Below are 111,915 nucleotides of genomic sequence, written 5' to 3'. Positions count from 1 at the left end.
CCGGCCGGAGCCGTGGTCCTGCGGGTCGCCGGGGCGGGCGCAGCCGATGGCGGGGAACGGGCCGAACCTGGAGTCGACGGCGTTGAGGACCGTGCGCATGCGGGCGGTCATCGAGTTGCCGGTGATGGTCGACTTGGTGCCGCCGCTCACCCCGTCGGGCCGGCCGGAGGAGCCGCCGCCGCCCGAGGACGGGGTCTCGGGCTTGTACTTGGCCATCAGCTTGCGGACGCGGGTGCGCTGGCTCTCCAGGTCCTCGATCTCCTTGCGGACCTGGTCGACCTTGGCGCCGGCCGTCCGCCGGGACTCGGCGGCCTGGGTGGACAGCTTCCGCAGGTCCTGGACGCGCCGGCCGTTGTTGCGGGACAGGTGCTCCAGGACGGCGGCGTCCCGGACGGCGGCGTTCGGGTCGCCGGCGGTGACCAGCGGGATGGTGTCCATCCGGCCGCTCATGTAGGTGGAGGCGGCGATCCGGCTGACGTCGCTGCGGACGGTCTCGTACTCGCGGCCGAGCCGCTCGGCGTCGGCCTTGGCGCGCTTGGCGGCCTTCTTGGCCTCCTCCAGCGTGATCAGCTCGCCGCGGTACTCCTTGGAGAGGGCGGCGGCCCGCTTCTCGAGCTTGGCCAGCTCCTTCGCCGGGTCCTTCTTCGGCTCGGCCGCGCTGCCCGCGGCCTGCGGCAGCGCGGCCGTGATCGCCGCCAGGGCCGCGACGGCGACGGCGCGCCGGGCCGTGCGGGTACGGAAGGAGTCGCGCTTCCCGCCGTCGGGATCGTGGGCCGCCACTGCTTTCTCCTTAGCACCATCCAGCAAGATTGGCGGCACGCTACCACAGACCCGTATTTGACTTGCGATACTCAGGTCAATACGCAGAGTCACCTTAAAACTACCGAAAGAGGGCCTTATCTCAATATGAAGCGGAGCGCCAGGCGCCCGGATCACGCGCATATCACGCGCGCGCCCCCTGCCGGCGGCGCGGCGGGCAGGGGGCGTGACCACGGCGCCGGAGGGGGCCGGGGTTGTGAGGTGACTCACCCGGAACGGGCGGGGAGGCGGGCAGGGCGGCGAGGGGACGGCCGGGGAGCGCGGCCGGCTCAGTGGCCGACCAGGTCCTCCCAGCGGGGGACGCGGGTGCGGGCGCCCAGTCGCATGCCGGCCTCGGCCGGGGTGCGGTCGCCCTTGCGGTTGTTGCACCTGCCGCAGGCCAGGACGGTGTTCTCCCAGGAGTCGGCGCCGCCCCGCGAGCGGGGCATGATGTGGTCGATGGTGTGACCGCGCCGGCCGCAGTAGCCGCACAGGCCGCGGTCGCGCAGGTAGACACCGCGCTTGCTCCAGGGCGGGCGCCGGCCGTGCCGCCAGCGCATCGCCACGTACCGCACGAGCCGCAGCACCCGCGGCACGGGGTAGCGGCCCATGGTGCGGCCCTCCTCGGCCTCCTCCACCACGGCCACCTCGCGTACCAGCATGCGGATGGCGTGCCGCAGGTCGACTTTCTGCAGCGGCTCGTACGACGCGTTCAGGACGAGTACGTTCACCGGTCACCTCCTTTCCGTCCACTCCGCCGTGAATGGCCGAACGCCGGGGCGATCGCCAATGAACGGCGGAAGAATGGCCCGCTAATTGCGGGGACCTTCCGGGCATTCCGAAAGGCCCACCTCAGAGTGCCGATTTCCGCGGTGGACGGCAAGACGTTTTTCCGGCGGAACGGGCACGCCCGCGGGGCCGTGCGGCGCCCGGCGGCGCCGGACGGGAAAGCCGGGCGGGAAAGGGGGCTAGGCCGGCGTTCCGGGACCGGGCGGAAGATCACCGGCGGCGGCCTGGTACTCGCACGACTCGCGCTGGCGGCGGAACCCGAGTTCCTCGTTGACCGCCAGCATGTGCGCGTTGTCGCCGGCGTTGTCGGTCTCGATCTCGCGCACCTCGGGACGCTCGGCGGCCAGCCACTCCAGCATCGCGGCCTTCACCCAGATCCCGATGCGGCGGCCGCGGTGCTCGGGGACGACCGCGGTGTCGTACTGCGCGGCCCGCTCCGGCGCGTCCGCCGGGACGACGATCTCGGTGAACCCGGCGACGGTGGTGCCCTGGACGGCCGCCACCGTGTAGAGGTCGTCGCCGCGCTTGGCGACCATCTCGGCCATCTCGCGGACGCGCGCGGCGTCCCACGGCAGCCCCTCGTACTCGGCGAGGTCGGCCATGGCGTCCTTGGCACGGGCCAGCGCGTCGGCGTACTCGTCCGGCACGGCGCCGCGCCAGCGGACCAGCCCGTACCCGGCCGGGCCCGCGGCGACCAGCTCCGGCACCCGGTGCGGCGGCAGGTCGTCCAGGCGCAGCAGCAGCCCGCTGAGGGTCAGGACGCAGACGAAGCCGTGCGACTCCAGGAACGGGACGGCGGGCGTGCCCGCCAGGACCTGCGCGATGACGCTGCCGCGCCCGTCGGCGCGCAGCCCCTCGGCGGCCACCGCCATCAGCCGGGTGCCGAGCCCGCGCCGCCGGTGGCCCGGCCGGACCCGGATGTCGATCTCCCCCGGCCGGTCGGCGCCGCGCCCGCCCGGCAGCCGCAGCTCGGCGACCGCCACCGCCGCGCCGTCCTCGAACGCCGCCCACAATCGGCCCTCGGCGCCCATCAGGTGGCGCGCCGTCTGCTCTAGGGCGGGCGCGGGGTCGCCGGCGGGCTCCGCCGCGTGGACCGCCACGAGCACGGCGTGCCACTGCTCGATCTGCTCGTCGGTCGGATCATCGAGCGGGATGACGTCCATCCACCCTGTTCTACAGGATCGCGGCGAGCGTCACCGGGTGAACGCGGCCAGTATCCGCTCGGCGGCCAGCGCGGGCGTCAGCGTGCCGTCGGCGACCGCGCGTTCCAGCTCGGGCGCCATGTCCCGTACGGCGGGGTGCTCGCGCAGCTCGGTGAGCAGCCGGTCGCGGACCATCGACCACGTCCAGCCGACCTGCTGGCGGCGGCGGCGCCGCTCCAGCTCGCCGCCCGCGGCCAGCCGCTCCTGGTGCTCGACCAGGTGCTCCCAGACCGTGTCCAGCCCCTTGCCGTCAAGGGCGCTGCAGGTCAGGACCGGCGTGTCGTGGACCCGCTCGTCGCTGCGCAGCATCCGCAGCGCCCCGGCCAGCTCCCGCGCCGCGCGCTTCGCCTCCATCGCGTGCGGCCCGTCCGCCTTGTTGACCGCGATGACGTCGGCCAGCTCCAGCACGCCCTTCTTGATGCCCTGGAGCTGGTCGCCCGTCCGGGCCAGCGTCAGGAAGAGGAACGAGTCGACCATCTCGGCCACCGTCGTCTCCGACTGCCCGACCCCGACGGTCTCCACCAGCACGACGTCGTAGCCCGCGGCCTCCATCACGACCATCGCCTCGCGGGTCGCCTTGGCCACGCCGCCGAGCGTCCCGGCGGTCGGCGACGGCCGGATGAAGGCGTTCGGATCCACGGCCAGCCGCTGCATCCGCGTCTTGTCGCCGAGGATGCTGCCGCCCGTCCGGGTGGAGGACGGGTCGACGGCCAGCACCGCCACCTTGTGCCCCGCACCCGTCAGGTTGGTGCCCAGGGCGTCGATGAACGTGGACTTGCCGACCCCGGGCACGCCGGTGATGCCGATCCGGCGGGCGCCGCCGGCGTGCGGGGTCAGCTCCACCAGCAGCCGCTGGGCCAGCTCCCGGTGGTCGGGCCGGGTGGACTCCACGAGCGTGATCGCGCGGGCGATCCACGCCCGGGAGCCCTCCCGCACCCCCTTGATGTAGTCGTCGAGACCCGGCCTCACGCGGTGTTCCCGATCATGCGGCCTTGTGCCCGAGGCGGGTCGCGAGGTCGTCGAGGAGGCCGGTGGCGGCGTCGGCCAGGACCGTCCCGGGCGGGAAGATCGCGGCCGCGCCGGCGGCGCGCAGCTCGTCGAAGTCCTGCGGCGGGATGACCCCGCCGACCACGATCATGACGTCGTCGCGGCCCAGCGCGGCCAGCTCCTCGCGCAGCGCGGGGACCAGCGTGAGGTGGCCGGCGGCCAGCGAGTTGACGCCGACGATGTGCACGTCGGCCTCCACCGCCTGCCGGGCGACCTCGGCCGGCGTCTGGAACAGCGGGCCCACGTCGACGTCGAAGCCCAGGTCCGCGAAGCCGGTGGCGATCACCTTCTGGCCGCGGTCGTGGCCGTCCTGGCCCATCTTGGCGACCAGGATGCGGGGCCGCCGGCCCTCGGCCTCCTCGAACGCCGCGGTGGCCGCGCGGGCCTTCTCGATCGCGCTCACCTTGCCTGCTTCCTCCCGGTACACGCCGGAGATCGTCCGGATCTGCGCGGCATGCCGCCCGTACGACCTCTCCAGCGCGTCGGAGATCTCGCCCACGGTGGCCTTGGCGCGGGCCGCGTCCACGGCCAGGGCGAGCAGGTTGTGCGCCAGGTCGGCCGGCCGGTCGCCGCGCTCGGCCGCCTCGGCCGCGTTGGTGAGGGCGTCCAGCGCCGCCCGCGTGGTGCCCTCGTCGCGCTCCTCGCGGAGCCGGCGCAGCTTCTCGATCTGCTGGGCGCGGACCGAGGCGTTGTCGACCTTGAGCACCTCGATGCTCTCGTCGGCGTCCGGCCGGTACTTGTTGACGCCGATGACGGGCTGGCGGCCCGAGTCGATCCGCGCCTGGGTCCGGGCCGCGGCCTCCTCGATCCGCAGCTTGGGCAGGCCCTCGTCGATGGCCTTGGCCATGCCGCCGGCCTCCTCGACCTCCTGGATGTGGCCCCAGGCGCGGCGGGCGAGGTCGTAGGTGAGGCGCTCGACGTACGCGCTGCCGCCCCACGGGTCGATCGTGCGGGTGGTGCCCGACTCCTGCTGGAGGAGCAGCTGGGTGTTGCGCGCGATGCGGGCGGAGAAGTCGGTCGGCAGGGCCAGCGCCTCGTCGAGGGCGTTGGTGTGCAGCGACTGGGTGTGCCCCTGCGTCGCGGCCATCGCCTCGACGCAGGTGCGCGCGACGTTGTTGAAGACGTCCTGCGCGGTGAGCGACCAGCCGGAGGTCTGCGAGTGCGTCCGCAGGCTCAGCGACTTGGGGTTCCGCGGCTCGAACCCCTTGACCAGCTTCGCCCACAGGAGGCGGGCGGCGCGCAGCTTGGCGACCTCCATGAAGAAGTTCATGCCGATCGCCCAGAAGAACGACAGCCGCGGCGCGAACGCGTCGATGTCGAGCCCGGCCTCGCGGCCCGCCCGGATGTACTCCACGCCGTCGGCGAGGGTGTAGGCCAGCTCCAGGTCGGCGGTGGCCCCGGCCTCCTGGATGTGGTAGCCGGAGATCGAGATCGAGTTGTACTTCGGCATCCGCTGCGAGGTGAACGCGAAGATGTCGGAGATGATCCGCATCGACGGCCGCGGCGGGTAGATGTAGGTGTTGCGGACCATGAACTCCTTGAGGATGTCGTTCTGGATGGTGCCGCCCAGCTGCTCGGGCTTCACCCCCTGCTCCTCGGCGGCCGCGATGTAGAGCGCCAGGACGGGCAGCACCGCGCCGTTCATGGTCATCGACACGGTCATCCGGTCGAGGGGGATCCCGTCGAACAGCTGCCGCATGTCGTAGATCGAGTCGATCGCCACGCCCGCCATGCCGACGTCGCCGGCCACCCGCGGATGGTCGGAGTCGTAGCCGCGGTGGGTGGCCAGGTCGAACGCCACCGACAGGCCCTTCTGCCCGGCGGCGAGGTTGCGCCGGTAGAAGGCGTTGGACTCCTCGGCGGTGGAGAACCCGGCGTACTGCCGGATCGTCCACGGCTGGGTGGCGTACATCGCCGGGTACGGGCCGCGCAGGTACGGCGCGACGCCGGGGAGGGTGTCCAGGAAGTCGAGCCCGGCCAGGTCGTCGCCGGTGTAGAGGGGCTTGACCCCGATGCCCTCGGGGGTGTCCCAGGTCTCGGCGTCCGGGTCGCGGCCGGTGGCGTCGGCGACGGCCGCGCGCCAGCGCTTGGCGGCCTCGCCGGCGGGGGCCGCCGTCCCGAGCCCGATCTCGGAGAAGTCGGGGATCATCGGTTCACTCCTAGATCGTCGAGGGTGGTCTCCAGGACGTCCACCGCGTCGCATCCGGCGAAGACGTGGGAGTCCACTCCCTCGTAGGAACCCTTACCCGCCAGCCAGACCTTCACCGCTCCGGCCTCCTTGAGGGCGCGGGCGGCCTCCTCGGCCTGCTCGGCGTACAGCTTGTCGCTGGAGCACAGGCACGCGACGGCGGCGCCGGAGGCGGCGAACGCGCCGGGCTCGCCGCTCACGGTCTCGATCCCGCCCGCCTGGAACAGGTTGGCGGCGAACGAGGCGCGCGCGGTGTGCACCGCGATCGGCCCCAGCGTGGCCAGGAAGACCTTGGGCCGGGCGCCGGTCGCCTCGGCGTGCGCGTCGGAGCGGTCCCGCAGCGCCTCGAAGTCCTGCGCGTACCGGACGACGGGCAGCCCGCCCGGCGCCGCCGAGGGTCCCGCGGGAGCGGGGGCGGGGGCGCGCTCGGGCAGCTTCTCGGCCAGGTTGGGGAACTCGCTCACGCCGGTCAGCGGGGCCTTGCGGCACGCGAGGTCCTTACGGCGGCGCGCCCAGGTGGCGCCGAGCCGCTCGGCGACCAGGCCCGAGGCGAGGGCGGCGGCCAGGCCGCCGGCCTTCTCGATCTCGGTGAACCAGGCCCAGGCGGCCTGGGCGAGCTCCTCGGTGAGCCGCTCGACGTACCAGGACCCGCCCGCGGGGTCGACCACGCGGGCCAGGCTCGACTCCTCCAGCAGCAGCGTCTGGGTGTTGCGCGCGATCCGGCGGGCGAAGTCGTCGGGGAGCCCGAGCCGGGCGTCGAACGGCTGGACGGTGACGGCGTCCGCTCCGCCCACGCCCGCGGCGAACGCGGCGACGGTGGTGCGCAGCATGTTCACCCACGGGTCGCGGCGGGTCATCATCGCCGACGAGGTCACCGCGTGCAGCCGGGCGATCCGCGCGTCCCCGGCCGCGCCGGCCGGGTCGCAGACCTCGGCGACGCGGGCCCACAGCCGCCGCGCGGCGCGCAGCTTGGCGATCGACATGAACTGGTCGGCGTTGACGGCGAGCCGGAACTCCAGCTGCCCGAACGCCTCGTCCAGGCCCAGGCCGGCGTCCGTGAGCGCGCGCAGGTAGGCGACCCCGGCGGCGATCGCGGCGCCGAGCTCCTCGGCGTCGCCGCCGCCCGCGTCGTGGTACGGGGTCGCGTCGACCGTGATCGCGCGCATCCGGGGGAACCCGCGCGCGCACCGCACCGCCAGCGCGGCGGCCTCGCCGAGGGGCGCGGCCGTCCCGGTACGGGCCTGGAGGCCGAGGGGGTCGGCGCCCAGGTTGCCGGCGGCCTCGGCGGCCTGCCCGCGCCCGGCGGCCAGCGCGAGGAACGCCTCGGCGGCCCGCCCGGTGTCGGCGCCGGCGTCCAGGACGACGGGCGCGAGGTTCAGGTGGACGCCGCGCAGCACCTCGGCGAGCGCGTCCACGGGCGGGCCCGCCTGGCCCAGCTCCAGCCACAGCGAGGTGGCGCCGTTCTCGAGGTCGGCGAGGACGGCCTCGCGGGTGGCCGCGGGGTCGGGGTGGGCGTGCCGCTGCCGGACGTCCCAGCCGGCCAGGCCCTCGCCCTCGGGCCGCACCTCGCGGAGGCGGGGCGCCAGCCCCGGCCTGCCGGGCGCGGCGTCGGCGGCCGTGTACAGCGCGGCCACCGGCACGCCGTCGTACGAATCGCGGGTCAGCAGACCCTCGATCTCCTCCAGGGGGGTGTCGTCGCTCGCCACGCCGGACTTGCGGAGCACCCCTCTCACCATCTCCCGCCACCGGTCGCGTTCCGCCGGGGGGAAGGCGGCGGCCAGTTCGAGTTCTTCAGGCGGCACCGTCATGCCCTGGATGTTAGGCGAGCAAGTGTTCACCGACTCCGGCCGGGGCCCGTTCAGCGGGACGGTCCGGGCCGGGTCGGCCGAAGAGGACTGGAGAGGGCTGTAGGACCTAGGTCCCGGTTACCGGCGGGGTCGCCGGGAAGGGGGAGGCCATGACTCCAGAACCGCTGCCCGGCGACCTCTACCAGATGCAGGACCTGCTCGACGCGCGCGAGAAGGACATCCTCGCGCGCGTCCGGGCGTTCCTGGAGGAGAAGGTCGCGCCGATCGCCAACGAGTACTGGGCGCGGGCGGAGTTCCCGTTCGGCCTGGTGCCGGAGTACGGGAAGCTGGAGATCGCGGGGCTCGGCTACGACGAGTGCCCGGGAGAGCCTCCCAGCAGCATGCTGACCGGGTTCCTGGCGCTGGAGATGGCGCGGGTGGACCCGTCCATGGCCACGTTCTTCGGGGTCCACTCCGGGCTGGCGATGGGCAGCATCGCGCGCTGCGGCTCGCCGGGCCAGCGCCTGCGGTGGCTGCCGGAGATGGGGCGGATGGAGAAGATCGGGGCGTTCGCCCTCACCGAGCCCGGCGGCGGGTCGGACGTCTCCCTCGGGCTGCGCACCACGGCCCGGCGCGAGGGCGACACGTGGATCCTGAACGGCGCCAAGCGCTGGATCGGGAACGGCACGTTCGCCGACCTGCTGGTGGTCTGGGCCAAGGACGAGGCGGACGAGAAGGTCAAGGGCTTCGTGGTGGCGGGCGACAACCCCGGGCTGACCGCCACCAGGATCGAGCACAAGATCGCGCTGCGCACCGTGCAGAACGCCGACCTGACGTTCGCGGACTGCCGGGTGCCCGAGGCCGACCGGCTCCAGGGCGCGGAGGGGTTCCGCGACACCGCCGCGATCCTGCGCCGCACCCGCAGCGGCGTCGCCTGGCAGGCGGTCGGCGTGATGCTGGCCGCGTACGAGATCGCCCGCCGGTACGCGATCGAGCGCGAGCAGTTCGGGCGGCCGATCGCCAAGTTCCAGCTCGTCCAGGACCTGCTGGTGCGGATGCTGGGCAACGCCACCGCCTGCCTGGGCATGGTCGTGCGGCTCGCGCAGCTCCAGGACGCCGGCCTGTACCGCGACGAGCACTCGGCGCTGGCCAAGGCGTACTGCACCAGCCGGATGCGCGAGACCGTGGGCTGGGGGCGCGAGCTCATGGCGGGCAACGGGATCGTCCTGGACTACGACATCGGCCGGTTCGTGGCCGACTCCGAGGCGCTCTACTCCTACGAGGGCACCCGGGAGATCAACACGCTGATCGTCGGCCGTGCCGCCACCGGCATGGGCGCGTTCGTCTGAGGCGGGCCGCTCCGGGCACCCCGGATCCGCGTTCCGGCCGGGCATTGCTAATCTTCGGGCGTAGCCTCGCCCCCGAAGACAGACAAGAGGGAAATACGCATGTCGACTGGCAGCCACGCGGGACGGCCGAAGTCCTGGATCGCCGTGGCCGTGATCTTCATCGGTTTCACCGTGAGCGGGGTGGCGCTGTGCCTCGGCCCGAACTGGCCCATGTTCTGGGCCGGCGCCGGGGTCATCGCCCTCGGCGGGGTGCTCGCCCTGATCGTCGACATCATGAGCGACGTCGTCACGGACTGACGCGCGGCGCCGTGCCGCCGTACCGCCGTCCCCCTCCCGAACTCCGGGAGGGGGACGGCGCCGTTCCGGCCTCCTCGCGGTCAGCGGCCGCGCCAGCGGGCGCGGGTGGAGTCGTCCGGGGGCCGCTGCCGCCGGCCGCCCAGGTAGATCAGGGCGACGAGCGCCAGGATCGCGACGGCGCCGAGGACGAGGAGCAGTCCGAGCGCGGTCGAGCCGTCCGCCATCGCCACCACCTTCCTTCCGTCGGGGGCGTTCCGTCCCGTTCCACTGCTTTTCGGCCTGCCCGCGACACGCCCGCCGAACCCGCCCGGCCGCCGTGGAGGGATGCGAACCCGCCCGCCGCCACGTAACGTCGGGGTGGCCCCGAAGACGCGGCCCCCGTCGACGCCCCCGAGCACCAGGTGGTGGGGATGGCCCTCAGGTTCGGAGTCGAGGAAGAGTACTTCGTCGCCGACCCAAGCTCCCGGAAGGTCGTCCCGCGCGCGCCCGCCGTGGTGGAACGGGCGTCGGCCACGCTGGGCGAGCGCGCCTCGACCGAGCTGATCGACTTCCTCGGCGAGGCCAAGACCAGCCCGTGCCACGACTCGGCCAAGCTGGCCGAGCAGGTCGCGGAGATGCGCTCGGCGATGGCCGCGGCCGCCGCCGCCGAGGGGCTGCGGCTGGTCGCCACCGGCACGCCCGTCCTGGGCGAGCTGCTGCCGGCGCCGATCGGCGCGGGCGCGCGGTACGCCGACAGCCTGGCCACCTACCGGGCGCTGGACGACGAGCAGTGCATCTGCTCCTGCCACGTGCACGTCGAGATGCCCGACACGGGGCGCGCCGTGCTGGTCAGCAACCATCTGCGGCCGTGGCTGCCGGTGCTGCTGGCGCTGTCGGCCAACTCCCCGTACTGGGCCGGCCGCGACACCGGGCACGCCTGCTGGCGGGTGATGTCGTGGGCGCGCTGGCCGGTCGCGGGCCCGCCGCCGTTCTTCCGCTCCCCCGAGCACTACGAGGAGCTGGTGGAGACCCTGCTCGGCTGCGGGGCGCTGATGGACACCGCGACGATCTTCTGGGACGTGCGGCCGTCCGCGCGGCTGCCCACGCTGGAGGTCCGGCTCGGCGACGTGGCGATGACGGCGGCCGAGTCGGTGCTGTTCGCCGTGCTGACCCGGGCACTGGTGCAGGTCTCCCTGGACGCCGTCGAGGCCGGCGACCCGGCCCCCGACCCCCCGCCCGAGCTGCTGCGCGCCGCGTACTGGCTGGCCGCCCGCAACGGGCTGGCGGGGAACGGCGTCGACCTCCGGACCGGCCGGCCCGTCCCGTTCCGCGCGCTGGCCGGCGACCTGCTGGCGCACGTGCGGCCCGCCCTCGCCCGGACGGGTGATCTCGGTCTCGTCGCCGCCGGGATGCGGGAGCTGCTGGAGCGGGGCACCGGAGCCGAGCGCCAGCGCGCGGCCTACCGGCGCCGCGATCTGCTCACCGACGTGGTGGACGCCGCGATGATCCCCGTGGCCGGTGATCGCGGCCCCGGTGAGCCCCGTCACCCGCCCGCGGTCTGACCGGGCGCTATCCTCGCTGGTAGAGATGGGGACCGGGCCTGCCCCGCGGCCCGGGCACCCTCGTTTTTCGGCGCGGCCGGAGGGGTAGCGGTCAGAATGGAGGCCGCGTTCCGGCCGGGGAGGACTTCACGTATGACCCTGCACCATCCGCTTCGCCCGATGGTGCGCACGGAACCGCCGGCGCGGAGCCCCAGATGACCGGACCGGGCGGGACGTTCGCGCACCCGGCGCTGTTCTACCGCGACGCGGACGAATACCTCGCCGGGACGCTGCCGTTCGTGCTGGACGGGTACGCGGCCGGCGAGCCGGTGGCCGTGGCCGTCCCGGGGGCGCGGTTGGAGACGCTGCGGGCGGCGGTGCGCGCGGAGGACGGCGGCGCGGCCGAGCACGTGCGGTGGCTCGACATGGCCGAGGCCGGGCGCAACCCGGGCCGGATCATCCCGGGCGTGCTGCGGGCGTTCGCCGACCGGCACGCGGGCCCGGTCCGCATCATCGGCGAGCCGATCTGGGCGGGCCGCTCGGCCACCGAGTACCCCGCCTGCCTGCTGCACGAGGCGCTGATCAACCTGGCGTTCGCCGGGCGGGACGCCACGATCCTGTGCCCGTACGACGTCGCGGGTCTCGGCGCGGACGCGATCGCCGACGCGCACGCCACCCATCCGGTGATCTGGGACGGGGGCCGGGAGCGGCCCAGCGAGCGGTACGCGCCCGACCGGGTGATCGAGGACTGCAACCAGCCGCTGCCCGTGCGGGCCGACGTGGAGCCCACGCCGTTCGACCTGGACGCCATCCCCCGGATCCGCGCGCTGGTGCTGCGGACCGCCGCCGAGCTCGGGCTCGGCCCCCGCCGGGCGGGCGATCTGGAGCTGGCGGTCAACGAGCTGGCCGCCAACTCGGCGCGGCACGGCGGCGGCACCGGGCTGCTGCGGATCTGGTCGGAGGACGGCCATGTCGTCTGCGAGGTCCGCGACGCCGGGCTGATCACCGACCCGCTGGTCGGGCGGATCCCGGTGGGGCTGAGCACCGGCGGCGGCCGCGGCGTGCTCATGGTCAACCACCTGGCCGACCTGGTGCGGCTGCGCACCGGTCCCGAGGGCACGACCGTCCGCGCCTACATCAGGATCTGAACGCCGGGCCGCCGGTCGGTGCCGGTCGGTTCCGGGCAGCGCCGGTCGGTGCGGCCGTCAGGGCGCGGTGGCGCGGCCGATGCCGGCGAGCGCCTCGGCGAGCAGCGGGGCGTTGCCCTCGGCCGCCGCGTACCGGGCCAGGACGGCGGACACGAACAGCGCCAGCACCCGCGCGGCCAGCTCCCGCTCCGGGCTCGGGGCACCGCCGTACGCCTCCAGGAACGCGGCGCGCGCCGTGCCGGAGAACCCGCCGTACGCCAGCGACAGGTCGATCGCGGGGTCGGCCGCGCACAGGTCGCCCCAGTCGATGACGCCGGACGCGGCGCCCGTGCCGTCCACGAGCAGATGGCGGGCGTGCAGGTCGCCGTGGCAGACCGCGCCCGCGCCGAGCGGCGGCGCGCCGCGGGCGCGCTCCAGCAGCGCCGCGGCAGCCGGGTCCGGCTCCCAGAGCCCGGCCCGCGCCAGCTCGTCCAGCTCCGCCCGGGCCCGGCCGGCGCGGAACGCGGCGTCGCCCCGGCGCATCGGGTCGCGGGGCAGGCCGCGCAGTTCCGGCTCGGCGAGCAGGGCGGGGTCGTGCAGCGCCCGCAGGAACCGGCCCGCGCCGGCGGCCGCCCGTTCCCGGCCGGCCTCGGGGAGCCCCGCCTCGGCGAGCTCGCGCCCCGGCACCAGCCGGGCGCCCCAGAACGGCCACGGGTACTCCGGCGAGCCGTCCTCGGCCACGTACTCGGGCACCGGGACCGGCAGCGGCAGCCGCGGCGCGAGCACCGGCAACGCCGCGATCTCCCGTGCGGCCAGCGGGACCGCGATCGAGCGGCGCGGGAAGCGGAAGACCCACGTGCCGCCCGCGGTGAAGACGGTGTTGTCCCAGCCGGCGGCCAGCGGCTCCATCGGGACGTCGCGGAACTCCGGCCAGCGCCCGGCCGCCAGCCGCCGCGCCAGTTCGGGGCCGACCTCGTGCTCGGGCGCCCACTGCGGGGCGGTCGCGTCCATGAAGGCAGACGCTACCGGACCCGGAGTTACTGACAAGTAGTCCAATGCTCTAGGCTGCGTTCGGATTCCGACGAGAGAGGCGGCCGGCATGGGCGGGAACAGGGACTTCACCGGCAGGGTGGTCGTGGTCACGGGCGCCGCGCGCGGCCTCGGCGCGCTGCTGGCCCGCGGGATCGCGCGCCGCGGCGGGCGGGTCGCCCTGCTCGGCCTGGAGCCGGACGAGCTGGCGAGGACCGCCGGGGAGTGCGGGAACGGCGCCCGCTGGTGGGAGGCCGACGTCACCGACGACGCCGCGCTCGCCGCGGTGGCCCGGGAGGTCGCGGAGCACTTCGGCCGGATCGACGTCGTGATCGCCAACGCGGGCATCGCCACCGGCGGCCCCGTCGAGCACTCCGACCCGCGCACGTTCAACCGCGTCGTCGAGGTCAACCTGCTCGGCAGCGTCGCCACGGCCCGCGCGTTCGTCCCCGCCCTGCGCGAGAGCAAAGGGTACTTCTTCCAGGTCGCCTCGCTGGCCGCGCTGTGCGCCGCCCCGATGATGGCCGCGTACGCCGCCAGCAAGGCGGGCGCGGAGGCGTTCGCGCACTCGCTGCGCGCCGAGCTGGCCCACCACGGCGTCGGGGTCGGCATCGGCTACCTGAGCTGGACCGACACCGACATGGTGCGCGGCGCCGACCGGAACGAGGCGCTGCGCCGGATGCGCGCCGGCCTGCCGTTCCCGGCGAACCGCACCTACCCGCTCGAACCCACCGTCGACCGGCTCCTGGACGGCGTCGCGGCCCGCCGCCCGCACGTGTACGGGCAGCGGTGGCTGCCCGCCATGCAGGCCGCCCGCGCGCTGCTGCCCGCCGTCATCACCCGCCACGCCCGGCGCGTCATGGCCGGCCACGAGCGCGACTGGCTGGCGGCCGGGGCCGAGACCGGCCTGGTCGGCGCGGGCGGCGCGGCCGCCGACGCGGGCCGCGGGGCCTCCGGGGGCACGGCGGCGCGCGCCGGCGGCTGAGACTTCGTCCCGCCATGACGGCATCTCGTTCCCGGTATCCGGGTAGCGCACTGGGTGAGACCGCCCGATGCCCGAGGCCGACGCGGAGGGGATGGTGCAGGTGCAGCTCTTGCAGGTGACGACACGCTCACACGCCCGCCACACCGTACTGACGCTCAGCGGGGAACTCGACGTCACGTCCATGGACGACCTCTGCGGCCACCTGCGCGCGGCGTGCCGGACGCGCGGCGACCGGATCGTCCTCGACCTCAGCCGGCTCACGTTCATCGACTCCAGCGGGCTGTCGATCCTGGTCGAGTACGACGCCGCCATCCGCGGCACCGGCGGCGCCCTCGCCCTGGTCTCGCCGCGCTCGCAGGTCAGCAAGGCCCTCAGCGTGACGGGCCTGAACCGCCGCCTCACCGTCCACGAGCGCCTGGAGGACGCGGTCTGAGCCGGCGGGCCCGGCGGCGCGCCCGTTAGACCGCCGGTCCACCGGGCAGAGGGCCTGCATGGATCACTCGCAGGCTCCCGTGCTCGACGCGATCGCGGCGTACCGGCGCGAGGAGCAGACCCCGTTCACCCCGCCCGGCCACAAGCAGGGCCGGGGCGCCGACCCGCGGGCGCGCGAGATCCTGGGCGACGCGGTGTACGGTTCGGACCTGCTGGCGATCTCCGGGCTGGACGACCGCCGCTCCACCCGCGAGGTGCTGGAACGCGCCCAGGAGCTGATGGCCGACGCCGTCCACGCCGAGCAGACGTTCTTCTCCACCTGCGGCAGCTCCCTGTCGGTCAAGAGCGCGATGCTGTCGGTCGCCGGGCCCCGGGAGAAGCTGCTGGTCGGGCGGGACGCGCACAAGTCCGTCGTGTCCGGGCTCATCCTCAGCGGCGTGACGCCGATCTGGGTCGAGCCCCAGTGGGACCCCGACCGGCACCTGGCGCACCCGCCGTCCCCCGAGGCGTTCGCCGCCCGGTTCGAGGAGCACCCCGACGCGCGCGGCGCCCTCGTGACCAGCCCCACCCCGTACGGCACCTGCGCCGACCTGGCCGCGATCGCCGCCGTGTGCCACCGCCGCGGCCGGCCGCTGATCGTGGACGAGGCGTGGGGCGCGCACCTGCCGTTCCATCCGGACCTGCCGTCCTGGGCCATGGACGCGGGCGCCGACGTGTGCGTCACCAGCGTGCACAAGATGGGCATGGGCCTGGAGCAGGGCTCGGTCTTCCACCAGCAGGGCGACCTGGTCGACCCGGTCGTGCTCAAGGCCCGCGAGGACCTGCTCGGCACGACCAGCCCCTCGGTGCTGCTGTACGCCGGGCTGGACGCCTGGCGGCGGCAGATGATGGAGGAGGGCCGCGGGCTGCTGCGGAACGCGCTCGACCTCGCCGAGCACGCCCGCGCCGAGATCGAGCGGATCCCCGGGCTGCACGTCGAGCGGGAGGGGTTCCTCGGGCCGGGCCGCGCGCACGACCTCGACCCGCTGCAGATCGTCATCGACCTCACCGCGCTCGGCTGCACCGGCTACCGGGCCGCCGACCGGCTCCGCGAGACCCACCGCGTCAACCTGCACCTGGCCGACCACCGCCGGATCAGCGCGCAGATCACCCAGGCCGACGACAAGGACACCGTCTCCACGCTCCTCGCCGCACTGCGGTACGTGTCCGAGCACGCCGCCGACCTGCGCGGCGGCCCCGCCGTGCGGGTGCCCGGCCCGGGCGAGCTGCGGCTGGAGCAGGTCACCCTCCCCCGCGACGCCTTCTTCGGCGCGGCCGAGCACGTCCCGGCGGGCGAGGCCGCGGGCCGGCTGTCCGCCGAGATGCTGACGCCGTACCCGCCCGGAATCCCGGCGGTCCTGCCCGGCGAGCGCATCAACGGGCCGGTCATGGACTACCTCCGCACCGGCGTCGCCGCCGGGATGGTCGTCCCCGACGCCGCCGATCCGGAGCTGAACACCGTACGCGTCCAGATAGAGGACAGATAGAGGAACCGTCCTAGCGAGATGAGGGAACCGTGAAGGCCGTCGTCATCAACTGCACGCTCAAGCCGTCGCCGGAGCCGTCCAACACCGGCGCCCTGACCGAGATCGTGGTCGGGGAGCTGGAGAAGCGCGGGGTGGAGGTCCACCAGATCCGCGCCGTCGACCACGACTTCAAGCCCGGCGTCCAGACCGACATGGGCGAAGGGGACGACTGGCCGGACGTCCACCGCCGCCTGGTGGAGTCGGAGATCCTCGTGATCGCCTCCCCCACCTGGGCCGCCAACCCGTGCTCGATCGCCCAGCGGGTCCTCGAGCGGATGGACGCCATGCTGTCGGAGACCGACGACGACGGCCGCCCCATCTGCTTCAACCGCGTCGCGGGCGTGGTCGTCACCGGCAACGAGGACGGCGCGCACCACGTCATCGGCCAGATCCAGCACTCGCTGAACGAGTTCGGCTACACCATCCCGGGCCAGGCGTGGACGTACTGGAACCAGGGCCCCGGCCCCGGATCCAGCTACCTCGACTCCGACTCGGGCAAGGACTGGTCGGCGTCGACGGGCCGGGCGATGGCCTCCAACCTGGTGGCCGCCGCGGAGGCGCTGGCGGCCCGTCCCATCCCGGCCCCGCCGTCCTGACCCCGCGCCGCGGGACCGGGGCCGGTCACGGCTGGAAGCGGTAGCCCATGCCGGGCTCGGTCAGCAGGTGGCGGGGGTGGGTGTGGTCCGGCTCCAGCTTGCGCCGCAGCTGGGCCATGTACTGGCGCAGGTAGTGGGTCTCGCTGGTGTAGTGCGGGCCCCAGACCTCCGCCAGCAGCTGCCGCTGGCTGATGAGCCTGCCCGGGTTGCGGACGAGGATCTCCAGCAGGTGCCACTCGGTCGGGGTCAGCCGCAGCGCCGTCCCGTCCGCGGCGGTGACGGTCCTGCCCGCCAGGTCGACGGTGTTCCCGCCGACCGCCACCGACGGGACCGACTCGCCCGGCCCCACCCGGCGGGACACCGCCCGGATGCGCGCCACCAGCTCCTCGATCGTGAACGGCTTGGTCACGTAGTCGTCCGCGCCCGCCTCCAGCGCCTCGACCTTGTCCCGGCTGCCGGCCCGGCCCGACAGCACGATGATCGGGGTCGACGTCCAGCCGCGCAGGCCGTGGATGACGTCCAGGCCCTCGATGTCGGGCAGCCCGAGGTCCAGGACGATCAGGTCCGGACTCCGGGAGCCGGCCTTGCGCAGCGCCTCGGTGCCGTCCGCGGCGGTCTCCACCTCGTAGTCGCGGGCGCGCAGGTTGATCCTCAGCGCCCGCAGGATCTGGGGTTCGTCGTCGACGACCAGCACTCGCGTCATGGTGGTCCATTCTCCGCCACCGGCAGCACGACGATCATCGTCAGCCCCCCGCCCGGGGTGTCCTCGGGGACGACCTCGCCGCCCATCGCCTCGGTGAGGCCGCGGGCCAGCGCCAGCCCGAGGCCGACGCCGCCGTGCCCGCCGCGGTCGTCCAGCCGCTGGAACGGCCGGAACACCCGGTCCCGGTCCGCGGCCGGGATGCCCGGGCCGCGGTCGGCGATCCGCAGCTCGACCCGGTCCCTGACGGCGCCCGCGGAGACCAGCACGGGACGGTCCGGCGGGCTGTAGCGCAGCGCGTTCCCGACCAGGTTGACCAGGACGCGCTCCAGCAGCGCCGGATCGGCCTGGATCTCGGGGAGGCCGGGCGGGATCTCCACCGCGACGTCCCGGCGGGCCCGCGGGCCCAGGTCGTCCAGCGCGCGCGGGACGATCTCGTCGAGCGCCAGCGGCTGGGGGAACAGGCCCAGCGCCCCGGCCTCCAGCCGGCTCATGTCGAGCAGGTTGGCGATCAGCCGGTCGAGGCGTTCGAGGGACTCGTTCGCCGTGTCGGCCAGCTCGGCGCGCTCCTCGGGCGTCCAGTCGATCCCGGTGTTCCGCAGGCTCTCCACCGCCGCCTTCGCCCCGGCCAGCGGGGTGCGCAGGTCATGGCTCACCGCGTTCAGCAGCGCCGTGCGCATCCGGTCGGCCGCCTCCAGCGGCCCGGCCCGCTCGGCCTCCGCCGCCAGCCGCCGGTGCCGCAGCGCCGCGGCGGCCTGCGCGGTGAACGCCTCCAGGACGCGCCGGTCGGCGGCCGGGAGCGTGCGGCCGCGCAGCGCCAGCACCAGCCCCTCCCCCGCCGCGACCGCCGTGTCGGCCTCCTCCGGCGCGGTGCAGGGGCGCCCGCCGGCCGTCGCCACGACCTGCCAGCGGCCGTCCGCGCGCTCCAGCAGCGTGGCAGACACCAGCGCGAGCGTCTCCCGGAGCCGGGACAGCAGGACGTCCAGCGCGTGCTCGCCGCGCAGCACGTTCCCCGCCAGCGTGAACAGCACCTCCGCCTCGGCCCCCAGCTCCGCGGCCCGCCGCGAGCGCCGCGCGGAGTGGTCGACCACCGCGCTCACCGCCACCGCCACCGCCACGAACACCGCCAGCGCGAACAGGTTGTCGGACTCGGCGATCGTCCAGCGGTGGTACGGCGGCGTGAAATACCAGTTCAGCAGCAGGAACGCGGCGACCGCCGAGAACAGCGCGGGCCACATGCCGCCGAGCAGCGCCACGCCCACGACGGCGGCGAGGAAGACCAGGATGTCGCTCGGCAGCGACACGTCGTCCCGCACCCGCGCCAGCACCGCGGTCATCGCGGGCAGCCCGGCCGCCGCGAGCGCGAACCCGGCGGCCCGCCGCGCCCGCGACACCCCCGGCCGCCGCCGGCGGGCGCCGCGCGTGCCCCGCCGCGCCTGCTCGTGCGTCACCATGTGCACGTCGATCGGACCGGACAGCGCCGTCGCGCCGTCGCCGACGCCCGGCCGCAGCAGCCGCGCCGGCAGCCGCCGCCGCGACGCCCCCAGGACCAGCTGCGTCGCGTTCACCGCGCGGGCGAAGTCGATCAGCGCCCGCGGCACGTCGTCGCCCACCACCTCGTGGTACGTCCCGCCGAGCCCCTCCACGGCCGCCCGCAGCTCCGGCGGCACGCCGCTGCGGCCTCCCGGCGGCACGACGTGCACGGCCAGCAGGTCGGCGCCCCGGCGGTCGGCCGCGCGGGCCGCTATCCGCGCCGCGCGCCGGACCAGCGTCTCGCTCTCCGGGCCGCCGGTGAGCGCCACCACCACGCGCTCGCGCGCCTCCCACGTGCCCGCGATCCCGTGGTCGGCGCGGTAGCGGACGAGCTGCTCGTCCACCCGCTCGGCCAGCCACAGCAGCGCCAGCTCGCGCAGCGCGGTGAGGTTGCCGACGCGGAAGTAGTTCGACAGCGCCGCGTCGACCCTCTCGGGCGGGTACACGTTCCCGTGCGCCATCCGCCGCCGCAGCGCCTCCGGCGCCATGTCGACCAGCTCCACCTGCGCGGCCCGCCGGACGACCTCGTCGGGCACGGTCTCCCGCTGCGCGATCCCGGTGATCTCCTCGACGACGTCGTTGAGCGACTCCAGGTGCTGGACGTTCAGCGTGGACACGACGTCGATCCCCGCGTCCAGCAGCCGCTCGACGTCCTGCCAGCGCTTGGCGTTCGCGCTTCCCGGCACGTTCGTGTGCGCCAGCTCGTCCACCAGCGCCACCTCCGGCGCCCGCGCCAGCACCGCGTCGGCGTCCATCTCGGTGAACTCCGCGCCCCGGTACTCCGCCCGCCGCCGCGGCACGCACTCCAGGCCCTCCAGCAGGGCCTCCGTGAGCGCTCTCCCGTGGGTCTCCGCGAACGCGACCACCACGTCGGTCCCGCGCTCCGCGCGCCGCCGCCCCTCGGCGAGCATGGCGTACGTCTTCCCGACCCCGGGAGCGGCCCCCAGGTAGACCCGAAGCTCCCCCCGCCCCATGACAACCCCTCTTCCAGCCGCTCCCCCATCATCCCGGCGAGCGCGCGCCCGGGGCCATCCGGGGGCTTGCCGGTGGTGGTCCCCGGCGTCGCCTCTCAGCCGGCGGGCACGGTCGCGGTGCCGCTCGGGACCGGCGGAGGCATCGGGGCTGTCGGGTCCGTCGAGGGCGCCGGTCTCGGGCGCGTTCGTCCCGGCGGGCCGGCGCGTGAACGCCGGCCCGCCGGGACGGCGGCGTGCCTAGAACTTGTCGAAGAAGCCGCCTCCGTCGTCGTCGCGGTCGCCGAACCAGAACTTCTCCCACCAGTCCACGACACCGTCGTCCTCACCACTGGTGTACGAGGAGGCGGTGGGCGCGGCGGCGTGCGCGGGCGTGCCTCCCAGCAGGACGGCGGCGGCCATCGCGGCGAGCACGGCGGTACGGGCGAACATGTTTTTCACGAGGTGTTCCTTTCGAGTGATGAGCGTGTTCAGGGGCGGGGCCGCTTCACGTACAGGGAGAATCCACCGGTCCTCGGTACGCAGGAGAACTGGCTGATCTCCCCGCTCCACCCCATGGCCTCGCCGGCCGCGTTGCAGAACTGCGCACCGTTGAAGCCGGTGACGAGGTCCCAGCCCTGCCCGTCGGGGCCGGCGGCGTGCGCGGCTGACGCCGACGGGGACGACGGGGACAGCGTGGACGACGTGACGGCCACCGCGGCCAGGGCGGCGACGGCCGCGCGGCCCAGGGCCCGCCGTCCCCGTGTTCCGGGCTTCGACTCGGTCATGCTTCCTGCCTTCCTGCCGTGGTCGGATCGGGGAGCCGGCGGTACGTGCGTCCCGTGCGCATGAGGGCACGCCGGGACCCTTTGCCCTGCCGATACGTATCGTAGTTGATCGAATACTTTGGGTAATGAATCGGGCGGGAGGATGAGGCTGCCCCCGAGCGCACGGTGGACTTACCTTCCGGCCAGCCCGCGCGCCCTTCAGGCGCCTGACCTGCCCATTCACAGGGCCGGTGCGGCCATCTCGGCGGCGGGGCAGACCGCTCCCGCATCGCGGCGGTCACTCGGGCCTTGCCCGCCATTGCCTTGAGTAATTTCTTCGCTACCATGCGTAGCGGAGCGGTAAAGCGCGGTCCCGGCCCGGGCGCGTCCCGGACGGGGGTTCTGCATGCCGCGACCGCTCCTCATGTCCCCCATGACCAGGGAGTTCTCGCATGTCCAGGAGTTTCGGCAGGAAGAGCCGCCGGGCGGCGGCCGTGGCGGCGTTCACCGCGGCGTGCGCCCTCGCGCCGCTGTCGGCCGTGCAGGCCGCCGAGCACGGCCCGTGGCAGCGCTGGCACTACGTCGACACCTTCGGCACCGAGCGGGTGTGCGACACGGCGGGCGAACTGCTGCTGATCTACGGTGACGCGCGGGACTACCGCTGCGTCGAGCGGCGGGACGGCTACGCCCTGTTCACCCGCTCCGGCCGGTACGACCGGGACTGATCGCCAGGCGGATCAGGTCCGGTACGTACCGACGGGAGGCGTCCAGTGCTCGGCAGACGAAGACGGGGCCTGCGGCCGGAGGGCGGCCTCGCCGCCTTCACCGTCTGGGCAATGGCCCACCGCCGCCGGGTACTGGGCGCCACCGGCGCGCTGGCCCTGCTGTTCGGGCTCCTCTCGCTCGATCTGCAGGACCGGCTGTCCAACGGCGGGTTCACCGCCCGGGGCACCGAGGCCGCGCGCGCCGACGCGCTGCTGTCGCGGCACTTCAGCGCCAAGCCGCCCGACCTGGTGCTGAGGGCGGCCTCCCCCGAGCCGGTCGACGCGGCGCGGGCGGCGGCGGCCGGCGCCGCGCTCACCCGCGCGGTGGCGGCCCGTCCCGGCGTCGCGGGCGTCCAGTCGTACTGGACGACCCGCTCCCCCGACCTGCGCGGCACCGGCCACCGGACCGCGCTGCTCACCATCGACCTGGCCGGTGACGACGACGACGCGGCGCGGACGGCCGAGCGGCTCGTCCCCGCGGTCGACCGCGAGTTCCGGCCGCTCACCGTGTCGGCCACCGGGCCGACCTGGTCCAACGTGCAGACCGTCCGGCAGTGCCGGGAGGACCTGCACCGCTCGGAGCTCCTCATCGTGCCGCTGGCGGCGGTGATCCTGCTGGTCGCGTTCCGCTCCGCGTTCGTGGCCCTGTGCCCGATCGTCATCGGGGGCGTCGTCATCGTGTGCACGATGGCCGTCCTGCGGCTCCTGGCGAACGTGATGCACGTGTCGGTGTTCGCGCCGAACCTCACGACCGCGATGGGCTTCGGCCTCGCGATCGACTACAGCCTGTTCCTCGTCAGCCGCCATCGCGAGGAGCTGGCGCGCGGCGTGCCCGCCGAGTACGCCGTGCAGCGCAGCATGAGCACCGCCGGGCGGACGGTGCTGTTCTCGGCGCTCACCGTGGCGCTGGCCACGTCGAGCCTGCTGGTCTTCCCCGTCGAAGGGCTGCGCTCGCTGGCCTGGGCGGCGATCGCGGTGGTGCTGCTGGCGGCCGCCGTGACGCTGCTGATGGTGCCGCCGATGCTCGCGGCCGCCGGTCATCTCGTCCACTGGGACCCGTTCGCGCGGCTGAGCCGACCCGCGCTCCGGATGCCGCCGGCGCGGCCCGCCGGGCCGCTACCTCGCCGGCAGGGCCGCCTGCGGGGAGCGGCGGTGTTCGGCCTGCTCGCCACGGTCTCGGCCGCGTCCCTCGCCTCCCGCACCTCCGGAGGCGCGGGCGGCCGCGCGGCCCCCGGAGGGGCCCGGGCGACCGCCGGCCTGCTCGCCGGCGTCCTGTTAACCGGCGCGTTCCTGGTGGGCCCCTCCGCGCGCCGCGGGCCGCGGCGCGCCGCCTCCCGCCCCGAGCGCCGCCCCGCCCCGCCCCGCGCCCAGGACCAGGCGGAGAGCCGCGCCTGGCGCAGCATCGCCGGCGCCGCCACCCGCGCGCCGGTCGTCCTCGGCGGAGCCTGCGTGCTCGTCCTCCTCCTGCTGGCCGTCCCCTTCCTGGACGCCCGCTTCGGCATCGCCGACGAGCGGATGCTCCCCGCCGGCGCCGAGTCGCACGCCACCGCACGGCAGATCGCCCGCGAGTTCGCGCACCCCGTCGACCGCGAGATCAAGGTGGTGCTCCCCCGCCAGGACCCGTCCCGCCCGGCCGAGCGCGCCGAGATCGACCGTTACGCGCGCAGCCTCGCCACCGTTCCCGGGATCACGGTCGTCCGTACCGTGACGGGCGCCTACCCCGGCGGCGGGCAGGCCGCGCCGCCGCCGGTGCCGCCCGAGCAGGCGGGCCGGTACGCGGCGCACGGCGCGACGCTGCTCACCCTGTCCGGGCGGTACGGCTCCCAGTCCGAGCCGGCCCGGCGCCTGCTCGACCGCGTCCGCGCGGTCGACCCGCCGGGGGAACGCCTCATCGCGGGCCAGACCGCCCAGGCCGCCGACACCCTCGACGCCATCGGCGACGCGCTTCCGGCGGCCACCGCGGTCGCCGCGGCCGGGACGATGGTCCTGCTGTTCCTGTTCACCGGCGGGATCCTGGTGTCGGTCAAGGCGGTGCTGCTCGGCGCGCTCAGCCTGACCGCGAGCTGCGGCGCCATCGTCGCCGTGTTCCAGCACGGCCACCTCCGCGAGCTGGCGGGCGACTTCACCGTCACCGGCCACCTGGAGACGATGTCGCTCCTGGTCGCCGTCACCGTGGCCTTCGGCCTCTCGGTCGACTACGAGGTCTTCCTGCTCTCCCGGATCAAGGAGCACCACCGGGCGACCGGCGACCACACCGGCGCGATCGTCACCGGGATCGCGCGGACCGGCCGGCTCGTCACGGTCGCCGCGCTGGCCGTCGCGCTCTCGATCGGCGTCCTCATCGCCTCGGCCAACACCATCCTGAAGGTGACCGGGTTCGGGATCGCGCTCGCGGTGCTGGTGGACGCCACCCTCGTCCGCGGCCTGCTCGTCCCCGCGTTCATGCGGCTCACCGGGCCGGCCAACTGGTGGGCGCCCGCCCCGCTGGCCCGCCTGCACGGCAGGATCGGCCTCACCGAACCCGAACTCGCCTACCCGTCCCGCGTCCGCCGCCGGCTCACGGCCCTCTCGGCCCGCCGCCGGCGGCGCCGTTCCGCGGCGATGCCCGCACGCGCGAGCCCGCGCGTCCCGCGCTCCCCGTCACCGACAGCGCACCGCCCCAAGGAGAACAGATGACCGTACGGAACGTTCTGCTCACCGGCGCGACCGGCGTGGTCGGCAGCGCCCTGCCGCCCCTGCTCCAGAGCCATCGCGTGATCTCGATGACGCACCGCGGGCAGTGCTCCGGCCCGTCCGTCCGCGGCGACGTCGCCCTCCCGCTCCTCGGCCTCGACGCGGGCACGTACCAGTGGATGACCGAGCTGGTCGACACCGTCGTCCACTGCGCGGCGGTGACCGACTTCGCGGCGCCCGCCGAGCGCACCGGCGACACCAACGTGCGCGGCACGCAGAACATCCTGGCGTTCGCGCGCGACGCCGGCGCCCGGCTCGTCTACGTCTCCACCGCGTTCGTCGCCCGCGCCGGGCAGGCCGCCCGTTCCGCGGGGGACGCGCCGCCGGGCGTGGCGACGTCCCAGGCGTACATCGCGTCCAAGGTGGAGGCCGAACACCACGTCCGCCGCTCGGGCCTCCCCGCCGTCATCGCCCGCCCCTCCATCGTGATCGGCGACTCCGAGACCGGCTGGTCGCCCCGCCCGCAGGGCCTGTTCCGGATGGTCCAGGCGGCCCTCAACGGCGACCTCCCCGCGCTGCTGCCCGGCTCCGAGCGCACCCGCCTCGACATCGTCCCCCGCGACATCGTCGCCGCCGCCCTCGCCGCCCTCGTCGACTCGGACATCGGCACGGGCGAGTACTGGCTGACCGGCGGCGACGCGGCCCTGTCCCTGCCGCGCATGCTCGACCTCACCCGCGAGACCGCCCGCGAACTCGGGCTCGACTTCACCCCGTACCGGCTCGTCTCGCCCCGTGCCGCCGCACGGCTGGCGGCCCGCGAGTCCACCGGCCGCGCCACCGGCCGCCACCTCCGGAGCATCCTGGCGCTCGTCCAGCTCCTGGACGACGTGGAGCCGTTCCCGAGCTGCCTGGGCCGCCTACCCTCGGGACCGCCCGCACTGACACCGGCGGCCGTCGAGGACGCCTACCGCGCCATGATCACCCACCTCGTCGACGGCGGCGCCGTCCGTTCCCGGCGGCCGGCCCCGGCCCGGGCCGACTGACCCGGGCACCCGGCGGGACGGCGCCGCGGCGGCGGCGTCCCCTCGCCTCAGGACGGGCGGACGGACAGGGCGTGGCGGAACACCTCGCGCGGATCCCAGCGGCGCTTGACCTGCTGCAACCTGGCGTAGCCGTCCTTGTAGTAGAGGGCGTGCCAGGGGACGCCCGAACCGTTCAACGCCGGGTCGGCCAGGTCGCCGTCGGGGTAGTTGATGAACGCGCCGCCGGCCGGGACGCCGCCGCTGCCGGCGTAGACGTCCCGGTAGAGCTCGCGGAGCCACGCCAGGTGCCGGGCCTCCTCGGCCGCGTCCTCCCAGCCGGTGATGAAGCCGACCTTGAAGATCGAGTCACGGTGGGCGGTGGCGGTCGCGCCGGGGCGCACGGCGTTGACCTGGCCGCCGTAGGTGTTGACGAACACGCTCCCGCCCGGATGGCCGTAGTCGGACCTGGTCAGATGCCGGTGGAGGACGGCGGCCTGCCGGTCGGTGAAGCGCCTCCGCTGGTAGCCCGACTTGATCTTGACGTGGTAGGAGGGGCCCGGCGCGTCGTCGAGGCCGTGGACCGCCGCGGTCAGCCAGGGAAGGGTGGACGCCTGGCGCGCCGGGCGCACGCCGACGCCGCGGCCGAGCGCGGCGGTCAGGTCGTCCAGCAGCCGTGCGGCGCCGCCGGCCGCGGCGACCTGGCCGTTCAGCGTGAGGTGCCCGGCGGCCCTGGTGCTCAGCAGGAACTCGCCGTACAGCGCGCACGCCGGCGACCCGGGCGCCGAGTTGCGCTCGCCCCACTCCCCGTAGTTGCGCACCAGCCGGACGAACGCCTCCCGGTCGAGCCGCTCCCACGGCCAGGACAGCGTGAAGTCCAGAACCGTGGCCGGAGGAGCCGGCAGCGTGCCGCCGCCCGGCGACCGGAACCAGTAGCGGGTGACGACCCCGAAGTTCCCGCCGCCGCCTCCGGTATGGGCCCACCACAGGTCCCGGTGGGGATCCGTCCGCTCCCTGGTGGCCACCACGCTCCTGGCCCTGCCCGACCGCCCGACGACGACCACCTCCACCGCGTAGAGGTGGTCGACCGACAGGCCATGCAGGCGGCACAGGGCACCGTAGCCGCCGCCGCTGACGTGCCCGCCGACGCCCACCGAGCCGGCGGTTCCGGCCGGGACGGTCACGCCCCACCCGACGTACAGCCTCCGGTACATCTCGCCCAGCGTGGCGCCCGCCTCCACCTCGAAGGCCCGGCGGCGCCGGTCATAGCGGACGGCCGCCATCTCGCAGAGGTCGATGACCACGCGGACGTCCGGGGCGTCCACGAAGTCCTCGAAGCAGTGGCCTCCGCTGCGCACGGCGAGCCTGCGGCCGGAGCGCACCGCCCCGTCCACCGCGCGTACGACGTCCGCGGTGGAGCGGACCACATGGATCTCCTCCGGCCGCCCCTCGAACCGGCGGTTGTACCCCCGGCGCACCATCGAGGGATAGCGCGGATCTCCCGGCCGCACGCTGACCGGTCCCTGAACGGACGCCTCCCCGGGAGGCGCGGCCACCTGCGCCAGGGGGACCGCCGCGGCGGTCACCGCGCCGCCCCGCAGGATCGTCCTTCTCGTCTGTCCGGCCACAGGCGCCTCCTTGGAGGAAGGAATGGTTCAGTCGCACGCTAAGAACGCGCGGACCGAACGGTCACCACGCTGCCGAGCCAATCGGCGCCTACCCCGCGAGTCTCATGAGCCGCCGGCCGGGTCAGTGGCGGCGGAGGTGCGGGCGGCGGCGGGGGGACTCCGCCAGGGGGCTGCGCCGGTGGAGGCGGGCCAGGGAGCGGGGGGACCACCAGTTGGCGGGGCCGGTCAGCTGCATGAAGGCGGGGACCAGGAGGCCGCGGACCAGGGTGGCGTCGACGAGGACGGCCAGGGCCAGGCCGAGGCCGTTCATCTTCAGCACCGTGTTGGAGGAGGTGACCATGGCGCCCATCGAGACGGCCACGACCAGCGCGGCGGCGGTGACGAGGCGGCCGGTGCGGGCGATGCCGGTGACGATCGACGCGGTGTGCCGGCCGGTGGCGGCGTACAGCTCCTTGATCCGGGACAGCAGGAAGACCTCGTAGTCGATGGACAGGCCGAACGCGATCGTGAAGGCCAGGAGAAGGGTCATGGCGTCCAGGCGGCCGGTCACGGTGAAGCCGCCGAAGAGGTCCCTGGCGTTGCCGTCCTGGAAGATCCAGACGACGGCGCCGAAGCTGGCCGTGAGGCTGAGGGCGCCGAGCAGGAGCGCCTTGAGGGAGACCAGCAGGCCGCCGGTGAAGAGGAACAGCAGGATGAACGTGCAGCCGCCGATGATGCCCAGGGCCTTGGGAAGCGCGCGTTCCAGGACGGCGAGGGTGTCGAGGGACTGCGCCGCGGCGCCGGTGACGTGGCGGCGGCCGGGGGCGCGGACGGCGCGGACGCGTTCGACGAGGCGGTGCCCTTCGGCCGATTGGGGATCGAGGTCGCTGGCGACGCGCAGCATCACCGCGCCTTTGGCGGCGTAGCGGCCGGGCGCGTCGCCCTTGCGGCGGTCGCGGGCGTAGTGGCCGCTGCTCGTCCGCACCGAGATGACGTGGGGCTGGGCGGAGAGCCGCCGGGCGTAGCGGTCGAGATCGGAACGGCAGGGCGCGGACGGGAGGACGACGGTCAGGCCGCGTCCCATCGGCTCGGCGAAGTCGCGGTCGATGCGGACGGCGACCGCGTGCGCGTCCACGTCGGCCGGCAGGGTCCGCTCGTCGGTGAGCCCGAACCGCACGTGCCCGAACGGCAGCGCCAGCAGGAGGAGCAGGAGCGCGCAGCCGCCGCCGAGGAGGGCGGGCCGGCGCGTCACCGCCTGGGCGACGCGCCGCCAGGTGGGGCTGTCCGCCTCGTACGGGGACGCGGCCGCCCGCCGGAAACGCAGCACGTTCCGCACCGACAGCCCCGCCAGTGGCACGCCGAGGATCGTCCCGCCGGCGGCGACCGGCGCCTGCGGCCGTCCGCCGGGCGCGGGCCGCCGCGGACCGGCGGTGCTGTGCACGGCCTGGGACGCGGCCGCCCGGCGCGTCCCTGGGAACGCGCTGGAGCGAATCCTGGAGAGCGCGGCCAGGAAACGGGAGGCGGACCGTCCGGAGGTGGCGGGCGCGGGGCGTCCGTCGCCCGGCGCCGCCCGCCGCCGCCTGGCGAAGCGGAGGCCGGCGGGTGCGGGGCGGTGGACTGAGGAGGGCGGCAGCGGCGCAGCGGGTACGGGGACGCGTCCTCCTGGCGAGCCGGTGAGGCGGAGGGCGGCTGGGACGAGGCGGCGGGTGGGGCGGGGACGGTCCGGGCCGGTGGAGGCGTGGCGTCTGGCCCGCGCGAGGAGGGGGCGCGCCGCCCGGGAGAGGGCGGGGGCCAGGAGGAGGGCGGTCAGGACGAGGGTGCCGCCCAGGAGGACGGGCGGGCGGCGGGGCGGGGCCTGCCGGCGGAGGCGGGCGAAGACGTCCCAGCCGTTGATGCGGGTGCCGATGAGGGCGAGCAGCGCGGGCAGGACGAGGAGGGCCGCGGCGGCGGCCATCAGGACGACGGTCATCGCGGTGCAGGCCAGCGAGCGCAGGGCGGGGAGCGGGAAGGCGAGGAGGCCGGAGAGGGCGACCATCACGGTGACCGCGGAGAACAGGACGGTGCGGCCCGCGGTGGCCATGGCGCGTTCGACGGCGGCGGGTACGGTCAGCCCGCGGGCGAGCTCCTCGCGGTAGCGGGTGACAAGGAACAGGCTGTAGTCGATGGCGAGGCCGAAGCCGATCGCGGTGGCGAGGTTGGGGACGAGCGCCGAGACGGACATGACCTGCGCCAGGAGGCGCATGACGGCGAGGGTCGCGATGACGCCGAGGGCGCCGACGACGGCGGGCAGCATCGCCGCGTACGCCGAGCCGAACGTCGCCAGCAGGATCACGATGGTGACCGGGACGACGATGATCTCGGCGCGCCGCTGGTCCTCCTTCCCCTGCTCGATGAAGCGCACGTTGGTCCAGGCGGGCCCGGTCGCCTGGAGGGTGAACGGGCGGGCCAGCTCGGCGGCGCGGGGGACGAGGCGTTCGGCGGTGCGGGTGGCGCGCGCGTCGTCGCTGGAGAGGACGAGCGCGATGAGCGCGGACCGCCGGTCGCGGGAGCGGAGGTCGGCGGAGTGCGGGCTCCAGTACGAGCGGACGCTCTTCACGCCGGGCCGGGCGGCCAGCGCGCGGGTGAGCCGCCGCCCTCGTTCGGCCGTCCTGCCGGCGTCGACGTCCGTCCCGGTGCGGACCATGAGGATCAGGTCCGGGGGGCGCGTCTCGAAGCGCTGCGACAGCAGGTGGTCGGCGCGGGCGGACTGGGTGCCGCCGGCGGTGTAGCCGCCGTTGGAGAGATGGTCGGACAGGCCGGTGGCGGCGAGGCCGAGGAGCAGTGCCGCCGCGGCGGCGAGCCCGAGGACGGGGCCGCGGCGCCGGGCGCACAGCCGGCCGAACCCGCCCAGCAGGCGGCCCGGCCGGCGGTGCCGCCGTAAGGACAACAGCATGGCCCTCCTGGCCGGTGGCTACGGGACGGCGTTCTGGGACGGCTTGGGCCGGGGCCTGCGGGACCGGCCGAGGCCGCGCAGCAGGTCGCCGATCAGGGACTCGCCGGGCGGTTCGCGCCGGGGCCGCGGCAGGTCGATGGGGCCCATGAGCTCGCGGATGTTCTGGGTGAACTCCTCGTAGATCCAGTCGGGGCTGACGCGGTCGGGTGACGGCAGCCGGTCGTGGCGGGCGAACCGGCGGGCCACCTCCCGCTCGGACTCGGCGCCCTGCCCGATGTCGAACCGCAGCTTGAGCAAAGAGCAGTAGTGGCCGGGCACGGCGGGCAGGTGGACCCGCAGGCGCTGGAGCGCGAGCGCGCGGCGGCTGACGGCGCCGGCCTCGTCGGCGGCGAGGTACTCGGCGTACAGGTCGCCGACCCGGCGGAGCTGGTCGATGAGGAGGTCGCGGCCCTGCCGGTCGCGGACCTGCGCGTACTCCTCGCGCAGGCGACGCTCGACCTCCTCGCGCTCGCCGCGCAGGCGGACCTCGGTCCGCCTGATCTCGCGGGCGAAGACCCACAGCGCGATCAGGAACCCGCAGGTCGTGATGATGGCGGCACAGGAGGGGGCCACGTCCGACGCCAGGTCGGAACCGGCCGCCGGACCCGATGGCAGCATGAACGTCCTTTTCGGTCGTCAGGGGATCAGGCGGTCCCACCACCAGGCGATGGCCGCGATCGGCAGCGGCCCGGCGCTCTCGTCGGACGGGCGGTCGACGCAGCGCTGCGCGCCGGGCGTGGTGTCCTCGAGCTCCATGCCGTGGTAGCGCGGGGCGCGCGTCGCCCAGTCGAGGTTGCCGCGGATGGCGTGCCCGAGGCAGGTCAGGTAGAGCCGCAGCTCCTCGCTCGCGCCGGAGCGGGCGGCCTCGCGCAGCCGCAGGAAGCGCCTCATCACGCGGTCGCGCATGCCGACCGCCCGGACCATCGCCTCCTCGTGGGTGATGCCCTCGTGGTGGGCCAGGACGTTGACGAGGTTCTGCGCCCGGTCCTGGGTGTGCCTCTCGCGGTGGTACGAGTAGAGGTCGTTGTCCCAGGAGGCGATGATGATGGCCATCTCGGTGAGGGCGCGGACGGCGGGCGAGTCGTGCTCGCGGGCCGGCACCTCGGCGGCGTTGGCGATCTCCAGCATCGCCAGCGTGGGCGCGCCGCCCGCGCTGTGCAGCCGCATGGCGGTGTAGGTGCCCAGGTCGGGCATGTGGCCGCGGCGTTGGTTGGCGATCTGCCAGGCGACCGCGAAGAGCCAGGCGCGGTGCGCCTCGCAGAACCGGCGGACCTGGACGGGCGTGGCGCATTCCTGGAACGAGCGCCCGATGTCCTGGAGGGCGAGCAGCAGCGGATCGTCGCCGATCGGCGCGGACGGCGCCTCCAGGGCCCGCTGGATGGGCCCGGCCATGGCCAGGAAGCGTTCCGGGCGGGCGGCGTTGGGGCCGGTGTCGCACCGGCTGTCGTCGAAGACGAACCCCCAGTAGACCCAGTGCGCGGCCATCTGGACGTTGAGCTCGGGACCGCACGGGGCGAAGCGGGCGTAGAACTCGGCGCTGTTGGTGCCGATCACGCGCCGGCGGTCGGTGCCGTCCTGGTAGAGGTGAACGCGGTCGATCCACTCCACGGCCCGGCGCTCGATCTCGTCCACGCGCGGATGGATGGCGGGCTCCACGGGGCAGTACACGGGCGGCACTTCCAGGGGCGGTCCTATGCTCATCGGGCTCCTGTCGAGGTGGCGGGGATCTGCTCGGCCCTGACGCTTCGCGGATGTGATTATTACATAGAGTCATTCTCCATGACCGTCAGTTAGCGTAGTCCGGCCCGCGGATTTGCCGGGCCGGCGGGTCTAGCTGCGGCGATCCGCCAGGAACTCCGCCAGCGCCACCAGCTCGGCCGTCGCGGTGCCGTCCAGGTCGAGGCCGGCCAGCGCGGCGAGGGCGGCGTCCAGGTTCCGGCGGGCGAGGTCCTCGGCGTGGTCGCGGCCCCCCGCGGCGGCGATGAGCTCCGCCGTGCGGCGCAGGTCGTCCTCGTCGCGGGCGCGGTCCAGCAGCTCGACGAGCCGGGCGTCCGGCGCGGGCCCGGCCAGCGCGGCCAGGACGGGCAGCGTCTTCTTGCGGCGGCGCAGGTCGCTGTAGACGGGTTTGCCGGTCACGTCGGGGTCGCCCCAGATGCCGAGGACGTCGTCCACCATCTGGAACGCGAGGCCGAGGCGGCGGCCCGCCTCGGCGAGGCCGCGGGCGACCGGGGCGGGGGCGCCGGCGAGGACCGCGCCGATCGCGGCGGAGCAGCCGAGCAGCGCGCCGGTCTTGCGGGCGGCCATGTCGCGGTACTCCTCGACCGTCACGGCGCCGGGGCCGGTCCACGGCCGGCTCTCGAACGACACGTCGGCCGCCTGGCCGCCGACCAGTTCCATCAGCGCGCCGCACAGCAGCCGGGACGCCTCGGCGCGCTCGTCGCCCGGGGAGGAGGCGAGCGTCTCCAGCGCGAGGGCCAGCAGGGCGTCGCCGGTCAGCAGCGCGGGGCCGACGCCGTACGCCTTCCAGGCGGTGGGCCGGTGCCGGCGCCGCTCGTCGCCGTCCATGATGTCGTCGTGCACGAGGGAGAAGGCGTGCACCAGCTCGACGGCGACGGCGCCGGGCACGCCGGTCTCGGCGGGCGCGCCCGCGGCGCGGGCGCCGAGCACGGCCAGGGCGGGCCGCAGCCCCTTGCCGCCGCCGTCGGGGACGGCGGCGCCGCCGACGTCGCGCCACCCCAGCGTGAACCCGGACATCGCCTCCAGCCGCGGATCGAGGGTGGCCACCGCCGCGCGCAGCGCCGGCCACACCAGTTCGCGGCACCGGGAGAGGGTGTCCGCCGCCGCGCCGTCCGCCGTCCGCATGTTCATCCGCCGCTCCTGATCGCTGGTTTCGGGTCCCGGGCGCGCTCGCGCGCGGGCCGCCGGGGCGTTCGGAGAAATTGCCGGGCCGCGGCATCGCGAAACGTTCGAGGGGGCGCCGGAAATGCGCCGATCGCGCGACTTGGGGCGGCACGGGGGAACGAAGCCGCAGGTCCAGGGAGAGGCGGCCGCGGCGCAGGCCAGCCGAATATGGCGCGGCGGTATCTGCGGACTTCCGGACGCGCGCCGTCCATTTCGCAGGCCATCGGACGGCCATGTGGTAATTGCGGGCCGCGGCCGGAGAAAATGCGGAATCGGGCGTCTTCCCGCCCGATTCCGTATCTCCGGCCGCGGCCCGTTTCGTTTCGCGGGCACCCGCCCGGTTCCCGTCCTGGGTCAGACTCCGGTGAGCTCGTTCGGCGCCTGCGGCAGCGACGAGCCGGACGCGGCCCGGCACGCCGCCCACCGCCTCCACCTCCGGGACGGCCGGCTCGCACCGGCCGCGGACCCGGCGCGCTGACGCCCCGCGCTCACCCCGCCCTCCCCTACCCCCGCGCTCCCCCACCTCCTTCGTCCCTCCCTCCTCGGGACCTTGGTCCGGCGGCCTTCGGGACCGACGGCAGGCGACCCGCCCCGCGGCGCGGTGATCAGCTGAAGGCACGGCACTCCACCGCGCCGAAGGAGGCGTCCATGAGCGCGAAACCCGCCCGCCGGAAGCTGGGGCCCTGGATGGCCACGGCCCTCGTGGTGGGCAACATGATCGGGTCGGGGGTGTTCCTGCTGCCCAGCTCCCTCGCGGAGTACGGGCCGATCAGCCTGGTCGCGTGGGGGTTCACCGCCGCCGGCGCGGTCCTGCTGGCCCTGGTGTTCGCGCGGCTGGCCCGCGCCTATCCCCGGACCGGCGGCCCGTACGCCTACGCGCGGCGGGCGTTCGGCGACTTCGTCGGGTTCCAGACCGCGTGGGGCTACTGGATCGCGGTGTGGGCGGGCAACGCGGCGATCGCCGTCGCGTTCGTCGGCTACCTCGCCCACTTCTGGCCGGCGCTGCGCGAGGACCGGATCCTGGCCGCCGGGGTGGGCCTGGCGACCGTCTGGCTGCTGACGGCGGTCAACGCGTACGGCGTCCGCGGGGGCGGCGCCGTGCAGGTCGTCACCACGGTGATCAAGCTCGTGCCGCTGCTGCTGATCGCGGTGGTCGGGCTCTTCTTCGTCGAGGCCGGCACCTACGGGGAGTTCAACGCCTCCGGCGGCAGCGCGTTCTCGGCGGTGACGGCCGCGGCGGCCCTCACCCTCTGGTCGTTCATCGGCCTGGAGTCGGCGACCGTCCCCGCCGAGGACGTCAAGGACCCGGAGCGGACCATCCCGCGCGCCACCGTCGCCGGGACCGCGGTCACCGCGCTCATCTACGTCCTCGGCACCGTCGCCGTCCTCGGCCTGGTGCCGGCGGCCGCGCTGGCCACCTCCACCGCGCCGTTCGCCGACGCCGCCGACGCCGCCTTCGGCGGGTGGGCCGCCGACCTGGTCGCGGCGGGCGCCGCCATCAGCGCGTTCGGCGCGCTGAACGGCTGGATCCTGCTGCAGGGGCAGATCCCGTTCGCCGCCGCGCGCGACGGGCTGTTCCCGCGCGTGTTCGCCCGGACCGGGCGCGGCGGCGCCCCGACCGTCGGCCTCGCCGTCTCCAGCGTCCTGGTCACCGGGCTGATGCTGATGAACTACAACGCCGCCCTGGTCGACCAGTTCACGTTCATCATCCTGCTGGCCACACTCACCACCGTCATCCCCTACTCCTACGCCGCCGTCGCCCAGCTGGTGCTGCTGGCCACCGACCGCGCCGCGTTCTCCGGCGGGCGGCTCGCCCGGGACGCGGTGATCGCGCTGCTGGCGTTCGGCTACTCGGCCTGGGCGATCGCCGGCGCCGGCTACGAGGTCGTCTACAAGGGCACGCTGCTGATCCTCGCCGGCATGCCCGTCTACGCCTGGCTGAAGTACCGCGCCCGGGGCGTCCACGACCAGGAGGTGGACGCCGAGATCGAGACCGCGGTCGAGGCCGCCGAGCTCTACGGCCCGCCGCCCGGCCGGACCGGCACTCCCGAACCGCCCGCGCACGCCGCCTGAAAGGGAACCCTCCGTGTTCACCGTCTCCTCCGAGGTCGGGCGCCTGCGGCAGGTGCTGCTGCACCGCCCCGACCTGGAACTCCTCCGCCTCACCCCGGCCAACAAGGACGAGCTGCTCTTCGACGAGGTGCTGTGGGCCAAGCGCGCCCGCCAGGAGCACGACGTGTTCGCCGACACGCTCCGCGAGCGCGGCGTCCAGGTGCACTACCTCGCCGACCTGCTCGCCGAGACGCTCAAGACGGACGAGGCCCGCGCCCACGTCCTCGACCGCACCGCGTCCGAGGCGGCGCTGGGACCGACGCTCGCCGGGCCGGTACGGTCCGTGCTGGACGGCATGGACGCCCAGACGCTGACCCGCCACCTCATCGGCGGGCTCACCAAGGCCGAGCTGGACCTGGCCGTGCACAGCCTGCTGCTGTCGGCGCTGGACGACGGCGACTTCGTGCTGGCGCCGCTGCCCAACCACCTGTTCACCCGCGACCCGTCGGCCTGGCTCTACGGCGGCGTGACGCTGCACCCGATGGCCATGCCCGCGCGGCGCCGCGAGACCGTCCACCTGGACGCCGTCTACCGCTACCACCCGATGTTCACCGAGGCCGCCGCGTCCACCGGGGCCGGGCTCCCGGTGTGGTACCCGGGCACCGACTCCGGGCTGCCGTCCCTGGAGGGCGGCGACGTCCACGTCATCGGCGACGGCCTGGTCCTGGCCGGGATGAGCGAGCGCACCACGCCGCAGGCCATCGAGCTGCTCGCCCGCCGGCTGTTCACCGCCGGCGCGGCCCGCGAGGTCATCGCGGCGCGGCTGCCGCGGCGCCGCGCCTTCATGCACCTGGACACCGTCCTGACCATGGTCGACCGGGACGCCTTCACCGCCTACCCCGGGCTGCCGCCGCTGCGCTCGTACAGCCTCACCCCGGGCCGCGGCGCGGGCGGCGAGGTCGCCGTGCACGAGAACGACGCGCTGTTCCCGGCCATCGCCCGCGCCCTCGGCCTGCCCGGCGTGCGCGTCCTGTCCGCCGAGCAGGACGTGCGGGCCGCCGAGCGCGAGCAGTGGGACGACGGCGACAACGTGCTGGCCCTCGAACCCGGCGTGGTCGTCGCGTACGAGCGCAACGTCACCACCAACACCATGCTCCGCCGCAACGGCGTCGAGGTCATCACCATCCCCGGCGGCGAGCTCGGCCGCGGCCGCGGCGGCCCCCGCTGCATGAGCTGCCCCCTCCAGCGCGACGCGACGACCCCCGTGAACGAGGTGACACCGTGAAAGACCTGCTGCGCGCCGCCGACCTGAGCGGCGACGACGTGACCCTGCTGCTGCGGCTGGCGGCCGACTTCCAGAACGCGCCCGAGTCCGCGCACGACCTGCTCGCCCACCGGACCGTGCCGATGTACTTCGCCAAGCCGTCCACCCGGACGCGGCTGTCGACCGCGGCCGCGGTGGCCCGGCTCGGCGGCACGCCCGTCGCGGTCGGCCCCGACGAGCTCCAGCTGCGCCGCGGCGAGACGATCGGCGACACCGCCCGGGTGATGGGCGCGTACGCCGCCGCGATCGTGATCCGCACCTTCGCCGACGCCGACGTCGCGGACCTGGCCGCGGCGGCCCCGATCCCGGTGGTCAACGCGCTCACCGACGGCCACCACCCGCTGCAGGCCGTGGCCGACCTGCTCACCGTCCAGGAGCACTTCGGCCACTTGCACGGCCGCCGCGTCGCCTACCTCGGCGACGGCGGCAACGTGGCCCGCAGCCTGATGGAGGCCGCGGCCCTCGCCGGGATGGACGTCGCGGTCGCGACGCCGCCGGGGTACGCGCCGGCGGGCGGGGCCGCGGCGTTCGCGGCCGCCGAGGCCGGGCGGCGCGGCGGGGCCGTCACGCTCACCGCCGACCCCGTCGAGGCGGTCAAGGGCGCGAGCGTCGTCTACACCGACGTCTGGCTGTCCATGGGCGACCCCGACGCCGAGCGGGAGCGCCGCGTCGCGGCGCTGGAGCCCTACCGGGTGGACGAGGAGCTGATGGCGCACGCCCGCGACGACGCCGTCTTCATGCACTGCCTGCCCGCGCACCGCGGCCAGGAGGTCACCGCCGGCGTCATCGACGGCCCGCGCTCGCTGGCCTTCCGGCAGGCCGCCAACCGGCTGCCCGCCACGCAGGCGGTGCTGTACGCGCTGCTCACCCGGCGGCTGGAGGGACGGCGATGAGGGTCGTCGCGGCGCTCGGCGGGAACGCGCTGCTGCGCCGCGGCGAGCGCCCGGACGCGGCCGTGCAGGTCGCCCGCGTGCGCGAGGCCGTCCGCGGGCTGGCCGTGCTGGCGGACGGCCACGAGCTGGTCGTCACGCACGGCAACGGCCCGCAGGTCGGGCTGCTGGCCGTCGAGAGCGCCGCCGACCCGGCGCTGTCGGCCCCGTACCCGCTGGACGTGCTCGGCGCCGAGACGCAGGGCATGATCGGCTACTGGCTGGCCCGCGAGCTGCGCCGCGCGCTGCCCGGCCGCGAGATCGTCGCCGTCCTCACCGAGACGGTGGTGGGCCTGGACGATCCCGCGTTCCGCGCGCCGGCCAAGTTCGTCGGCCGCACGTACGGCGCCGCGGAGGCCGAGCGGATGCGCGCCGAGCACGGCTGGACGCTGCGGCGGGACGGCGCGGACTGGCGCCGGGTCGTCCCCTCCCCCGAGCCGCGCGACATCGTGGAGCTGCCGACCATCGCCCGCCTCACCGGCGAGGGGTGCCTGGTCATCGCCGCCGGGGGCGGCGGCGTGCCCACCGGCGGCGACCATCGCGGCGTCGAGGCCGTGGTCGACAAGGACCTCGCCGCGGCGCTGCTCGCGACCCGGCTCAAGGCCGACGCGCTGCTGCTGCTCACCGACGTCCCCGCGATCATGCAGGACCACGGCACCGCCCGCGCCCGGCCCATCCGCGGCATCACCCCCGAGGGGCTGGGGCGCCTGCGGCTGCCGGCCGGGTCCATGGGCCCCAAGGCGGAGGCGGCCCGCCGCTTCGCCGCGCACCGCCGCGGCGCCGTCGCCGTGATCGGCGCGCTCGCCGACGCGCCCGCGCTGCTGTCCGGGGCGGCGGGCACGCGCGTCGAGGCGGCATGACAGAGCAGCGAGAGGCAGCGAGAGAGGGAGACGCCATGCAGGAGCGGGTCGACGTGGTCGTCGTGGGGCTGGGGCCGGGCGGCGAGTTCGCCGCGGGCGAGCTGGCCGCGGCGGGACTGGACGTGGTCGGGATCGAGGCGGGGCTCGTCGGCGGCGAGTGCCCGTACTGGGGGTGCGTCCCCAGCAAGATGATGATCCGGGCCGGGAACGCGCTGGCCGAGGCCGGCCGGGTGCCGTTCCTGGCCGGCGAGGGCAAGGCGGTCGCCGACTGGGAGCGGGTCGCCGACCGCGTCCGGTCCGAGGCCACCGCCGGCTGGGACGACCGGGCCGCCGCCGACCGGCTGGAGGCCAAGGGCGTGCGGCTGGTGCGCGGCACGGGACGGCTCGCCGGCCCGCACCGGGTGGTCGCCGGCGAGCGCGCGTTCGAGGCGGCGCGCGGCGTCGTGCTGGCCACCGGGTCGCGGCCCCGCGTCCCGCCGGTGCCGGGGCTGGAGGGGACGCCGTACTGGACCAACCGGGAGGCCATCGAGGCCGAGGAGGCGCCCGCCTCGATGCTCGTGCTCGGCGGCGGCGCGATCGGGGTGGAACTGGCGCAGGTCTTCGCCCGCTTCGGTACCGCGGTGACCGTGCTGGAAGGCGGGGACCGGCTGCTCGCCCAGGAGGAGCCGGAGGCCGGGGAGCTGGCCGCGAAGGCGCTGCGGGCCGACGGCGTCACCGTGCGCACCGGCGTCCGGGCCGTCCAGATCGACCATGACGGCACCACCTTCGAGGCACTGCTGGAGGGCGGCCTGGAACCGCTGCGCGCCGAGCGCCTGCTGGTCGCCACGGGCCGCCGCGCCGACCTGGCCGCGCTCGCGGTCGACACCGCGGGCATCGACCCCGCCGCGCCGGCCGTGCCCACCGACGCGCAGATGCGGGCCGCCGACGGGCTGTGGGCGATCGGCGACCTCACCGGCCGCGGCGCGTTCACGCACGTCGCGATGTACCAGGCGCGGATCGCCGTCCGCGACGTCCTGGGCCGCCCCGGCCCCGGCGCCGACTACCGGGCGCTGCCCCGCGTCACCTTCACCGACCCCGAGATCGGGGCCGTGGGCCTGACCGAGCGGCAGGCGCGCGAGCGGGGCGTGCGCGTGCGCACCGCCCTGGTGCCGATCGCCGCGTCCGCGCGGGGCCTGGTCCACGGGCCCGGCAACGAGGGCTTCGTCAAGCTCGTCGAGGACGCCGACCGCGGCGTCCTGGTCGGCGCGACCTCCGCCGGCCCCACCGGCGGCGAAGTGCTGTACGGCCTCAACATCGCCGTCCACACTGAGATCCCCACCGGCCGCCTCGAGCACATGATCTACACCTATCCGACCTTCCACCGCACCGTGGAAGCCGCCCTCCGCGAACTCCGCTGAACCCGCCGAGGCAAGGAACCAGGAGCCGCCCATGACCGCGACCGGCAGTACGGACGACAGGCCGACGATCCTCGTGGTCGGCGGCGGCTACGCCGGCTTCTACACGGCGTGGCGGCTGGAGAGGAGGCTGCGCCGCGGGGAGGCCAGGCTCGTCCTGGTCGACCCCCGGCCGTACATGACCTACCAGCCGTTCCTGCCCGAGGTGCTGGCCGGATCGGTCGAGGCCCGGCACGCCGCGGTGTCGCACCGGCGGCACCTGCGGCGCACCGAGCTGGTCTCCGGGGCCGTCACCGGGATCGACCACGCGCACCGGACGGTCACCGTCCGGCCGGCCCGCGGGCCCGAGTTCGCGATCGGCTACGACGTCATCGCCGTCACCGCGGGCGCGGTGACGCGGAAGCTGTCCATCCCGGGCGTGGCCGAGCGGGCGATCGGGCTGAAGCACGTCGAGGAGGCCGTGGCGATCCGGGACCGGCTGCTGACCGCGTTCGACCAGGCCGCCGTGCTCGAACCGGGACCGTTGCGGCGGCGGCTGCTCACCGTGACGTTCGTCGGCGGGGGCTTCTCCGGCGTCGAGGGCTTCGGCGAGCTGCTGTCGCTGGCCACCGCGCTGATGCGGCGCTATCCGGAGCTGGATCCGGGCGAGCTGCGCTTCCACCTCGTCGAGGCCCGCGGCCGGATCCTCCCGGAGGTCACCGCACGGCCCGGCGAGTGGGTGGTGCGCGCCCTGGAGAAGCGGGGCGCGCGCGTCCACCTCGATACCCGGGTCGTCTCCGCCCGCGACGGCCACGTGGTGCTGTCCACCGGCGAGGAGTTCGACTCCGAGCTGATCGTGTGGACGGCCGGGAACGCGGCCAACCCCATGGTCCGCCGGCACACCGACCTGCCGATCGACGAGCGCGGCCTGCTCACGGTGCGGGCCGACCTGCGGGTCGGCACCGACGCCGAGCCGGTGCCGGACGCCTGGGCCGCGGGCGACGACGCCGCCGTCCCCGACCTCGCCGCCGCCGTCCCCGGCACGCTCGCGGTGCCCAATGCCCAGCACGCGGTACGGCAGGGCAAGCTGCTGGCCCGCAACATCGCCGCCGGCCTGCGCGGTCGCGAGCCCAAGCCGTACCTGCACCGCAGCCTCGGGACGATCGCGACGCTCGGGCTTGGCCGCGGCATCTTCCAGTTCCGCCGGCTGGTCGTCAAGGGCTTCGCCGCCTGGCTGATGCACCGCGGCTACCACGTCCTCGCGGTGCCGACCTGGGAGCGGAAGGTCCGCGTGCTGGCGGTCTGGCTGACCGCCGCGGTCTTCGGGCGGGACATCGTCTCGCTGGCCTCGGTGCAGCACCCCCGGGACGCCTTCGTGAGCGGCGGCGAGCCGGCGCCCGCCGTGAAGGCGGCCGGGACCGGCGGCGAGCGGTCGGGTGTCACAGATCGCGGCCCTGCCTTGTCGTAGCTGTTCGGGAGCGCTCGAAGGCGGGCGGGGACGGCGGATCGGCGGAACAGGGGCGGCGATGGGCGACACCGGGCCGGCGGACGGCGGCGCGCGGGAGGACCTCGACCGGGCCGCGGCGGTCTTCGCCGGGGTGCGGCCGCGGCTCTTCGGGATCGCGTACCGGATGCTGGGCAGCGCCACCGAGGCCGAGGACCTGCTCCAGGACGTCTGGCTGCGCTGGCAGACCTGCGACCGCGCCGCCGTGGCCAACCCCGCCGCTTTCCTGGCGACGACCACCACCCGGCTCGCCATCAACGCCCTCCAGTCGGCGCGGGCCCGCCGCGAGACCTACGTCGGCCCGTGGCTGCCGGAGCCGGTCGACACCGGCGCCGACCCGTACCTCGGCGCCGAGCGCGGCGAGGCGCTCGGCCTCGCCGTGCTGCTCCTGCTGGAGAGGCTCCCGCCGGGCGAGCGCGCGGCGTTCGTGCTGCGGGAGGCGTTCGACTACCCCTACCCGCAGATCGCGGACATCCTCCAGGTCAGCCAGGTGGCGGCCCGGAAGCTGGTGAGCAGGGCCCGCGGGCACGTCGCGTCCGAGCGCCGCGCGCCGGTGTCCGCGGCCGAGCGGCACCGGCTGCTGACCGCCTTCGTCGCCGCCGCCCGCTCGGGCGACGTGGCCGCGCTGGAGAAGCTCCTCGCGGCGGACGTGATCAGCTACTCCGACGGCGGCGGCGCCGTCCGGGCGTCCCGGATCCCCGTCGTGGGCGCCCATCGCGTCGCGCGCTACCACCGGGCGTTCGCGGCCCGGTTCTGGGCCGGGGTCGAGGTGGAGTGGCGCAGCCTGAACGGGGAGCCGGGCGCCCTGCTCCGGCAGGACGGCGCGGTGTTCACCGTCCTCGGCCTCAGCGCCTCCGGCCAGGGCATCGACCGGGTGCTGTGGATGATGAACCCCGCCAAGATCAGGGCGGTGTCCGCGGTGCGCTGACCCGCCGCCCCTCGCGATCCGCCGGAGAGGTCACAACCGGGCCCGCCGCCCGGTCATAGCTGGCGTCTCGGAGGAAGTGAGGACGACGTGCGGACGACGAAGAAGGCCGGCCTCCCCCCGGCGGGAGGCCGGCCATGACGCGCCCCGGGCCGGGCGCCGGCTCGCCGGCGGACATGCTCGACGAGCGGCGGCACCTGCTGGAGACCGCCCTGTGGATGTTCGGCTCGCCCGCCGCGGCCGAGCGGATCGTCCAGGAGACCTACCGCCGCTGGTACGCCCTCGGCGACGGCGAGCGCGCCGTCATCGCCCAGCCCCGGGCCTGGCTCACCCGGGTGGCCGGGGGCATCTGCCTGGAGCTGCTCGCCGCCACCGCCGCGACCCGGCCCGGCGGCGGCCCGCCGGATCCGGGCGGCCCGGCCGTTCCCGGGGGGCCGCCGCGCCGGCCGCGCCCCCGCCGGGGGCCCGACCCCGTCACCGTGTGGGCGCGGCGCCACTCCCACCGGGGCGGCACCGACCGGGCCGTGCTCGACCGGCACGACCGGGTCGCGCGCCGCTTCGCGGCGGCGTGCGAGGCGGGCGACACCGCCGCGCTGAAGGCCGTCCTGGCGGCCGACGCGATCGTGGTCAGCGACGGCGGCGGCAAGGTGCGCGCCGACGCGCGGCCGACGCACGGCGCGGACGCGGTCGCCCGCTTCGTCGCGGACCTGCCGGCCGGCCGGCCGCGCACGGATCTGACCGCCGAGTCCGTGAACGGCCGCACGGGCCTGGTGCTGCGCCGGGCCGGCCGTGCGGTCGCGGTGGTCAGCCTCAGCACGGCCGGGGACGAGGTCACCGCCGTCTGGATCGTGCTGAACCCCGACAAGCTGCGCCGGTGGCACCGGCCATGAACGGCACGCCCCCCTTCGGGCCGCCCGCCGGCGACGGCGACGGCGGCGACGCGTTCACGCCCATCTACACCGCCCGGGTGACGGTGAGCGGAGGCGGTTCCGCCCACGGCCGCGCGACCGGGCGGGCCCGTTCCGCCGACGGCGCCCTCGACCTGGACCTGCGGGCGCCCGAGGAGCTGGGCGGCGACGCCGCCGGCCCCGACCCCGAGCAGCTGTTCGCCGCCGGGTTCGCCGCCTCCTTCCACGGCGTGCTGAGCCTGGTGGCCCGGCGGCACCGGCTCGACCCCGCGCCGATCACGGTGGAGGCGACCGTGGCCGTCGGCCGCGATCCCGCCGGCGGCGGGTACCGGCTGCGCGCCGGCCTCGCCGTACGCTGGCCGGGCGTCGGACCCGAGACGGCCGCGCCGCTGCTCGCGAAGGCGGCCGCCCTGTGCCCGTACGCGGAGATGACCCGGCACGGCATCCCCGCCACGATCACCCTCGCCCCCTGACGCGCCCGCCGCCAGTCCCCGAGGTCGACTCGTGGCGTGTCTCCCCTTCCGCGGGCGTGCCGGGAGGAGACACGCCACGAGTCGACGCGGCGGGCGGGCCGGCGGCTACGGGCGGGGGTCGCCGGGGGGCGGGACCTCGCGGAAACCGATCTTGCGGTGGGTGCCGTCGCACAGCGGCTTGGCGGCGGAGTGGCCGCAGCGGCACAGGGTCATCCGGTTGCGGGTCTCCAGCGGCTCGCCGTCGGAGCGGTGCACGGGCACCCCGCCGGTGACCCACAGCGCGCTGGCCTGGCCGTCCTCCTCCTCGAGGACGGACACGGCCTGCGGCAGGTCCGCCTCGACGGTCTCCCCGCCGCGCTGGAGGGCGTAGCTGTAGGAGCCCGAGGGGCAGTGGTCGATCCGGCCCATGATCGCCGCGCGCACGTCGCTGTCGTCGCTGTCGTCGAGCATCTTCGCGATGGGCCGGGTACGGCCGATGCAGAAGGCCGCGTGGATGCAGAGCTCCCCGACGCGCTGGGCCGAGATGCCCGTCCCGTCGTGGACGTGCTGCAGCTCCTTGTACGGCGTGGTGATCGCGGCCTCGGTGCCGTCGAACCCGGCCCGGGCGTGGCTGCCGTCGCAGAACGGCTTGCTGCCGGAGCGGCCGCAGCGGCAGAGGGCGTAGGTGTCCTCGGTCGGCAGGTCCTCGCCGGTCTTCCAGGTCAGCGAGTCGCCCTCGGCGGAGACGATCTTGCGCTTGCGGCGCAGCGGGACCCGGCCGTACACGACGTACGGGCCGTCCGGCAGGACGACGACGCGGCGCTGCTCGCCCAGGCTCCAGCGGCGGTCCCGGGGCGGCACGTACTCGAAGGTCGGGCCGGCGGTGGTGCCGGCGCCGTCGGGCGTCCGCAGCAGCGCCTCGGCCTGCGCCTTGAGGGCGTACATGCTGCCGGTGGCGACCGCGAGCATCCTCGGGCTGCCGTTGAACGCCTGCTCCAGCAGGTGCAGCACGGCGCAGTAGGTGTGGTTGAACTCCTCCTGCGCGGTGCGCACGGGGTGCCCCGGGGGGTGGTCGGCGAGCCGCGGGTTCCGCCGCATCGGGCGGACGCCGGCCATGTCCACCGCGAGTTCCTCGCCGGTGGGCCCGGACTCCGGGGTGTCGCCGCGCCGGTAGCGGCGGCCGGCGAGCAGCTCCTGGAACCGGTAGTAGTGGCCGACCTCGTCCCGCTCGGGGTGGAAGACGTCCCGGTCCCCGTCCCAGACCTCGCCGCGGGCGGTGCCCTCGCCCTGCTCGACGATCTCGTCCAGCGCGGCCAGCGCCGACTCCAGGTCCCCGACGGCGATCAGCCGCCCGGCGGTGTGGCGGAAGTGCGCGCCGGTGATCTGCCGGGCCGGGTCGCCGCTGAACACCGCGCTCTCCCCCAGCCGCGCGCACAGCCGGTGCAGCCCTTCCTCGATCGCCTCGTAGAACTGCCCGATCGTGGCGTAGCCGTCGGCCTGGGCGGGGGCGCCCGGCGGCGCGGGCCGCTCGATGTCCAGGAACGTCTCCAGCGCTTCGGGCCCGAACGGGACCAGCGACAGCTCCACGCCGCCGTCGCTGTGCGGGAGCGGCCGCGGGTGGGGCGGCAGCATCCGGGGCGTGTCGAGGCGGGGCCGGCCGCCGACGGCGTTGAGCAGGTTCGCCGCCAGGGCCAGGTGCAGCATCTCCTCGGCGAAGACGCTGCCGACCACCTCGACGGCCTCCTTGTTGCGCTCGGCGTCGAGGGAGTACAGCGCGACCAGGTACGGCGGGAGGGTCGCGTGCTCGAGCTCGATCGCCCACTGGAGGTGCTCGCGCAGGCTCTCCAGCGTCGTCACGGCCCCCGTCGAGGCGGGCCCGGCCGCGGCCGCGGCGGTCGTCGTCTGCTCTGCATCGTTCATGAGTGCCTCGTTCCGGCCGCGTCGGCGGCCCGGGTGCGTGGGGTCGGTCGTGCGGGACGGGGCGCCTACTCCACGAGCTTTCCTTCGGAGGAGACATGGCGCATGAGGGAGGCGATCCCCTCGGGGATCGGCGGGATCGGCTCGCGCTCGACCTTGCCCGGGCCCGACCAGACCAGGTTGACCTGGAGCGCCGGGTCGAGGCCGGGATGGTCGGAGCGGTTGTGGCAGCCGCGGGTCTCGCGGCGCTCCAGGGCCGCCTCCAGGGTCGCGCGGGCGGCCAGCACGGTGGACTTCAGGTCGAAGGCGTGCGCGAGGTCCTGGTAGCCGGCGTTGTCGGGGTGGACGCCGAGGCCGCCGATGCGCGCCTCGACGGCGTCCAGCTCGGCAAGCCCGGCGCGCAGGCCCGCCTCGTCGCGGACGACGCCGCAGTGCTCGGTCATGGTGTCGCGGACGGCGCGCTGCAGCAGCCGCACGTTCTCGGGGCCGTCGCAGGCCAGCAGCCCGTCCACCTCCGCACGCGCCTCGGCGAGCGCGTCCGGGCAGCGCCGCTGGGCCCGCAGCCCGGCCGAGTGGGCGGCCGCCGCCGCGCCCACGATGCGGCCGAACACCAGCAGCTCGATGAGCGAGTTGCCGCCCAGCCGGTTGGCGCCGTGCAGGCCGCTGGCGGCCTCGCCGATCGCGTACAGGCCGTCCACGTCGGTCCCGTGGTCCTCGGGCCGCACCCACACGCCGCCCATGGAGTAGTGCGCGGTGGGCGCCACCTCGATCGGGTCGGTGGTGATGTCGAGCATCTGCAGTTCCAGCAGCGTCTGGTGGACGCGCGGCAGCCGCGTCATGATCGTCTCGCGGGGCAGGTGCGACACGTCCAGCCAGACGCCGCCGTGCGGGGTGCCGCGGCCCTGCTTGATCTCGGTGTACGCGGCCAGCGCGACCCGGTCGCGGGTGGACAGCTCCATCCGCTCGGGGTCGTAGCGCTCCATGAACCGCTCGCCGAGGGCGTTCAGCAGCGTGCCGCCCTCGCCGCGGGCCGCCTCGGAGACCAGCGTGCCGGCGGCGTCCTCGGGTTCCACCAGCCCGGAGGGGTGGAACTGGACGAGCTCGGGGTCGCGGATCCGGGCGCCGGCGAGCGCGGCCAGCCGGAACGAGTCGCCGGTGTTCTCGTCGCGCCGGGACGAGGTGTGCCGCCAGATGCGGGTGTGGCCGCCGGTGGCCAGGATGACCGCGTCGGCGTGGATGACGTAGCGGGTGCCGTCACCCAGGTCGAAGCCGTACGCGCCGAAGACCGCGTTGTCGCGCACCAGCAGCCGGGTGATGTGGACGGTGTCCAGGATGGGGACGTCCAGCCGCTCGGCCCGCCGGACCAGGGTGCGCTGGATCTCCAGCCCGGTGTAGTCGCCGCTGAACGCGGTGCGCCGCCAGGTGTGGGCGCCGAAGAAGCGCTGCGAGATCCGCCCGTCGGCCTCGCGGGCGAACGGCATCCCGTACCGTTCCAGGTCGGCGATGCCGCGGGCGGCGCCCTCGGTCACGATCCGCACGGTGCGCGGGTCGGCCAGCAGGTAGCTCTCCTGGAGGGTGTCGGCCGCGTGCTGCCGCCAGGTGTCCCGCGGGTCCATCGTGGCCAGCGCGGCGTTGATGCCGCCGGCGGCGAGCGTGGTGTGGGCGTCGGCCTTGGAACGCTTGCCCACCGCCAGCACGCCGACACCGCGCTCGGCCAGCTCGATCGCGGCCCGCAGCCCGGCGCCGCCGGTGCCGATCACCAGGACCGGCGCCGCGATCCGCCGCTCGGAAGCGTCCATGCTCGTACTCCTTGAAGGTTCGGGATGTTCGGTGCTCCGGGGACCCGGGGGCCGGCGGCTCGCGTCAGGTGTCCTCGCCGGGGCGGGGCTGCTGGTCGAGCGCCTCGGCGGCGCCGAGGAGGTCGCGCAGGCCGATCTCGTCGCGCTCGACGTCGGCCGGGTCGTACAGCCATTCGGACGGCGGCAGCGCGGCGGCCTCCTGCGGCAGGCTCGCCTCGGCCATGTCCAGCTCCGCCTGGACCTCGGTCTCGAACTCGCGCAGGAACTCGTGGTCGCCGGTCGGGGTGGTCATCGTTCCTCCATGCGTGACGTGGCCGTTCGCCGGGCGGCTGACGGCGTGGACGAGCCGCATCGCGACCTGGCCGGTGGCGAACAGGCGGGCGAAGCGCTCGTCCTGGTCGGCCGCCAGGGCGTAGGCGGGGTGGGTGCGGTGGCGCCGGGCGATGATCGCGGCGACCTGGTCGGCGCGCCGGGACCATGACCGGGGGGCGCCGCCGGGATGGCCGATCTCCTCGACCGGATCGAAGCCGGCGGCCCGGAGCAGCGCGGTGAGCTCCGCCCCGGTGGGGAAGTGGTTGCCGGCCGGAGCCGGGGAGATCCGCGGCCCCCGGGCGACGACGACGAGCAGGCCCAGGGAGGAGCCGGGCTTGAGCACCCGGTGGATCTCGCCGAGCAGCGCGGCCTTGTCCCGGAGCGTGCACAGCACTCCCAGGCACCAGGCGGCGTCCATCGACGCCGATCGCAGCGGGATGCGCCGGCCGTCCGCGGTGACGACCGGCAGGCCGAACAGCCGGGACGCGGCGCGGCAGGCGGCGGGCATCGGCTCCAGCAGGACCGGCCGGACCCCGAAGCGCTCGGCGGCCCACGCCGCCGGCCCGCCCGCGCCGGCACCTACGTCCAGCAGCCGGGTCCCGGCCGTCAGCTCGCACGCCTCGGCCAGCCAGGCCAGCGCGGCCGGGCTGGCGCTGCCGCGGCAGGCGGCCGGGATCGCGTGCCGCCGCCCGAGCGGCCCGAGCCGCTCGACGGCCTCGGCGGTCCACCCGGCGACGTCATCGAACTCGGCGGCCATCGCCGGCGCGGTCACCGCACGGCTCCCTTCGGTCCCAGCGTTCCCATCGGTCCCAGCGATCCCATCGGGTCTCTTCGCGGCCGGCCGGTCAGGAGTTCCGCGGGGTCCGGCGGTCCCGGCGCCGGGCGAGCTCGTCCTCGTCCACCAGCGTCAGCATCGGCTCGCCGGGGGCGCACAGCATCGTGACGGTGAAGCGCACCGGGACGTCGTCGCGGTTGTTGCCGTCCTGGTAGTGGATGACGTCGCCGCCGGGCTCCCAGAACGCCTCGCCGGCCCGCACCACCCGTTCCGGGGCGCCTTCCAGCTCCAGCAGCATCTCCCCCTCCAGCACCAGCCCGAACGCCGGGCCGGGGTGCCGGTGCGGCGGCGTCCCGGGGTCGCCCGGCGGGTACTCGATGATCACCGTCATCGCGTGGGCGCCTTCCGGGACGAACGGCGGCCGCGCCTCCTGCAGCACCGTCAGCGCGCTCTGCCATGCGTTCGACCTCGGCCTGCTCCCGGCCGCGTCGGTACGGGACATGCGGATCACCCTCCGTGTCTCTGGGGGACGGGGCCGGGCGATGACCGGCCGTTTCCTCACGTCCCTCACTCAACCCGGATCGCGGCGCCGGGATCAGGGGCGAAGGGAGCGGCGGCGCGGGGACCTTGGTCCCGCGTTCCCGTCAGCGGGTGCGGCGGCCGGGCGTTCGGCGCGACCCCCACTTGGCGAGTTCGACGAGCGCGTACGCGACGGCGGCCACGGCCGCGATGCGGGCCCAGGCCGGCGCGGGCAGGGGCGCGGAGCGGAACACGTCGTTCATGACGGGCGCGTACGTGTAGAGCGCCTGGATCGCGATGAGGGCGAGCGCGCCCGCGCCGACCCAGGGGTTGCGGCGGACGCCGCGCCACAGCAGCGGCCGGTCCAGCGACAGGCAGTTGAACAGGTAGGCCAGCAGCGTCGCGGCGAAGACGTTCACCACGACGGTGCGGGCCTGGGCGAGGGAGGCGCCGCCGGCCTGCTCCCAGTGGAAGAGGCCGAACGCGCCGGCGAGCAGGATCACCGAGACGAGCAGGATGCGCGCGGTCAGGGCGCGGGTGACGAGCGGCAGGGACGGGTCGCGGGGCGGGCGCCGCATGATGTCCTCGTCGCGGGGCTCGACGGCGAACGGCAGCCCGAGCACCAGCACGGCGGTCATGTTCAGCCACAGCACCTGGACGGGCAGGATCGGCAGCTCGCCGCCGCCGAGGATCGCCGCCATCAGCACCAGCCCGAGGCCGATGTTGGCGGGCAGCGACCAGACGATGAACTTCACCAGGTTGTCGAAGACGCCGCGCCCCTCCTCGATGGCGGCCTCGATGGACGCGAAGTCGTCGTCGGTGAGGATCATGTCGGCCGACTCCTTGGCGACCTCGGTGCCGCCGCGCCCCATCGCCACCCCGATGTCGGCCTGCTTGAGCGCGGGCGCGTCGTTGACGCCGTCCCCGGTCATCGCGATGACGTGCGACCTGCCCTGCAGCGCCTGGACGAGGCGGAGCTTCTGCTCGGGCGACACCCGGGCGAACACGGCGGTCTCCTCGACCGCGGCGGGCAGCTCCGCGTCCGGGCAGGCGGCCAGTTCCGTGCCCGTCATGGCGCGGCCGCGCAGGCCGATGCGCTCGCCGATGGCGCGGGCGGTGGCGGCATGGTCCCCGGTGATCATCTTGACCTGGACGCCGGCGGTCCGGCAGGCGGCGACCGCGCGCACCGCCTCCTCCCGGGGCGGGTCGTGCATGGCCTGGAGCCCGAGGAAGACCAGGCGGGGCAGCCCGTCGAGCCGGTCGGCCAGGGGGTCGACGGCGGCGCGGGCGAAGGCGAGCACGCGCAGCGCCCGGTCACCGTAGGCGTGGGCGACCGCGGTGACGCCGGCGGCGTCGAGGGGTTCGGGCGCGCCGTCCGCGCCGAGCTGCGCGCCGCACATGGCCAGGATCCGCTCCACCGATCCCTTGACGTAGACGTCGCCGCCCGCGTGGAGCGTCGCCATATACCGGCGCTCCGAGCTGAACGGGATCGCGTCGAGCCGTTCGGGGGCCTCGGTGATGCCCGCCTTGGCCGCGCTGACGACCAGCGCGCCCTCGGTCGGGTCGCCGACCAGCGTCCCCTCGGTGATCCGGGCGTCGTTGCAGGCCAGCCCGGCCAGCAGGCACTCGCGGACGGCCGGCCGCGGGGCGAGGTCGGCCGCCGCGCCGGCCAGCGTGACCTCGCCCTCCGGCGCGTACCCGAGGCCGGTCACCTCGTACAGGTCCCCGCCGGCGGCGATGCCGGTGACGGTCATCTCGTTCCGGGTCAGCGTGCCGGTCTTGTCGGTGCAGATGACGGTGGTGCTGCCCAGCGTCTCGACCGCCGGGAGGCGGCGGACGATGGCGTTGCGGCCCACCATCCGGGCCACCCCGAACGCCAGGGTGATCGTCACGACCGCCGGCAGGCCCTCGGGGATGGCGCCGACCGCCAGCGCCACCGCGGCGGTCAGCATCTCCGCGGCGGGCTGCCCGCGCAGCACCCCGACGGCGAAGGTGACGGCCGCCAGCCCGAGGATCGCCACCGTCACCACGCGGCCGAACCGGGCGATCTTGCGGGTCAGCGGCGTCTGGACGGACGTCGCCTGGTCCACGAGCCGGTGCACCAGCCCGATCTCGGTGCCGGCGCCGGTGGCGGTGACGATGCCGGCACCGGTGCCGTAGGTGGCGAACGTCCCGGAATAGGCCATGTTGCGGCGGTCGCCCAGCACGGCCTCGCCGAGGGGCGCCGGGTCCTTGGCGACCGGGGCGGATTCGCCGGTCAGCGCCGACTCGTCCACCTTCAGCTCGGCGGACCGGACCAGCCGCAGATCGGCCGGGACCTTGTCGCCGGCCTCCAGCACCACCACGTCCCCGGGGACGAGGCCGGCCGACGGCACGCGCGCGGGCCGGCCGTCCCGCACGGCCGTGGCGGTGGTGCGGGTCAGCGCGGCGAGCGCCGCGAGCGCCCGCTCGGCGCGGGCCTCCTGGGCGAACCCGACGATCGCGTTCACGATCACGACGCCGAGGATCACCACGGCGTCGACGTGCTCGCCCAGGGCGGCGGTGATGACCGCCGACACCAGCAGCACGTAGATCAGCGGGTTGTGGAACTGCAGCAGGAAGCGCAGCACCGGGCCGCGCCGCCGCGCCGCCGGGAGGGTGTTGGGCCCGTGCGCGGCCAGCCGCGCGGCGGCCTCCCCGGAGCCGAGCCCGCGGTCGGGGTCGGTGTCCAGGTCGAGCGCGACCTGGGCGGCGGTGAGCCGGTACGGCGGGCCGGAGGCGGTCATCGTCGTCACGTACCCAGGGTCGCGGCCGCGCCGCTCCGCCTGCCAGAGTCGAAGGTCCCGCCGGGGGCGCGCCCCCGACGGCCGGTCACGCGCGTTCGCGGCCCGCGGGCGTCCCGGCCTTGAGCTGGGCCGCGTAGGCGGCGGCCTGGGTGCGGCGCTGCATGCCCAGCTTGGCGAACAGGCTGGAGACGTAGTTCTTCACGGTCTTCTCGGCCAGGAAGATCCGGGCGCCGATCTGCCGGTTGGTGAGCCCCTCCCCGATGAGCTCCAGGATCTGGCGCTCCTGGTCGGTGAGGGTCTGCAGCGGGTCCTTGCGCTCCTGCCGCTCGCGGATGCGCCGCAGCATCCGGGCGGTGGAGCGGGGGTCGAGCAGCGACTGGCCGGAGGCGACGGCGCGGACCGCGCCGACCAGGTCCGTACCGTGGATCTGCTTCAGCACGTACCCGGCGGCCCCGGCCATCACGGCGTCGAACAGCGCGTCCTCGTCGTCGAACGAGGTCAGCATCAGGCAGGCGACCTCGGGCATGGCCGAGCGGATCTCGCGGCACACGGTGACGCCGTCCCCGTCGGGCAGCCGCACGTCCAGGACGGCGACGTGCGGCCGGGCGGCCGGGATTCGGGCCAGGGCGTGGCCGGCGGTGCCGGCCTCCCCGACGATCTCGATGCCCTCCTCGGCCGACAGCAGGGCGGCCACGCCGCGGCGGACGACCTCGTGGTCGTCCATCAGGAACACCCGGATGCTCTCCCCGGACCCGCCGCCCATGGCACCGTTCTCCCTCGCCGCCGCTGGGGCGGAATCGCGCGGACTGACGCGTTGGACGCTACCCGCGCGGCCGGGCCGCCCGGAAGACCGCAGGTCCCGAGGCCCCCGGGACCAAAGTCCCGGCAGGCCGCCGCAATGGAACGCATGTCCCCCGCCCATCGTCCCCGTCGCCGTCGCCGTCGCACGGGCGATCCGGCGCGGAGGGGAGGGACATATGGGGCCATTGGGGCCTCCTCGCGGGCCCTTCGTCTCTGACCGGCCGGCGGGCGGCCCGGCGACGCTGGGCCCATGAAGACGAGACTGTTCCGCACCTCCGCCCCGCAGCCCGGCGACCGGGCCGGCACGGACGTCCATCCGTTCGCGGCCGGGATCCTGTGGTCGGCCGCCATCGCGAAGGCCGAGCATTCCTGCTGCTGCACCGCCCGGCCGGTGGTCGCGGCCGTCCTCCGCGCGGCGGACGGGCGGCCGGCGGAGCTGCTGTTCTGCCGCCACCACTTCATCGCCTCCCGGCAGGGACTGGAGGCCGCGCACGCGACCGTGTACGACGCCCGGGGCGACCTCGTGACCGGCGGTGACGTCCGCGTCCCGTGACGCCCGCCGCCCTGCCGCGGCCGCGCGGGGGCGCGGTCCGCGCGCGCGGCCGTACGCCTTGACGACAGGACGGCGGCCCGATCCGTGACACCCGCGGCGGGGGGAATCCGCTGAAGGGGCGAATGTGGCCGGGCCTGTCACAGGCCGGCGCGCTGCCCTGTCGTACCTGGCGACCGGGCGGCGACGGGCGCCCCGGCGAGCGGGAAAGGTACGACATGAGGATCGTGGTAGTCGGCGGCACCGGCCTGATCGGGTCGAAGCTGGTGGCCGGACTGGGGGCGCGGGGCCACGAGGCGGTGGCGGCGTCGCGGCGCACCGGCGTCGACACGCTGACCGGCGAGGGGCTCGCGGAGGCCCTGGCAGGGGCGGACGTGGTGGTCGACGTGGCGGACCGCCCGGCCCGGGAGGACGGCGCGGTCACGGAGTTCTTCGAGACCTCCACCCGCAACCTGCTGGCCGCGGAGGCGGCGGCGGGCGTCGGGCACCACGTCGCGCTGTCGCTGGTGGGGACGGGGCGGCTGCCCGGCCGGGGCCACTTCCGGGCGAAGGCGGCGCAGGAGAAGCTGGTGGAGGCCGCGTCCGTCCCGTACTCGATCGTGCGGGCCACGCAGTTCTTCGAGTTCGCCCGCGCCATCGCCGACGCGGGCGCGGCGGACTGCAAGGTGCGGATGGCGCCGGTGTACTTCCAGCCCGTCGCCGCCGACGACGTCGCCGGGATCCTCGGCGGGATCGCGGCGGGGCCGCCGCTGAACGGGCGGGCCGAGGTCGCCGGGCCGGAGCGGTTCAGGATGGACGCGTTCTTCCGGCACGCCATGCCCGCCTGGAACGACCACCGCGAGGTGCTCACCGACCCGCGCGCGCCCTACCTCGGGGCCGAACTGGACGAGGGGACGCTGCTGCCCGGCGCGGACGCGCTCCTCGGTACGGTCCGGTACGGCGACTGGCCGGGCCGGATCGCGGTGGGCGGCCGGCCCGCGCCGATCCGCCTCGGCTCCGTCCGGCGCCGCAGGCTCCCCTCCTACGCCCGGCACTGAAGCGGTGCGGGAGGGAGCGCGCGCGGCCGGGACCGCGTCAGGAACGGGCGGATCCGGCTCCCGCCGCCGCGTCGGCGTCCGCGACCTGGTTCGCGCGCTCGACGATGAACCGCAGCAGGTCCTGGGCCTCCCGCGCCCGTTCCGGAGTGAAGCCGAAGACGTCGCAGATCCGCTGGTAGATGCCGGGGGCGTGCCGGCGCAGCGCGTCGCCGTCGCCGGTGAGGGCGACGATGACCGTCCGCTCGTCGCTGGGGTTGCGGGTGCGGCGCAGCAGGCCGCGGCCCTCCAGCCGCTTGAGCAGCGGGGTCATGGTCCCGTAGTCCAGCTGCAGCAGCCGGACGAGCTCGCGCACCGGCAGGTCGCCGTTCTCCCATAGCGCCGCCAGGACCAGGTACTGGGGATAGGTCAGGCCCAGCGGTTCCAGGAGCGGCCGGTACACGGCGGTCATCGCGCGGGACGCCGCGTGCAGGTCGAAGCACACCATGTCGTCGAGGCGGACGGCTCCGTCCCCCTGAGTGTTCGCCGAACTGTTCACGTGAGAAGCCTACCAAGATTCCCTCACCCCCCATTGCCTCGTACGCAAGGCAATGGTGTACGTTGAAAAAGCAGGCAAGTTGATTGAGACGAAAGGGAAGGCCCACATGAGCAGCCACATCCTGGAGCCGGCCGCGCGGGAGCTCGCGGACGCGACCTCCAAGCCGCCGTTCCTGTACGAGCTGGGAACCGAGGGGGCCCGCAAGGTCCTGGACGACCTCCAGGCCGCGCCGGTCCCCATGCCCGAGGTGGACGAGAAGTGGATCACCGTGCCGGCCGAGGTCGGTGACGTGCGGGTCCGGATCGTCAAGCCGGCCGGTGCCGGGGACGGCCTGCCGGTCGTGCTGTACGTCCACGGCGGCGGCTGGGTGCTGGGCAACGCCGGCACCCACGACCGCCTCGTCCGCGAGCTGGCCGCCGGCACCGGCGCCGCCGTCGTGTTCGTGGAGTACGACCGCTCGCCCGAGGCCCGCTACCCGGTGGCGATCGAGCAGGCGTACGCCACCGCCCGGTGGATCACCGCGAACGGCGCGCGGGAGGGGCTGGACCCGGCGCGGCTGGCGGTGGCGGGCGACTCGGTCGGCGGGAACATGACCGCCGCGCTGACCATCATGGCCAAGCGGCGCGGCGACGTCCGCTTCGTCCACCAGTCGCTGTACTACCCGGTCACCGACGCCGCCCAGGACACCGCCAGCTACCGCGAGTTCGCCGACGGCCCGTACCTGACCGCCAAGGCCATGGCGTGGTTCTGGGACGCCTACACCACCGACCCCGCCGAGCGCGCCGAGATCACCGCCTCACCGCTGCGGGCCACCCTGGACGACCTGGCCGGGCTGCCGCCCGCGTACGTGATCGTGGACGAGAACGACGTGCTGCGCGACGAGGGCGAGGCCTATGCCCGCCGCCTCACCGAGGCCGGCGTCCCCACCACCAGCGTCCGCTACAACGGCACCCTGCACGACTTCATGATGCTCAACCCCGTCCGCGAGACCCGTGCGGCCTCCGCCGCCATCGCCCAGGCCGTCGCCGCCATCAAGCACCACCTGAACACCGGACAGACCGGACAGACTGGAAAGGACGCGTCATGAGCACCACCGACCGCCCCATCGCCGTACTGGTCCACGGCGCCTTCGCCGAGTCGGCCAGCTGGAACGGCGTCATCGAGCGGCTGCGCGAGCGCGGCCTGGACGCGGTCGCGGCGGGCAACCCGCTGCGCGGCGTGGCCGGTGACGGCGCCTACGTGCGCGACGTGATCTCCGCCATCGGCCGGCCGGTCGTGCTGGTCGGCCACTCCTACGGCGGCATGGTCATCACCGAGGCCGCGGCCGGCCACCCCGCCGTGCGCGCCCTGGTCTACGTCGGCGCCTTCACCCCCGAACCGGGCGAGACCGCGTTCGACCTGTCGGGCAGGTTCCCCGGCAGCACCCTGGGCGACGCGCTGACCGCCTACCCCCTCACCGGCGGCGGCACCGAGCTCCGCATCACCGGGGAGAAGTTCCACCACCAGTTCTGCGCCGACGTCGACGCCCGCGAGGCCGCCCTGATGGCGGCCACCCAGCGGCCGGTGACCCAGCGGGCCCTGACGGACGCGATCTCGGTGGCGGAGCCGGCCTGGCGGACCGTCCCGTCCTGGTTCGTCTTCGGCGAGCGCGACCTCAACATCCCGGCCGAGCTGCTGCGGTACATGGCCGAGCGCGCCGGCTCGCGCGGGACCCGCGAGATCGCGGGCGGCTCGCACGCGATCGCGGTCTCCCGGCCCGACGCCGTCGCCGAGACCATCCTCGAGGCGGCCGGCGAGGTGAAGGACTAGCGGCCCCTCCACGGGCGGCGGCGCCGGCGCGCTACTCCGCGCCCGCGCCGCCGTCCAGCGGCACGGACCAGCGCAGGACCGTGCCGCCTTCCGGGCGCGGGCCCGCGGTGGACGAACCGCCCAGGGCCCGCGCCCGCTCGCGCATGTTGCGCAGGCCGCTGCGGCGGCCGGTCCCGGAGATGCCGACCCCGTCGTCCTCGACCCGCAGCCGCAGGACGTCGCCGACCTCGACGACCACGGCGGCCTCGGTGGCGCGGGCGTGCCGGGCGATGTTGGACAGCGCCTCCCGCACCACCGCCAGCAGATGCTCCCCGATCTCCTCCGGGACGAGGGTGTCCATCGGCCCGTCCAGCCGCTCGGTCGGGGCGAAGCCGAGGCGCTCGGCGGCGGCGTCGACCACCGCGTGCAGGCGGCCGCGCAGGCTCTCCTCCCCGTCCGCGGTGGCCTGCAGCGCGAAGATGGTGGAACGGATCTGCCGGATGGTGCCGTCCAGGTCGTCCACCGACCGCTGGACGCGGGCCGCGACGTCGGGGCGCTCGGTCATCTTGATCGCGCTCATCAGCGTCATCGCGGTGGCGAACAGCTGCTGGATCACCGTGTCGTGCAGGTCCTTGGCGATCCGGTCGCGGTCCTCCAGCAGCGCCAGCCGCTCGGCGTCGCGGCGCCGGTCGGCCAGCTCCAGCGCGACCGCGGCCTGCGCCGCGAACGCCTCCATGAGCCGCTGCGCCGAATCGCTGAACGGCGTCCCGCCGGGCGGGTTGACCACCGTCAGCACGCCGCGCGCCGAGGCGCCCTGGCCCAGCGGGACCGACAGCAGCGGGCCCACCTCCAGGTCCAGCCGGAAGCCGGTCCTGCGCAGGGGCTCCTGGCCGTCCACCAGGCGCAGCGGGGTGCCGCTGGTGTAGACGCCGCCCCCGATGGCCCGGTCGATGGGGACGCGCAGGCCCGTCAGCGCGCCGGCGCGCTCGCCGTCGGCCGCGACGATCACGATCTCGCCGGTCTCGTCATCGGCCAGGCCGATCGCCGCGAGACCGGCCCCGACGACGTCGCGGACGCGCCGGACCACCAGGGCGATCGCCTCGTCCGGGTCGGTGCCCGACAGCAGCGCGGTGGACACCTCCGCGGCCGCCTCCAGCCACCGCTCGCGCCACCGCGTCTCCTCGTACAGGCGGGCGTTCTCGATCGCCACGCCGGCCGCCGTGGCCAGCGCGGCGACCACGATCTCGTCCTCTTCCCCGAACGGCTCGCCGCCGGCCTTCTCGGTCAGGTACAGGTTGCCGAACACCTCGCCGCGGACCAGGACCGGCATCCCGAGGAAGGCGCGCATCGGCGGGTGCCCGGCGGGGAAGCCGTGCGCGTCGGGATGGCCGTTGAGGTCCTTGAGCCGCAGCGGGCGCGGCTCCCTGATCAGCAGGCCCAGGATGCCGTGCCCGTGCGGCCAGTGGCCGATCCTCCCGATCTCCTCGTCCGTCATCCCGACGGTGACGAAGTGCGCCAGCCGCTCGCCCTCCTCGGACACCACGCCCAGCGCCGCGTACCGGGCCTCGGCCAGGGTGGAGGCCGCCTCGGTGATGCGGCGCAGCACCGTGTTCAGATCCAGCTCGCCGCCGATGGAGACCACGGCCTCCAGGAGCGCGTGCGCCCGGTCCCGCGTCCCCCGCACCGCCTCCAGCCGGGACTGCAGCTCGGCCAGCAGGTCGTCCAGCGGGAGCTGCGGCAGGATCAGCCTGGCGCGCTCGTCGCTGGGGTGGTGCCCATGCGGCATCGGCCGGTCCCCCCTCGCTCAGAATCCTCCCATTCCACCATCACCGGCGATCGACTGGAACGGTCCCATCACGAGCGGGAACGGGAAACCGGCCGGATGTGGCCGCGGCCGGATGTCACATCCGCCCTGGTCGTACGGTACGTCCCCCGTCCGGCGCCCCCAGCCGGAGGAGCACCTGCGGGTACCACTCGTCGCAGAACCGCGCGCGGATCGACTCCCGCCGCCCGGGCGGCTCCAGCGCCCCGGGGTGGAAGGCGGCGGCCAGGCCGTCCTCCGCGGCGCGGAGCAGCATCCGCTGCATCGCCTGGCCGGCGCGGAGCCAGTCGAGCGTCTCGTCCCCCGGTGTGATGATCAGCACGAGCAAGCCGCCCGCCGGGGCCGCGGCCTGGACCAGGCGCACGCCCTCGTGCTCGGCCTCCGCCCTCAACTCCCGGCGCAGCGCCGGATCGATCCCGCCGGGCCGGAACGCGCCGCCGTGCGTGCGCCGGTGCCGTACCGCCCGGTACAGCCGCCGCGCGCGCTCGTCGCCGGCCGCCGGCCCGCCCGCGCGGACGCCGGCGAGCAGGTACGGCCGGTCGGGATCGGGCAGCAGGTCGATCCGCGGCTCGTAGCCCAGGGCCCTGATCGCGACCCGCAGCGTGAACAGGGCCGCCCCGCAGCCGATCAGCATCTCCCGCCCGTCGGGGTCGGCGGCCTCCAGCAGCGGGTCGGCGGCCGCGTACAGGCCGATCCCGCGTCCCAGCGCGCCGAACGTCCACGGCCGCGTGCCGCGCAGCGACGGCGCCCGTTCCGCGGCCTCCCGCGCCTCCCGCACGGCCTCCTCCGCCGAGCGGGCCGCGAGCTCCCGCGTGCTCACCGGTGTCATTGCGGCTCCTTGTCAGCGGGCGACGGCGAACTGGGCGGCCCGGGCGGCGCCGGCGGATCCGCCGGTGCCCACGACGACGGGGTCGGACATCTGCCTCAGCTCCTCGGCGGGACGGCTCCCGGATCACGGCGCGTGCCCGTCCAGCGTCGTCCGGCCGGCGCGGCCGATTCAGAGGCGAAGGTCCCGGCCGGTTCGGGTCCCTCGGCTCTTCGGCCGGGACGCGCCCACGGGTGGGATGGAAGCCGTGAAGGAGGTCCCCATGCAGGTGCTGCCCGCCCAACGATGCGTCATCGTCGGCGTCGACGGGTCCCCGAACTCGATCGCCGCCCTGCGCAAGGCCGCCGCCGAGGCGCGGCTCCGGCAGGCCCGGCTGGAGGTCGTGCGCATCCTCGTGCCGGGTTCCGCGGCGTGCTCCGGCCCGCGGGAGAGGCTGAAGGAGTGGCTGCGGCTGCGCTCCGTGGTCGCCCGCACGGTGCCGTTCTCCCAGCACGTCACCACCCGGCTCCGCATCGCCCGCGGCCGGCCCGGCGAGGTGCTGTCCGCGGCGGCCGCGCACGGGGAGCTGGTGGTCATCGGCGCCCGCTCGCACTCCGAGTACGGCAACCCGCTCGGCGGGGACACCGTCCCCGCCGTCTGGGAGCACACCCGCTGCGAGCTCATCATCTGCGCCGACCAGAACGCGAACGCCGTACCGGAATGACATCGGGGGGACCTGAGATGACGCACGAACTGCACTCCGAACGCCTGCTCCTGCGGCCGTGGACGGCGCGGGACGCCGCCGGCGCGATCGACGTCTACGGCACCGCCGAGGTCGCGCGCTGGCTCAGCCCGGCGATGGACCGGGTGCCCGACCTGGCGGCGATGCGCCGGGTGCTGGAGGGGTGGATCGCCGAGGACTCCGCGCTGGTCGTGCCCGGCGGCCGCTGGGCGGTCGAGAGCCGGGAGACCGGCGGCGTGGTCGGCGGCGCGACCCTGCTGCCGCTGTCACCCGACGAGGCGTACGAGATGGGGTGGCAGCTGCGGCCCGGGGCGTGGGGCCGCGGCTACGCCACCGAGGCCGGGCTGGCCGTGGCGCGGTGGGCGTTCGAGCAGGGCCTGGAGGAGGTGATCGCGCTCGTCCGGCCGGCGAACCGGCGCGCCGCAGCGACGGTCGGGCGGATCGGCATGGAGTGGGTCGGCGAGACGGACAAGTACCACCGGCTACGGCTCCAGGAGTACCGCCTGCGCCCCGGCGACCTGCGAGCGGCCTGACGCCCGGCCGCCTCCCCGGCGGGCGCGCTCCGGGCGGCACGAGGCGGCGCGGTCCGTCACCGCCCGGCCCGCGGCGCGGCGGTAGTCGGCGGGCGGCACCCCGGCCAGCTCCGTGAAGCGGGCGGTGAACGCGTCCGCGGGCGGGCGGCCGACCGCCGCGCGGACCTCGGCGACGCTGAGGTCCGCGCGGCGCAGCAGCGCCATCGCGCGCTCGACGCGGCGGGTCAGCTGGTAGGCGTCCGGCGGCTCGCCGTACGCGAGCAGGAAGCGGCGGCCGAGCTGCGCGGCCGGCATGCGCGCGGCGCGGGCCAGCGCCTCGACGTCCAGCGGCTCCGCGTACTCCCGGTCGATCCGATCGCGGACGCGGCGCAGCAGCGTGAGCTCGCCGCGCCGCCACGCCTCGGTGAGCGCGCGCGACCAGGCGGGGTGGCACATGGCAGGACTCCCTTCACGGACGTCTCGGCGATCATGCTAGGAACGGCTCCGGGGCCCGCGCTTCTCGATTCCTGACCGATGCGGCCCGGCGGCCCACTCCCCGGTGAACGTCGGCTCGCGCTTCTCGTTGAACGCGGCGAAGGCGGCGGGCGCGTCGGCGGTGGCGAAGTTGATCGTCTGGGCCCGGGCCTCGGCGGACAGGGCCTCGCGCATCGTCCGGTCGGCGCCCTCGTTGAGCAGCGCCTTGGTCTGCGCCAGCGCCACCGGCGGGCCGGCCGCCAGCCGGGCGGCCAGCTCGGCGGTGTACGCGGCGATGCCGTCCGGCTCGGCCAGGTGGGAGACCAGGCCCAGCCGGTGCGCCTCGGCCGCGTCGATCATCTCCGCGAGCAGCGCCAGCCGCTTGGCCTGGTGCAGGCCGACCAGCCTGGGCAGCAGCCAGGAGCCGCCGAAGTCGACCGAGAGGCCGCGGCGGGCGAAGATCTGCGAGAACCGGGACCGCGGGGTGGCGACCACCAGGTCGCAGCCCAGCGCCAGGTTCCAGCCGGCGCCGACCGCGACGCCGTCCACCCGGGCGATCGACGGCTTGGGCAGCTCGTGCAGCAGCAGCGCCACCTCGTTCACGCCGCGCATCCGCTCCAGCGGGTGCCCGGCCGCCACCCCGCCGGACAGGTCCGCGCCGGCGCAGAACGCGCCGCCCGCGCCGGTGATGACCAGCGCGCGCACCTCCGGGTCGCGGCCGGCGGCGGTGAGGGCGTCCCCCAGCGCCGCCCACAGGGCGGCGTCGATCGCGTTCCTGCGGTGGGGCCGGTTCAACGTCAGCGTCAGCACCCCGCCGTCACGGTCGGCGAGCAGCACCTCTTCGGCCATTCCGTCTCCTTTCAGCGGCCGACGTAGTTCGGCGCCCGCTTCTCCAGGAACGAGCGGACGCCCTCGCGGTGATCCTCGGTGGCGAACAGCTCCCCCAGCGTGGCGCTCACCCAGGCGCCGAGGCCGTCCCAGTCGGGGTCGAGCGCGCGGCGCAGCCCGCGCTTGAGCGCGGCGACGGCCAGCGGCGGGTTGGCCGCGATCCGCCCGGCCAGTTCCAGCGCCTCGGGCAGCAGCCGGTCGTCGTCGACCATCCGGCCGACCAGGCCGATCCGCTCGGCCCGCCCGGCGTCGATCACGTCCCGGTCAGCAGCAGCTCGGCGGCACGCTCGCGGCCGACGAGCTGGGCGAGCCGGGCGATGCCCGCGACGTCGCTGCACAGCCCGCGCTTGACGAACAGCTCGCCGAACCGCGCCCGCCGCGCCGCGACCCGCAGGTCGGCCATCAGGGCCAGCTCCATGCCCCAGCCCACGGCGGGCCCGTTCACCGCCGCGATCACCGGGACGTCGGTCTCCAGCAGCGCGGCGGCGGCCGGGGTGAGCCGCGGCTCGGGCCTGGGCGCGGTGCCCGCGCCGCCGCCCATCAGCTCGCGGACGTCGTCCCCGGAGCAGAACGACCGCCCGGCGCCGGTCACCACCAGCACCCGGGCGGTGGTGGAGCGCACCAGCCCGGTCAGCTCCTCGTACGTCCGGCGGCGCAGCGCGTTGTGCACCTCGGGGCGGTCCAGCGTGATGATGCCGACGTGCCCGTCGATCGCGTACCTCACGTCCGTCATGGCGCTCCTCGGCGGCCGAAGGATCTTCCGGTTGAACGTACGTTCAACCCTGCGCCCTGATCGGGCGGCGCGTCAACGCCCGGGCAGGGGCCGGTAGCGCGGGTTGGCCACGTCGAGCCGGTCGTCCACCGCGGCCCGGACGGCGGCGAGGAGCGCCGGGTCGTCCGCGTCGATCTCGCCGGAGCGGACGGCCGCGGCCAGCGCGGCCCGGCCGTCGTACCCGAGGGCGGCGAGGCGCTCGCGGTGCCGCCGCTCCTGTTCCGGCCCGAGCGCCAGCTCGCGCCCGACGCCGTCGAGCACGTTGGCCGCCACCCGGGCCAGGAAGTTCAGCCGGCCGTCGGTCGCCGGCATCAGCTCCGCGCGCAGGAAGTGCGCGACCGCCCCGACCAGGTCGGCGGCGGACGGCGTGCCGTGCAGGTCGGACGCCGCCGCGGGCCCGGGCGCCGGGCCGGCCGGCGCGGGCGGGACGCCGAGCGCGAGGAGCAGGTCGTGCTCCTGCTCGCAGACCCGCCGGCCGATCGCGGCCAGCTCCACCGAGGGCGCCTCGCCCGACAGGTGCCGCTCGGCCATGGCCCGGCAGCCGACCGCCCATCGCGCGGTGCCGTACACCTGCCACCACAGCACGTCCGCCGGGTCGGGACGCTCGCCCGCGACCTCGGCGTAGCCGTCCAGGAGCCGGTCGACGGTGCCGAAGCCGCCGGCGGGCAGCGGGGAGCCGAAGCGCCAGCACTTCACGCACAGCCAGCCCAGGTCCTCGCGGGGGTCGCCGCGGTGCACCAGCTCCCAGTCGAGGACCGCGCGCAGGCCGTCCGGCCCGATGATGAGGTTGCCGGTACGGAAGTCGCCGTGCACCAGGGCGTCCGGGATCGGGGCGGGACGGTTGCGCTCCAGCCACCGCAGCGCGATCTCGACCGCCGGAAGCGGCTCCCCGAGCGCGTCGTAGCCCTCCCGGAGGGCCTCCAGCGGCTCGTGAGCCTCCAGGCCGGGGACGTCGTCCGGCGGCACCGAGTGGACGCGGGCCAGGGTGCGGCCCAGCTCGGCGGCCATCGTCTCGCGCGCGGCGGCGTACTCCTCCTCGCGCAGCAGCCGGCGCGCGATCGTCTCGCCGTCCACATGCTCGGTGATCAGGTACGGGGAGCCGACGATCCCCGCGTCGGTGCCCGCGTCGACCAGCCGCGGCACGGGCACGCCTGCGGCCGCGGCGGCGGCGATCGCGGCCGCCTCCCGGGCCATGGCCGCCGCCTCCCGCGCCCCGTGCCCGGCCTCGCCGACGGGGTCGCGGCGCAGCACCAGCCGCCGCCGGGCGCCGCCGGCGGACGCCGTGAAGGACCACGTCTCCCTGCTGGCGCCGCCGGTGAGCCGGGCCAGCCCGGAGACGGCCGTCCCGGCTCCGAGTACCGCGGCGAGGCGGCGCTCCAGGAGGCCGGCGAGCACGCCCGGGTCCGCCGCGCCGGCGCCCTCCGCGTGAACGGGTGCGGTCACCGCGCACCCCCGTGCGGAACGGTCGAATCCACAAGATCCTCCTGAACGATCGTTTAGTTAGCATGGCATTCCACCCGAACCGCGGGAAGAGGGGAGCGCGCAGATGCGCGAGATCCGCTACGAGGCGTCCGCCGGCGCCGGGTCGCCGGAAGGTGAACGGGCGGGGAACGCCGGTAGTATCGGGGGCCGATATCGGGACGGTGACCGGTCGGAGGGGCCATGCGGGAGTTCCTGCGCGGGGCGATCCGGCTGCACATCCTCCACCACGCGGCGCGGGGCGAGGTCCACGGCGCGTGGATGGCCCGGGAGCTGGCCGGGCACGGGTACCGGATCAGCCCGGGAACGCTCTACCCGACGCTGCACCGGCTGGAGGCCGAGGGGCTGCTCGTCTCCGAGCAGCGGGTGGTCGAGGGCCGGGTACGGCGCGTGTACGCGGCGACCGAGGCGGGCCGCGCCGCGCTGGCCGCGGACCGCGCGGCACTGAGGGAACTGGCGCGCGAGGTCCTCGGCGAAGGCACGCCGCACGACCCGCTGACCCGCTGACCCGCCGTCCGGTCAGGCCCGCCGCCCGCGCGCCCGGTCAGCGGCGGCGCGCCGTCACCAGCCGGCGGGCCCCGTACCAGGCGGCACCGGCGGCCAGCACCGCGCCGCCCGTCAGCACTGATGGGAGCGGCAGGGCGAACGCCAGAGCGAGGCAGCCGGCCAGGCCGAGCACGGGCACGGCGCGTACCGGCCGCCCTTCGGCGGGGGCCAGCGTCCACGCCGAGGCGTTGGCGACGGCGTAGTAGACCAGCACGCCGAACGAGGAGAAGCCGATGACGCCGCGCAGGTCGGCCGTCGCCGCCAGGACCGCCACGACGGCGCCGACCGCGAGCTCGGCGCGGTGCGGCACCCCGTACCGCGGGTGGACGGCCGCCAGGGCGTGCGGCAGGTGGCGGTCGCGGGCCATGGCCAGCGTGGTCCGCGAGACGCCCAGGATCAGCGCCAGCAGCGAGCCCAGCGCGGCGGCCGCGGCACCGGCGCGGACCACCGGCGCCAGGCCGGGCGCCCCGGCCGCGCGGACGACCTCGACGAGCGGGGCGGCGGCGCCGGCCAGCGTCCCGGCGCCGAGGACGGCCAGCGCCGCGGCGGCCACCGCCGCGTACACGGCCAGCGTGATGCCCAGCGCCAGCGGGATCGCGCGCGGGATGGTGCGGGCGGGGTCGCGGACCTCCTCGCCGAGCGTCGCGATGCGCGCGTACCCGGCGAAGGCGAAGAACAGCAGGCCCGCCGCCTGGAGCACGCCGCCCGCCGTGGCGTCCCCGCCGATGTCCAGCCGCGCGGCGGCCGCCTCGCCGGAGGCGAGGGCGGTCACGACGACGGCGGCGAGCACGGCCAGGACGGCGGCCACGATGACGCGGGTGACCAGCGCGGACTTGCGCACCCCGAAGTAGTCGACCGCCGTCAGCGCCACCACGGCGGCCACCGCGACCGCGTGCGCCCGGTCCGGCCACGCGTACAGGCCGGCGGTCAGCGCCATCGCCGCGCACGAGGCGGTCTTGCCGGTGACGAACGCCCATCCGGCGAGGTGGCCCCAGAAGTCGCCGAGCCGTTCGCGGCCGTAGACGTAGGTGCCGCCCGAGGCCGGGTAGCGTGCCGCCAGCCGCGCCGAGGACGTGGCGTTGCAGTACGCGACGGCTCCGGCCAGCGCGAGTCCCAGCAGCAGTCCCGACCCGGCCGCGCGCGCCGCCGGGGCGAGCGCCGCGAAGATGCCCGCGCCGATCATCGACCCGAGGCCGATCACGACCGCGTCGGACACCCCCAGGCGCCGCCGCAGGTCCCCCGCTGGTCCGGTACCGGTCGGCGGCGGCTGGCTCATGGTGCGCTCCTCGGCGATGCTCCCCGGCTGCGCGGAGCCGTCGGCTTCAGGTCCCGATATCGGATCACGATATCGGAATCGCGCGCCCGGCCCTTGCGGTCCCGTGCCGCCGTCAGGGGGCGCGGCGGGAGCGGCCCAGGGCCAGCCCGCCGAGGAGCACGGCCACCAGCCCCACCGCGAGGGCGACGATCGCGCCGCCGAGCCCGTTCCCGGTGCCGATGCCGCCGCCGGACGTGACCATGACGAGCCCGCCGGCGGCCGTGCCGAGCAGTCCCGCCGCCAGGGCCGCGACGGCCGCGCGCCGGGCCGAACGTGCCACCGCGAGCCCGCCGGCGACCACGCCGGCCACTCCGAGCAGCGCGGCGACGATGGCGCCGGCCCGGCCCGCGCTCATCGAGTAGGTTCCGGCCGCCGCCGGGCCCGCGGTGTACTCGGCCGCCGTCGCGGCGAGCACGGATCTGATGGACATGGGGTGCTCCCTCCAGGAATGGACGTCCCGATGATGTCCGCCCGGACCGCCGCCGGTCGTCCGGCGAGCGCGGACACTTCGCGCTGCCGCCGGTGCCGCACCCGGCTACGGCGGGCGCCGCAGGAACCGCGCATGTACCGCGGACGCGGTAGCCGGAGGATCGTCCGCGCGCAGGAGCCGCCCGCGCGGGCGTCGGGCTAGTGTGCGCGCATGGGCAGGGGACGGATCGCCGCCGCGGAGTGGGCGATCGCCGCGGGCGTGGCGGCGATACTGCTGGTCACCGGGATGTCGGGGCGGCACTCCGCCACCGGCGCCGGCCTGCTCGGCTACGCGCTCCTGGTCGCCGGCGGCCTCGCGCTGGCCGCGCGCCGCCGCGCCCCGGTCCCCGTCCTGGCCGTCACCGGGCTGTGCGCGGCCGGCTACCAGGCGGCCGGTTTCGACGTGCCCGCCGTCGCCTTCCTGTTCGCTGTGTACGCGGCCGTCCGGGCCGGGCACCGCGCCGCGACCGTGGCGGCGAGCGTGGCGATGATGGCGGCCCTCCCCGTCGCCGCCCTGGCCTCGGGCCTGCACGACACCGGCGAGGCGTTCGCGCAGGCCAGGGGCGCCCTCGAACTGGCCTGGCTGATCGCCGCCGGGGCCGCGGGCGAGGCGCTGCGGCAGGCCGAGCGGCGCGCGGACGAGGCCGAGCGCACCCGGGAGGAGACCGCGCGGCACCGCGCCGCCGAGGAGCGGCTGCACATCGCGCGGGAGCTGCACGACTCCCTCACCCATCAGATCTCGATCATCAAGGTGCAGGCCGAGGTCGCCGTCCACGTGGCGCGCCGGCGCGGCGAGCGGGTGCCCGAGGCGCTGCTGGCGATCCAGGAGGCCGGCCGGGAGGCGACCCGGGAGCTGCGCGCGACCCTGGAGGCGCTGCGCGACGACGACACGGCCCCGCCGCGCGGGCTCCAGGACGTGCCGGAACTGGTGGAACGGGCCAGCACGGTCGGCCTGGACGCGACGCTGACGATCGAGGGGCGGGAGCACGGCGTGCCCGCCGCGGTGGACCGGACGGTGTACCGGATCGTCCAGGAGTCGCTCACCAACATCGTCCGCCACGCGGACGCCACCACGGCGTCGGTCCGGATCGACTGCGGCCCGGACGCGCTGGCGGTGCGCGTCGACGACGACGGCAAGTCAAGGACATCGTGCCGGAGGACCTCCTGCACTCCGTGCGCGTCGCCGCGCGCGGCGACGCCCTGCTCGCGCCCTCGATCACGCGCCGGCTCATCGGCCGGTACGTCACCGGGCCGCCCGGCCCGGCCGCCGGCAAGGGGCTGGAGGAGCTGACCAACCGCGAGCGCGAAGCCGTCGCGCTGGTGGCGAACGGCCTGTCCAACGACGAGATCGCCGCCCGCATGGTGATCACCCCGATGACGGCGAAGACCCACGTCAACCGGGCCATGACGAAGCTCCACGCCCGCGATCGCGCGCAGCTCGTCGTCCTGGCCTACGAGTCCGGCCTGGTCACCCCGGGGAGCCGTTGAGGCCCGGCACGTTCCCGCCGATCCGGCCGGCGACCAGCGACCGGTAGTTCGGGCACTCGGTGATGTCCTCGTAGTCGCAGGCCAGGCCGCCCTCCAGGAACTCCACGGCGGCCCGCATCTCCGCGATCTTCCGGACGAGCGCGTCGCGGTGGCGGCGCTGGATCTCCCGGCGCCTTCCGATGTCGGTGGTCGCCAGCATGTCGCGGATGTCGGCCAGCGCGAGGCCCGCCTCCTTGGCGAGCAGGATGCTCGCGACCCGGTAGAGGTCGGAGCGTCCGTACCGGCGGCGGCCGCCGGCCGCCCGCGCGGGCGAGAGCAGCCCCATGGTCTCCCAGTGGCGCAGTACATGCGTCGCCAGGCCGAAGTGCCCGGCCAGCTCGCCGATGCTCAGGGTCGCGCTTGACTTCATGTCGACATTAAGTCGCAGCATGGCGCGCATGTCCAACGAGACCATCGAAGCCCTCGTCACCCAGCTCGACGCCGTCGACGAGACCCCCGGCGCCGCCGCGCAGCGTGCGCGCTCGTACGAACTCCTGCGCGCCGCCCCGGGCGCGCTCGTGGCCGACGTCGGCTGCGGCGCCGGCCGGGCCGTCGCCGAACTGGCGGACCGGGGCGTGCGCGCGCTGGGGATCGACGTCAGCGATCAGATGATCGCGCTGGCGCGGCGGCGGTGGCCGGCCGGCGAGTTCCGCCTCGGCGACGCGTACGCCCTGCCGGTCGGGGACGGGGAGGCCGCCGGCTACCGGGCCGACAAGGTCGTCCACGCGCTGGCCGACCCGGAGCGGGCGCTCGCCGAGGCGCGGCGCGTCCTCGCGCCGGGCGGGCGAGTCGTGCTGTGCGGCCAGGACTGGGACACGTTCGTGATCGACTCCGCCGATCCGGAGCTCACCCGCACCATCGTGCGGGAGCGCGCCGACCAGGTGGCGTCGCCGCGCGCCGCCCGCAAGTACCGCAACCTGCTGCTGGACGCCGGCTTCCTTGACGTGACGGTGGAGGTGCACACGGGAGTGTTCACCGGCGCCCCGTTCCTGCCGGTGCTCGTCCGCCTCGCCGAGGTCTGCCGCGAGCGCGGCGCGATCACCCGCGCGCGGGCGGACGCGTGGATCGCCGACCAGCGCGAGCGCGCCCGCGCCGACCGGCTGTTCGCGGCCGTGCCGATGTTCATGGCGGCGGCGACCGGCCCCTGAGGGCACGGCGCCCGCCACCGGGGCGAAAACGGGTCGCCGGGGCGGGCCCGCGCTGTTAGCTTGCCGCGGTGGAACTCTTCACGCGTTCTTGGGCGGCGTTGCGGGCGGCGGTCGCCGAACTCCCGGACGAGGACTTCGCGCGGCCGTCGGGCTGCGCGGGCTGGCTCGTGCGCGACCTGGCCTGCCACCTGATCATCGACGCGCAGGACGTCCTGATCACCCTCGCGACGCCCGCCGAGGCGGAGCCGACCCGGGACGCGGTGACGTACTGGGACGTGGCCGGGGCGCCGCCCGCCGGCGATCCGCTCGACGCGCTGACCGTCCGGCTGGCCGCCGCGTACGAGGAGCCGCGGCTGCTGAAGTTCCACCTCGACGACGTCGGCTCCGCCGCCGGCCGCGCCGCCGGGCTCGCCGACCCGGCCGGGCGGGTCGGCACGCGCGGCGAGGTGCTGACCGCGGGCGACTACCTGTCCGCGTACGTCCTGGAATGGACGCTGCACCACCTCGACCTGGTCGCCCACCTCCCGGACGCGGCGGGACCGCCCGCCGAGGGCCTGGCGGCCTCCCGCGCGATGCTGGAGGAGATCGCGGGGGCGCGGTTCCCCGCGTCCTTCTCCGACGCGGACGCCCTGCTGGTCGGTACGGGCCGCCGGAAGCCGGCCGAGGCGGAGGCGGCCGAGCTGGGCGGCCTGGCCGCGGCCCTCCCGCTCGTCCTCACCTGACCGGCACCCGCCGTCAGCCGGGGAGCCGGTCCCGGTTGCGCCGGAGCACCTGGACGCGGCGCTCCTCCAGCCCGGCGAGGTCGGTCCGGTGCCGCCGGGCCAGGTCGGTCTCGGCGGCCAGCGCGGGGCCGAGGCCGGAGACCTCGCCGTACATGTGCTTGAGCGCCGCCATCGGCGCCGCGGGGACCTCGGCGGCGGCGGTGGCCAGCTCCAGCGCGCGGCCGAGCAGCTCCCCGTGCGGGACGACCTCGGTGACCAGCCCGAGGCGCTCGGCGCGGGCGGCGTCGACGACCTCGCCGGTCATCGACATCCGGCGGGCGGCGGCCTGGCCGACGACCCGGGGCAGCCGGGCGGTGAGCCCGCCGCCGGGCAGCACGCCGACCCGGACGTGGGTGTCGGCGAACACGGCGCGCTCGGAGGCGACCAGGAAGTCGCAGCCGAGCGCGATCTCCAGCCCGCCGGTGAACGCGGCGCCGTTGACCGCGCCGATCACGGGCTTGCGCACCTCGGCGACGCGGTTGATGCAGTTGCCGGTCTCGAACCGCTGGAAGAACGCGGCGCCCTCGGCGGCGGCCTGCTTGAGGTCCAGGCCCGCGCAGAACGCGGGGTCCGCGCCGGTCAGCACCAGCGCCCCCACGGAGTCGTCGGCGTCGGCCGCGTCCAGCGCCTCCAGCAGCGCCGTGTTCAGCTCGCCGCTGAGCGCGTTGCGCGCCCCGGGCCGGTTCAGCGTCAGGATCCGGACCGGCCCCGCGTCCTCGCCGATCAGTACATCGTGTGCCATGTCACTCCAAGGTCGGCCGTGAGGGCACTCTAATCACCTCACCGCGTTCCCCGGGCTGTCACGCGGTACGCGGCGTACGGAAGAGGGCCTCCTGGGTGAGGCTGGCGGCCAGCGTGCCGTCGTGGGCGTGGATCGACCCGGTGTACCAGCCGCGGCCGGCGGCGACGGTGTGCGGGACCAGGTCCATCAGCACCCAGTCGTCCATCCGCACCGGCCGGTGGAACCACACGGCGTGGTCCAGGCTCGACCCCGACCGGCCCGGGCCGTCGTGCAGGGCGGCCAGCCCGCTGGAGATGTCCGACAGGTACGTCAGGACGCAGGCGTGCACGAGCGGGTCGGCGGGCAGCGGCAGGGTGGAGCGCGCCCACATCCGGGTGGGCCAGTCCGACTCGTACGGCTGCGGCGGCACCCGGCCCTCCAGCGAGAACAGCCGCGGCAGCGCGTCCCCGGCGGACTCCTCGGGCGGCGGGGCGGCCGGCATCGGGTGCGCCTGCCGGTCGTCGTCGTCCTCGGGCGTGTGGAACGAGGCGGACATGTTGAAGATGACCTCGCCGCCCTGGAGGGCCACGACCCGCCGCGCCGAGAACGAGCGGCCGTCCCGGTCCCGGTCCACGCGGAAGATCGTCGGCCGGGCGGCGTCGCCGCCGCGCAGGTAGTAGCCGTGCAGCGAGTGCGGCAGCCGCCCCTCCGGGACGGTGCCGCCGGCCGCGCGCAGCGCCTGCGCGGCGACCTGCCCGCCGTACAGCGGGTACGGGTCGTCGAACGCCACGGTGGTCCGGTACAGGTCCCGGTCCAGTTCCTCCAGGGCCAGCAGGTCGAGCACGCTCGGCAGCGTCTCCTCCGCGGCCCCCGTCATCGTTGATCGCACAACGAGAAGGTATCCGACCCGCGGCCGCCCGCCGGCACGGCCGTGCCCCCGGCGCTACGCCCGCTGGACGCCCGGCCGGCGGTCCTCCACCACGAAGCTCGCCCGGGTGGAGACCGGGGCGCCGGGCCGCGTCACGTACGGCAGCACCCGGAAGTCGGTGCGCATGCGCCGCCGGTCGACGTTCACGCTCAGGTAGCCGCGCTGGGCGTTGAAGAACCGCATGTGCGGGTTGGCGGCCAGGAACGTGCGGCCGAGGTCGTCCATGTCGGCGCCGTCGCCGCCGCTGGTGAGGGACGTGCCGACGAACTCCGAGCCGACGGTCGGCGAGTCCGCGTCGTCGTAGTCGCGCTTGAGGTCGACGGCGTAGTTCTGGTGCCGGTCGCCGCTGAACACGACCAGGTTGCGCACCCCGTGGTCGTGCGCGGCGGCCAGGACGCGGTCGCGCTCGCCGGCGTAGCCGTCCCAGGGGTCCACCCAGACGTCCTTGCCGGGGCCCGGGTCCCAGTCGGTCTCCCCCATCGGCATCTGGTTGCCGAGGAGCTGCCAGCGGGCGCGCGAGGTGCGGAAGCCGTCCAGCAGCCAGCGCCGCTGCTGGTCGCCCAGGATCGTGCGGGCGGCGTCGAAGCGCTCGTCGCAGTCGCGGGTGCGGCCGGTGCCGTTGCCGTACGAGCACGCCTGGATGTCGCGGTGGCCGCGGGTGTCGAGCATCCTGAGGTCGGCGAGCCGCCCGTAGGAGAGCCGGCGGTGCAGCCGGATGTCCGGCCCGGACGGCAGCTGCGAGCGGCGCAGCGGCAGGTTCTCGTAGAACGCCTGGAACGCCGCCGCCTTGCGCCGGGCGAACTCGGCCGGGTCCGGGTTCGGGTGGCGGCCCATGATGACGGTGTCGCGGGCCCAGTCGTTGACGACCTCGTGGTCGTCCAGGGTGTGGACGAACGGGAAGAGCGCGTGCGCCCGCTGGAGCGGCGCCTCGGCCTTGTAGAGCGAGTACTGGAGCCGGTAGCGCGCCAGGTCGAAGGTCTCGGTCCCGAACTGCGGCGGCACGGGCACGCCCCGCCGGTTGCCCGCGGTGATCTCGTACTCGTAGATGTAGTCGCCGAGGTGCACGATCAGGTCGAGGTCCTCGGCGGCCATGTGGTCGTAGGCGGTGAAGTAGCCGTCCTGCCATGCCTGGCAGGACGCGACGGCGAACGTCAGGCCGCGCGGCATCGAGGACGCCGCGGGCATCGTCCGGGTCCGGCCCGCCGGGGAGAGCTCCCCTGCCGCGCGGAACCGGTAGAAGTACTCGCGGCCCGGCGCCAGCCCGGCGATCTCCGGGTGGACGGAGTGGCCCAGCTCCGGCGTCGCCACGGCGGAGCCGCGCCGGACGATCCGGCGGAACCGCTCGTCGGCCGCGACCTCGTACTCGACCCGGATCCGGCGGTCGGGCATCCCCGCCCTGCCGTCGGCGGCGAACGGCTCGGGCGCCAGCCGCGTCCAGATGACGAAGCCGTCCGGCGCGGGGTCGCCCGAGGCGACGCCGAGCGTGAACAGCCCCTCCTTGCGGAGCGTGTACGCGTGGGCGGCGGACGAGCCGAGCGCGCCGGTGCCGAGCAGCACCGCGGCCGCGCCCACCCCGCCCGCTCCGATGAAGCGGCGCCGCGAGACCCGATCGACATGCGAGGACATGCGTTCCCTCTCCGTCCATCCCGGAGGACACATATGAGGTTGTGAAGATAACGCCCGAGAATGTGAGATGGAGCGTAGAAGAGCCCGCGATAGGCGTCAAGATCACACCTTCACCCGGATTTCGGCCAGGATCCGGCCGGAGAGGCGATATCAGCGCGATAACAACACAATTTCGGTGTTAAGTCGCCGCCGGGCGGCCCCCGGCGGTGGACCGGCCGGGCGGCGGCGGCCGGTCCACGGCGGGATCAGGGCAGCAGCTCCAGCGCGCCGAGGTCGCGCGCGTGGCGGGCGTGCCGGTCGGTCATCGCGCAGAACATCGCGTCGCCGCGGTCGGTGCGCTCGACGAGCATGGCGGCGCCGATCGCCATCACGATCCCGTGGAACGCGTGCGCGCGGTACTCCCGCCAGCAGCCGTCCCAGGACAGCTCCACCCCGCGCGCGGTGAGCGCGGCGTGGTAGCGGCGGACGATCTCCTCCTCGCGCTCCCGCCGCACCGGCACCGGCAGGCTGGAGCCGAGGAAGTAGGACAGGTCGGCGAGGCCCGGCCCGTACGCGCAGGTCTGCCAGTCGAGCACGGCCGGGCGCGGCCCGCCGAACATCAGGTTGTCGGCCCGGAAGTCGCCGTGCACCAGCGTGGGCGTGCCCGCGCGCTCGGCGAGGTAGCCGCCCATGCCCGGCAGGAACTCCTCGATCAGCACGATCGAGCCGGGGTCGAGGCGCCCGGCGTACCGCTCCCGGAAGCCGGCGTACAGGTCGGTCACCATCGCGGCGGTGAACGCGGCGGTGTCGGCGTCGTGCCGGTTGAGCCAGCCCAGCGCGGCCAGGTCGGGGTCGTCCCAGCCCGCGGCGTGGAAGGCCGCCATCTCCTCCACGGCGGCGCCGGCGTCCTCGGCGGTGACGCCCGCCAGCTGGTCCCCGGGCTCGGCGGGCGCGAGGTCCTCCAGCAGGACGGCGTAGTCGTCGTGCTCCGCGTCGTACGCGGCGAAGTGGCAGGCGGGGACGCCCGCGTCGAGCCGGGGCGCGATCTCGGCGTAGAACTTCGCCTCGACCTCGTAGGTGCGGATCGTGCGGGCCGCCTGGCGGCTCGCCGGGTCCGCCGCCGGCACCTTGGCGATCATCGTGGCGGGCGGGCCGGGCCGCTCGTACGTCAGGTGCAGCCGCAGGCTGTCGGAGACCTGGCCGGTGCCGACCGGCTCGGCCCGCACGCCCGTCACCTTCCCGCCGTCCAGCAGCGGCGCCAGCGCCTCGGTCAGCCACCCGGCGGTCAGGCCGGCGGCGCCCGCGACCGGGGCGGTCACGCGCCCGCCTCGGGGGCGAGGTACGACCAGCCGTGGTCGCGCCAGCCGGGCGGCTGGTGCCACTCCGTCCAGCCGTACCCGGTGCGGCCGTCCTCGGCCGCGAACCGGCACAGGGCGCGCGGGAAGCGCGCCTCGGCGCCGTCCGGCGAGGTGACGGCGACCGGCGCGAACGCCAGCGGCTCCGCCGTCATCGGCGCGCCCGCCAGCCGCAGCCGCGACTCCCGCGGCAGGTCGCCGGCGCCGAACACGGTCTCCGCCGAGAAGCCGTCCCGGTGCTCCAGCTCCCCGCCCGGCGGGACGGCGAACGACGGCCACGGGATGGGGAACCCGATGTTGGCCTGCATGCAGTGGAACGCGGTGCCGTCGCCGAGCCGCCCGGACGACCACAGCCAGGAGGTCTTCCACCAGTCGCGCTCGCCCCAGCTGTGGTCGCGCTCGCCGCCGGCCCCGTCGATCGCGAACCTCTCGCCGCCGACCTCGACCGTCCCGGTCACCGTGCACGGGATCTCGTACCGGGGCAGATCCTTGTACGGGTAGACGCCCCCGGCCGTGCTCCATTCGAGGTCGAGGGCGAGCCGGGTGGTCGCGGCGCCCGCGAGGTCGCCGTACGCCATCGCCGGATCGGGCAGCACGGCCGCGGCGCCGGCGTCCAGCGTGACGCGGGCGGGCCCGAACGGCTCGGCGATCTTCTGCGTGGCCGTGTACGCCGCGGTCCGCACGTCGGCGCTCCCCGGCTCCGGCATGGGCGCGTCGTTGTCGGCGACGAGGACCAGCGGCCGGTCCGGGCCGACGACGCACGCCCAGTACCAGGCGCGTTCCCAGTTGGGGTACAGGCCGAGCCGGACGTAGCCGGCGATCGACCCGTCGGGGGCGGCGAAATCGAAGTAGTAGGACTCGTTCCAGAGGAGTTCGGGCCCGGCCGGGTGCCGGGCCTCGTCGGCGGGCGTCAGCTCCCAGGTGCCATGCTCGATGATCTTCACCATACGGTCGGTCTCCTGCGCGCGGGGGTGGGTGATCAAGCGCTTGGTCCACCTTGCCCCCGCGCCTCCCGCCGCGTCCAGGGCCGGAACCCGCCCGCGGCCTGGGACGGCGCTCAGTCCGAGGACACCCGGCGCTCGCTCCGCGCGATGATCCACTCGGTGGTGGTGGCGGCCCCGGCGATCCGGCGCTCGAGCCGGGTGCGCCGCACGCGCCGCCGCTCCGGCGCCCGGCGCGGCCGCGGCACCCGGCCCGCGACGTCGCGCGCCAGATCGGCCAGCCGCTCCCCCGCTCCGGCGAGCTCGGCCAGCGCGCGCCGCTCGGCCCGCGCGTCGGGGGTCTCCAGCACGCGGGCGTACAGCGCCTCGACCTCGGCCATCTGCGCGCCCAGCCGCAGCAGCGCCCGATCCCCGGTCTTCCGCGTCTCGCCCACGCGTCCATGGTGGGCGAAGGAGGGCGCGCGCCGCACCCCCGTTTCCGGGGACGCGGACTCAGACCTTGCCGACGCCCGCGCCGGCGGTGACGACCGACTTCACGGCCGGGGCGCCGTCGGGGATATAGGGGTACGGGATCGCCGCCACGCTCCCGGGGTTGCGCGACACCGGCGTACCCGAGCCCACCAGGTGGTTGTCGAGCAGGCGGATGTTCCCGGGCGCGGAGTCGCCCGTCTGCGCGACCGTCGGCCGGGCGGTGTTCTCGAAGTGGTTGCGCTCGACGTACACGCCGGCGCCCTCGGTCGACGCGACGCCGTAGCTCCCGATGCCGCTGTAGTAGTTGTTCAGCACGTGCACGGGGTTGGCGAAGCGCACGCGCGGGTGGCGCTGGCCGGTGCCGTCGAACCAGTTGTGCACGTACGTCACGCGCAGCCGGCCGCGGTCCTGGGAGCCGTTGCCGTCGGAGTGGCCGAGCAGCGCCGTCTTGTCCTGGCGGTGGAAGCGGTTCCAGGACACGGTGATGAGGTCGGATCCGCGCTTGACGTCCAGCAGGCCGTCCCTCGCGCCGCTGAGGTCGTTGTGGTCGATCCAGATGTTGCGGGCCGACTCCTCGATGTTGACGGCGTCGTCCCCGGATCCGGTGAACGTCAGGTTCCGGATGATGACGTTCCGGGAACCGCGCAGCGTGAGGCCGCCGCCGCTGATCCGGCCGGAGGTGCCGGTCCCGATGATCGTCTTGTCCGACCCGACGCGCTGCATGCCCGCCAGCGCCAGCGTGCCGGTCACGCGGATGACGTACCGGCCGGACGCGTTGGCGTACCGGGCGAACTGCGCCGCGGACGACACGGTCACCGTGGTGCCGCCCGCGCCGCCGGTCGTGCCGTCGCCCATGCTCGCGTACCCGACCGGGCTGTTCTCGTACGCGGCGACGTGCCGTGCCCGGACGGTCGCCGTGCCGCATCCGGCGGCGGCGAGCGCGAGCGCGGTGCCGCCGCTCGCGAGCTTCACGGAGGTTCTCATCGGGGGGCTCCCATCGTTCGTCACCAGACGTACGGCCAGCCGGCCGCGTCGAAGCCGAGATAGTTGATGCCGAGCTTGTGACGGCCGCCGTCCGCGCGTTCGTAGTAGTGGTAGACGAGCAGGTCGCGGTCGCCGTCGCGCAGCACGCTCTGCCCGCCCGGCCCGGCCACCCGGCTCCCGTGCGCCGCGAGCACCTCGGTGCCGCCGCCGGCGGTGAGCGCGCGGCCGTTCCGGTCGGTGTACGGGCCGGTGATCGAGCGGGACCGGCCGACCATGATCCGGTACGTGCTGGACGCGCCGCGGCAGCACAGGTCCCAGGACGTGAACAGGTAGTAGTACCCGCCGTTCCGGACGATGTGCGGCGCCTCGATGCCGAGGTCGGTCCGGGTCCGGGCGGCCAGCGGGCGGACGGTCCGGTCGCTGTGCCGGTTGCCGGTGGCGGGGTCGATGCGGATCAGCTTGATCCCGGTCCACCACGACCCGAACGCCAGCCACCAGCGGCCCTCGGCGTCCACCGACAGCTGCGGGTCGATGGCGTTGAAGTCGTCGCGCGCCGAGGAGGTGATCACCCGGCCGCGGTCGCGCCAGGTGCCGGGGCGGCCGGTGTCGCTGACGGCCAGCCCGATCGCGGAGGTGTTGGAGCCGAACGAGGAGGCCGAGTAGTACATCAGGTACCGGCCGCCCTGGTACGACACGTCCGGCGCCCACAGCTCGCGCGCGTCGCCGCTGTAGGCGCGGGCCCACGCCGCCCCGTCCGGGAGCGCCGCCCCCGCGCGGGCGAAGTCCGTCCGGTTCGGGGATGAGCGCGCCTCCAGCCCGTTGTGGGTGGAGTAGGTGTAGTACGCACCGTCCGCCGCGCGGATCATCGTGGGGTCGTGCACGGCGATGTCGCCGCGCACGAGCCCGGGTTCGGGATGGGCCGCGAGCGCGGTGCCGCTCATCGCGGCCGCGGCCGTCACGGCGGCCGCCGCCGCGAGGGCTCCGCGGAACGGGGTGACCATGGGGATGCCCCCTTCGCTCGTCCGGGGGCGCAGTCCACCACGGCGCGGAGCGGGCCTTCCAGGGGGCGCCGCCGTTTCTGGGACGGCGGACAGCGGCGGTTGTGGCCGGGCCACCGGAATTCCGGCGGGCGGGCGATGTCACGCATGGCGGCCCGGGCGAGCGGGCTCATACTGCCCGGCCCGCGTCCCGTTGCTAACTCCGGGCGCGTTTTCCGTCTCCGGATCCGTTATCCCGCCCGGCGCCGGAACGGATGATGGCCGCCCACCAGTAGCAGAGCGGACTTCGGAAGGACGCGAGATGCGCAGGCGACATCGACGCACGGCCCGCCGGGCCGGAGCCCTGATCATCGGCATGCTGCTCGCGGCGGCGGCCGTCCCGGCCGCCCCGGCCGCGCACGCCCTGCCGCCGGCCGACGTGCCGGCGATCGGCGTGGACACCGGCCGCTTCAAGCTCCCGATCGGCTGCACGATCACGCTCGCCGGCGTGCCGGTCTTCTGGCTGCCGACCGACGTGGACGTGCAGGGCGTGGCCCCGGTCCAGCTCGGCCCCGGGCAGGAGTTCTGGCTGACTCAGGGGTCGGGCAGCATCACGTTCCCGTCCTGGCTGACCTCGCTGGCCCCGCTGCTCGGGCTGACCAGCGCGGACGCGCGGATCACGGACCTGAGCATCGGCGCGAGCACCTCCACCCCCGAGTCGATCAACATCGCGGAGAAGGAGCCGCTGGAGATCCCCGGCATCCCGATCGAGGCGGGCGAGCCGCTGAAGGTGGGGCTGCCGCTGGAGGGGACGTTCGACGTCGGGCCGTTCACGGCCGCGAACGCCGGCGCGACGACGCTGAAGTTCGACGGCGCCGTGGCCGAGGTGGACCTGAAGTCGTCGGCGGGGTTCACGCTGCCGATCAAGGCCGACTGCGAGGCGTCCCAGGGCAACGCGCTGCTGAAGATCGCGATCGGCGGCCCGGCCGGGCGGCCCCCGGCCAAGATCCAGGGGGCGCCGCTGAACTTCCCCGAGCCGGCGTCCAACCAGCTGGTCGGGATCGTCAACGCGCCGTACCGGTGCGTGCTCGGCGGTGAGCCGCTCGACGTCGGCATCGCGGTCGGCGCGCACATCCCGCTCGTCGTCCGGCGCGGCGGCTCGTTCGCGTTCGACCGGGCGTCCGGGGCGCTCACCCTCCCGGCGGCCACCGTGGACCGGCTGGCCGACAAGGGGTACACGACGGCCAGCGGGACGGTGACGCGGCAGGACCTCGTCGTCGAGGGCGGCACGCCGGCCACCCAGAACGTGGCCGGGGACGGCATCGCGATCCCCGAGACGCGGCTGGAACGGGGCCGGCCGCTGGTGATCCCGCTGCCCGCCGAGGGGACGCTGACGGCCGGGCCGTTCGCGCCCGCGCCCGGCGCGCGGACCGTCGCGGTCTCGCTCGGGGCCGCCGCCGCGGACCTGTCGTTCGACGGCTCGCCCGAGGTCGTGCGGGCCGAGTGCGCCGCGCCCTCGCCCAAGGCGTACCTGGTCGAGAACCCGGTGACCTGACCCGGGGGGTTGGCGCCCGGCTTTGCCGTCCGGATCGAACCGCATTACTCCGCGATGCGTACTCCTTGGCGGTTTGCGGTACGGGCGGCCGAGTCTCGCGCCACCCCCTGGGTAGGGGCACAGAGGTGAGTGCAGTGCGACCAGGACTCAGGCTCACCGAGCGCTACCGGCTCGTCGAGCGGCTGGACGCCGGATCCGGCGACCAGGTGTGGCGGGCCTGGGACGAGGCGCTGGGGCGGCCGGTGGCGGTGAAGCTGCCGGCCGCCGGGCGCGCCGCCACGGCGGAGCGGCACCGGCGGTTCCGGGAGCGCGTGGTGCGCGCCGTGCGGGTCACCCACCCGGCCTTCACCACGGTGTACGACTGCGACCTCACCCGGGACGCCGGCGGCCGGTCCACCTCGTACGTGGTGACCGCGTTCCTCGACGAGGAGGACCTCGCGGAGCGGACCGCGCGCGAGCCGCTCACCGTCGCCGAGGCCCTGGACTGCTGCGCGCAGATCGCCGAGGCGCTGGCCGCCGCCCACGCGGCCGGCGTCGCGCACGGCGGGCTGCGGCCGGAGAAGATCTTCCTCACCGAGGACGGGGTGCGGATCGCCGACCTGGCGCTGGCCGGGGACGGCGGCCCGGGCGCGGCCGCGGACGACATGCTCGCCTTCGGCGCGGTGCTCGCCGGCTGCCTCCCGGAGGGCGGGGACGTGCCCGCCGAGGTGGCCGGCCTCGCCGCCCGGTGCCGGTCGCCCGAGCCGGCGCGGCGGCCCGGCGCCGGCGCGGCCCTGGAGATCCTCCGCCGCGCCCGGGAGGCCGCGGAACCCGCCGGCTCCGATCCCGGCCACGTGCCCGAGCTCGTACCGGAGCCGGAACGCGGACCCGAGACCGAGCCCGAGCTCGTACCGGAGCCGGAACGCGGACCCGCGCCCGAGACGGCCGCGGAGCCGGCCGGGGTGCCGGCCGGCGTGCCCGCGGAGGCCGCGCCGACCCGCGTGTACGAGCCGCCCGCCGCCCCGGCGCCCGCGGGCGCCGCCGCGTCCCAGGACAGCCGGCTGGTGTTCCGCGTCGCGGTGACCGCCACCGTCGTCGCGGCGCTGCTGGCGGTCCTGGCGCTGCTCGGCCGCGACACCTCGCACGGCCCGGACGGCGCGGTGCCCGTCCCGGCGGCACCCACCTCGCCCGGCGGCACGGTCCCGGCCTCCCCCGCCCCGGAGCGCACCGGCCGTACCGAACCGGTGTCGGTGCCCGCCGCCTACGCCACGCTCGGCCGGCTCCAGCCGATCATCGACGGCGCCCGCGCCGCCGGCGAGATCCGCTCCGACGTGGCCGTCGACCTCAACAATCTGATCACCAACCTGCGCAACGACCTCGCCGCGGGCCGCACCGGCGGGATCGACGCGGAGCTGGCCCGGATCCGGGAGAAGATCGACACCCGGCTCCGCGAGCGCGCCCTGGACGGCGAGGTCGCGGCGCGGATGACCGCCGTCCTCTCGGGCGGGCGCGGCTGACCGCGGCGCGGCCGGTCAGCCGGGCGCGATGATCCGCCAGGCGCGCGCGTCGAGCGTCCAGCAGCGGTGCGTGTACGGACCGCTGACCTCGCCGTCGGCGTTGGCGAGGAACGGCTCGCCGCTGATGGTGACGCTGCAGGCCGTCGTGTGGACGACGTCCTCGCGGTGCCGGTGCGTGCCCTTGCGCAGCCGCAGCGCGAAGCCCACCCGCGCGAGCGGGCCGGTCGCGGCGGAGACGACCAGTTCCACCCGGCCGTCCCCGGGATGCCCGTCGGCCGCCAGCTGGGCGGTGCCGCCGGCGATGCCCGAGGCGTTGCTGAGGGCGACCATCAGGAACCGGCCCTCGGCGACCGACTCGCCGTCGGCCTGGACGCGCAGGTTCCAGCCCGTCTCGCGCATCCCCGACAGGACCGCGCCCAGCGAGAACGCGGCGGCCTTGAGGTACGGCTTGAAGCGGGTGGCCCGGCGGGCGGCGGTGGCGCCGATGCCGACGTGCACGGCGTTGAGGACGACGCCGCCGTCCTCGTCCACGAGGATGTCCAGCTCGCGGGGCGTCCCGTCCGCCAGCAGCCGGGCGGCGCCTTCGGGGTCCAGCGGGATGCCGAGGTTGCGGGCCAGGTCGTTGCCGGTGCCCATCGGCAGCAGCCCCACGGTGCGCCCGCCGAGCTCGCCGCGGGCCCGCAGCCGCGTCACCAGCCCGTGGATCGAGCCGTCGCCGCCCGCGGCGACCACCACGTCGCCGGACCCGCCGGCGGGATGCTCGTCGAGCGCCCGGTCGAGGTCCTCGGGCGAGCCGGTGGGGCGCAGCGCGACCTCCCGGCCCCCTTCGCGGAGCAGCGCGGCGATCCGCTCCAGGGTCTCGGTGTCGTGGGTGCCCGCGTTGGCGTTCGTGAGGATCAGCACCCGGTCATTCTGCCCCGGGCACGGAGTCCTGGAGCCACGACCAGCTCCGCCGGATCTCCTCGGCGGCCTCGCGGGCGAGCACCCGGTACCGCTCCACCGCCTCGGGGGTGAAGCGGTACGCGGGGCCGCACACGCTGAACGAGCCGTACACCTCGCCGTCCGGCCCGAACAGCGGGGCGGCGACCGAGCCCGCGTCGGCCTGCCGCTCGCCGACCGAGGCAGCGACGCCCTCGGCCGCTATCACGGCCAGTTCGGCGCGCAGCGCGGCCTCGTCGGTGACGGTCCGGTCGGTGAGCGCGGCCCGCGGCAGGGCCAGCACCGCCTCCCGCCGGTCCTCGGGCAGGAAGGCCAGCACGACCTTGCCCGAGGACCCGGCGTGCAGCGGGAACCGGGCGCCGACGTCCACGGTCATCTTGATCTCGTGCCGGCTCTCGAACTGGTCGAGGTAGACGCGCTCGTCGCCGACCAGGCCGGACAGGGTGGTGGTCTCGCCCGTCTCGTCCCGCAGCCGGCGCAGCACCGGCGCGGCGGCGGCGCGCGCGTCGAAGCGGCGCAGCGCGCTCGCGCCGAGCGCCACGGCGGCCGGGCCGAGCCGGTAGCCGGGCACCCCCTCGTCGGTGGCCAGCATCTCCCGCGACACCAGCGACCGCAGGATGCGGTGCACCACCGCCTTGGAGATGCCGAGCTCGCGGCTGATCGCGCTGACGCCGAGGTAGCGCGGGCCGGCGGCGAACAGCAGCAGGACGTCGGCGACGCGGGCGGCCGCCTCGGTGCCGACGCCCTCGGCCGCGGCGGCCGGGGTCCGGCGCGCGGTCACGGTGTGGTTGGTCACGGCTCGATCCTAGGGTCGCCCGGCCCGGCTCAGCGGCCGCGGCGGAGGTAGCGGCCGGCGGGCGCGCCGGTGATCGCGCCGTCGGCGTACACCCGGTTGCCGCGCACGAACGTGTCGGTCACCCTCGCCGTCATCGCGAAGCCCTCGAACGGGGTGTACTCCTGCGTGGACTCGGAGTCGGCGGCCCGCACCGTCCAGTTCACGTCCGGGTCGACCAGCGCGATGTCGGCGTCGTACCCCTCGGCGATCGTGCCCTTGCGCTTGAGGCCGTACCGCTGCGCCGGGTTCCACGAGGTGAGCTGCGCGACCTTCTGCAGCGACATGCCGCGCTTGGTGCCCTCGCCGACCAGGCCGGGCAGCAGGTACTCGGCGCCGCCGAAGCCGGACTTGGCCAGGAACACGTCGTCGCGGTCGGCGCCGAACTTCATCTCGTCCTTGCAGCAGGCGTGGTCGCTGACGACCCAGTCGACCTCGCCGGCCAGCACGTGCCGCCACAGCGCCTCGACGTCCTCGCGCTCGCGCAGCGGCGGGTTGACCTTGCCGCCGATGCCGTGCGCGGTGTCGACGTCGGCCAGCAGGTGCCCGATCGTCACCTCCCGGCGGAAGTCGATGTGCGGGAACGCGGCCTTCATCGTGATCGCGGCCGCCAGCGCCTTCTCCGACGACAGGTGCAGCAGGTTGATGTTCGGCAGGCCGGTCTCGTGCGCCAGGTACGAGGCGATGGTGACCGCCAGGCCCTCCGAGTGCGGCGGCCGGGACGCGCTGTAGGCGCGCAGGCCCGACAGCGAGCCGTCGCGCTCGACCATCTTGGTGTACGCGGTCATGATCTCGGCGGTCTCGCAGTGCAGCGACAGCGAGAGCGAGTCGGCGTACTCCGGCAGCGCCTCCCGCGCCCGCTGGAGGCCGCGCATGACGAACTCGAAGTGCGCCAGGTCGTACCGCTCGTCCTCGGGGATCATCAGGAACTCGCTCTGCGAGGTGGACCGGCCGTGCAGGCCGTGCGTCCCGTAGAACATGAAGATCTTGAACGAGGTGACGCCGTGCTCCTCGACCAGGTACGGGATCTCCTCGATGTGCGCGGCCGACATCGGGGCCAGGTGGAACGCGTAGTCCACGTACGAGCGGCCCTCGGAGGCGGCCAGCACCTCGGGGAAGAAGTCGCGGTACGGGCCGCCCCTGTTGAGGTAGTACTGGCCGGTCCGCATGTAGGTCAGCGACGTGGTCACGCCGCCCTGCGCGCTGGCGCGGCTCTCGGTGGCGGTGTCGGTGGCCAGGTCGTTGTAGATGCCCCAGTGCTGGTGGGCGTCCACCACGCCGGGGAACGCCAGCAGCCCGCGCCCGTCGACCACGGTGGCCGCGTCGTCCGCCGGGAGCCCGGGCGCGACGCGGGTGATGGTGCCGTCGTTCACCGCGATGTCGAGCGCCTCGGGGGCGGAGCCGTCGGGGTCGCCGGGCCGCACCACCCGGACGTTCTTGATCAGCAGTTCGGTCGTCGCCATGAGTTCTCCTACTTGACGGTTTCAGCGGTTCGTTCGGCCACGTGGTCGGCGGCCAGGTAGGCCAGGCCGAACGCGGGGAGCAGGCCGTTGCCGGGCAGGTAGCCGGCGGCGCCGTGGCCGGAGATCCCGGCGGCGGCGCCGCCCGCCGCGTACAGGCCGGGGATCGGGCGGTCCGCGGTGTCGACCACGTTGGCGTGCTCGTCGACCAGCAGGCCGCCCTGGGTGTGGAACAGCGCCGGCACGACGCGCACGGCGGCGTAACGCGGTTCGAGCGGCCGTTCCCAGTTGGTGCGGCCGAACGGGTCGGGACGCTCGCCGCGCGCGATGGCCGCGGCCGTCGCCAGCTCGTCGGCCAGGGCGCCGGCGGGCAGCCCGGTCGCCTTCGCCAGCCCGTCGGCGTCGCCGGCCCAGACCAGCACGCCGGACTCCACGGTGTCGCGGAAGTCCTGGAACGCCTGGCACTGCTCGAAGATCGTCTCGTCCAGGACGATCCAGCCGGTGGCGCCGGGCCGGGCGGCCAGCTCGGCGGCGTACTCGGAGTAGCCGCGGGTCTCGTTCCCGAACCGGCGCCCGAGCGTGTCGACCAGCACGGCGCCGTGGATGATCGTCGCCCAGCCGACCAGCGTCCCGGCGCCCGCCGCGAGGGCGCCGTGGCCCTGGTAGGCGTCCAGGAACCCGGTGGCCGCGCCGAGCCGCCCGCCGATGCGCAGCGCGTCGCCTAGCGACTGGTCGCTGCCGTGGTAGACGGCGTCCGCGATCTCCGGCAGGTGCTCGGCGACCAGCCCGCGGTCGGCGCCGTACCCGTTGGTGGCCAGCAGGACGGCCCGGGTCGGGATCTCCTCCTCGGTCCCGTCCGGGTACGTCACGACGGCCGCGGCGACCGCGCCGTCCGCGCCGGTGCGGACGTCGGTGAGCCGCGCCGGGACGAGCATGTCGATTCCGGGATGTTCGGCGACCCGGCGCGCCAGATGGTCGATCACGCCGGAGCCGTGCCGGCCGGGGATCGAGTGGCAGCGCGGGACGGCGTGCCCGGGGTAGTTGAAGTCGGTGACCAGCGACAGCGGGAGGCCCACCGAGTCGGCGAGCCATTCCACCAGCGGCGCGCCGGCCTCCGCCAGGGTCCGGGCCAGCCGCGGGTCGGCCTGCCCCTTCGTCTTGGCCATGATGTCGGCCACGAACCGGTCCGGGGAGTCGTCCACGCCCGCCGCGGCCTGCCAGCGCGAGCCCGCGCCGGGGAACATCGCCGTGGACATCGAGGTGTTGTTGCCGCGCCGGTAGTGCTCGCTGGACTCCACGACCAGGACGCTCAGGCCCCGCTCGGCGGCGCGCAGCGCGCCCGCGAGCCCGCCGCCCGCACCGGCCACGACCAGGTCGGGTCCGCCGCTCACGAGGCCACCATCAGCCCGAGCGCCAGCTCCGTCGGGTCGACGACGCGGGCCGGCAGGTCGGCCGGCTCCACGTCGACGGCCGAGCAGCCGTTGATCACCGCGGTGGCGCCGCGCCCGGCCAGCGCGCCGACGGCCTCGGCGAGCGCCGCGTTCCACGCCCCGGTGTCGGCGATCGCGTCGAACGGCAGGTCCATGACGGCCACGCCCGCCACGTGCCGCTCCAGCCCGTACGCGCTCAGCCGGCGGGCCAGCTCGGCGCCGATCGCCTGGTTGCGGACGACCGCGCCGAACCGCTCGCCGCGGGCGGCCAGGTATGTGGCGCTGAGCTTCAGCAGCCCGTGCACCGGCGGGCCGCCCGGCTCCGCGGCCCCGTCTGGGACCGCCGGGTCGAGCACGCAGTCGGGGAAGGCCAGGTCGAAGCCCGCGCCCGCCGCCTCCCGTTCCAGGGCGGCGGCGACCTCCTTCTCCGAGGCGCGGACGGCGTCCTCGGTGTCCAGCGCCCCCGGCGCCGCCGGGCCCACGTCGCGCAGCTCGATCCGCAGGCCGGGCGGCGCGAGCCGGTCGTAGCGGGCCTGCCGCCGCCCGATCTCCGCGGCGGGCAGGTGGATGGGCGTCACCGCCAGTGCGCGCGTCATCGGCTCTGCTCCTTTCCTTCCGTTCCGGCGAGCGTCCGCAGGGCGGCGCCCACCCGTTCCATGCCGGGCAGCTCGCGGGCGACCCGGACCGCCGTGCCGACGAACCCGGGCCGCTCCGGCAGCCAGCCCTCCAGCAGCCCGATCAGGTCGTCCTCGCCGAACGGGTGGTGGTCGGCGTCCCCGACGGGGTTCGGGACCTCCCGCACGGCGGCGTCCCCGCCGGCGAACTCGACGGTCACCCGGGCGGCGCGCTCGTCCGGCAGCCGCGCGGTCAGGTCGCCGGCGGCGGCGACCCGGACGCGCCGGGCCAGGTCCGCCACGTCGGCGCGGCCGTGGTCCGAGCGGGGGCCGACCTCGCCGGTGAGCGCCGCCGAGGCGACGGCGAACGGCGTGGAGAACATGGCCGAGAGCCGGTTGTCCCATTCCACGGCGGTGAGCCCGGCGCCGAGCGCGTGCGTCTCGACCAGGATCCCGGCGATCTCCCGCCCGTCCAGCGCGCCGCCGGCGCGCAGCGCGAGCACCGCGTCGGCGGCGGGGTGGGTGAACGAGCAGGACGCGTGCCGCTTGAAGTAGCCGCGCGTGACGTCCCAGCGCGTGCCCAGCCCGGACGTCAGCTCGGCGAGGTCGATCTCGCCGAGCAGGGTGCCGAGCGAGAGGGCGGCCGTGCCGGTGTTGCGGGCCATCCCGGCGGCCGCCATCCGCGCGGCGGCGAGCCCGTTCGCGTTGGAGGCGCCCATCCAGGCGTCCCGGACCGGGTTGCCCGCGGTCGCCGAGCCGAAGTGGCCGGCGATCGGCATCCCGGCGGCGGTGTCGATGGCGGCGGCGGTCTCCCCGGGTCCCAGCCCGAGCAGCCGCGCGCAGCCCGCCGCCGCGCCGGGCACGCCCCAGCTGCCGTGCGGGTGCGCGCCGGGGCGCAGCCGGACGGCCCGGCCGAAGCGGGCCGCGACCTCGTAGGCCGCGAGCAGGGCCGCGGCCGTGTCGGGTCCGGTGCCGTCCAGCTCGGCGGCCAGCGCCAGCACGGCCGGGAAGCCGTGCGCGGCCGGGTGGCCCTTGGCGTACTTGTTGCCCTCGTCCAGCTCCAGCGCCACCAGGGCGGTGCCGTTCAGCCGGGCCGCGGTGTCGGCGGGCACCAGCCGGCCGCCGCCGATCAGCGGGGAGCGGCCCCCGGGAGCGCCCCAGACCTCCCGCAGCGCCCGGTGCTCCGGCAGGCTCGCGCCCACCGCCGTCACGCCCGCCACGTCCAGCAGCACCAGCGACAGCCGCTCGACCACCGCGGCGGGCACGGCGGCGAGATCCAGCCCGGACGCCCACGCGCCCAGCCGGGCGGTCGCCGCCGCCGCCGCGTTCTCGTGTTCCCCCGTCGTCACAGCCCCAGGTACGCCTTCCTCACCTCGGCGGAGCCGGCCAGTTCGGCTCCGGTGCCCTCCAGGACCGTCGAGCCGCTTTCCAGCACGTACGCCCGGTCGGCGATGCCGAGGGCCTGCTTGGCGTTCTGCTCGACCAGCAGCACCGCGACCCCCGTGTCGCGGATGCGGCGGATCGCCTCCAGCATGCTCCAGGTCAGCTTGGGCGACAGGCCGGTGGACGGCTCGTCCAGCATGAGCAGCCGCGGCCCGGCCATCAGCGCGCGGGCGATCGCCAGCATCTGCTGCTGCCCGCCGCTGAACGTCTGCGCGATCTGCGTCCGCCGCTCGGCGAGGACGGGGAACAGCTCGAACACCTCGGCCAGGCTCGCCTCGGCCTGCTCGGACGTGCGGGTCCACGCCCCCATCCGCAGGTTCTCCTCGACGGTGAGGGTGCCGAACAGCGCCCGGTCCTCCGGGACGTGCACCAGGCCGTCCCGGACGAGCTGGTCGGGCCGGCGGCCCAGGGTCGGCGCCCCGTCGAAGGTGACCGTCCCGGACGACGGGCGGATCTGCCCGCAGACGGTGCGCAGCGTCGTGGTCTTGCCGGCGCCGTTCGCGCCGACCAGCGCCACGATCTCGCCCTCGCCCAGGCGCAGGTCGATGTCGTGCAGGATCTGCATGCGGCCGTATCCGGCGCAGACCTTCTCAAGAGTCAGCACGCGCCCGCTCCTCCCCATCGGCCCCGCCGGGCCCGCCGGCCCCTTCGCCGGCCGCCTCCGGCTCGCCGGTCACGGGCTCCTCGCCCAGGTACGCGTCGATCACCCGCCGGTCGCTGGTGACCTCCTCGGGCGCGCCGGTGGCCAGCACCCGGCCCTGGTCCATGACCAGCACCCGGTCGGCCAGCCGCATCACCGCGGCCATGATGTGCTCGATGAACAGCAGCGTGGTGCCGTCCTTCTCGCGCAGGTCGGCCAGCAGGTCCAGGACCGGCTCGCGCTCGGCCGGGACGAGCCCGGCCAGCACCTCGTCCAGCAGCAGCACCCGCGGCCGCATGGCCAGCGCCCGGGCCAGCTCCAGCCGCTTGAGCCCGGCCGTCGGCAGCTCGGTGGCGCGGCGGTGCGCGTACGGGCCGAGGCCGACCCGCTCCACCACCTCCAGCGAGCGCTCGCGGAGCCTCCGGGCGGGGAGCCGCTCGTGCTGGGCGGCCAGGCCGACGTTCTCGGCCACCGTCATGCTGCCGAACGGCCGCATCAGCTGGAACGTGCGGACCATCCCGGCCCGCGCGATCTTGTGCGGGGCGGCGCCGGTGACGTCCCGGCCGCCCAGGGCCACCCGGCCGGTGTCGGGGGCCAGCGCGCCGCACACCACGTTGAACAGGGTCGTCTTGCCGGCGCCGTTCGGGCCGATGATGCCGAGGATCTCGCCCTCGTCCACCGCGAAGTCCACGTCCGTGAGGGCGTGCAGCCCGCGGAACGCCTTCCCCACGCCGCTGACCCGCACCAGGCCGGCCGTGCTCGCCGTCATCGCCGCCGCCTTTCCATGATCGTCCCGACGATCCCCTTGGGCAGCAGCCGCACGATCAGGACCAGCAGGATCGCGTACAGCACCACGTCCAGCCCGCTGCGGCCCTGGAGGAAGGACAGGAAGTCCGGGGGCGTGCGCAGCAGCGTGGCGGTCACGTCGTTCAGCGAGCCGACGATCACCGCGCCGACCACCGGGCCCCAGATGGTGCCGATGCCGCCGATCACGACGGTGACGATCGCCTGGATGGAGACCGCGGAGCCGAAGGCCAGGTCGGGGTTCACGAACAGGTAGTACTGAGTGTAGAAGGCGCCCGCCACCGCGGTGATCGCCGCCGACAGCGCGACCGTGACCAGCCTGTACCGCATCACGGGGGTGCCGAGCGAGGACGCCGCCAGCTCGTCGTCGCGGATCGCGGTCACGTACCGGCCCGTGCGCGAGTGCAGGAACCAGATGCTGACCGCGACCGCCGCGCCGGCCAGCGCCAGCGCGATCCAGAAGTAGGCGTGCGAGTCGGCCGGGAACTGGATCAGCGACAGCGAGGAGCCCTGGATCAGCGGCACGGTGAAGCCGACCGCCTTGTTGGTGAACTCGGTGCTGGTCACGATCAGCCGCAGCATCTCCGCGAACGCGAAGGTGGCCAGCGCGAAGTACGCGCCGCGCAGCTTGTAGCGGAACGCGAAGTAGCCGATGACCACGGCGACCAGGGCGGCCACCGCCATCCCGGCCAGCATCCCGATCCAGGGCGAGACGCCGTGCTCCACCAGCAGGTAGGCGCTGGTGTACGCGCCGAGGCCGAAGTACGCGGCGTGCCCGAAGCTGAACATGCCGCCGAAGCCGCTCATGATGTTCCAGCCGACCGCCATCAGCAGGAAGATCAGGATCCGCACCGCGACCGCGCCCTGGGCGGGCGGCAGGATCAGCGGCAGCGGGATCGCGACCACCAGCAGCGTCAGCAGGACCAGGAGCTGCCGGTTCTGCGGCCGCAGCGGCGGTGCCTTCACGGCGCGGTCGGTGGGCCGTTCGGCCAGCGTGGCGCCGCTCATGAGGAGTCCCCCGCCCGCCGCCCGAACAGGCCCTCGGGGCGCAGGAACAGCACGACGACGAAGACGACGAACACGCCGAGCAACGAGCTCTGGCCGTTCATGTAGATCGTGGTCAGCTGCTCCACCAGCCCGATCAGCAGGCCGCCGACGAGCGCGCCGGCGACGTTGCCCATCCCGCCGAGCACCACCACCACGAACGCGGTGATGTTGAACTGCTCGCCGAGCGTCGGCGTGACCGTCACCAGCGGCGCGGCCAGCACGGCCGCGGCGCCCGCGCAGGCGGTGCCGATCGCGAACGTGAGGGTGTGGATGCGGGTGACGTTGATGCCCACCAGCCGGGCGCCCTCGCTGTTGGCCGCGACCGCGCGGATCGAGGTGCCGAGCCGGGTGTGGCGCAGCATCCAGAACAGCAGGCCGCCCAGGGCCAGCGCGCCGGCGAAGGCGTAGAGCCGGGCGCCGCTGACGACCGCGCCGAACAGGGAGAACTGGAAGTCGCCCGGCAGCGGGACGTTCTTGGGCTCGGCGCCGAAGAACATCAGCAGGCCGTTCTCCAGCAGCAGGGAGAGGCCGAGGGTGATCAGCAGCTGGTTCTCCAGCGAGGCGCCGCCCGCGCCGCTCAGCAGGCCGCGGTGCACCAGCCCGCCCAGCAGGAACAGCGCCGGGACCGCCACCAGGAGCGTGAGATAGGGGTGCAGCCCGGTGCCCTGGACGACCCCGAACGCGATGAACATCGCCACCGCCAGCAGCGCGCCGTGCGCGAAGTTGACGATGTCCAGCACGCCGAAGATCAGCGTCAGGCCCATCGCGATGAGCCCGTACAGGCCGCCCATCAGCAGGCCGGTCACCACCGACTGCCAGACCACCAGGCCGCTGCCCGACTGGAGCAGCGCGACCACGATCGCCACGGCGACCGCGCCGCCGACGACCCCGGCCCGCCTGAGCAGCCCGCCGTTCGTGCCGGTGCCCTTGCGGGCCCGCTTGCCGCCGGGCGGCCCGGAGGCGGCCGCGGAGGGGTCCTTCTCGGGGGCGAGCGCCGCCTGCCCCGTGTTTCCTATGTCGCTCATGACCGCCACGTCACCGAGTAGTTGGGCTTGGATTCGGCCTTCTCCTGGGGATGGACCTGTTTCACCTGGCCTCCCTGAACCTGCATCAGGACGGTTCCGGCGTTGACGTTGTCGCCGTTGGGGGCGAACTTGATCGGGCCGTTACCGACGGTCAGCGGCGCCACCTGGGAGCCGCGGATGCCGTCCCGGACCTTCTCCGGGTCGGTGCCGGCGGCCCGCTCGACGCCCTGCGCGATCACCTGGACCGCGTCGTAGGCGAGCACCGCGCCGGTGCGCATCGGGTCGCCGTACCGCTTCTGGTACTCCGCGCGCAGCTTCTCGGTCTGCGGGTTCTTCGCGTCGAAGTGGTAGTTCGCGCTGAAGAACCGCTCGCCGAGCGCGCCCGCGTCGGCCACGAACTTGGGCTGGTCGAACGCGCCGTTCGACACGCCCCAGACCGCGTCCAGCGGCGGCTTGACCGCGTTGATCGCCTTGGCCGCGAGCAGGCTGTCGCGGTAGTAGCCGACCACCACGAGCGCGTTCGCGCCGGACGCCTTGACCTGCGTGACCTGTGCGGTGAGGTCGGAGACGCTGAGGGCGTCGTAGCTGATGTTCGGGCCGATCGGCAGGCCGAGCTTCGCCGCCTCGGCGGTGAACGCCTCGGCCGCGCCGGCGCCGAAGTCGGACTGCTCGTGCAGGATCGCGACCTTGCGCACCGGCTTGCCCGCCGCGTCCGCCACCTCCTTGAGGTAGCGCGCCCCGGCCGACGAGATCGCCTTGCTGCCGGGCTGGACGCGGAACGCGTACTCGTACCCGTTGGCGAAGATCGCGTCGGTGGCCGTCACGTCCATGACGAACGGCACCCGGTTGCGTTCGGCGACCACGGCCACGTTGGTGCTGACGGCGCTCTGGTAGGTGCCGGTCAGGCCGACGGCGCCCTCGGCGATCAGCCGCTGCGCCTCGCTCTGCCCGACCTCGGCCTTGCCCTGGGTGTCGCCGGTGAGCAGCTCGACCTTGCGGCCGCCGAGCGACTTGATGCCGCCGGCCGCGTTGATCGCCTCCACCGCCATCTGGGCGCCGCGCCGCATCTGCTGGCCGTCCACGGCGTTGGCGCCGCTGACCGGATGCAGGGCGCCGATCTTCACCGGCCCGTCGTCGCGGCCCGCGGCCGCGCCCGCGGCGCCGGACGGGGCCGAGCCGCCGCAGCCGGCGAGGGCCGCGAGTAGCGCGCACGCACCGAGCGCGGCGCCGAGCTTTCGAGCGGACATTCCACCTCTCTCCGCCGGGACCCTCTTCCGGGCCTTCGCCGAGGGCCTTCCGGAGCCTTGCCGTGTTCCGCTTAGAGGAACGATCTTCCGGAGTAGGCTCATCGTGGCACCGGTCACGTTGCCGGGTCAATACCCGCACTTCACTTGACCGACATGTGAGACCGGTGCGAACTTGAATAGCGCCGCCGCGATGCGGTACGAAACAGGAAGTTCACAAGCGTTCCCCTAAGGGAAACACTCAGAGAACCGGCCGAGCACCCGCGGCGCGCCCAGCGCGCGCCCGCCACGGGACCGGCAGGCCGGCAGGAAGGCAGGTACGCCCATGACGGGGGCTTTGTCCGGAATCCGGGTCCTCGACACGGCCACGCTGTTCGCCGGCCCGCTCGCCGCGACGCTGCTGGCGGACTACGGGGCCGAGGTCGTCAAGATCGAGCACCCCAAGGGCGACCCGGTGCGCACCCACGGCGCCCAGCGCGACGGCGTCGGCCTGTGGTGGAAGATGCTCGGCCGCGGCAAGAAGGCGATGACGCTCTACCTCGGCTCCCCCGAGGGCCAGGAGATCTTCCGCCGGATGGTCGCCGACGCCGACGTGGTGATCGAGAACTTCCGGCCCGGGACGCTGGAGCGCTGGGGCCTCGGCCCGGCGGAGCTGCACGAGATCAACCCGCGGCTGGTGGTGGCCCGGGTCACCGGCTTCGGGCAGACCGGCCCGTACGCCAAGCGGCCCGGCTTCGGCACGCTGGCCGAGGCCATGAGCGGGTTCGCCGCGATCACCGGCGAGCCGGACGGCCCGCCGACCCTGCCGCCGTTCGGGCTCGCCGACGGGATCGCCGCGCTCAGCACGGCGTTCGCGGTCATGACCGCGCTGCGGGCGCGCGAGACCACCGGCCGCGGCCAGGTGGTCGACCTGGCGATCATCGAGCCGATCCTGACCCTGCTCGGCCCCCAGATCATCACCTACGACCAGCTCGGCGAGCTCCAGGAGCGCACCGGCAACCGGTCCCACAACAACGCGCCGCGCAACACGTACCGGACCAGCGACGGCAAGTGGGTCGCGATCTCCACCAGCGCCCAGTCGATCGCCGAGCGGGTGATGCGGCTGGTCGGGCGGCCCGAGTTCATCGACGAGCCCTGGTTCGCCTCCGGCGCGGAGCGGGCGAAGCACGCCGACGAGCTGGACGAGGCCGTCGGCTCCTGGATCGCCCGGCGCGACCGGGACGAGGTCGTGAAGGCGTTCGAGGAGGCGCAGGCCGCCGTCGCGCCGATCTACGACGCCTCCGACGTCATGGCCGACCCGCAGTTCCGGGCGCTGGGCACGATCGCGACCGTCCCGGACGACGAGCTGGGCCCGGTGAAGATGCAGAACGTGCTCTTCCGGCTCTCGGAGACCCCGGGCCGGATCGAGTCGGCCGGCCCGCCGCTCGGCCGGCACACCGAGGAGATCCTCGCCCGGTACGGCGTGGACGGCGATCGGCTGGAAGAGCTGCGCGCCAAGGGCGTGGTCAAGTGACCCCGCCCGCGGCGGGGCCGCCCGTCCGGACCTGGCTGTACGTCCCGGGCGACCGGCCGGACCGCATCGGCAAGGCCCTGGCGGGCGCGGCCGACGCGGTGATCCTCGACCTGGAGGACGCCGTCGGCCCGGCGGCCAAGGACGGCGCGCGCCGTACCGTGCTGGAGACCCTCGCGGAGCGGCGGGCGTACGTGCGGATCAACGCGCCGGCCACCCCCGAGGGCGCCGCCGACGTCGCGGCCCTGGCCCGCGAGCCCGGCGCCCTGGCGGGCGTGCGGATCCCCAAGTGCGAGGACCCGGGCGAGCTGGCCCGGACGGCCGACGCGCTCGGCGTGCCGGTGTTCCCCGTCCTGGAGTCGGCCCTCGGCGTGGAGAACGCCTTCGCGCTGGCCACCGCGCACGAGCTGGTCGCGGGGATCTCGCTGGGCGAGGCCGACCTGTCGGCCGACCTGCGCGCCACCGGGCGCGAGGCGCTGGCGTGGCCGCGCTCCCGGATCGTGGTCGCGGCCCGCGCGGCGGGGCTGCCGAGCCCGGCGCAGAGCGTGTGGACCGCCGTCCGCGACCTGGACGGCCTGCGCGCCGACACCGGGGCGGGCCGGGCCGCCGGGTTCTTCGGCCGCTCGGTCATCCACCCCGCGCAGATCCCCGTCGTGCACGAGGTCTGCGCGCCCGACCCCGGCGAGACCGCGTGGGCGCGGGACCTGGTGGAACGGCTCGAGACGGCCACCGAGGCGGCCTGGATCGACGCCGACGGACGATTCGTCGACAAGGCGGTCGTGGAGCGGGCCCGCTGGCTCCTCGCGCTCGCCGGCACGGAAGGAAACGGACGACACTGATGACCGACACTCGCGATCCCCTCCTGGCGGCCGTCGCCGGCGGGGTGCGGACGATCGAGCTCGGCCAGCCGCACTTCACCGGCATGCCCTGCTCCCCCAACCACCCCGGCTTCCGGATGACGCTCATCCGCCGCCACGGCGACATGACGCGCCCCGACGGGGGCTCCGCCGCCAACGAGATCATCGTGACCGGCGGCCACGTCGGCACCCACATCGACGCGCTCTCGCACGTCAGCCACGACGGGAAGCTGCACGGCGGGATCGACGCCGCCGAGGCGCAGCAGGGCGGCGTGTTCCGCGAGCACGGCGCCGAGAACCTGCCCGCGCTGCTGCGCCGCGGCGTCCTGCTGGACGTCGCCGCCGTCCACGGCGTGCCGACGCTGCCGCCCGGGTACGGCGTCACCGCCGCGGACCTGGACCGGGCCGCCGAGCGCGCGGGCGCCGAGCCCGGCGCGGGCGACGTCGCGCTGATCCGCACCGGCTGGGCCCGCGGCTTCGGGGACGCCACCGCGTACATGGGCAAGGAGACCGGCGTGCCCGGCGCCACCGTCGAGGCCGCGAAGTGGCTCGCGGCGCGCGAGGTCGTCGCGACCGGCGCCGACACCACCGCCTACGAGCAGATCCCGGCGGGCGCGGGGCACGCGGTGCTGCCCGTCCACCGCGTCCTGCTGGTCGAGTCGGGGATCTTCATCATGGAGCACCTGAACCTGGAGGCGGTCGCCGGGGAGGGCGTGCACGAGTTCGTGTTCATGCTCGCCCCGCTGCGCATCGTCGGCGGCACCGGCTCCCCGGTCCGGCCGCTCGCGGTGGTGAGCGCGTGACCACCTACGTCCGGCGCCTCGCCGAGCTCGCCGCCGGGGTGCGCGACCGCGGCCTGCCCGCCGAGCTGCGCGCCGACGCCGCCCGCCGTGTCCTGGACGTCCTGGGCAACAGCCTGGCGGCCACGTCCGAGCGGCCCGCCGAGGCGGTCGGCGCGCTGGTCGCCGAGTGGGGCGGGAACGGCCGCGCCACCGCGATCGGCACCGGCGGGCGGCTCCCCGAGCCCAGCGCCGCCCTGCTGAACGGCACCCTCGCCCACTCGCTCGACTTCGACGACACGCACCTGCCGTCGGTGCTGCACCCGTCCGCGTCCGTCGTCCCGGCGGCGCTGGCGGTGGCCGAGTCGCGCGGCGCGACCGGCGCCGCGCTGCTCGACGCGATCGGCGCGGGCGTCGAGATCGCCGTCCGGGTGGGCATGGCCGGCTACGACGAGCGGCTCGGCAACTCGGTCTTCTTCGAGCGCGGCCTGCACGCCACCGCCATCTGCGGCGCCCTGGGCGGCGCCGCCGCCGGGGCGATGCTGTCGGGGCTGTCCGCCGGCGGCATCGCGGACGCGATGGGGATCGCGTCCAGCATGGGCTCCGGCCTGCTGGAGGCCAACCGCACCGGCGGCACGGTCAAGCGCGTCCACTGCGGCTGGGCCGCCCACGCCGCCGTCACCGCCGCCGGGCTCGCCCGGACCGGGATCACCGGCCCGCCGACCGTGCTGGAGGGCCGCTTCGGGCTGCTGCGGGCGTTCTGCGGCGACCAGGCCGACCCGGAGGCGATGACCCGCGGGCTGGGCGAGGACTGGGAACTGCCGGGGATCTTCTTCAAGCCGTACCCGTGCAACCACTTCACCCACGCCGGCATCGACGCGGCCCTGCGGCTGCGCGCCCGGAACGTGGACCCGGACGCGATCGAGTCCATCGAGCTGGGCGCCCCCACGGCCGTCCTCCGCACGATCGGCGAGCCGCGCGAGGACAAGATCAGGCCGAAGTCGGGCTACCACGCGGCGTTCTCCGGGCCGTACACCGTGGCGGCGGCGCTGCTCGGCGGCGGCGGCCTCGGGCTGTTCCACGAGGACTTCACCGACGCGGCGGCAGCCGACCCGGCCCGGCTCGCGCTGGCCGCGAAGGTCCGCTGCGTCCCGGACGCCCGGTGCGACGAGATCTTCCCGCACCAGTTCCCCGCCGTGCTGCGCGTCGCGTTGCGCGGCGGCGAGCTCCTGGAGGAGCGCGTCGACAACAACCGCGGCGGGCCCGGGAACCCGCTGTCGGCCGAGGAGCTGGCGACCAAGTTCCGGCTGAACGCGGCCCGGCGCGTCCCGGCCGAGCGGGCGGACCGGATCACCGAGCTGACGTACGGGCTCGGCGACCTGGCCGACCTCGGGCGGCTCACCGCCCTGCTGTGACCGCGCGTGCGCCCGGCTCGCGCGGAGCCGGGCGCACGCGTCACCGGGTCATCCGGTCACCGCCGGGCGGCCCCGTACAGCGACCCGCCGAGCAGCACGGCGCCGGACAGGACGCCGCTGACGAACGGGATCCACTCCGCCGCCGACACCGCGGCCATCACCATCCCGGCCGCGCCCAGCCCGGTCAGCAGCACCCCCGGCACCGCGATGGCGCGCCGCTTCCAGATCGGCGCGAGCGCGACGAAGTGCAGCCCGACGACCAGCGCGATCCAGGCGACGTTGACCTGCTGCGGCGCGTCCAGGGCCCGCAGGACCGCGATCCCGCCGAAGATCAGCGCGAACTCGGCGACCACCACCAGCCCGAACCTCGGCCCGAACCAGCCCGGCCGCGCGGCACCGCGGTGGTCCTCTCCGCGCCGGTCCGTGCGGAATCCGGTGACGACCACGGCGCCCAGGCACAGCACCGCGAGGACGCGCAGCGCGATGCCCGCGGGGCCCGGCAGGGGCTCGCCCGCGTTGGCGAGCACGAACGCCGTTCCGAAACCCGAACCGACCAGCAAACCGAGCAATTGCGGAGACATCCGGGTGATCTTACTCGCGGCGGGCGCCTCCGCCCGCCCGGGTGGGCGTGCGCCCGTGCCGGCCGTCCTGCTGCGTCCGGAAGGCCGCGCGCACTTCGCCCGCGAGCGCCCCGCCCGGCAGGGCCCCTACGCGCCGGCGGGTCCGGTGAGGGCATGGCCGCGGGTGGCGTCGACATGGGCGGGCACGGCCTCGTGCCGGTCCCCCACGCTCAGCGTCCCGGCCGGCTCGAACATCAGGATCGAGGCCCCGCCGGGCGAGGACGGCCGGTGCTCGACGCCGCGCGGGACGACGAACACCGACCCCGTGCCCAGCCGGACGCTCCGCTCGGACCCGTCCTCGCGCAGGGCGATGTCCAGCTCGCCGCCGAGCACCAGGAAGAACTCGTCGGTGCCGTCGTGGGCGTGCCAGACGTGCTCGCCCTCGACCTTGGCGATGCGCACGTCGGAGTCGTTCACCCGGGCCACGATCCGGGGGCTCCAGATCTCGGTGAACGAGGCCAGCGCGGCCTCCAGTTCGATCGGTTCGTCGCTCATGGGACCACCCTGCCGGGTGGCCGTGCCGGGCGGTGAGTGCTAGGAATCGCATATGCCGCAAGAATCCTCGCACCGGGTCGTGGTGATCGTCGACGCCGGCTCGAACCCGTTCGAGTTCGGCGTGGCCACCGAGCTGTTCGGCCTCCGCCGGCCCGAGCTGGACCGGCCCTGGTACGACTTCGAGGTCTGCGCCCCCGCGGGCGCGGCGGTCATGCACGCGGGGATGTTCACGATGACCGGCGTCGCGGACCTGTCGGCCGCGGACCGCGCCGACACCGTGATCGTCCCCAACCGGCCCGACCCGGACACGGACCCGGCGCCGGAGGTGCTGGACGCGATCCGGCGCGCCGCCGCGCGCGGCACCCGCCTGGTGAGCTTCTGTACCGGCGCGTTCGCCTTGGCCGCGGCGGGCGTGCTCGACGGCCGCCCGGCCACCACCCACTGGCGCTGGGCGGAGCCGTTCCGCGCCCGCTTCCCGGCCGTGGACCTGCGTCCGGACGTGCTGTTCGTCGACGACGGCGACGTGCTGACCGCCGCCGGCAGCGCCGCCGCGCTGGACCTCGGGCTGCATCTCGTCCGCCGCGACCACGGCGCCGAGGTCGCCAACGCCGTGGGGCGCCGGCTGGTGTTCGCCGGTCACCGCGACGGCGGCCAGCGGCAGTTCGTCCAGCGGCCCGTGCCCGCGATCCCCGACACGTCCCTGGCGCCCGTCCTCGCCTGGGCGCAGGAGCGCCTGGACCGCCCGCTGACCGTCGCCGCCCTCGCGGCCCGCGCGGCCGTCAGCCCGGCCACCCTGCACCGGCGCTTCCAGGCCGAGCTCGGCACCACCCCGCTCGTCTGGCTCACCGCCGAACGCGTCGCCCTGGCCTGCCGCCTCCTCGAACGCGGCGAACTCCGCCTGGACGCCGTGGCCCGCGCCGCCGGCCTGGGCACCACCGCCAACCTCAGAACCCACCTCCACCGCCACACGGGCCTCACGCCCTCCGCCTACCGCCACCGCTTCGCAAGGCACTGACCCGGCCCCGCCCACCGCCCGCTCCGGGGTGGGCGGGGCGGGGTCAGCCGTTTTCGTCGGGGAGCAGGGTGGCCAGCAGGGCGGGGAGGCCGGTGAGGGTGGTGATGCGGTGCACGCCGTGCGGTACGGGGGACGGGGTGCGGGCGCGGTCGATCCAGATGCCGGTGAGGCCGGCGTCCCGGGCGGCGGCGGCGTCCAGGTCCGGCCGGTCGCCGACGTAGGCGACGGCGGCCGGAGGCAGGTCCAGTGCGGCGCAGGCCGCGCGGAACGCGGACGGGTCGGGCTTGGCGCAGCCGAGGGTGTCCGAGCACAGGAGCACCTCGAAGTGGTGGCGCAGGCCCAGGACCGCCATCCTGCGCTCCTGGTGCGCGGTGCTGGAGTTGGAGAGGATCCCCTGCCGGAACGGCAGCGCGGCGAGGGTCGCCGCCGCGTCGGGGAACGCCGTCCACGCCGCCTCGAACAGGGCGGTGTAGCGGCCGAGCCAGGCGTCCGCCGCCGGGCCGCTCAGCGCCCGGCCGGTGAAGCCGCGCACCCGTTCGCGCTGGTACTCCTCGTACGTCAGCTCCCCGAGCGCCAGCCGCCCGTACGCGGCCGAGGTCGCCCGCCGCCAGCGCTCGAACGCCGCCTCGCCGGACGGCAGGCCCTCCGCCTCGAAGTGCCGCGACAGGGCCAGCCGGTCCGAGCCGGAGTAGTCGAAGAGCGTGTCGTCGACGTCCCACAGCACGGCCTCGATCACGCCCCCGACCGTAGCCGATCTTGAGCCGGCGGTGCGGCCCGCCGGCTCAGAGGTGCTCCTTGACGCGGGCGGCGAACTCGTCCGGGGTGATGATCTCGATCTCCAGCTTCTCGGCCTTGGCCTTCTTGGAGCCGGCCTTCTCGCCGGCGACCAGGAGGGAGGTGCGGGCGGAGACGGAGGACGACGCCTTGCCGCCGGCGCGCTCGATGAGCTCGTTCATCTCGTTGCGGGACAGGTCGGCCAGGGGGCCGCTCATGGAGCCGGTGACGACGACGGACATGCCCGAGAGGGGCAGGGCCTCGGTGGCGGCGGGCTCCGCGCCGGGGGGCGTGGCGCCGGGCTCGGCCATGTTGACGCCGGCCGCGGCGAGCTTGTCGATGAGGGGGGCCAGCTCGGCGATCTCGGCGACCAGGACGGGCGCCTTCTCCGGGCCGATGCCGTCGACCTCCTGGAACGCCTCGGCGTCGGCGGCGCGGATCTCGTCCATGGTGGCGAAGTGGCGGGCGATCCGGCGCGACATGGAACGGCCCGTGCCGCGCACGCCGAGCGCGCAGAAGACCTTGTTGAGCGGCTTGGACTTGGCGCCCTCGATGGCCGCGAGGAGGTTGTCGGTGCTGGTCTCGCCCATCCGGTCGAGTTCGAGCAGCTCGTCGCGGCCGAGGGTGAACAGGTCGGCGAAGTCGGCGATGAGGCCGGCCTCGACCAGCTGGTCGATGCGGTTCTCGCCCAGGCCCTCGATGTCGAGCTGGTCGCGGCCGACGGCGTAGCGGACCGAGGCGATGGCGTGGCAGGCGCGGCCCTGGGAGCAGCGCCAGCGCTTCTGGGAGTCGTCGATCCCGCCGCCGCAGCGGGGGCAGGACGCGGGGATCGGGATCGGTGTCTCGCCGCCGGTGCGCAGGTGCGCGACCGGGGCCTCGACGCGCGGGATGACGTCGCCGGCCTTGTAGACGGTGACATGGTCGCCGATCTTGAGGTCGCGGCGGGCGATGTCGCCGGCGTTGTGCAGGGTGGCGTAGGTGATCACCGAGCCGTCCACCTCGACCGGCTCCAGGACGGCGCGGGGCGCGATGATGCCGGTGCGGCCGACGTTCCACTCCACGTCCAGCAGCCGGGTGATCTTCTCGGTGGCGGGCAGCTTGTACGCGGTCGCCCAGCGGGGCGCGCGCGAGGAGTTGCCGGCCTGCTCCTGGTCGGCGGCCAGATCTGCCTTGATCACGATGCCGTCGATGCCGAACTCCAGCTCGGCGCGCAGCGCGGCGATCCGCTCCACCCGCTCCTGGATCCCCGCGACGTCCTCGCGCACGACGCCGGCGACCGGGGTGGCGGCGCTGGTGTGGGCGCCCCAGGCGGCGATCCGGGTCATGATCTCGCTGTGCGGGAGGGTCCGCAGCTCGGGGAGCGAGTCGTCCATCGGGAGGGCGCCGTAGGCGAAGAAGGTCATCTCCACCTGGTAGTCGCGGTCGCGGGCGCGCAGCGAGCCGGCGGCGGCGGACCGGGGGTTGGCGAACGCCGGGTGGCCCGCGCCCGTGCGCGCCGTGTTGGCCTCCTCGAACTGGGCGTGCGTCATCAGCACCTCGCCGCGCAGCTCGACGGTGACGGGCTCGGCCAGCCGGCCGGGCAGGCCGACGATCATGCCGATGCCGTGCGAGACGTCCTCGCCGGCGGCGCCGTCGCCGCGGGTGACCAGCTGGACGAGGCGGCCGTCGCGGTAGCGCGCCGAGATCGCCAGGCCGTCGAGCTTGGGCTCCACGCTCCACCGCTCCACCGGGCGGCCGAGCCGGCGCTCCAGGCCGGCGGCCCAGCTCTCCAGGCCCTCGGCGGAGAAGACGTTGTCGAGGCTCAGCATCGGGACCGTGTGCGGCACGTCGCCGACCACCGCTCCCCCGGCGACCTTGCCGGTGGGCGAGTCCGGGAGGACGTGGTCGGGGTGGGCGGCCTCGTACTCCGCGATGCCGCGCACGAGGCGGTCGTAGGAGTCGTCGTCGAGCGCGGAGTCGCCCGCGCCGTAGTAGGCCGCGGCGGCGGCGACGGCCGTCTCGACGGCGTCGGCGTACGCGGCCTGGTCGCTGATCTCGGCGCTGCCCGGAGTCTCGCTCATGCCCTCATCGTCTCGCGCGCCTACGACAAAATCACCGCAGGTCATCCGGGTCGCGCCGGGTCCGGTTTGACCCCCGATCTGGATAACGGTTAGCTATGGTCCTGTCGTCAGGGAGGAGCCCGCCGTGCAGGACGTGGTGCTCGCGCTGCTCGCCAAGGAGCCCTCGCACGGGTACGAGCTGCGCGCCCGGCTCCAGGAGGCGCTCGGGCCGCTGGGCGAGGAGCTCAACGCCGGCCAGGTGTACGTGACGCTGCGCCGGCTGGCGAAGGCGGGGCTCGTGGAGGCCCGGGTCGTCGGCCAGTCCGACCGGCCCGACCGCAAGGTCTACGAGCTCACCCCGGCGGGCCGCGAGCGGGTCGCGGCCTGGCTGGCGGACGTGAGCTGGGGCCGGCCGGCGCCCGCGGAGTTCCACCTCAAGCTGGTCGCCGCCGCCCTGTCCCGGCTCGCCGACCCGGTCGCCGTCGTCGACGCGCAGCGGCGCGAGCTGCTGCGCCGCCTCGCCGACGTGCAGCGGGCGGCGCTCGCGCAGCCCGCCGGCTCGGGCGCCGCGCTGCTCCTGGAGGGGACCGCGCTGCGGCTGCGGGCCGACCTGACGTGGCTGGAATCGTGCGCGGCCCACTGGTCGGCGAGAGAGGACTGAACGTGGACTACATCCTGCGGGCCCGCGGCCTGCGCAGGCACTACGGCACGGGGGCGTCGCTGGTGCGCGCCGTCGACGGCGTCGACCTGGCGGTCGCGCCCGGCGAGGCGGTGGGCGTCGTCGGCGCGAGCGGCTGCGGGAAGTCCACGCTGCTGCACCTGCTGGGCGGGCTCGACCGGCCCGACGGCGGCGAGCTGTGGCTGGCCGGGCGGCGCATCGACGGGCTGCCGGAGACGGCGGCGGCGCGGCTGCGGCGCCGCGCGATCGGCTTCGTGTTCCAGTCGTTCCACCTGGTCGACGAGCTGACCGCCCGCGAGAACGTCGAGCTGCCCGCGCTGCTGGCGGGCGCGTCCCGCCGCGCCGCCCGGCTCCGGGCGGCCGAGCTGCTCGACCGGGTCGGCCTGGCCCGCCGCGCCGGGCACCTGCCGGCGGAGCTGTCGGGCGGCCAGCGGCAGCGGGTCGCGGTGGCCCGCGCCCTGGTGAACGACCCGCGGCTGCTGCTGGCCGACGAGCCGACCGGCAACCTCGACAGCGCCGCCGCGACCGACGTGCTGCGGCTGTTCGACGCGCTGCGCGCTGAGGGCCGCACGCTCGTCATCGTCACCCACGACTCCCGGGTGGCCGCCGCCACCGACCGGCTGATCACCATGCGGGACGGCGCGTTCGCCGGCCAGACCGTCCTCGCCCGCCGCGCCCCCGCCCTGGGCGCCCTCACCGGGCTGGACGTCTGATGGGCCGCGTCGTCGCCCGGCTGGCGCTGCGGGACCTGCGGCGGCGGCGGGCGCAGGCCGTGCTGCTGCTGATCGTCATCGCCGCCACGACCACCACGCTCACGCTCGGGCTCCTCGTCCGGGACGTCGCCGGCGCGCCCTGGGACCGGACCCGGGCGGCGACCGCCGGGCCGGACGCGGTGGCGACCGGCGACGCCCGCACGCTCGCCGCGCTCGCCAAGGCGCCCGGGGTCGCGGAGGCCGCCCGCCCCTTCCCCGCCGTGAGCGGGAAGCTGCGCGTGCGCGGCGTCACGGTCAACGCGGTCGTCCACGGCCGCGACACCGCCCCCGCGCGCCTCGACCGCCCGCGGGTCACCGAGGGCCGCTGGATCTCCCGCGGCTCGGCGGTGGTGGAACGGGCCTTCGCCGAGGCCCTGGGCGTCCGCCCCGGCGACCGGATCGAGGTCGCGGGACGGAGCTTCCCGGTCGCCGGCATCGCGATCACCAGCGGCCGGGTCCCGTACCCGTCGGCCACGCCCGGCCTGGTGTGGCTGACCCGCGCCGACACCGCCCGGCTCCCCGCCGGCGGGGAGCCGCGCCTCACCATGCCGCTGCGCCTGGCCGATCCGGCCGCCGCGCCCGCCTTCGCCGCCGCGCACGAGGACGTGCGGTCCTGGCAGGACATGGGCTCGTACGCCACCGCCGAGCTGCACCTGGCGAACGGCACGCTGCTCGGCGGCACGTGGGCGCTGGCGATCCTGGCCGGGATGAGCGTGGCGCTGCTGGTCGGCGGCCGGCTGGCCGAGCAGGGCCGGCGGGTCGGGCTGCTGAAGGTGGCGGGCGCGACCCCGGCGACGGTCGCGGCGGTGCTGCTGGCCGAGCATCTGGCGATCGCGGTCGCGGCGGCCGTTCTCGGCGTCCTCGGCGGCTGGGCCGCCGCGCCCCTGCTCACCGCCCCCAACGCCGGGCTCCTGGACGCCGGGACGCCCTCGCCGTCGCCCGCCACCGTCCTGATCGTCCTGGCGGTCGCGCTCGGCGTGACGGCGGCGGCCACGGCCGTCCCGGCCCTGCGCGGGGCCCGGCTGAGCACGGTCCGCGCGCTCACCGATCCGGTGCGCGGGCCGCGCCGGTCCCGGTGGGCGGCGGTGTTCACGGGCCTGCCGCTGCCGCTGCCCCTGCTGCTCGGCGCCCGGATCGCCGCGCGCCGCCCGCGCCGGACGGTGCTGGCCGGGCTGAGCATGACGGTGACGGTGGCGATGGTCGTGGCGGCGCTGGCCATGCACCGCGACGTGGACCGCAAGGACGCCGGGCTCCTCGGACCGGACTTCGTGCCCGGCGCGGGCAATCCGGTCACCGAGCGGCTGAGCCAGATCGTCCTGGTGATGTCGGCCGCGCTGCTGCTGCTCGCCGGGGTGAACGCCGTGCTGACGGCCTGGACGGCCGCGCTCGACAACCTCCGCACCGCCGCGCTCACCCGGGCGGTCGGCGGGACGCCCCGGCAGGTGACCACCGGGCTGGCCGCCGCCCAGCTGCTGCCCGCCGCGGCGGCGGCGCTCGGCGGCATCCCGCTGGGCCTGCTGGTGTACGCGGCGGCGCGCACGCTCGGCGGTTCGGGGGCGTCGGCCGGCGTGCCCGCCCTCTGGCTGGCGGCGGTGCTCCCGGCGACGCTGGCCGCGGTCGCGCTGCTGACCGCCGTACCGGTCCGGTACGGGGCGACGCGGCCGGTCACCGAGGCGCTCGGCGCTCCCTGACGCGGCCGGACGACCGATCGATCGGCCCCGTGACCGGACCTAGTATCGGCCGGTATGGCTCCAGATCACGGGGATTGGGACGCGTCGCCCGAGGCGGCGCTGGCGGCGGCCCGGCGGTACCTGCGGGCCCCGGGCCCGGGGCCCTGGCCGCGGTGGCGGGAGGCGGACCTGCCAGTGCCGGTGCGGATCGCCTGGCTGCGGGCCGAGATCGCCCGCGATCCGGCGGCCGCGGCGGGCGAGCCGGCCGGGGAGGTCCTCTACCAGGCCGTGCACGGGCTGGAGGCGCTCGACGCCGCCGATCCCGAGGGCCTCGTGCGGGCGCTGGCCGGCCGGGACGATCCGGTGCTGCGCGCGGAGGCGCTGCGGCTCACCCGCGAGGCCGTGCGGGCGGCGCTGCTCGCGCCCGCCCGCGCCCGGGCCGTCCTGCCGGTGCTGCTCGCGGAGGGCTCCCCGCCCGGCGTCGTCGAGGGGGCTCTGCGGGAGCTGGCCGCGCCGTGGGCGGCGCTCGATCCGCTGCCCGGCGACCGGTTCGCCCGGTTCCTCGATCATCCGGCGGTGGCCGGGGCCGCGGTCGAGGCGGCGGCGCGGCACGGCCGCGCGGACGTGCTGCGCGCCGCGGCCGCCGATCCGGGCGGGCCGCCCGCGCCGCGGCGCCGGGCGATGGAGCTGCTGGGCGGGCTGGCGTCCCGGGCCGACGTGGGCGGGCTCGTGGAGATCGCCGGCACGGACCCGCTGCTGCTCGCCGGTCCCGCCGTCCGGTGCCTGCGGGAGATGCACGTCCGCGGGCACTTCCCGGGCGACGAGCACGTCCCCGCGATCGTCGCCCTGGCGCTCGCGGACCACACCGTCGACGCCGGGGACGTCGCCACGGTCCTCTACACCTCGCGGCGCGCCCTCCTGGACGAGCTGGCGGGCGCGGGCCCGGCCGGCCCCGGCCTGCCGCGGCGGCTGGAGCTGCTGGTGGCGCTGGCGGCACAGGGCACCGGCGGCCTTCCGGTCGGCGCGGCCGTCGCCGGGTTCCTGGCCGGCGCGCCGGATCCGGGCCCGGTCCTGGAGGCGATCCGGGCGCTGCGGTACGAGGCCGCCGAGGACGCCGTCCTGGCCGCGCTGCCCCGCGCGCCGGCCGCGGCGCTGGGCGCGCTGGAAGCCGTGGGCGGCGAGCGGACGGCCGCCTTCCTGCACGGGGCGCTCGGCCTGGCGGGAGGCACCGCCGCCGCGTACCTCGTGCCGGTACGGCACCGCGCGCTCGAACTCCTGTGGCACCTCACCGACGACCCCGGGGAGCGGCACGCCCTGCTCGCCCGGCTCGACCCGCGCGACCTGCCGGCGCGGATCGCGTCCGACCTCGGCCGGCCCGATCCCCGCGAGCTGGAGCCGCTGCGCGCCGGCCTGGACCCGGACCGCCCGGTGGAGGCGCTGCGCCGGCTGGCGCGCCACGGCGACGCCGGCACCGTGCCGGTCCTGGCCGATCTGCTGCTGACCGTGGCGGCGCGCGAGCCGCGGATCCCGCCCGAGGCCCTGGCCGCGCTGCGCGGCCTGGGCGAGCGGCTGCACGAGCGGGGCGCGCTCCGGCCGCACTGCCTGCTGGACGCGGCCGGCGCGGAGGAGGCGGGGAACGCGCTGGCGGCGAGCGTACTCCTGGACCTGCTGGACGACCCGGGGCTGTCGGCCGCCGAGCGGGCGGTGCTGCTGGAGGCGCTGCTCGACGTCCCGTACGGCGGGACCCGCGCGCGCGTGCACCCGCTGCTGCGCGACCGGGACCGGCACGTCCGCAAGCACGCGATCGCGCTGCTCGCCGGCGATCCGGGCGGGCACGGCGCGCGGGCGCTGGCGGCGAGCCTGGTGACGCTCACCAGGGCGGGCGACGCGCAGACCGTGCGGCAGGCGGTGGTCGCGCTGGGGCGGGCGGGCGCGAGCGGCGCCGCGGCGGCGGTCGCGGACCTGCTCGACCACCCCAACATGAACGTCAAGAAGGCCGCCGCCGAGGCGCTGGTCCACGCGGGCTCGCCGGCGGCGGTGCCGAAGCTGCTGTCCTGGCTCGGCCGGCACGACAACCCGGGCCTGCGCGAGTCGATCGGCACGGCCCTGCGCGCGATCCTCGGGGACGCGCACACCGCCACCCTCGTCGCCGCGGCGGACGGCGCCGCCGGCGAGCGCGCCCGCGGCCTGCTGGTGCGCGCCCTGGCCGGGCACGTTCCGGAGCGGGCGGCCCGGGCGCTGGCGGCCCAGGGCTCCCCGGCCGGGCGGGCGCTGCTGGGGCTCCTGCCGGAGGCGGCGGCACCGGCCGGGCCGCTGGACGAGCTGGCCGCCGGGGGCTGGCACGCCGGGACGGCGCGGCGGGCCGTCGACCTGCACGAGCGCGACCCCGGCGCGCTGGACCGGCCGCGCCGGCCGGAGCGGCTGCGGGCGATGCTCGCGCACTGGCTCGACCTGGCCGCCGCCGCGGACGGCCGCCGCGACGCGGTGCTGCGGCTGGCCCTGCGGCTCTGCCCGCCGCCGTGGACTGGCGCCGAGCTGGACGCCTTCGCCCGGTCGGCGGGCACCCTCGCCGACGGCCTCGCCGGGATCGGTGACTCGCACCGCGACCGGCTGCTGGCGGTGCTCGGCGAGGCGGTGCCGCGGCTGCCCGCCGCCGGGGCGCTGGAGATCGCGGCGCGGGTGCGGGCGCTGCCGCCGGCGGGGCGGGCGACGCTGTCGCTGCTGCGCCGGTGCGGCGCCGTCCTGACCCGCGCCGACCTGGACCGGGCGCTCGCGGCGGCGCCGGGCGGCGAGGAGGCGGTCCTGCGGGAGGCGTTCGGGCTGGAGCCCCGGCCACCGGAGGGCCACGGCCTCGACTCGCGCGACCGCCTCGACGAGCTGATCACCGCGTTCCCGGGCGGAGGCGCGGCGGCGCGCGGGGCGCTGCTGGAGCGGATGCTGGAGCTGCAGCCGCTCGGCGCACCGCCGTGGACGCTCGGGGAGGAGGCGCGGCGGCCGCGGGAGCCCGCCCGCGCGCCGCGCGCCGGCGACCTGGACCAGCCCCGCTCGGCGGCGCAGCGCGACCGCCTGCTGGCGATGCTGGACGATCCCGGCCGGTCCGCTGCCGCCGCGCGCGCCCTGCTGGAGTGGCCCGAGCCGGGCGTCCGCGAGGCCGTCCTGCGCGCCTTCCTCCAGGGCCGCGCCGGCGTGCCGGTCACCGCCGCTCTCGCCGGCGCCCTGAACGGCCTGCCCCTGGACGAGCTGCGCACCGGCGATCCCGGGGTCCGGGAACGGGCGGCCCGCGCCGCCGCCAAGCTCGATCCGCCTCACCTGGCGCGGCTGGTGCCGCTCCTGCTGGAGTGGTGGAAGGAGGATGAGGGCACGGGCCAGGCGGCCCGGCAGGCGCTGCGGGCGGCGGACGCGGACGCGGTGGCCGCGGCCCTGGGCGGCGATCTCGACGCCGGGAACTGGGGCGTGCTCGGCCTCGTCGCGGGCCGCCCGCTGCTGCGCACGCCCGTCCTGGAACGGGCCCGGCGGCGGCTGCTCGACGCCGGGCTCGCGGACCGGGCGGCGGACCTGGTGCTGGTGGACGGCCCGTTCCGGGATCCGGAGGCGGCGCGCGCGGACGCCGCCGCGCTGGCCGCGCTCCGCGACCGTTCCGGGCCGGCCCCGGCCCGGGAGCCGCGCCCGTCTCGGAAGGCGCTGTTCCGGACGGCCCGCACGGGGGCGCCCGAGGAGGCGCGGCGGGCGCTGACGCTGCTCGCCGAGGAGCACGACGAGACGGCGGGCGGCGTCCCCGGGTTCGGCGGGCTGCTGGCCGACCTGATCGGCGGCTCTTCCCCGCGGGTGCGCCTGCACGCCCACCGGATCGCCCGCCGGGTGCTGGACCGGCCCGCCTACCTGGAGCGGACGGCGCTGCTGCTGGACGATCCGCGGCCCGACGTCGTCCGCTCGGCGGTCCGGACGCTGGCCCACGGGGGCTGGACGCCGGCGGTCCCGGACCTGGTCGGGCTGCTCGCCGACGGCCGGCCGGCGGTGCGCCGGGCGGCCGCGGACGGCCTGGTGCTGCTCGGCGACGCGGCGGTGCCGGCGCTGCGGCACGCGGCCGGGCGGGCGCGCCCGGACCGGAGGCGTCTTTACGCGTCCTTGATGGAGAGGATCGCCGCGGCCCCTTGAACTCGGCCCCATGGGGCTGTACAACTGTATTGGAAGCTGAACAGTTGTATTGGAGGCACGCGGTGGCGGGGGACGAGGACCTGACGGCGAGGGCGCGCATCAGGGACGCCGCGCTCGAGCAGTTCGCCGCCCACGGCGTCAAGGGGACGACCATCCGCGGCGTCGCCGAGGCCGCCGGGGTCTCGCCCGGCCTCGTCCAGCACCACTTCGGGTCCAAGGATGGGCTGCGCGCGGCCTGCGACGAGTACGCCATCGACGCCCTCGTGACCAACAAGAAGAAGGCGCTCGACGGCGGGATGGGCGACCCCGGCTTCCTCGCGCTGGCGATGCGGACCGGGATCCCCGTCCAGCGCTACCTCGCCCGGGCCCTGGTCGACGGGTCGCCGGGCGCGGCCCGGTTCTTCGACGAGGCGGTCGCCTTCAGCGAGGAGATCCTCGCCGAGCCCGGCGACCTCCTGAACAAGCCGACCACCTCCGACCTGCGCGCCTACGCCGCCGTCCTGACCACGATGTCGTTCGGCGTGCTGGTGCTGCACGAGCACCTGCACCGCAGCCTCGGCGCCGATCCGCTGACGATGGAGGGCTACCCCCGGCTGGGCCGGGCGATGTTCGACATCCTCACCGACGACCTGCTCCCGCCCGAGCTGGTCGAGCAGGCCAGGGCCGCGATGGACCGGCTGCCGGGCGGCGAAGGGCAGGCGGACGAGGAAGGGCAGGCGGGCGGGTGATGGGCCCGCGCATCTCCACCTCGCACGCCGCGGCCCGCAAGGCCGACCCGGACCCGCCGGCGCCGCCGCGCCCCCGGTTCCCATCAGGTACGCGGCACGGCCGGCCGGCCCCCCTGCCCTAGCGGGCGGTCATGGGGGCGGCGGTCGCGTGCCCGCCGATCCGCTCCCCCCGAGACAAGAGGTCCGCCACCATGACCGCATCAGCGAACGACACGCCCATCTCCGTATCCGGCCTCGTCAAGACGTTCGGCCGCACCCGCGCCCTCGACGGCCTCGACCTGACCGTCCGCGCCGGCGAGGTGCACGGCTTCCTCGGCCCGAACGGCGCCGGGAAGTCCACCACCATCCGCGTCCTGCTGGGCCTGCTGCGCGCCGACGCCGGCACCGCCCGGCTGCTGGGCGGCGACCCCTGGAAGGACGCCACCGCGCTGCACCGGCGGCTGGCGTACGTGCCCGGCGACGTCACCCTGTGGCCCAACCTGTCCGGCGGCGAGGTCATCGACCTGCTCGGCCGGATGCGCGGCGGGCTGGACCCGCGCCGCAAGGCCGACCTGCTGGAGCGCTTCGAGCTCGACCCGAAGAAGAAGGGCCGCGCCTACTCCAAGGGCAACCGGCAGAAGGTCGGCCTGGTCGCCGCGCTGGCCTCCGACGCCGAGCTGCTCATCCTGGACGAGCCGACCTCGGGCCTGGACCCGCTCATGGAGGAGGTCTTCCAGGACTGCGTCCGGCAGGAGCGGCGGGACGGGCGCACCGTGCTGCTGTCCAGCCACATCCTGTCCGAGGTCGAGGCGCTCTGCGACCGGATGACGATCATCCGCAACGGCGTCGCGGTCGAGACCGGGACGCTCGCCGACCTGCGGCACCTGACCCGCACCTCCATCGACGCCGAGCTGGCCGCCCCGCCCAACGGCCTGTCGTCCCTGGCCGGCGTGCACGACATGCGGGTCGACGGCAACCGGGTGCGCTGCGAGGTCGACACCAGCAGGCTCGACGAGGTGCTGCGGCAGCTGGTCGCGACCGGCGTGCGCAGCCTGTCCAGCCGCCCGCCGACGCTGGAGGAGCTGTTCCTGCGGCACTACAAGGACGAGCTTCCCGCCGGCGCCGGCACCGGGGAGAGCAAGGAGTCCGTGCGATGACCGCGCTCACCGGAACCGGCGGGCTGGCCCGCCTGATCCTGCGGCGCGACCGGTTCCTGATGCCGGTCTGGGCGCTGTTCCTCGGCCTGCTGCCGCTCAACTTCGTGGCCGCGAGCGAGGAGCTCTACCCCACCGCCGCCGACCGGCTGAACTACGCCCGCACCACCGGGGAGTCCCCGACGTTCCTGGCGCTGTACGGGCCGATGCACGACACCTCTATCGCCGCGATCGTCGCGCAGCGCTCCGGGTTCATCCCGGTGATGGTGGCGCTGTTCTGCGCGCTGACGGTCGTGCGCCACACCCGTACCGAGGAGGAGGCCGGGCGGCGCGAGCTGCTCGGCGCCACCGTCCTCGGCCGCGGCGCGGACCTGGCCGCGGCGCTGCTGGTGACCGGCGGGGCCGCGCTCGCGATCGGGATCGTCCTGGCCGGCGGCATGACCGCGATGGGCATGCCCGCCGCCGGGTCGGTCGCGTTCGGCCTCCAGCTGACCCTGGCGGGCTGGGTGTTCGCGGCCGTCGCGGGCGTCGCCGCGCAGCTCTCCGAGGGCGCCGGCGCGGCGCGCGGCATCGCGATCACCGCGCTGGGCGGGGCGTTCGTGGTGCGGATGGCCGCCGACGTCGGCGGCGCCGGCAACGGGCTGTCCTGGCTGTCGTGGCTGTCCCCGCTCGGCTGGGGCACCCGCCTCCAGGCGTACGGCGGCGAGCGGTGGTGGGTGGCGGCCGTCCCCGCCGTGGCCGTCGTCCTGCTCGTCGCCGCCGCCGCGTACCTGACCGCGCACCGCGACGTCGGCGCCGGGATCCTGCCGCCCCGGCCGGGCCCGGCGGAGGCCGCGCCGTCGCTGCGCGGGCCGATCGGCCTGGCCTGGCGGCTGCACTCGCGCGGCCTGTACGGCTGGCTCGCCGGCTTCGCCGCGCTGGGCGTGGTGTGGGGCGGCGTCGCCGGGACCGTCCGGGACATGGTCGCCGACAACCCCGACCTGGAGGAGATCTTCGCCCGGCTCGGCGGCGGGACGGGCGGCATCGTGGACGTCTACTTCGGCACCGTCATGGGGATGATGGGCGTGATCGCGGCCGGGTACGCGGTGTCGGCGACGCTGAAGATGCGGTCCGAGGAGACCGCGCAGCGCGCCGAGCCCGTCCTGGCGACGGCGGTCGGCCGGGTCCGGTGGGCGGCCTCCCACCTGGTGTTCGCGCTGCTGGGCACGGCGCTCGTGCAGGCGGTCGGCGGCCTGGCCACCGGGCTGACGCACGGGCTGAACACCGGTGACCTGGGCGGGCAGCTGCCCCGGGTGACGGCGGCGGCGCTCGCGCAGCTGCCGGCGGTGTGGCTGGTCGCGGCGGTCACGCTGGCGATCGTCGGCCTGGCCCCGCGGTTCAGCGCGGCCGGCGGCTGGGGCGTGCTCGCCGTGGCGGCGGTCCTGACGCTGTTCGGCGGCGCGTTCCAGGCCGACCAGTGGCTGCTGGACGTCTCGCCGTTCACCCACATCCCGAAGCTGCCCGGCCAGGACGCGGAGCTCGCGCCGTTCGCCTGGCTGACCGCGCTGGTCCTGGCCGCCGGCGCGGCCGGGCTGGCCGGCCTGCGCCGCCGGGACCTGACCCTGGGCTGACCCGCGGCCGGCGCGGCGGCGGGAGGCGGGCGTCCGCCCCCGCCGCCGCGCAGCCCGCGAACCGGGGCTAGATCGTTGATGGGGGTTTGCGGAACCGGTCGCGGGCATGGCGAAGGGCGCCCATGATCAGTGTGTGAAGACAAACCTGGACGCCCTTCTGACCGCACTCTATGTCCATCTGGACGACCATGTC

At 75.6% G+C, this 111,915-nt stretch carries 100 protein-coding genes and 2 pseudogenes (1 of these 102 only partly in view); 45 read left to right on the top strand and 57 right to left on the bottom strand.

Translation table 11 applies throughout. The features are described from left to right. The 6 genes from ACA361_RS34985 to ACA361_RS34960 form a co-directional block, all read right to left on the bottom strand. Window positions 1-780 carry the 5' portion of a hypothetical protein gene (locus ACA361_RS34985; RefSeq protein ID WP_375019285.1) on the bottom strand. The gene continues 234 nt to the left of window position 1, outside the view, so the window shows 780 of its 1,014 coding nt (coding positions 1-780); the start codon lies at window positions 778-780; its stop codon lies beyond the left edge, outside the window. Between the two features lie 308 nt (window positions 781-1,088). Further along, window positions 1,089-1,529 carry an HNH endonuclease gene (locus ACA361_RS34980; RefSeq protein ID WP_375019284.1) on the bottom strand — a complete coding sequence of 147 codons (441 nt, stop codon included), beginning with the start codon at window positions 1,527-1,529 and terminating at the stop codon, window positions 1,089-1,091. A 237-nt stretch (window positions 1,530-1,766) separates the two neighbouring features. After that, window positions 1,767-2,750, bottom strand: a complete 984-nt coding sequence (locus ACA361_RS34975) for a GNAT family N-acetyltransferase (protein WP_375019282.1) — start codon at window positions 2,748-2,750, stop codon at window positions 1,767-1,769. Window positions 2,751-2,780: 30 nt separating this feature from the next. Next, a complete protein-coding gene (gene meaB / locus ACA361_RS34970) occupies window positions 2,781-3,758 on the bottom strand; it encodes a methylmalonyl Co-A mutase-associated GTPase MeaB (RefSeq protein WP_375019280.1) in 978 nt (325 codons plus the stop codon). 13 nt (window positions 3,759-3,771) lie between these two features. Next, complete coding sequence (gene scpA, locus ACA361_RS34965) at window positions 3,772-5,985, bottom strand: methylmalonyl-CoA mutase (RefSeq protein WP_375019279.1); 2,214 nt, start codon at window positions 5,983-5,985, stop codon at window positions 3,772-3,774. Continuing rightward, a complete protein-coding gene (locus ACA361_RS34960) occupies window positions 5,982-7,832 on the bottom strand; it encodes a methylmalonyl-CoA mutase family protein (RefSeq protein WP_375019277.1) in 1,851 nt (616 codons plus the stop codon). The genes scpA and ACA361_RS34960 overlap by 4 nt, the downstream gene beginning before the upstream one ends. 149 nt (window positions 7,833-7,981) lie before the next feature. Here ACA361_RS34960 and ACA361_RS34955 point away from each other — a divergent pair, with 149 nt between their 5' ends. Both ACA361_RS34955 and ACA361_RS34950 read left to right on the top strand, forming a co-directional pair. Further along, window positions 7,982-9,160 carry an acyl-CoA dehydrogenase family protein gene (locus ACA361_RS34955; protein ID WP_375019275.1) on the top strand — a complete coding sequence of 393 codons (1,179 nt, stop codon included), beginning with the start codon at window positions 7,982-7,984 and terminating at the stop codon, window positions 9,158-9,160. Window positions 9,161-9,259: 99 nt separating this feature from the next. Further along, window positions 9,260-9,457 (top strand): HGxxPAAW family protein, encoded by a 198-nt coding sequence (locus ACA361_RS34950; protein WP_375019273.1) that lies wholly within the window; start codon window positions 9,260-9,262, stop codon window positions 9,455-9,457. Window positions 9,458-9,537: 80 nt separating this feature from the next. On the opposite strand, the gene ACA361_RS34945 is transcribed toward ACA361_RS34950, so the two are convergent. Continuing rightward, window positions 9,538-9,681 carry a hypothetical protein gene (locus ACA361_RS34945; protein ID WP_375019271.1) on the bottom strand — a complete coding sequence of 48 codons (144 nt, stop codon included), beginning with the start codon at window positions 9,679-9,681 and terminating at the stop codon, window positions 9,538-9,540. 186 nt (window positions 9,682-9,867) lie between these two features. Between ACA361_RS34945 and ACA361_RS34940 the strand changes: the two genes are divergently transcribed. Continuing rightward, complete coding sequence (locus ACA361_RS34940; RefSeq protein WP_375019269.1) at window positions 9,868-10,998, top strand: glutamate--cysteine ligase; 1,131 nt, start codon at window positions 9,868-9,870, stop codon at window positions 10,996-10,998. 194 nt (window positions 10,999-11,192) lie between these two features. Further along, window positions 11,193-12,125, top strand: a complete 933-nt coding sequence (locus tag ACA361_RS34935) for an anti-sigma factor RsbA family regulatory protein (protein ID WP_375019268.1) — start codon at window positions 11,193-11,195, stop codon at window positions 12,123-12,125. 57 nt (window positions 12,126-12,182) lie between these two features. Here the strand turns inward: ACA361_RS34935 and ACA361_RS34930 are convergent, their stop codons facing one another. After that, on the bottom strand, window positions 12,183-13,115 hold the full coding sequence (locus ACA361_RS34930) for a phosphotransferase (protein WP_375019266.1): 933 nt from the start codon (window positions 13,113-13,115) through the stop codon (window positions 12,183-12,185). Window positions 13,116-13,203: 88 nt separating this feature from the next. Here ACA361_RS34930 and ACA361_RS34925 point away from each other — a divergent pair, with 88 nt between their 5' ends. From ACA361_RS34925 to ACA361_RS34910, 4 genes are all read left to right on the top strand, one after another. After that, complete coding sequence (locus tag ACA361_RS34925; RefSeq protein WP_375019264.1) at window positions 13,204-14,118, top strand: SDR family oxidoreductase; 915 nt, start codon at window positions 13,204-13,206, stop codon at window positions 14,116-14,118. A 67-nt stretch (window positions 14,119-14,185) separates the two neighbouring features. Continuing rightward, on the top strand, window positions 14,186-14,551 hold the full coding sequence (locus ACA361_RS34920) for an STAS domain-containing protein (RefSeq protein WP_375019262.1): 366 nt from the start codon (window positions 14,186-14,188) through the stop codon (window positions 14,549-14,551). A gap of 58 nt (window positions 14,552-14,609) precedes the next feature. Continuing rightward, on the top strand, window positions 14,610-16,076 hold the full coding sequence (locus ACA361_RS34915; protein ID WP_375019260.1) for an aminotransferase class I/II-fold pyridoxal phosphate-dependent enzyme: 1,467 nt from the start codon (window positions 14,610-14,612) through the stop codon (window positions 16,074-16,076). A gap of 29 nt (window positions 16,077-16,105) precedes the next feature. Next, window positions 16,106-16,711, top strand: a complete 606-nt coding sequence (locus ACA361_RS34910) for a flavodoxin family protein (protein ID WP_375019258.1) — start codon at window positions 16,106-16,108, stop codon at window positions 16,709-16,711. A 25-nt stretch (window positions 16,712-16,736) separates the two neighbouring features. Here the strand turns inward: ACA361_RS34910 and ACA361_RS34905 are convergent, their stop codons facing one another. From ACA361_RS34905 to ACA361_RS34890, 4 genes are all read right to left on the bottom strand, one after another. Further along, window positions 16,737-17,414: a response regulator gene (locus ACA361_RS34905; RefSeq protein WP_375019256.1), complete on the bottom strand. Its 678-nt coding sequence runs from the start codon at window positions 17,412-17,414 to the stop codon at window positions 16,737-16,739. Beyond that, entirely contained in the window at window positions 17,411-19,918 is a 2,508-nt protein-coding gene (locus ACA361_RS34900; RefSeq protein WP_375019254.1) for a DUF4118 domain-containing protein, read from the bottom strand. Before ACA361_RS34900 ends, ACA361_RS34905 begins: the two co-directional genes overlap by 4 nt. Before the next feature lie 237 nt (window positions 19,919-20,155). Next, the gene (locus ACA361_RS34895) at window positions 20,156-20,356 is read right to left on the bottom strand and encodes a hypothetical protein (protein ID WP_375019252.1); all 201 of its coding nucleotides are present in this window, start codon (window positions 20,354-20,356) and stop codon (window positions 20,156-20,158) included. 29 nt (window positions 20,357-20,385) lie between these two features. Further along, complete coding sequence (locus tag ACA361_RS34890) at window positions 20,386-20,682, bottom strand: hypothetical protein (protein WP_375019250.1); 297 nt, start codon at window positions 20,680-20,682, stop codon at window positions 20,386-20,388. Window positions 20,683-21,113: 431 nt separating this feature from the next. Between ACA361_RS34890 and ACA361_RS34885 the strand changes: the two genes are divergently transcribed. The 3 genes from ACA361_RS34885 (at window position 21,114) to ACA361_RS34875 (ending at window position 25,141) form a co-directional block, all read left to right on the top strand. Continuing rightward, window positions 21,114-21,386, top strand: coding sequence for a hypothetical protein (locus ACA361_RS34885; RefSeq protein ID WP_375019249.1), 273 nt, complete (start codon window positions 21,114-21,116; stop codon window positions 21,384-21,386). 111 nt (window positions 21,387-21,497) lie between these two features. Further along, on the top strand, window positions 21,498-24,101 hold the full coding sequence (locus tag ACA361_RS34880) for an MMPL family transporter (RefSeq protein WP_375019247.1): 2,604 nt from the start codon (window positions 21,498-21,500) through the stop codon (window positions 24,099-24,101). Continuing rightward, window positions 24,098-25,141 carry an SDR family oxidoreductase gene (locus tag ACA361_RS34875; protein WP_375019245.1) on the top strand — a complete coding sequence of 348 codons (1,044 nt, stop codon included), beginning with the start codon at window positions 24,098-24,100 and terminating at the stop codon, window positions 25,139-25,141. Before ACA361_RS34880 ends, ACA361_RS34875 begins: the two co-directional genes overlap by 4 nt. Before the next feature lie 47 nt (window positions 25,142-25,188). Here the strand turns inward: ACA361_RS34875 and ACA361_RS34870 are convergent, their stop codons facing one another. The 5 genes from ACA361_RS34870 to ACA361_RS34850 all read right to left on the bottom strand — a co-directional run bounded on the left by ACA361_RS34870 (window position 25,189) and on the right by ACA361_RS34850 (window position 32,563). Further along, a complete protein-coding gene (locus ACA361_RS34870; RefSeq protein WP_375019243.1) occupies window positions 25,189-26,745 on the bottom strand; it encodes an FAD-binding oxidoreductase in 1,557 nt (518 codons plus the stop codon). A gap of 121 nt (window positions 26,746-26,866) precedes the next feature. Continuing rightward, window positions 26,867-29,656 (bottom strand): MMPL family transporter, encoded by a 2,790-nt coding sequence (locus ACA361_RS34865; protein WP_375019241.1) that lies wholly within the window; start codon window positions 29,654-29,656, stop codon window positions 26,867-26,869. Between the two features lie 18 nt (window positions 29,657-29,674). Beyond that, on the bottom strand, window positions 29,675-30,313 hold the full coding sequence (locus ACA361_RS34860; RefSeq protein ID WP_375019239.1) for a hypothetical protein: 639 nt from the start codon (window positions 30,311-30,313) through the stop codon (window positions 29,675-29,677). A gap of 18 nt (window positions 30,314-30,331) precedes the next feature. Continuing rightward, window positions 30,332-31,396, bottom strand: coding sequence for a hypothetical protein (locus ACA361_RS34855; RefSeq protein WP_375019237.1), 1,065 nt, complete (start codon window positions 31,394-31,396; stop codon window positions 30,332-30,334). Between the two features lie 129 nt (window positions 31,397-31,525). Further along, entirely contained in the window at window positions 31,526-32,563 is a 1,038-nt protein-coding gene (locus tag ACA361_RS34850) for a polyprenyl synthetase family protein (protein WP_375019235.1), read from the bottom strand. A 681-nt stretch (window positions 32,564-33,244) separates the two neighbouring features. Between ACA361_RS34850 and ACA361_RS34845 the strand changes: the two genes are divergently transcribed. The 9 genes from ACA361_RS34845 (at window position 33,245) to ACA361_RS34805 (ending at window position 42,944) form a co-directional block, all read left to right on the top strand. Then, window positions 33,245-34,669 (top strand): amino acid permease, encoded by a 1,425-nt coding sequence (locus ACA361_RS34845; protein ID WP_375019233.1) that lies wholly within the window; start codon window positions 33,245-33,247, stop codon window positions 34,667-34,669. A 13-nt stretch (window positions 34,670-34,682) separates the two neighbouring features. After that, a complete protein-coding gene (locus ACA361_RS34840) occupies window positions 34,683-35,933 on the top strand; it encodes an arginine deiminase (RefSeq protein ID WP_375019231.1) in 1,251 nt (416 codons plus the stop codon). Continuing rightward, window positions 35,930-36,865, top strand: a complete 936-nt coding sequence (gene argF / locus ACA361_RS34835) for an ornithine carbamoyltransferase (protein WP_375019229.1) — start codon at window positions 35,930-35,932, stop codon at window positions 36,863-36,865. Before ACA361_RS34840 ends, argF begins: the two co-directional genes overlap by 4 nt. After that, entirely contained in the window at window positions 36,862-37,761 is a 900-nt protein-coding gene (locus tag ACA361_RS34830) for a carbamate kinase (RefSeq protein ID WP_375019228.1), read from the top strand. Before argF ends, ACA361_RS34830 begins: the two co-directional genes overlap by 4 nt. 35 nt (window positions 37,762-37,796) lie before the next feature. Continuing rightward, window positions 37,797-39,158 carry a dihydrolipoyl dehydrogenase family protein gene (locus ACA361_RS34825; protein ID WP_375019226.1) on the top strand — a complete coding sequence of 454 codons (1,362 nt, stop codon included), beginning with the start codon at window positions 37,797-37,799 and terminating at the stop codon, window positions 39,156-39,158. A gap of 31 nt (window positions 39,159-39,189) precedes the next feature. Next, window positions 39,190-40,602 carry an NAD(P)/FAD-dependent oxidoreductase gene (locus ACA361_RS34820; protein ID WP_375019225.1) on the top strand — a complete coding sequence of 471 codons (1,413 nt, stop codon included), beginning with the start codon at window positions 39,190-39,192 and terminating at the stop codon, window positions 40,600-40,602. A 58-nt stretch (window positions 40,603-40,660) separates the two neighbouring features. Next, window positions 40,661-41,566 carry an RNA polymerase sigma-70 factor gene (locus ACA361_RS34815; protein ID WP_375019223.1) on the top strand — a complete coding sequence of 302 codons (906 nt, stop codon included), beginning with the start codon at window positions 40,661-40,663 and terminating at the stop codon, window positions 41,564-41,566. 134 nt (window positions 41,567-41,700) lie between these two features. Beyond that, a complete protein-coding gene (locus tag ACA361_RS34810) occupies window positions 41,701-42,453 on the top strand; it encodes a hypothetical protein (protein WP_375019221.1) in 753 nt (250 codons plus the stop codon). Further along, window positions 42,450-42,944, top strand: a complete 495-nt coding sequence (locus ACA361_RS34805) for an Ohr family peroxiredoxin (protein WP_375019219.1) — start codon at window positions 42,450-42,452, stop codon at window positions 42,942-42,944. Before ACA361_RS34810 ends, ACA361_RS34805 begins: the two co-directional genes overlap by 4 nt. A gap of 105 nt (window positions 42,945-43,049) precedes the next feature. Here the strand turns inward: ACA361_RS34805 and ACA361_RS34800 are convergent, their stop codons facing one another. The 6 genes from ACA361_RS34800 to ACA361_RS34775 all read right to left on the bottom strand — a co-directional run bounded on the left by ACA361_RS34800 (window position 43,050) and on the right by ACA361_RS34775 (window position 51,773). Beyond that, window positions 43,050-44,843, bottom strand: a complete 1,794-nt coding sequence (locus tag ACA361_RS34800; RefSeq protein ID WP_375019217.1) for a ferritin-like domain-containing protein — start codon at window positions 44,841-44,843, stop codon at window positions 43,050-43,052. A 65-nt stretch (window positions 44,844-44,908) separates the two neighbouring features. Further along, entirely contained in the window at window positions 44,909-46,639 is a 1,731-nt protein-coding gene (locus ACA361_RS34795; protein ID WP_375019215.1) for an L-aspartate oxidase, read from the bottom strand. 64 nt (window positions 46,640-46,703) lie between these two features. After that, the gene (locus ACA361_RS34790) at window positions 46,704-47,723 is read right to left on the bottom strand and encodes a class I SAM-dependent methyltransferase (RefSeq protein WP_375019213.1); all 1,020 of its coding nucleotides are present in this window, start codon (window positions 47,721-47,723) and stop codon (window positions 46,704-46,706) included. A gap of 73 nt (window positions 47,724-47,796) precedes the next feature. After that, window positions 47,797-48,228, bottom strand: coding sequence for a cupin domain-containing protein (locus ACA361_RS34785; protein ID WP_375019211.1), 432 nt, complete (start codon window positions 48,226-48,228; stop codon window positions 47,797-47,799). Window positions 48,229-48,370: 142 nt separating this feature from the next. Continuing rightward, the gene (locus tag ACA361_RS34780) at window positions 48,371-51,010 is read right to left on the bottom strand and encodes a cation-translocating P-type ATPase (RefSeq protein ID WP_375019387.1); all 2,640 of its coding nucleotides are present in this window, start codon (window positions 51,008-51,010) and stop codon (window positions 48,371-48,373) included. 85 nt (window positions 51,011-51,095) lie between these two features. After that, on the bottom strand, window positions 51,096-51,773 hold the full coding sequence (locus ACA361_RS34775) for a response regulator (protein WP_375019209.1): 678 nt from the start codon (window positions 51,771-51,773) through the stop codon (window positions 51,096-51,098). Window positions 51,774-52,061: 288 nt separating this feature from the next. Here ACA361_RS34775 and ACA361_RS34770 point away from each other — a divergent pair, with 288 nt between their 5' ends. Together ACA361_RS34770 and ACA361_RS34765 are read left to right on the top strand one after the other, a co-directional pair. Then, window positions 52,062-52,364, top strand: coding sequence for a hypothetical protein (locus ACA361_RS34770; RefSeq protein ID WP_375019207.1), 303 nt, complete (start codon window positions 52,062-52,064; stop codon window positions 52,362-52,364). A gap of 215 nt (window positions 52,365-52,579) precedes the next feature. After that, window positions 52,580-53,398 (top strand): SDR family oxidoreductase, encoded by an 819-nt coding sequence (locus ACA361_RS34765; RefSeq protein WP_375019205.1) that lies wholly within the window; start codon window positions 52,580-52,582, stop codon window positions 53,396-53,398. Window positions 53,399-53,435: 37 nt separating this feature from the next. Here the strand turns inward: ACA361_RS34765 and ACA361_RS34760 are convergent, their stop codons facing one another. After that, window positions 53,436-53,933 carry a MarR family winged helix-turn-helix transcriptional regulator gene (locus tag ACA361_RS34760; RefSeq protein WP_375019203.1) on the bottom strand — a complete coding sequence of 166 codons (498 nt, stop codon included), beginning with the start codon at window positions 53,931-53,933 and terminating at the stop codon, window positions 53,436-53,438. Between the two features lie 106 nt (window positions 53,934-54,039). On the opposite strand from ACA361_RS34760, the gene ACA361_RS34755 reads away from it, so the two are divergent. Both ACA361_RS34755 and ACA361_RS34750 read left to right on the top strand, forming a co-directional pair. After that, entirely contained in the window at window positions 54,040-55,020 is a 981-nt protein-coding gene (locus ACA361_RS34755; RefSeq protein WP_375019201.1) for an alpha/beta hydrolase, read from the top strand. After that, window positions 55,017-55,742 carry an alpha/beta fold hydrolase gene (locus ACA361_RS34750; RefSeq protein ID WP_375019199.1) on the top strand — a complete coding sequence of 242 codons (726 nt, stop codon included), beginning with the start codon at window positions 55,017-55,019 and terminating at the stop codon, window positions 55,740-55,742. The genes ACA361_RS34755 and ACA361_RS34750 overlap by 4 nt, the downstream gene beginning before the upstream one ends. Window positions 55,743-55,773: 31 nt before the next feature. On the opposite strand, the gene ACA361_RS34745 is transcribed toward ACA361_RS34750, so the two are convergent. Further along, entirely contained in the window at window positions 55,774-57,507 is a 1,734-nt protein-coding gene (locus ACA361_RS34745) for a GAF domain-containing protein (protein WP_375019197.1), read from the bottom strand. Window positions 57,508-57,622: 115 nt separating this feature from the next. Further along, window positions 57,623-58,372: a hypothetical protein gene (locus ACA361_RS34740; RefSeq protein ID WP_375019195.1), complete on the bottom strand. Its 750-nt coding sequence runs from the start codon at window positions 58,370-58,372 to the stop codon at window positions 57,623-57,625. Between the two features lie 259 nt (window positions 58,373-58,631). Between ACA361_RS34740 and ACA361_RS34735 the strand changes: the two genes are divergently transcribed. Continuing rightward, entirely contained in the window at window positions 58,632-59,072 is a 441-nt protein-coding gene (locus ACA361_RS34735; protein ID WP_375019193.1) for a universal stress protein, read from the top strand. A gap of 17 nt (window positions 59,073-59,089) precedes the next feature. Then, a complete protein-coding gene (locus ACA361_RS34730; protein WP_375019191.1) occupies window positions 59,090-59,623 on the top strand; it encodes a GNAT family N-acetyltransferase in 534 nt (177 codons plus the stop codon). On the opposite strand, the gene ACA361_RS34725 is transcribed toward ACA361_RS34730, so the two are convergent. From ACA361_RS34725 to ACA361_RS34705, 5 genes are all read right to left on the bottom strand, one after another. Next, window positions 59,573-60,058 carry a helix-turn-helix domain-containing protein gene (locus ACA361_RS34725; RefSeq protein WP_375019189.1) on the bottom strand — a complete coding sequence of 162 codons (486 nt, stop codon included), beginning with the start codon at window positions 60,056-60,058 and terminating at the stop codon, window positions 59,573-59,575. The genes ACA361_RS34730 and ACA361_RS34725 overlap by 51 nt on opposite strands. 36 nt (window positions 60,059-60,094) lie before the next feature. Next, a complete protein-coding gene (locus tag ACA361_RS34720; protein WP_375019187.1) occupies window positions 60,095-60,925 on the bottom strand; it encodes an enoyl-CoA hydratase/isomerase family protein in 831 nt (276 codons plus the stop codon). Window positions 60,926-60,936: 11 nt separating this feature from the next. Then, window positions 60,937-61,221: an enoyl-CoA hydratase/isomerase family protein gene (locus ACA361_RS34715; RefSeq protein ID WP_375019185.1), complete on the bottom strand. Its 285-nt coding sequence runs from the start codon at window positions 61,219-61,221 to the stop codon at window positions 60,937-60,939. Continuing rightward, the gene (locus ACA361_RS34710) at window positions 61,218-61,697 is read right to left on the bottom strand and encodes an enoyl-CoA hydratase/isomerase family protein (protein ID WP_375019183.1); all 480 of its coding nucleotides are present in this window, start codon (window positions 61,695-61,697) and stop codon (window positions 61,218-61,220) included. The genes ACA361_RS34715 and ACA361_RS34710 overlap by 4 nt, the downstream gene beginning before the upstream one ends. 72 nt (window positions 61,698-61,769) lie before the next feature. Continuing rightward, entirely contained in the window at window positions 61,770-63,179 is a 1,410-nt protein-coding gene (locus ACA361_RS34705; RefSeq protein WP_375019181.1) for a phosphotransferase family protein, read from the bottom strand. A 219-nt stretch (window positions 63,180-63,398) separates the two neighbouring features. Here ACA361_RS34705 and ACA361_RS34700 point away from each other — a divergent pair, with 219 nt between their 5' ends. After that, the gene (locus ACA361_RS34700) at window positions 63,399-63,722 is read left to right on the top strand and encodes a PadR family transcriptional regulator (protein WP_375019179.1); all 324 of its coding nucleotides are present in this window, start codon (window positions 63,399-63,401) and stop codon (window positions 63,720-63,722) included. A 37-nt stretch (window positions 63,723-63,759) separates the two neighbouring features. Here ACA361_RS34700 and ACA361_RS34695 read toward each other — a convergent pair whose 3' ends face one another. Both ACA361_RS34695 and ACA361_RS34690 read right to left on the bottom strand, forming a co-directional pair. After that, window positions 63,760-65,037 (bottom strand): APC family permease, encoded by a 1,278-nt coding sequence (locus tag ACA361_RS34695; protein WP_375019177.1) that lies wholly within the window; start codon window positions 65,035-65,037, stop codon window positions 63,760-63,762. A gap of 112 nt (window positions 65,038-65,149) precedes the next feature. After that, complete coding sequence (locus ACA361_RS34690) at window positions 65,150-65,506, bottom strand: DUF6223 family protein (protein WP_375019175.1); 357 nt, start codon at window positions 65,504-65,506, stop codon at window positions 65,150-65,152. A 210-nt stretch (window positions 65,507-65,716) separates the two neighbouring features. Between ACA361_RS34690 and ACA361_RS34685 the strand changes: the two are divergent. Together ACA361_RS34685 and ACA361_RS34680 are read left to right on the top strand one after the other, a co-directional pair. Beyond that, window positions 65,717-66,418, top strand: a pseudogene (locus ACA361_RS34685) (histidine kinase); the annotation flags it as partial. Window positions 66,419-66,681: 263 nt separating this feature from the next. Further along, a pseudogene (locus ACA361_RS34680) lies at window positions 66,682-67,032 on the top strand (response regulator transcription factor); the annotation flags it as partial. Here ACA361_RS34680 and ACA361_RS34675 read toward each other — a convergent pair. Further along, window positions 67,013-67,486, bottom strand: a complete 474-nt coding sequence (locus ACA361_RS34675; RefSeq protein ID WP_375019173.1) for a MerR family transcriptional regulator — start codon at window positions 67,484-67,486, stop codon at window positions 67,013-67,015. The pseudogene ACA361_RS34680 and the gene ACA361_RS34675 sit on opposite strands and share 20 nt — an antisense overlap. On the opposite strand from ACA361_RS34675, the gene ACA361_RS34670 reads away from it, so the two are divergent. After that, window positions 67,470-68,219: a methyltransferase domain-containing protein gene (locus ACA361_RS34670; protein ID WP_375019171.1), complete on the top strand. Its 750-nt coding sequence runs from the start codon at window positions 67,470-67,472 to the stop codon at window positions 68,217-68,219. The genes ACA361_RS34675 and ACA361_RS34670 overlap by 17 nt on opposite strands. Window positions 68,220-68,287: 68 nt before the next feature. After that, window positions 68,288-68,941 (top strand): maleylpyruvate isomerase N-terminal domain-containing protein, encoded by a 654-nt coding sequence (locus tag ACA361_RS34665; protein WP_375019169.1) that lies wholly within the window; start codon window positions 68,288-68,290, stop codon window positions 68,939-68,941. 13 nt (window positions 68,942-68,954) lie between these two features. Here the strand turns inward: ACA361_RS34665 and ACA361_RS34660 are convergent, their stop codons facing one another. From ACA361_RS34660 to ACA361_RS34625, 8 genes are all read right to left on the bottom strand, one after another. Beyond that, complete coding sequence (locus ACA361_RS34660) at window positions 68,955-69,722, bottom strand: enoyl-CoA hydratase (protein ID WP_375019167.1); 768 nt, start codon at window positions 69,720-69,722, stop codon at window positions 68,955-68,957. 58 nt (window positions 69,723-69,780) lie between these two features. Further along, entirely contained in the window at window positions 69,781-70,578 is a 798-nt protein-coding gene (locus ACA361_RS34655) for an acyl-CoA thioesterase (protein ID WP_375019165.1), read from the bottom strand. 66 nt (window positions 70,579-70,644) lie between these two features. After that, the gene (locus ACA361_RS34650; protein WP_375019163.1) at window positions 70,645-72,255 is read right to left on the bottom strand and encodes an alkaline phosphatase D family protein; all 1,611 of its coding nucleotides are present in this window, start codon (window positions 72,253-72,255) and stop codon (window positions 70,645-70,647) included. Window positions 72,256-72,500: 245 nt separating this feature from the next. Next, the gene (locus ACA361_RS34645; RefSeq protein WP_375019161.1) at window positions 72,501-73,553 is read right to left on the bottom strand and encodes a phosphotransferase; all 1,053 of its coding nucleotides are present in this window, start codon (window positions 73,551-73,553) and stop codon (window positions 72,501-72,503) included. After that, window positions 73,550-74,536: a hypothetical protein gene (locus ACA361_RS34640; protein WP_375019159.1), complete on the bottom strand. Its 987-nt coding sequence runs from the start codon at window positions 74,534-74,536 to the stop codon at window positions 73,550-73,552. The genes ACA361_RS34645 and ACA361_RS34640 overlap by 4 nt, the downstream gene beginning before the upstream one ends. 110 nt (window positions 74,537-74,646) lie before the next feature. Beyond that, a complete protein-coding gene (locus ACA361_RS34635) occupies window positions 74,647-74,964 on the bottom strand; it encodes a hypothetical protein (RefSeq protein WP_375019157.1) in 318 nt (105 codons plus the stop codon). A 58-nt stretch (window positions 74,965-75,022) separates the two neighbouring features. Beyond that, complete coding sequence (locus ACA361_RS34630; protein WP_375019155.1) at window positions 75,023-75,985, bottom strand: polysaccharide lyase family 1 protein; 963 nt, start codon at window positions 75,983-75,985, stop codon at window positions 75,023-75,025. Between the two features lie 20 nt (window positions 75,986-76,005). After that, window positions 76,006-76,986, bottom strand: coding sequence for an arabinan endo-1,5-alpha-L-arabinosidase (locus tag ACA361_RS34625; protein WP_375019153.1), 981 nt, complete (start codon window positions 76,984-76,986; stop codon window positions 76,006-76,008). Between the two features lie 298 nt (window positions 76,987-77,284). On the opposite strand from ACA361_RS34625, the gene ACA361_RS34620 reads away from it, so the two are divergent. Together ACA361_RS34620 and ACA361_RS34615 are read left to right on the top strand one after the other, a co-directional pair. After that, complete coding sequence (locus ACA361_RS34620; protein WP_375019151.1) at window positions 77,285-78,517, top strand: DUF6801 domain-containing protein; 1,233 nt, start codon at window positions 77,285-77,287, stop codon at window positions 78,515-78,517. Window positions 78,518-78,651: 134 nt separating this feature from the next. Then, on the top strand, window positions 78,652-80,013 hold the full coding sequence (locus ACA361_RS34615) for a protein kinase (RefSeq protein ID WP_375019149.1): 1,362 nt from the start codon (window positions 78,652-78,654) through the stop codon (window positions 80,011-80,013). Window positions 80,014-80,028: 15 nt separating this feature from the next. Here ACA361_RS34615 and ACA361_RS34610 read toward each other — a convergent pair whose 3' ends face one another. The 11 genes from ACA361_RS34610 to ACA361_RS34560 are packed head-to-tail and all read right to left on the bottom strand — an operon-like array spanning window position 80,029 to window position 91,494. Continuing rightward, window positions 80,029-80,916 (bottom strand): diacylglycerol/lipid kinase family protein, encoded by an 888-nt coding sequence (locus tag ACA361_RS34610; protein ID WP_375019147.1) that lies wholly within the window; start codon window positions 80,914-80,916, stop codon window positions 80,029-80,031. A gap of 4 nt (window positions 80,917-80,920) precedes the next feature. Further along, window positions 80,921-81,748 carry an IclR family transcriptional regulator gene (locus ACA361_RS34605; RefSeq protein WP_375019145.1) on the bottom strand — a complete coding sequence of 276 codons (828 nt, stop codon included), beginning with the start codon at window positions 81,746-81,748 and terminating at the stop codon, window positions 80,921-80,923. Between the two features lie 29 nt (window positions 81,749-81,777). Beyond that, window positions 81,778-83,247: a dihydroorotase family protein gene (locus tag ACA361_RS34600; protein WP_375019143.1), complete on the bottom strand. Its 1,470-nt coding sequence runs from the start codon at window positions 83,245-83,247 to the stop codon at window positions 81,778-81,780. A gap of 8 nt (window positions 83,248-83,255) precedes the next feature. Further along, a complete protein-coding gene (locus ACA361_RS34595; protein ID WP_375019142.1) occupies window positions 83,256-84,635 on the bottom strand; it encodes an FAD-binding protein in 1,380 nt (459 codons plus the stop codon). Beyond that, entirely contained in the window at window positions 84,632-85,270 is a 639-nt protein-coding gene (locus tag ACA361_RS34590) for an aspartate/glutamate racemase family protein (RefSeq protein WP_375019141.1), read from the bottom strand. The genes ACA361_RS34595 and ACA361_RS34590 overlap by 4 nt, the downstream gene beginning before the upstream one ends. Further along, the gene (locus ACA361_RS34585) at window positions 85,267-86,637 is read right to left on the bottom strand and encodes an MmgE/PrpD family protein (protein WP_375019139.1); all 1,371 of its coding nucleotides are present in this window, start codon (window positions 86,635-86,637) and stop codon (window positions 85,267-85,269) included. Before ACA361_RS34585 ends, ACA361_RS34590 begins: the two co-directional genes overlap by 4 nt. Next, a complete protein-coding gene (locus tag ACA361_RS34580) occupies window positions 86,634-87,335 on the bottom strand; it encodes an ABC transporter ATP-binding protein (protein WP_375019137.1) in 702 nt (233 codons plus the stop codon). The genes ACA361_RS34585 and ACA361_RS34580 overlap by 4 nt, the downstream gene beginning before the upstream one ends. Continuing rightward, window positions 87,322-88,140, bottom strand: coding sequence for an ABC transporter ATP-binding protein (locus tag ACA361_RS34575; protein ID WP_375019135.1), 819 nt, complete (start codon window positions 88,138-88,140; stop codon window positions 87,322-87,324). The genes ACA361_RS34580 and ACA361_RS34575 overlap by 14 nt, the downstream gene beginning before the upstream one ends. Next, window positions 88,137-89,183 carry a branched-chain amino acid ABC transporter permease gene (locus tag ACA361_RS34570; protein ID WP_375019133.1) on the bottom strand — a complete coding sequence of 349 codons (1,047 nt, stop codon included), beginning with the start codon at window positions 89,181-89,183 and terminating at the stop codon, window positions 88,137-88,139. The genes ACA361_RS34575 and ACA361_RS34570 overlap by 4 nt, the downstream gene beginning before the upstream one ends. Further along, window positions 89,180-90,247 (bottom strand): branched-chain amino acid ABC transporter permease, encoded by a 1,068-nt coding sequence (locus ACA361_RS34565; RefSeq protein ID WP_375019131.1) that lies wholly within the window; start codon window positions 90,245-90,247, stop codon window positions 89,180-89,182. Before ACA361_RS34565 ends, ACA361_RS34570 begins: the two co-directional genes overlap by 4 nt. Continuing rightward, complete coding sequence (locus ACA361_RS34560; protein ID WP_375019130.1) at window positions 90,244-91,494, bottom strand: ABC transporter substrate-binding protein; 1,251 nt, start codon at window positions 91,492-91,494, stop codon at window positions 90,244-90,246. The genes ACA361_RS34565 and ACA361_RS34560 overlap by 4 nt, the downstream gene beginning before the upstream one ends. Window positions 91,495-91,816: 322 nt before the next feature. On the opposite strand from ACA361_RS34560, the gene ACA361_RS34555 reads away from it, so the two are divergent. Genes ACA361_RS34555 through ACA361_RS34540 form a run of 4 tightly spaced genes read left to right on the top strand, consistent with a single transcriptional unit; the run spans window position 91,817 to window position 96,052 of the window. After that, window positions 91,817-93,004 (top strand): CaiB/BaiF CoA transferase family protein, encoded by a 1,188-nt coding sequence (locus ACA361_RS34555; protein WP_375019128.1) that lies wholly within the window; start codon window positions 91,817-91,819, stop codon window positions 93,002-93,004. Further along, on the top strand, window positions 93,001-93,840 hold the full coding sequence (locus ACA361_RS34550) for an HpcH/HpaI aldolase/citrate lyase family protein (RefSeq protein ID WP_375019127.1): 840 nt from the start codon (window positions 93,001-93,003) through the stop codon (window positions 93,838-93,840). The genes ACA361_RS34555 and ACA361_RS34550 overlap by 4 nt, the downstream gene beginning before the upstream one ends. Then, window positions 93,840-94,661 (top strand): cyclase family protein, encoded by an 822-nt coding sequence (locus tag ACA361_RS34545; RefSeq protein ID WP_375019125.1) that lies wholly within the window; start codon window positions 93,840-93,842, stop codon window positions 94,659-94,661. The genes ACA361_RS34550 and ACA361_RS34545 overlap by 1 nt, the downstream gene beginning before the upstream one ends. Next, a complete protein-coding gene (locus ACA361_RS34540; protein WP_375019123.1) occupies window positions 94,658-96,052 on the top strand; it encodes an MmgE/PrpD family protein in 1,395 nt (464 codons plus the stop codon). Before ACA361_RS34545 ends, ACA361_RS34540 begins: the two co-directional genes overlap by 4 nt. 56 nt (window positions 96,053-96,108) lie before the next feature. On the opposite strand, the gene ACA361_RS34535 is transcribed toward ACA361_RS34540, so the two are convergent. Both ACA361_RS34535 and ACA361_RS34530 read right to left on the bottom strand, forming a co-directional pair. Continuing rightward, window positions 96,109-96,633: a hypothetical protein gene (locus ACA361_RS34535; protein WP_375019121.1), complete on the bottom strand. Its 525-nt coding sequence runs from the start codon at window positions 96,631-96,633 to the stop codon at window positions 96,109-96,111. Window positions 96,634-96,759: 126 nt separating this feature from the next. Next, complete coding sequence (locus tag ACA361_RS34530; protein WP_375019120.1) at window positions 96,760-97,167, bottom strand: cupin domain-containing protein; 408 nt, start codon at window positions 97,165-97,167, stop codon at window positions 96,760-96,762. 52 nt (window positions 97,168-97,219) lie between these two features. Between ACA361_RS34530 and ACA361_RS34525 the strand changes: the two genes are divergently transcribed. After that, window positions 97,220-98,182 (top strand): helix-turn-helix domain-containing protein, encoded by a 963-nt coding sequence (locus ACA361_RS34525; RefSeq protein ID WP_375019118.1) that lies wholly within the window; start codon window positions 97,220-97,222, stop codon window positions 98,180-98,182. A gap of 43 nt (window positions 98,183-98,225) precedes the next feature. Here ACA361_RS34525 and ACA361_RS34520 read toward each other — a convergent pair whose 3' ends face one another. Both ACA361_RS34520 and ligA read right to left on the bottom strand, forming a co-directional pair. Continuing rightward, window positions 98,226-98,918: an HAD family hydrolase gene (locus ACA361_RS34520; protein ID WP_375019116.1), complete on the bottom strand. Its 693-nt coding sequence runs from the start codon at window positions 98,916-98,918 to the stop codon at window positions 98,226-98,228. Window positions 98,919-98,964: 46 nt separating this feature from the next. Then, window positions 98,965-101,016, bottom strand: coding sequence for an NAD-dependent DNA ligase LigA (ligA, locus tag ACA361_RS34515; protein ID WP_375019115.1), 2,052 nt, complete (start codon window positions 101,014-101,016; stop codon window positions 98,965-98,967). A gap of 124 nt (window positions 101,017-101,140) precedes the next feature. On the opposite strand from ligA, the gene ACA361_RS34510 reads away from it, so the two are divergent. The 7 genes from ACA361_RS34510 (at window position 101,141) to ACA361_RS34480 (ending at window position 111,722) form a co-directional block, all read left to right on the top strand. After that, a complete protein-coding gene (locus tag ACA361_RS34510) occupies window positions 101,141-101,656 on the top strand; it encodes a PadR family transcriptional regulator (RefSeq protein WP_375019113.1) in 516 nt (171 codons plus the stop codon). Window positions 101,657-101,658: 2 nt separating this feature from the next. Further along, window positions 101,659-102,387: an ABC transporter ATP-binding protein gene (locus ACA361_RS34505; protein WP_375019111.1), complete on the top strand. Its 729-nt coding sequence runs from the start codon at window positions 101,659-101,661 to the stop codon at window positions 102,385-102,387. Further along, complete coding sequence (locus ACA361_RS34500) at window positions 102,387-104,117, top strand: FtsX-like permease family protein (protein ID WP_375019109.1); 1,731 nt, start codon at window positions 102,387-102,389, stop codon at window positions 104,115-104,117. Before ACA361_RS34505 ends, ACA361_RS34500 begins: the two co-directional genes overlap by 1 nt. 54 nt (window positions 104,118-104,171) lie before the next feature. Continuing rightward, complete coding sequence (locus tag ACA361_RS34495) at window positions 104,172-108,251, top strand: HEAT repeat domain-containing protein (protein ID WP_375019107.1); 4,080 nt, start codon at window positions 104,172-104,174, stop codon at window positions 108,249-108,251. Window positions 108,252-108,313: 62 nt separating this feature from the next. Further along, window positions 108,314-108,979, top strand: a complete 666-nt coding sequence (locus tag ACA361_RS34490; RefSeq protein ID WP_375019106.1) for a TetR/AcrR family transcriptional regulator — start codon at window positions 108,314-108,316, stop codon at window positions 108,977-108,979. A gap of 191 nt (window positions 108,980-109,170) precedes the next feature. Continuing rightward, on the top strand, window positions 109,171-110,115 hold the full coding sequence (locus tag ACA361_RS34485; RefSeq protein ID WP_375019104.1) for an ATP-binding cassette domain-containing protein: 945 nt from the start codon (window positions 109,171-109,173) through the stop codon (window positions 110,113-110,115). Continuing rightward, the gene (locus ACA361_RS34480) at window positions 110,112-111,722 is read left to right on the top strand and encodes an ABC transporter permease (protein ID WP_375019102.1); all 1,611 of its coding nucleotides are present in this window, start codon (window positions 110,112-110,114) and stop codon (window positions 111,720-111,722) included. The genes ACA361_RS34485 and ACA361_RS34480 overlap by 4 nt, the downstream gene beginning before the upstream one ends. Window positions 111,723-111,915 lie beyond the last annotated feature (193 nt).

It is taken from the genome of Actinomadura sp. 21ATH, from assembly GCF_041951345.1.
Taxonomy (GTDB): domain Bacteria; phylum Actinomycetota; class Actinomycetes; order Streptosporangiales; family Streptosporangiaceae; genus Spirillospora.
Note: the sequence above shows the minus strand (reverse complement) of the source record. Positions and strands in the feature narration are given on the sequence as shown.

Bases quoted from the DNA above. Each gene is read 5' to 3' on its own strand.
- ACA361_RS34925 (WP_375019264.1), top strand. From the start codon at position 13,204: ATGGGCGGGAACAGGGACTTCACCGGCAGGGTGGTCGTGGTCACGGGC.
- ACA361_RS34890 (WP_375019250.1), bottom strand. From the start codon at position 20,682: ATGACCGAGTCGAAGCCCGGAACACGGGGACGGCGGGCCCTGGGCCGC.
- ACA361_RS34755 (WP_375019201.1), top strand. From the start codon at position 54,040: ATGAGCAGCCACATCCTGGAGCCGGCCGCGCGGGAGCTCGCGGACGCG.
- ACA361_RS34745 (WP_375019197.1), bottom strand. From the start codon at position 57,507: ATGCCGCATGGGCACCACCCCAGCGACGAGCGCGCCAGGCTGATCCTG.
- ACA361_RS34850 (WP_375019235.1), bottom strand. From the start codon at position 32,563: ATGAACATGCGGACGGCGGACGGCGCGGCGGCGGACACCCTCTCCCGG.
- ACA361_RS34570 (WP_375019133.1), bottom strand. From the start codon at position 89,183: ATGAGCGGCGCCACGCTGGCCGAACGGCCCACCGACCGCGCCGTGAAG.
- ACA361_RS34500 (WP_375019109.1), top strand. From the start codon at position 102,387: ATGGGCCGCGTCGTCGCCCGGCTGGCGCTGCGGGACCTGCGGCGGCGG.
- ACA361_RS34865 (WP_375019241.1), bottom strand. From the start codon at position 29,656: ATGCTGTTGTCCTTACGGCGGCACCGCCGGCCGGGCCGCCTGCTGGGC.
- ACA361_RS34700 (WP_375019179.1), top strand. From the start codon at position 63,399: ATGCGGGAGTTCCTGCGCGGGGCGATCCGGCTGCACATCCTCCACCAC.
- ACA361_RS34565 (WP_375019131.1), bottom strand. From the start codon at position 90,247: ATGAGCGACATAGGAAACACGGGGCAGGCGGCGCTCGCCCCCGAGAAG.
- ACA361_RS34815 (WP_375019223.1), top strand. From the start codon at position 40,661: ATGGGCGACACCGGGCCGGCGGACGGCGGCGCGCGGGAGGACCTCGAC.
- ACA361_RS34730 (WP_375019191.1), top strand. From the start codon at position 59,090: ATGACGCACGAACTGCACTCCGAACGCCTGCTCCTGCGGCCGTGGACG.
- ACA361_RS34795 (WP_375019215.1), bottom strand. From the start codon at position 46,639: ATGGACGCTTCCGAGCGGCGGATCGCGGCGCCGGTCCTGGTGATCGGC.
- ACA361_RS34650 (WP_375019163.1), bottom strand. From the start codon at position 72,255: ATGTCCTCGCATGTCGATCGGGTCTCGCGGCGCCGCTTCATCGGAGCG.
- ACA361_RS34945 (WP_375019271.1), bottom strand. From the start codon at position 9,681: ATGGCGGACGGCTCGACCGCGCTCGGACTGCTCCTCGTCCTCGGCGCC.
- ACA361_RS34950 (WP_375019273.1), top strand. From the start codon at position 9,260: ATGTCGACTGGCAGCCACGCGGGACGGCCGAAGTCCTGGATCGCCGTG.
- ACA361_RS34530 (WP_375019120.1), bottom strand. From the start codon at position 97,167: ATGAGCGACGAACCGATCGAACTGGAGGCCGCGCTGGCCTCGTTCACC.
- ACA361_RS34655 (WP_375019165.1), bottom strand. From the start codon at position 70,578: ATGACGGGGGCCGCGGAGGAGACGCTGCCGAGCGTGCTCGACCTGCTG.
- ACA361_RS34545 (WP_375019125.1), top strand. From the start codon at position 93,840: ATGACCGACACTCGCGATCCCCTCCTGGCGGCCGTCGCCGGCGGGGTG.
- ACA361_RS34620 (WP_375019151.1), top strand. From the start codon at position 77,285: ATGCGCAGGCGACATCGACGCACGGCCCGCCGGGCCGGAGCCCTGATC.
- ACA361_RS34750 (WP_375019199.1), top strand. From the start codon at position 55,017: ATGAGCACCACCGACCGCCCCATCGCCGTACTGGTCCACGGCGCCTTC.
- ACA361_RS34590 (WP_375019141.1), bottom strand. From the start codon at position 85,270: ATGACGCGCGCACTGGCGGTGACGCCCATCCACCTGCCCGCCGCGGAG.
- ACA361_RS34735 (WP_375019193.1), top strand. From the start codon at position 58,632: ATGCAGGTGCTGCCCGCCCAACGATGCGTCATCGTCGGCGTCGACGGG.
- ACA361_RS34785 (WP_375019211.1), bottom strand. From the start codon at position 48,228: ATGTCCCGTACCGACGCGGCCGGGAGCAGGCCGAGGTCGAACGCATGG.
- ACA361_RS34480 (WP_375019102.1), top strand. From the start codon at position 110,112: ATGACCGCGCTCACCGGAACCGGCGGGCTGGCCCGCCTGATCCTGCGG.
- ACA361_RS34485 (WP_375019104.1), top strand. From the start codon at position 109,171: ATGACCGCATCAGCGAACGACACGCCCATCTCCGTATCCGGCCTCGTC.
- ACA361_RS34575 (WP_375019135.1), bottom strand. From the start codon at position 88,140: ATGACGGCGAGCACGGCCGGCCTGGTGCGGGTCAGCGGCGTGGGGAAG.
- ACA361_RS34930 (WP_375019266.1), bottom strand. From the start codon at position 13,115: ATGGACGCGACCGCCCCGCAGTGGGCGCCCGAGCACGAGGTCGGCCCC.
- ACA361_RS34805 (WP_375019219.1), top strand. From the start codon at position 42,450: ATGAACGGCACGCCCCCCTTCGGGCCGCCCGCCGGCGACGGCGACGGC.
- ACA361_RS34875 (WP_375019245.1), top strand. From the start codon at position 24,098: ATGACCGTACGGAACGTTCTGCTCACCGGCGCGACCGGCGTGGTCGGC.
- ACA361_RS34770 (WP_375019207.1), top strand. From the start codon at position 52,062: ATGAAGACGAGACTGTTCCGCACCTCCGCCCCGCAGCCCGGCGACCGG.
- ACA361_RS34825 (WP_375019226.1), top strand. From the start codon at position 37,797: ATGCAGGAGCGGGTCGACGTGGTCGTCGTGGGGCTGGGGCCGGGCGGC.
- ACA361_RS34640 (WP_375019159.1), bottom strand. From the start codon at position 74,536: ATGGTGAAGATCATCGAGCATGGCACCTGGGAGCTGACGCCCGCCGAC.
- ACA361_RS34820 (WP_375019225.1), top strand. From the start codon at position 39,190: ATGACCGCGACCGGCAGTACGGACGACAGGCCGACGATCCTCGTGGTC.
- ACA361_RS34690 (WP_375019175.1), bottom strand. From the start codon at position 65,506: ATGTCCATCAGATCCGTGCTCGCCGCGACGGCGGCCGAGTACACCGCG.
- ACA361_RS34885 (WP_375019249.1), top strand. From the start codon at position 21,114: ATGTCCAGGAGTTTCGGCAGGAAGAGCCGCCGGGCGGCGGCCGTGGCG.
- ACA361_RS34920 (WP_375019262.1), top strand. From the start codon at position 14,186: ATGCCCGAGGCCGACGCGGAGGGGATGGTGCAGGTGCAGCTCTTGCAG.
- ACA361_RS34670 (WP_375019171.1), top strand. From the start codon at position 67,470: ATGTCCAACGAGACCATCGAAGCCCTCGTCACCCAGCTCGACGCCGTC.
- ACA361_RS34810 (WP_375019221.1), top strand. From the start codon at position 41,701: ATGACGCGCCCCGGGCCGGGCGCCGGCTCGCCGGCGGACATGCTCGAC.
- ACA361_RS34630 (WP_375019155.1), bottom strand. From the start codon at position 75,985: ATGAGAACCTCCGTGAAGCTCGCGAGCGGCGGCACCGCGCTCGCGCTC.
- ACA361_RS34740 (WP_375019195.1), bottom strand. From the start codon at position 58,372: ATGACACCGGTGAGCACGCGGGAGCTCGCGGCCCGCTCGGCGGAGGAG.
- ACA361_RS34560 (WP_375019130.1), bottom strand. From the start codon at position 91,494: ATGTCCGCTCGAAAGCTCGGCGCCGCGCTCGGTGCGTGCGCGCTACTC.
- ACA361_RS34905 (WP_375019256.1), bottom strand. From the start codon at position 17,414: ATGACGCGAGTGCTGGTCGTCGACGACGAACCCCAGATCCTGCGGGCG.
- ACA361_RS34775 (WP_375019209.1), bottom strand. From the start codon at position 51,773: ATGGGCGGCGGGTCCGGGGAGAGCATCCGGGTGTTCCTGATGGACGAC.
- ACA361_RS34830 (WP_375019228.1), top strand. From the start codon at position 36,862: ATGAGGGTCGTCGCGGCGCTCGGCGGGAACGCGCTGCTGCGCCGCGGC.
- ACA361_RS34915 (WP_375019260.1), top strand. From the start codon at position 14,610: ATGGATCACTCGCAGGCTCCCGTGCTCGACGCGATCGCGGCGTACCGG.
- ACA361_RS34855 (WP_375019237.1), bottom strand. From the start codon at position 31,396: ATGAGCATAGGACCGCCCCTGGAAGTGCCGCCCGTGTACTGCCCCGTG.
- scpA (WP_375019279.1), bottom strand. From the start codon at position 5,985: ATGATCCCCGACTTCTCCGAGATCGGGCTCGGGACGGCGGCCCCCGCC.
- ACA361_RS34555 (WP_375019128.1), top strand. From the start codon at position 91,817: ATGACGGGGGCTTTGTCCGGAATCCGGGTCCTCGACACGGCCACGCTG.
- ACA361_RS34535 (WP_375019121.1), bottom strand. From the start codon at position 96,633: ATGTCTCCGCAATTGCTCGGTTTGCTGGTCGGTTCGGGTTTCGGAACG.
- ACA361_RS34695 (WP_375019177.1), bottom strand. From the start codon at position 65,037: ATGAGCCAGCCGCCGCCGACCGGTACCGGACCAGCGGGGGACCTGCGG.
- ACA361_RS34780 (WP_375019387.1), bottom strand. From the start codon at position 51,010: ATGACCGCCTCCGGCCCGCCGTACCGGCTCACCGCCGCCCAGGTCGCG.
- ACA361_RS34845 (WP_375019233.1), top strand. From the start codon at position 33,245: ATGAGCGCGAAACCCGCCCGCCGGAAGCTGGGGCCCTGGATGGCCACG.
- ACA361_RS34600 (WP_375019143.1), bottom strand. From the start codon at position 83,247: ATGGCGACGACCGAACTGCTGATCAAGAACGTCCGGGTGGTGCGGCCC.
- ACA361_RS34960 (WP_375019277.1), bottom strand. From the start codon at position 7,832: ATGACGGTGCCGCCTGAAGAACTCGAACTGGCCGCCGCCTTCCCCCCG.
- ACA361_RS34720 (WP_375019187.1), bottom strand. From the start codon at position 60,925: ATGGCCGAAGAGGTGCTGCTCGCCGACCGTGACGGCGGGGTGCTGACG.
- ACA361_RS34725 (WP_375019189.1), bottom strand. From the start codon at position 60,058: ATGTGCCACCCCGCCTGGTCGCGCGCGCTCACCGAGGCGTGGCGGCGC.
- ACA361_RS34625 (WP_375019153.1), bottom strand. From the start codon at position 76,986: ATGGTCACCCCGTTCCGCGGAGCCCTCGCGGCGGCGGCCGCCGTGACG.
- ACA361_RS34900 (WP_375019254.1), bottom strand. From the start codon at position 19,918: ATGGGGCGGGGGGAGCTTCGGGTCTACCTGGGGGCCGCTCCCGGGGTC.
- ACA361_RS34495 (WP_375019107.1), top strand. From the start codon at position 104,172: ATGGCTCCAGATCACGGGGATTGGGACGCGTCGCCCGAGGCGGCGCTG.
- ligA (WP_375019115.1), bottom strand. From the start codon at position 101,016: ATGAGCGAGACTCCGGGCAGCGCCGAGATCAGCGACCAGGCCGCGTAC.
- ACA361_RS34660 (WP_375019167.1), bottom strand. From the start codon at position 69,722: ATGGCACACGATGTACTGATCGGCGAGGACGCGGGGCCGGTCCGGATC.
- ACA361_RS34955 (WP_375019275.1), top strand. From the start codon at position 7,982: ATGACTCCAGAACCGCTGCCCGGCGACCTCTACCAGATGCAGGACCTG.
- ACA361_RS34765 (WP_375019205.1), top strand. From the start codon at position 52,580: ATGAGGATCGTGGTAGTCGGCGGCACCGGCCTGATCGGGTCGAAGCTG.
- ACA361_RS34880 (WP_375019247.1), top strand. From the start codon at position 21,498: ATGGCCCACCGCCGCCGGGTACTGGGCGCCACCGGCGCGCTGGCCCTG.
- ACA361_RS34710 (WP_375019183.1), bottom strand. From the start codon at position 61,697: ATGACGGACGTGAGGTACGCGATCGACGGGCACGTCGGCATCATCACG.
- ACA361_RS34975 (WP_375019282.1), bottom strand. From the start codon at position 2,750: ATGGACGTCATCCCGCTCGATGATCCGACCGACGAGCAGATCGAGCAG.
- ACA361_RS34860 (WP_375019239.1), bottom strand. From the start codon at position 30,313: ATGCTGCCATCGGGTCCGGCGGCCGGTTCCGACCTGGCGTCGGACGTG.
- ACA361_RS34525 (WP_375019118.1), top strand. From the start codon at position 97,220: ATGCCGCAAGAATCCTCGCACCGGGTCGTGGTGATCGTCGACGCCGGC.
- ACA361_RS34675 (WP_375019173.1), bottom strand. From the start codon at position 67,486: ATGGTCTCGTTGGACATGCGCGCCATGCTGCGACTTAATGTCGACATG.
- ACA361_RS34940 (WP_375019269.1), top strand. From the start codon at position 9,868: ATGGCCCTCAGGTTCGGAGTCGAGGAAGAGTACTTCGTCGCCGACCCA.
- ACA361_RS34800 (WP_375019217.1), bottom strand. From the start codon at position 44,843: ATGAACGATGCAGAGCAGACGACGACCGCCGCGGCCGCGGCCGGGCCC.
- ACA361_RS34935 (WP_375019268.1), top strand. From the start codon at position 11,193: ATGACCGGACCGGGCGGGACGTTCGCGCACCCGGCGCTGTTCTACCGC.